General features: G+C 40.3%; 98 protein-coding genes and 3 tRNA genes (1 of these 101 running past the window's edge). 64 read left to right on the top strand and 37 right to left on the bottom strand.

The genetic code is table 11. From position 1 onward, the window contains the following. The 4 genes from purN to DWA30_RS09850 form a co-directional block, all read left to right on the top strand. A partial coding sequence (gene purN, locus DWA30_RS09865) for a phosphoribosylglycinamide formyltransferase (protein WP_136073185.1) occupies positions 1 to 590 on the top strand: 590 nt, incomplete at its 5' end. Continuing rightward, entirely contained in the window at positions 583 to 1,224 is a 642-nt protein-coding gene (locus DWA30_RS09860; protein WP_114492367.1) for a ribonuclease H1 domain-containing protein, read from the top strand. The genes purN and DWA30_RS09860, both read left to right, overlap by 8 nt. 167 nt (positions 1,225 to 1,391) lie before the next feature. Beyond that, on the top strand, positions 1,392 to 2,315 hold the full coding sequence (locus DWA30_RS09855; protein WP_114492366.1) for a PfkB family carbohydrate kinase: 924 nt from the start codon (positions 1,392 to 1,394) through the stop codon (positions 2,313 to 2,315). Between the two features lie 54 nt (positions 2,316 to 2,369). Continuing rightward, complete coding sequence (locus DWA30_RS09850) at positions 2,370 to 4,268, top strand: amidophosphoribosyltransferase (protein ID WP_114492365.1); 1,899 nt, start codon at positions 2,370 to 2,372, stop codon at positions 4,266 to 4,268. A 1,334-nt stretch (positions 4,269 to 5,602) separates the two neighbouring features. Here DWA30_RS09850 and DWA30_RS09845 read toward each other — a convergent pair. Beyond that, complete coding sequence (locus DWA30_RS09845; protein WP_114492364.1) at positions 5,603 to 6,211, bottom strand: superoxide dismutase; 609 nt, start codon at positions 6,209 to 6,211, stop codon at positions 5,603 to 5,605. A gap of 168 nt (positions 6,212 to 6,379) precedes the next feature. Between DWA30_RS09845 and DWA30_RS09840 the strand changes: the two genes are divergently transcribed. The 6 genes from DWA30_RS09840 (at position 6,380) to DWA30_RS09815 (ending at position 16,612) form a co-directional block, all read left to right on the top strand. Next, entirely contained in the window at positions 6,380 to 9,529 is a 3,150-nt protein-coding gene (locus DWA30_RS09840) for a UvrD-helicase domain-containing protein (protein WP_114492363.1), read from the top strand. 24 nt (positions 9,530 to 9,553) lie between these two features. Further along, on the top strand, positions 9,554 to 10,750 hold the full coding sequence (kbl, locus tag DWA30_RS09835) for a glycine C-acetyltransferase (RefSeq protein ID WP_114492362.1): 1,197 nt from the start codon (positions 9,554 to 9,556) through the stop codon (positions 10,748 to 10,750). A gap of 125 nt (positions 10,751 to 10,875) precedes the next feature. After that, entirely contained in the window at positions 10,876 to 12,297 is a 1,422-nt protein-coding gene (locus DWA30_RS09830; RefSeq protein ID WP_114492361.1) for an OmpA family protein, read from the top strand. Positions 12,298 to 12,364: 67 nt separating this feature from the next. Continuing rightward, positions 12,365 to 15,094 (top strand): PD-(D/E)XK nuclease family protein, encoded by a 2,730-nt coding sequence (locus tag DWA30_RS09825; protein ID WP_114492360.1) that lies wholly within the window; start codon positions 12,365 to 12,367, stop codon positions 15,092 to 15,094. Beyond that, positions 15,095 to 15,937: an alpha/beta hydrolase family protein gene (locus DWA30_RS09820; protein ID WP_114492359.1), complete on the top strand. Its 843-nt coding sequence runs from the start codon at positions 15,095 to 15,097 to the stop codon at positions 15,935 to 15,937. A 144-nt stretch (positions 15,938 to 16,081) separates the two neighbouring features. Beyond that, positions 16,082 to 16,612, top strand: coding sequence for a hypothetical protein (locus DWA30_RS09815; RefSeq protein WP_114492358.1), 531 nt, complete (start codon positions 16,082 to 16,084; stop codon positions 16,610 to 16,612). 404 nt (positions 16,613 to 17,016) lie between these two features. Here DWA30_RS09815 and DWA30_RS09810 read toward each other — a convergent pair. From DWA30_RS09810 to DWA30_RS13490, 3 genes are all read right to left on the bottom strand, one after another. Further along, positions 17,017 to 17,090: transfer RNA gene (locus DWA30_RS09810), tRNA-Ala, on the bottom strand. A 109-nt stretch (positions 17,091 to 17,199) separates the two neighbouring features. Further along, on the bottom strand, positions 17,200 to 17,544 hold the full coding sequence (locus DWA30_RS13495) for a hypothetical protein (RefSeq protein WP_245933897.1): 345 nt from the start codon (positions 17,542 to 17,544) through the stop codon (positions 17,200 to 17,202). A gap of 155 nt (positions 17,545 to 17,699) precedes the next feature. After that, the gene (locus DWA30_RS13490; protein WP_245933896.1) at positions 17,700 to 17,870 is read right to left on the bottom strand and encodes a hypothetical protein; all 171 of its coding nucleotides are present in this window, start codon (positions 17,868 to 17,870) and stop codon (positions 17,700 to 17,702) included. 87 nt (positions 17,871 to 17,957) lie between these two features. Here DWA30_RS13490 and DWA30_RS09800 point away from each other — a divergent pair, with 87 nt between their 5' ends. The 4 genes from DWA30_RS09800 to DWA30_RS09785 all read left to right on the top strand — a co-directional run bounded on the left by DWA30_RS09800 (position 17,958) and on the right by DWA30_RS09785 (position 21,185). After that, positions 17,958 to 18,464 carry a GNAT family N-acetyltransferase gene (locus DWA30_RS09800; protein WP_114492357.1) on the top strand — a complete coding sequence of 169 codons (507 nt, stop codon included), beginning with the start codon at positions 17,958 to 17,960 and terminating at the stop codon, positions 18,462 to 18,464. Between the two features lie 9 nt (positions 18,465 to 18,473). Next, complete coding sequence (locus DWA30_RS09795; protein WP_114492356.1) at positions 18,474 to 19,814, top strand: MATE family efflux transporter; 1,341 nt, start codon at positions 18,474 to 18,476, stop codon at positions 19,812 to 19,814. A gap of 121 nt (positions 19,815 to 19,935) precedes the next feature. Continuing rightward, positions 19,936 to 20,385: a 6-pyruvoyl trahydropterin synthase family protein gene (locus DWA30_RS09790; RefSeq protein ID WP_114492355.1), complete on the top strand. Its 450-nt coding sequence runs from the start codon at positions 19,936 to 19,938 to the stop codon at positions 20,383 to 20,385. 41 nt (positions 20,386 to 20,426) lie between these two features. Beyond that, entirely contained in the window at positions 20,427 to 21,185 is a 759-nt protein-coding gene (locus tag DWA30_RS09785) for a UDP-2,3-diacylglucosamine diphosphatase (protein ID WP_114492354.1), read from the top strand. On the opposite strand, the gene recJ is transcribed toward DWA30_RS09785, so the two are convergent. Then, a complete protein-coding gene (recJ, locus tag DWA30_RS09780; RefSeq protein ID WP_114492353.1) occupies positions 21,175 to 22,866 on the bottom strand; it encodes a single-stranded-DNA-specific exonuclease RecJ in 1,692 nt (563 codons plus the stop codon). The two genes, DWA30_RS09785 and recJ, sit on opposite strands and share 11 nt — an antisense overlap. A gap of 195 nt (positions 22,867 to 23,061) precedes the next feature. Between recJ and DWA30_RS09775 the strand changes: the two genes are divergently transcribed. Together DWA30_RS09775 and DWA30_RS09770 are read left to right on the top strand one after the other, a co-directional pair. After that, positions 23,062 to 23,652 (top strand): carboxymuconolactone decarboxylase family protein, encoded by a 591-nt coding sequence (locus DWA30_RS09775; protein ID WP_114492352.1) that lies wholly within the window; start codon positions 23,062 to 23,064, stop codon positions 23,650 to 23,652. Between the two features lie 6 nt (positions 23,653 to 23,658). After that, on the top strand, positions 23,659 to 24,375 hold the full coding sequence (locus tag DWA30_RS09770) for a toxin-antitoxin system YwqK family antitoxin (RefSeq protein ID WP_114492351.1): 717 nt from the start codon (positions 23,659 to 23,661) through the stop codon (positions 24,373 to 24,375). On the opposite strand, the gene DWA30_RS09765 is transcribed toward DWA30_RS09770, so the two are convergent. The 4 genes from DWA30_RS09765 to DWA30_RS09750 are packed head-to-tail and all read right to left on the bottom strand — an operon-like array spanning position 24,358 to position 26,828. Continuing rightward, entirely contained in the window at positions 24,358 to 24,936 is a 579-nt protein-coding gene (locus tag DWA30_RS09765) for a uracil-DNA glycosylase family protein (protein ID WP_114492350.1), read from the bottom strand. The genes DWA30_RS09770 and DWA30_RS09765 overlap by 18 nt on opposite strands. After that, complete coding sequence (gene rsmI, locus DWA30_RS09760; RefSeq protein ID WP_114492349.1) at positions 24,936 to 25,607, bottom strand: 16S rRNA (cytidine(1402)-2'-O)-methyltransferase; 672 nt, start codon at positions 25,605 to 25,607, stop codon at positions 24,936 to 24,938. Before rsmI ends, DWA30_RS09765 begins: the two co-directional genes overlap by 1 nt. A 3-nt stretch (positions 25,608 to 25,610) precedes the next feature. Beyond that, complete coding sequence (locus DWA30_RS09755) at positions 25,611 to 25,967, bottom strand: DoxX family protein (protein WP_114492348.1); 357 nt, start codon at positions 25,965 to 25,967, stop codon at positions 25,611 to 25,613. A gap of 45 nt (positions 25,968 to 26,012) precedes the next feature. Further along, the gene (locus tag DWA30_RS09750; protein WP_114492347.1) at positions 26,013 to 26,828 is read right to left on the bottom strand and encodes a DUF8457 domain-containing protein; all 816 of its coding nucleotides are present in this window, start codon (positions 26,826 to 26,828) and stop codon (positions 26,013 to 26,015) included. 100 nt (positions 26,829 to 26,928) lie between these two features. On the opposite strand from DWA30_RS09750, the gene DWA30_RS09745 reads away from it, so the two are divergent. The 10 genes from DWA30_RS09745 (at position 26,929) to DWA30_RS09700 (ending at position 37,574) form a co-directional block, all read left to right on the top strand. Continuing rightward, a complete protein-coding gene (locus DWA30_RS09745) occupies positions 26,929 to 27,567 on the top strand; it encodes a thymidine kinase (protein ID WP_114492346.1) in 639 nt (212 codons plus the stop codon). 3 nt (positions 27,568 to 27,570) lie between these two features. Then, positions 27,571 to 28,680 carry an alanine racemase gene (gene alr, locus DWA30_RS09740; protein ID WP_114492345.1) on the top strand — a complete coding sequence of 370 codons (1,110 nt, stop codon included), beginning with the start codon at positions 27,571 to 27,573 and terminating at the stop codon, positions 28,678 to 28,680. Between the two features lie 81 nt (positions 28,681 to 28,761). After that, positions 28,762 to 29,172: a large conductance mechanosensitive channel protein MscL gene (gene mscL / locus DWA30_RS09735; protein ID WP_114492344.1), complete on the top strand. Its 411-nt coding sequence runs from the start codon at positions 28,762 to 28,764 to the stop codon at positions 29,170 to 29,172. A gap of 136 nt (positions 29,173 to 29,308) precedes the next feature. Further along, entirely contained in the window at positions 29,309 to 30,298 is a 990-nt protein-coding gene (locus tag DWA30_RS09730) for an aspartate-semialdehyde dehydrogenase (protein ID WP_114492343.1), read from the top strand. 72 nt (positions 30,299 to 30,370) lie between these two features. After that, on the top strand, positions 30,371 to 30,769 hold the full coding sequence (locus DWA30_RS09725) for a DoxX family membrane protein (protein ID WP_114492342.1): 399 nt from the start codon (positions 30,371 to 30,373) through the stop codon (positions 30,767 to 30,769). An 86-nt stretch (positions 30,770 to 30,855) separates the two neighbouring features. Then, on the top strand, positions 30,856 to 32,223 hold the full coding sequence (locus DWA30_RS09720) for an Ig-like domain-containing protein (RefSeq protein ID WP_245933895.1): 1,368 nt from the start codon (positions 30,856 to 30,858) through the stop codon (positions 32,221 to 32,223). Between the two features lie 27 nt (positions 32,224 to 32,250). Continuing rightward, positions 32,251 to 33,864 (top strand): FG-GAP-like repeat-containing protein, encoded by a 1,614-nt coding sequence (locus tag DWA30_RS09715; protein WP_114492341.1) that lies wholly within the window; start codon positions 32,251 to 32,253, stop codon positions 33,862 to 33,864. A gap of 96 nt (positions 33,865 to 33,960) precedes the next feature. After that, on the top strand, positions 33,961 to 34,338 hold the full coding sequence (locus DWA30_RS09710; RefSeq protein ID WP_114492340.1) for a DoxX family membrane protein: 378 nt from the start codon (positions 33,961 to 33,963) through the stop codon (positions 34,336 to 34,338). An 86-nt stretch (positions 34,339 to 34,424) separates the two neighbouring features. Next, entirely contained in the window at positions 34,425 to 36,587 is a 2,163-nt protein-coding gene (locus DWA30_RS09705; protein ID WP_114492339.1) for a prolyl oligopeptidase family serine peptidase, read from the top strand. A gap of 45 nt (positions 36,588 to 36,632) precedes the next feature. Beyond that, positions 36,633 to 37,574, top strand: coding sequence for an ABC transporter ATP-binding protein (locus tag DWA30_RS09700; protein WP_114492338.1), 942 nt, complete (start codon positions 36,633 to 36,635; stop codon positions 37,572 to 37,574). Positions 37,575 to 37,749: 175 nt separating this feature from the next. Here DWA30_RS09700 and DWA30_RS09695 read toward each other — a convergent pair whose 3' ends face one another. Both DWA30_RS09695 and DWA30_RS09690 read right to left on the bottom strand, forming a co-directional pair. Beyond that, the gene (locus DWA30_RS09695; protein ID WP_114492337.1) at positions 37,750 to 38,388 is read right to left on the bottom strand and encodes an SDR family oxidoreductase; all 639 of its coding nucleotides are present in this window, start codon (positions 38,386 to 38,388) and stop codon (positions 37,750 to 37,752) included. A gap of 89 nt (positions 38,389 to 38,477) precedes the next feature. Then, the gene (locus DWA30_RS09690) at positions 38,478 to 39,476 is read right to left on the bottom strand and encodes an NADP-dependent oxidoreductase (protein WP_114492336.1); all 999 of its coding nucleotides are present in this window, start codon (positions 39,474 to 39,476) and stop codon (positions 38,478 to 38,480) included. A gap of 159 nt (positions 39,477 to 39,635) precedes the next feature. Between DWA30_RS09690 and DWA30_RS09685 the strand changes: the two genes are divergently transcribed. Both DWA30_RS09685 and DWA30_RS09680 read left to right on the top strand, forming a co-directional pair. Further along, positions 39,636 to 40,175, top strand: a complete 540-nt coding sequence (locus DWA30_RS09685; protein WP_114492335.1) for a DUF421 domain-containing protein — start codon at positions 39,636 to 39,638, stop codon at positions 40,173 to 40,175. Next, positions 40,172 to 40,645, top strand: a complete 474-nt coding sequence (locus DWA30_RS09680) for a hypothetical protein (protein ID WP_114492334.1) — start codon at positions 40,172 to 40,174, stop codon at positions 40,643 to 40,645. Before DWA30_RS09685 ends, DWA30_RS09680 begins: the two co-directional genes overlap by 4 nt. Here the strand turns inward: DWA30_RS09680 and DWA30_RS09675 are convergent, their stop codons facing one another. From DWA30_RS09675 to pdxA, 9 genes are all read right to left on the bottom strand, one after another. Further along, positions 40,646 to 41,074 carry a GreA/GreB family elongation factor gene (locus DWA30_RS09675; RefSeq protein ID WP_245933894.1) on the bottom strand — a complete coding sequence of 143 codons (429 nt, stop codon included), beginning with the start codon at positions 41,072 to 41,074 and terminating at the stop codon, positions 40,646 to 40,648. It abuts the gene before it with no gap. 26 nt (positions 41,075 to 41,100) lie between these two features. After that, entirely contained in the window at positions 41,101 to 41,787 is a 687-nt protein-coding gene (gene mtgA / locus DWA30_RS09670; protein ID WP_114492333.1) for a monofunctional biosynthetic peptidoglycan transglycosylase, read from the bottom strand. Between the two features lies 1 nt (position 41,788). After that, positions 41,789 to 42,949 (bottom strand): NAD(P)/FAD-dependent oxidoreductase, encoded by a 1,161-nt coding sequence (locus DWA30_RS09665; protein WP_114492332.1) that lies wholly within the window; start codon positions 42,947 to 42,949, stop codon positions 41,789 to 41,791. A 108-nt stretch (positions 42,950 to 43,057) separates the two neighbouring features. Further along, on the bottom strand, positions 43,058 to 44,410 hold the full coding sequence (accC, locus tag DWA30_RS09660; RefSeq protein WP_114492331.1) for an acetyl-CoA carboxylase biotin carboxylase subunit: 1,353 nt from the start codon (positions 44,408 to 44,410) through the stop codon (positions 43,058 to 43,060). 76 nt (positions 44,411 to 44,486) lie between these two features. Next, positions 44,487 to 44,978, bottom strand: a complete 492-nt coding sequence (gene accB / locus DWA30_RS09655) for an acetyl-CoA carboxylase biotin carboxyl carrier protein (RefSeq protein ID WP_114492330.1) — start codon at positions 44,976 to 44,978, stop codon at positions 44,487 to 44,489. Between the two features lie 31 nt (positions 44,979 to 45,009). Next, on the bottom strand, positions 45,010 to 46,008 hold the full coding sequence (locus DWA30_RS09650; RefSeq protein ID WP_114492329.1) for a beta-ketoacyl-ACP synthase III: 999 nt from the start codon (positions 46,006 to 46,008) through the stop codon (positions 45,010 to 45,012). 173 nt (positions 46,009 to 46,181) lie between these two features. After that, positions 46,182 to 46,379, bottom strand: a complete 198-nt coding sequence (rpmF, locus tag DWA30_RS09645; RefSeq protein ID WP_084677470.1) for a 50S ribosomal protein L32 — start codon at positions 46,377 to 46,379, stop codon at positions 46,182 to 46,184. Between the two features lie 8 nt (positions 46,380 to 46,387). Further along, a complete protein-coding gene (locus DWA30_RS09640; RefSeq protein WP_114492328.1) occupies positions 46,388 to 46,936 on the bottom strand; it encodes a YceD family protein in 549 nt (182 codons plus the stop codon). Positions 46,937 to 47,017: 81 nt separating this feature from the next. Then, positions 47,018 to 48,079 carry a 4-hydroxythreonine-4-phosphate dehydrogenase PdxA gene (gene pdxA, locus DWA30_RS09635; RefSeq protein WP_114492327.1) on the bottom strand — a complete coding sequence of 354 codons (1,062 nt, stop codon included), beginning with the start codon at positions 48,077 to 48,079 and terminating at the stop codon, positions 47,018 to 47,020. 60 nt (positions 48,080 to 48,139) lie between these two features. Between pdxA and DWA30_RS09630 the strand changes: the two genes are divergently transcribed. Then, on the top strand, positions 48,140 to 48,730 hold the full coding sequence (locus DWA30_RS09630; RefSeq protein ID WP_114492326.1) for a riboflavin synthase: 591 nt from the start codon (positions 48,140 to 48,142) through the stop codon (positions 48,728 to 48,730). Positions 48,731 to 49,176: 446 nt separating this feature from the next. Here DWA30_RS09630 and DWA30_RS09620 read toward each other — a convergent pair. Both DWA30_RS09620 and mce read right to left on the bottom strand, forming a co-directional pair. Then, a tRNA-Ile gene (locus DWA30_RS09620) sits at positions 49,177 to 49,250 on the bottom strand. 74 nt (positions 49,251 to 49,324) lie between these two features. Then, positions 49,325 to 49,726: a methylmalonyl-CoA epimerase gene (gene mce, locus DWA30_RS09615; RefSeq protein ID WP_114492324.1), complete on the bottom strand. Its 402-nt coding sequence runs from the start codon at positions 49,724 to 49,726 to the stop codon at positions 49,325 to 49,327. Between the two features lie 60 nt (positions 49,727 to 49,786). On the opposite strand from mce, the gene rbfA reads away from it, so the two are divergent. Together rbfA and DWA30_RS09605 are read left to right on the top strand one after the other, a co-directional pair. Next, the gene (gene rbfA, locus DWA30_RS09610; protein ID WP_114492323.1) at positions 49,787 to 50,182 is read left to right on the top strand and encodes a 30S ribosome-binding factor RbfA; all 396 of its coding nucleotides are present in this window, start codon (positions 49,787 to 49,789) and stop codon (positions 50,180 to 50,182) included. Position 50,183: 1 nt separating this feature from the next. Further along, on the top strand, positions 50,184 to 51,389 hold the full coding sequence (locus tag DWA30_RS09605; protein ID WP_114492322.1) for an ABC transporter permease: 1,206 nt from the start codon (positions 50,184 to 50,186) through the stop codon (positions 51,387 to 51,389). Here DWA30_RS09605 and dusB read toward each other — a convergent pair. Together dusB and DWA30_RS09595 are read right to left on the bottom strand one after the other, a co-directional pair. Beyond that, the gene (dusB, locus tag DWA30_RS09600) at positions 51,386 to 52,378 is read right to left on the bottom strand and encodes a tRNA dihydrouridine synthase DusB (RefSeq protein WP_114492321.1); all 993 of its coding nucleotides are present in this window, start codon (positions 52,376 to 52,378) and stop codon (positions 51,386 to 51,388) included. The genes DWA30_RS09605 and dusB overlap by 4 nt on opposite strands. A gap of 58 nt (positions 52,379 to 52,436) precedes the next feature. After that, a complete protein-coding gene (locus tag DWA30_RS09595) occupies positions 52,437 to 54,854 on the bottom strand; it encodes an outer membrane beta-barrel protein (RefSeq protein WP_114492320.1) in 2,418 nt (805 codons plus the stop codon). Positions 54,855 to 55,089: 235 nt separating this feature from the next. Between DWA30_RS09595 and lepA the strand changes: the two genes are divergently transcribed. Further along, complete coding sequence (lepA, locus tag DWA30_RS09590; RefSeq protein ID WP_114492319.1) at positions 55,090 to 56,886, top strand: translation elongation factor 4; 1,797 nt, start codon at positions 55,090 to 55,092, stop codon at positions 56,884 to 56,886. Positions 56,887 to 56,898: 12 nt separating this feature from the next. Here the strand turns inward: lepA and DWA30_RS09585 are convergent, their stop codons facing one another. Together DWA30_RS09585 and DWA30_RS09580 are read right to left on the bottom strand one after the other, a co-directional pair. Next, a complete protein-coding gene (locus DWA30_RS09585; protein ID WP_114492318.1) occupies positions 56,899 to 57,135 on the bottom strand; it encodes a hypothetical protein in 237 nt (78 codons plus the stop codon). Positions 57,136 to 57,167: 32 nt separating this feature from the next. Further along, positions 57,168 to 59,042, bottom strand: coding sequence for a cation:proton antiporter (locus DWA30_RS09580; protein ID WP_114492317.1), 1,875 nt, complete (start codon positions 59,040 to 59,042; stop codon positions 57,168 to 57,170). A 266-nt stretch (positions 59,043 to 59,308) separates the two neighbouring features. On the opposite strand from DWA30_RS09580, the gene DWA30_RS09575 reads away from it, so the two are divergent. From DWA30_RS09575 to DWA30_RS09540, 8 genes are all read left to right on the top strand, one after another. Then, positions 59,309 to 60,199, top strand: a complete 891-nt coding sequence (locus tag DWA30_RS09575) for an MBL fold metallo-hydrolase (protein WP_114492316.1) — start codon at positions 59,309 to 59,311, stop codon at positions 60,197 to 60,199. A gap of 10 nt (positions 60,200 to 60,209) precedes the next feature. Then, on the top strand, positions 60,210 to 61,883 hold the full coding sequence (locus DWA30_RS09570; protein ID WP_114492377.1) for a S8 family peptidase: 1,674 nt from the start codon (positions 60,210 to 60,212) through the stop codon (positions 61,881 to 61,883). Then, positions 61,883 to 63,718: a M1 family metallopeptidase gene (locus DWA30_RS09565; RefSeq protein WP_114492315.1), complete on the top strand. Its 1,836-nt coding sequence runs from the start codon at positions 61,883 to 61,885 to the stop codon at positions 63,716 to 63,718. The genes DWA30_RS09570 and DWA30_RS09565 overlap by 1 nt, the downstream gene beginning before the upstream one ends. A gap of 71 nt (positions 63,719 to 63,789) precedes the next feature. Then, positions 63,790 to 64,155, top strand: a complete 366-nt coding sequence (gene rnpA / locus DWA30_RS09560) for a ribonuclease P protein component (protein ID WP_114492314.1) — start codon at positions 63,790 to 63,792, stop codon at positions 64,153 to 64,155. After that, positions 64,142 to 64,999: a DUF4349 domain-containing protein gene (locus DWA30_RS09555; RefSeq protein WP_114492313.1), complete on the top strand. Its 858-nt coding sequence runs from the start codon at positions 64,142 to 64,144 to the stop codon at positions 64,997 to 64,999. The genes rnpA and DWA30_RS09555 overlap by 14 nt, the downstream gene beginning before the upstream one ends. Positions 65,000 to 65,004: 5 nt before the next feature. Beyond that, positions 65,005 to 66,627 carry a S41 family peptidase gene (locus DWA30_RS09550; RefSeq protein WP_114492312.1) on the top strand — a complete coding sequence of 541 codons (1,623 nt, stop codon included), beginning with the start codon at positions 65,005 to 65,007 and terminating at the stop codon, positions 66,625 to 66,627. A 1-nt stretch (position 66,628) separates the two neighbouring features. Continuing rightward, a complete protein-coding gene (locus DWA30_RS09545) occupies positions 66,629 to 67,450 on the top strand; it encodes a sterol desaturase family protein (protein ID WP_114492311.1) in 822 nt (273 codons plus the stop codon). A gap of 58 nt (positions 67,451 to 67,508) precedes the next feature. Further along, positions 67,509 to 67,880 (top strand): hypothetical protein, encoded by a 372-nt coding sequence (locus tag DWA30_RS09540; protein WP_114492376.1) that lies wholly within the window; start codon positions 67,509 to 67,511, stop codon positions 67,878 to 67,880. On the opposite strand, the gene DWA30_RS09535 is transcribed toward DWA30_RS09540, so the two are convergent. The 4 genes from DWA30_RS09535 to DWA30_RS09520 form a co-directional block, all read right to left on the bottom strand. Then, a complete protein-coding gene (locus DWA30_RS09535; RefSeq protein ID WP_114492310.1) occupies positions 67,870 to 68,316 on the bottom strand; it encodes a GNAT family N-acetyltransferase in 447 nt (148 codons plus the stop codon). The two genes, DWA30_RS09540 and DWA30_RS09535, sit on opposite strands and share 11 nt — an antisense overlap. A gap of 9 nt (positions 68,317 to 68,325) precedes the next feature. Continuing rightward, complete coding sequence (locus tag DWA30_RS09530) at positions 68,326 to 69,237, bottom strand: cation diffusion facilitator family transporter (protein ID WP_114492309.1); 912 nt, start codon at positions 69,235 to 69,237, stop codon at positions 68,326 to 68,328. A 10-nt stretch (positions 69,238 to 69,247) separates the two neighbouring features. Then, positions 69,248 to 69,679 carry a ribose 5-phosphate isomerase B gene (gene rpiB, locus DWA30_RS09525; RefSeq protein ID WP_114492308.1) on the bottom strand — a complete coding sequence of 144 codons (432 nt, stop codon included), beginning with the start codon at positions 69,677 to 69,679 and terminating at the stop codon, positions 69,248 to 69,250. Between the two features lie 530 nt (positions 69,680 to 70,209). After that, positions 70,210 to 70,449, bottom strand: a complete 240-nt coding sequence (locus DWA30_RS09520; protein ID WP_114492307.1) for a DUF2007 domain-containing protein — start codon at positions 70,447 to 70,449, stop codon at positions 70,210 to 70,212. A gap of 116 nt (positions 70,450 to 70,565) precedes the next feature. On the opposite strand from DWA30_RS09520, the gene rnr reads away from it, so the two are divergent. Beyond that, positions 70,566 to 72,785 (top strand): ribonuclease R, encoded by a 2,220-nt coding sequence (rnr, locus tag DWA30_RS09515; protein WP_114492306.1) that lies wholly within the window; start codon positions 70,566 to 70,568, stop codon positions 72,783 to 72,785. Positions 72,786 to 72,806: 21 nt separating this feature from the next. Further along, complete coding sequence (locus DWA30_RS09510) at positions 72,807 to 73,523, top strand: LysE family translocator (RefSeq protein WP_114492305.1); 717 nt, start codon at positions 72,807 to 72,809, stop codon at positions 73,521 to 73,523. A 57-nt stretch (positions 73,524 to 73,580) separates the two neighbouring features. Here the strand turns inward: DWA30_RS09510 and DWA30_RS09505 are convergent. Together DWA30_RS09505 and folB are read right to left on the bottom strand one after the other, a co-directional pair. Then, positions 73,581 to 73,651, bottom strand: a tRNA-Cys gene (locus tag DWA30_RS09505). Positions 73,652 to 73,744: 93 nt separating this feature from the next. Continuing rightward, entirely contained in the window at positions 73,745 to 74,101 is a 357-nt protein-coding gene (gene folB / locus DWA30_RS09500; protein WP_114492304.1) for a dihydroneopterin aldolase, read from the bottom strand. Between the two features lie 128 nt (positions 74,102 to 74,229). On the opposite strand from folB, the gene DWA30_RS09495 reads away from it, so the two are divergent. From DWA30_RS09495 to DWA30_RS09480, 4 genes are all read left to right on the top strand, one after another. Next, a complete protein-coding gene (locus tag DWA30_RS09495; protein WP_114492303.1) occupies positions 74,230 to 75,906 on the top strand; it encodes a glutamine--tRNA ligase/YqeY domain fusion protein in 1,677 nt (558 codons plus the stop codon). A gap of 218 nt (positions 75,907 to 76,124) precedes the next feature. Continuing rightward, positions 76,125 to 76,502 (top strand): YtxH domain-containing protein, encoded by a 378-nt coding sequence (locus tag DWA30_RS09490; protein WP_114492302.1) that lies wholly within the window; start codon positions 76,125 to 76,127, stop codon positions 76,500 to 76,502. Between the two features lies 1 nt (position 76,503). Further along, on the top strand, positions 76,504 to 76,929 hold the full coding sequence (locus tag DWA30_RS09485; protein ID WP_114492301.1) for a hypothetical protein: 426 nt from the start codon (positions 76,504 to 76,506) through the stop codon (positions 76,927 to 76,929). Continuing rightward, complete coding sequence (locus DWA30_RS09480) at positions 76,926 to 77,177, top strand: DUF6327 family protein (protein ID WP_114492300.1); 252 nt, start codon at positions 76,926 to 76,928, stop codon at positions 77,175 to 77,177. The genes DWA30_RS09485 and DWA30_RS09480 overlap by 4 nt, the downstream gene beginning before the upstream one ends. A 62-nt stretch (positions 77,178 to 77,239) precedes the next feature. On the opposite strand, the gene DWA30_RS09475 is transcribed toward DWA30_RS09480, so the two are convergent. Then, complete coding sequence (locus DWA30_RS09475; RefSeq protein ID WP_114492299.1) at positions 77,240 to 78,229, bottom strand: SPFH domain-containing protein; 990 nt, start codon at positions 78,227 to 78,229, stop codon at positions 77,240 to 77,242. A gap of 80 nt (positions 78,230 to 78,309) precedes the next feature. Here DWA30_RS09475 and DWA30_RS09470 point away from each other — a divergent pair, with 80 nt between their 5' ends. Further along, positions 78,310 to 78,981 (top strand): porin family protein, encoded by a 672-nt coding sequence (locus tag DWA30_RS09470; protein WP_114492298.1) that lies wholly within the window; start codon positions 78,310 to 78,312, stop codon positions 78,979 to 78,981. Here the strand turns inward: DWA30_RS09470 and gltX are convergent. Both gltX and DWA30_RS09460 read right to left on the bottom strand, forming a co-directional pair. Beyond that, entirely contained in the window at positions 78,978 to 80,489 is a 1,512-nt protein-coding gene (gltX, locus tag DWA30_RS09465) for a glutamate--tRNA ligase (protein WP_114492297.1), read from the bottom strand. The two genes, DWA30_RS09470 and gltX, sit on opposite strands and share 4 nt — an antisense overlap. A gap of 39 nt (positions 80,490 to 80,528) precedes the next feature. Beyond that, positions 80,529 to 81,569: an alkane 1-monooxygenase gene (locus tag DWA30_RS09460; RefSeq protein WP_114492296.1), complete on the bottom strand. Its 1,041-nt coding sequence runs from the start codon at positions 81,567 to 81,569 to the stop codon at positions 80,529 to 80,531. Between the two features lie 74 nt (positions 81,570 to 81,643). On the opposite strand from DWA30_RS09460, the gene DWA30_RS09455 reads away from it, so the two are divergent. The 4 genes from DWA30_RS09455 to DWA30_RS09440 all read left to right on the top strand — a co-directional run bounded on the left by DWA30_RS09455 (position 81,644) and on the right by DWA30_RS09440 (position 88,327). Beyond that, a complete protein-coding gene (locus tag DWA30_RS09455; protein ID WP_114492295.1) occupies positions 81,644 to 85,048 on the top strand; it encodes a coiled-coil domain-containing protein in 3,405 nt (1,134 codons plus the stop codon). Next, positions 85,041 to 85,457 carry an rRNA maturation RNase YbeY gene (gene ybeY, locus DWA30_RS09450; RefSeq protein WP_114492294.1) on the top strand — a complete coding sequence of 139 codons (417 nt, stop codon included), beginning with the start codon at positions 85,041 to 85,043 and terminating at the stop codon, positions 85,455 to 85,457. The genes DWA30_RS09455 and ybeY overlap by 8 nt, the downstream gene beginning before the upstream one ends. A gap of 112 nt (positions 85,458 to 85,569) precedes the next feature. Next, positions 85,570 to 87,441, top strand: a complete 1,872-nt coding sequence (gene mnmG, locus DWA30_RS09445; protein WP_114492293.1) for a tRNA uridine-5-carboxymethylaminomethyl(34) synthesis enzyme MnmG — start codon at positions 85,570 to 85,572, stop codon at positions 87,439 to 87,441. 37 nt (positions 87,442 to 87,478) lie between these two features. Then, the gene (locus tag DWA30_RS09440) at positions 87,479 to 88,327 is read left to right on the top strand and encodes a class I SAM-dependent methyltransferase (RefSeq protein ID WP_245933893.1); all 849 of its coding nucleotides are present in this window, start codon (positions 87,479 to 87,481) and stop codon (positions 88,325 to 88,327) included. A gap of 134 nt (positions 88,328 to 88,461) precedes the next feature. On the opposite strand, the gene DWA30_RS09435 is transcribed toward DWA30_RS09440, so the two are convergent. Further along, a complete protein-coding gene (locus DWA30_RS09435; RefSeq protein ID WP_114492292.1) occupies positions 88,462 to 89,616 on the bottom strand; it encodes a DNA polymerase III subunit in 1,155 nt (384 codons plus the stop codon). Between the two features lie 75 nt (positions 89,617 to 89,691). On the opposite strand from DWA30_RS09435, the gene DWA30_RS09430 reads away from it, so the two are divergent. The 3 genes from DWA30_RS09430 (at position 89,692) to DWA30_RS09420 (ending at position 93,539) form a co-directional block, all read left to right on the top strand. Next, the gene (locus tag DWA30_RS09430; RefSeq protein ID WP_114492291.1) at positions 89,692 to 90,879 is read left to right on the top strand and encodes a phosphoglycerate kinase; all 1,188 of its coding nucleotides are present in this window, start codon (positions 89,692 to 89,694) and stop codon (positions 90,877 to 90,879) included. Between the two features lie 110 nt (positions 90,880 to 90,989). Beyond that, positions 90,990 to 92,540, top strand: a complete 1,551-nt coding sequence (locus DWA30_RS09425; protein ID WP_114492290.1) for a lytic transglycosylase domain-containing protein — start codon at positions 90,990 to 90,992, stop codon at positions 92,538 to 92,540. Positions 92,541 to 92,564: 24 nt separating this feature from the next. Then, positions 92,565 to 93,539 (top strand): DUF4837 family protein, encoded by a 975-nt coding sequence (locus tag DWA30_RS09420; RefSeq protein ID WP_114492289.1) that lies wholly within the window; start codon positions 92,565 to 92,567, stop codon positions 93,537 to 93,539. A gap of 74 nt (positions 93,540 to 93,613) precedes the next feature. On the opposite strand, the gene tatA is transcribed toward DWA30_RS09420, so the two are convergent. Further along, a complete protein-coding gene (gene tatA / locus DWA30_RS09415) occupies positions 93,614 to 93,802 on the bottom strand; it encodes a twin-arginine translocase TatA/TatE family subunit (RefSeq protein WP_114492288.1) in 189 nt (62 codons plus the stop codon). 115 nt (positions 93,803 to 93,917) lie between these two features. On the opposite strand from tatA, the gene DWA30_RS09410 reads away from it, so the two are divergent. The 10 genes in view from DWA30_RS09410 to DWA30_RS09365 are tightly spaced (at most 36 nt apart) and all read left to right on the top strand, a layout consistent with a single transcriptional unit that may run on beyond the window. Beyond that, positions 93,918 to 94,784: a M23 family metallopeptidase gene (locus tag DWA30_RS09410; RefSeq protein ID WP_114492287.1), complete on the top strand. Its 867-nt coding sequence runs from the start codon at positions 93,918 to 93,920 to the stop codon at positions 94,782 to 94,784. A 6-nt stretch (positions 94,785 to 94,790) separates the two neighbouring features. Further along, a complete protein-coding gene (locus DWA30_RS09405; protein ID WP_114492286.1) occupies positions 94,791 to 96,287 on the top strand; it encodes a GH3 auxin-responsive promoter family protein in 1,497 nt (498 codons plus the stop codon). A 36-nt stretch (positions 96,288 to 96,323) separates the two neighbouring features. After that, entirely contained in the window at positions 96,324 to 98,012 is a 1,689-nt protein-coding gene (locus DWA30_RS09400) for a DUF6909 family protein (protein ID WP_114492285.1), read from the top strand. A 14-nt stretch (positions 98,013 to 98,026) separates the two neighbouring features. Beyond that, positions 98,027 to 99,043: a dTDP-glucose 4,6-dehydratase gene (gene rfbB, locus DWA30_RS09395; RefSeq protein ID WP_114492284.1), complete on the top strand. Its 1,017-nt coding sequence runs from the start codon at positions 98,027 to 98,029 to the stop codon at positions 99,041 to 99,043. Then, a complete protein-coding gene (gene rfbA / locus DWA30_RS09390; RefSeq protein ID WP_114492283.1) occupies positions 99,040 to 99,897 on the top strand; it encodes a glucose-1-phosphate thymidylyltransferase RfbA in 858 nt (285 codons plus the stop codon). The genes rfbB and rfbA overlap by 4 nt, the downstream gene beginning before the upstream one ends. Next, a complete protein-coding gene (gene rfbC / locus DWA30_RS09385) occupies positions 99,897 to 100,445 on the top strand; it encodes a dTDP-4-dehydrorhamnose 3,5-epimerase (protein ID WP_114492282.1) in 549 nt (182 codons plus the stop codon). Before rfbA ends, rfbC begins: the two co-directional genes overlap by 1 nt. After that, the gene (gene rfbD / locus DWA30_RS09380; protein ID WP_114492281.1) at positions 100,442 to 101,305 is read left to right on the top strand and encodes a dTDP-4-dehydrorhamnose reductase; all 864 of its coding nucleotides are present in this window, start codon (positions 100,442 to 100,444) and stop codon (positions 101,303 to 101,305) included. The genes rfbC and rfbD overlap by 4 nt, the downstream gene beginning before the upstream one ends. Positions 101,306 to 101,313: 8 nt before the next feature. Beyond that, positions 101,314 to 102,294, top strand: a complete 981-nt coding sequence (locus DWA30_RS09375; RefSeq protein ID WP_114492280.1) for a hypothetical protein — start codon at positions 101,314 to 101,316, stop codon at positions 102,292 to 102,294. A 20-nt stretch (positions 102,295 to 102,314) separates the two neighbouring features. Then, the gene (locus DWA30_RS09370; RefSeq protein WP_114492279.1) at positions 102,315 to 103,229 is read left to right on the top strand and encodes a sulfotransferase family protein; all 915 of its coding nucleotides are present in this window, start codon (positions 102,315 to 102,317) and stop codon (positions 103,227 to 103,229) included. Between the two features lie 15 nt (positions 103,230 to 103,244). Next, positions 103,245 to 103,398, top strand: the 5' portion of a protein-coding gene (locus tag DWA30_RS09365) for an O-antigen ligase family protein (RefSeq protein WP_114492278.1). The gene runs 1,280 nt beyond the window's last position; only the first 154 of its 1,434 coding nucleotides appear in the window; its start codon is at positions 103,245 to 103,247; the stop codon falls past the right edge of the window.

The raw sequence follows: 103,398 nt of genomic DNA, 5'->3' as shown, positions 1-103,398 counted from the left end.
TCGTAATTTTTGCTTCGGGCAGTGGCACTAATACTCAAAATGTGATCCAATACTTTCAGCAACAACCAATTGCCGAGGTGGTTCTCGTACTCACAAACAAGAAGGATGCCCAAGTAATAGCCCGAGCCGAAAGCCTTAACACTAAAGCAGTGTACTTTTCAAAACCCGAGCTGCTCGATCCAAATGGGGTGTTGCAAGTATTAAAAGATGCACAACCCGACCTAATCGTGCTCGCAGGTTTCTTACTAAAGTTCCCTGATCATATTTTAAAAGCTTTTCCTAATAAAGTGATCAACATTCATCCTGCCTTGCTACCAAAGTATGGTGGAAAGGGGATGTACGGTAAACATGTGCATAAGGCTGTTCGTGACAATAAGGAGTCTGAAACCGGTATTACCATTCATTATGTCAACGAAGAGTACGATGAGGGTGCTATTATTTTTCAGAAAGCAGTGCCCCTTTCAGAAGAGGAAACGGTAGAAAGCATTGCCCAAAAAGTTCATAAATTGGAATACGAATACCTTCCGAAGACCATAGAACAGTTATTAAATGACCAAACGAACGATAGTAAGCTTCCGAAGCATGACTAAGAAAAAGCAAAAATACTATGTGGTGTGGTTTGGAAATCCGACGGGGATCTTTCGAACTTGGGCCGAATGTAAAAAAGCCATAGCGGGTGTACCCGGAGCCCAGTACAAATCGTTCGAGACCTTGAAAGAAGCCAAGATTGCTTATAATAAAGAATATGCTGATTATAAAGGCAAAAGCACCAAAAAGAAACGACAACTTTCCGAAGCCGAACTTCAAAAAATTGGACAACCCAACCTCTATTCTATTGCTGTAGATGCTGCTTCCAGTGGCAATCCCGGGAAAATGGAATATCGGGGTGTCGACACTCAAACCCATAAACAACTGTTTCATCAAGGTCCGTTTCAACAAGGAACTAATAATGTAGGTGAGTTTTTAGCACTGGTTCACGGAATCGCATTTTTAAAGCAACAAAAAAGTGACCGCATCCTATATAGTGATTCTCGTATCGCAATGGGATGGGTAAAAAAGAAAAAATGCAATACGAAACTGAAACGAACACAAAAGAACAAAGCGCTGTTCGATCTTATAACACGAGCAGAACAGTGGCTTAAGACCAATTCGTACGCTACCAAGGTTGTGAAATGGGAAACCAAAGCATGGGGAGAAATTCCTGCCGATTTTGGAAGGAAGTAAAGTGCCGCCGCGCATTGTTTGTTAATACAATATTGTTCCTAACAGGGTTTGTAACACCAAAAATTATGATTGGCTCGTTAGGAGTTATAACGATTAATTGCGCTATAAAAACAGGTGATTAATCCCATAATTTTGACTAAATTTGCACCTTATTTCAATTTTATTGTATGTCCAAACTCGTAATTGTAGGAACTGTTGCTTTCGATGCCATTGAAACTCCATTTGGAAAAACCGATAAGATCCTTGGTGGCGCTGCTACCTATATAGGGCTTGCAGCTTCTCAATTCAATGTAGATGGAGCTATCGTGTCGGTTGTTGGCGGTGATTTTCCTGAAGACTATATCACTATGCTTGAACATAAAGGCATGGATGTTTCGGGTTTGCAGATTGTTTCTGAAGGCAAAACATTTTTTTGGAGTGGGAAATATCACAACGATATGAATACTCGCGATACCTTGGTAACCGAATTAAATGTGCTTGCAGACTTTAACCCCAATGTGCCGTCTGAATACAGAGATGCCGAAGTCGTGATGCTAGGCAACTTGCATCCTATGGTTCAACTAAGTGTGATCGAGCAAATGGACGATGCAAAAATGATCGTCTTGGACACGATGAATTTTTGGATGGACAATGCACTGGAGGACCTAATGAAGGTGATCAAAAAAATTGACGTGATCACTATTAACGATGAAGAAGCACGGCAATTATCCGGCGAGTACTCATTGGTGAACGCAGCGCGAAAGATCATGGAGATGGGACCCGATTATGTAGTAATTAAAAAGGGAGAACACGGCGCCTTGCTGTTCCATGAAGATGAGATGTTCTTCGCACCTGCTCTGCCTTTGGCCGAAGTATTTGATCCCACAGGAGCGGGAGATACATTTGCTGGCGGATTCTCCGGCTATCTGGCAAAGACCGAAGACTACAGTTTTAAGAACATGAAAAATGCGATAATTTTTGGTTCGGCCCTAGCGTCTTTCTGTGTAGAGAAGTTTGGAACAGAACGCATGCTAAGCCTTCAAAAAAAGGAAGTACACAAACGCTTGCAGCAATTTAAGAGTTTAACACAATTCGATATAGAACTAACATAATAACACGCCCTGAACTGTCGGGGCGTTTTTGATTGATTTAATTTTTTCTGAAAAATGAGTGATGCTTTAAAACACGAATGCGGAATTGCAATGGTACGATTGCTAAAACCACTCGAATATTATAAGGAGAAATACGGCACTGCTTTTTACGGGGTAAACAAAATGTACCTCATGATGGAAAAGCAACACAACCGTGGGCAGGATGGCGCCGGATTCGCAAGCATCAAGTTGGATGTGAATCCCGGGGAACGCTATATAAGTAGGGTACGCTCGAATGCGCAACAACCTATTCAAGATATCTTTGCGCAGATCAACGATCGAATCAATTTAGAATTTAAGACACATCCTGCATTAAAAGACGATGTTGCTGCTCAAAAAAAGTACATTCCCTATATTGGCGAGTTGTTCTTAGGTCATGTTCGTTATGGTACCTTCGGAATAAATAGTGTGGAGAACGTGCATCCCTTCTTGCGTCAAAACAACTGGATGCATCGAAATCTCATTATTGCAGGAAACTTTAATATGACGAACACTACAGAGCTGTTCGACAACCTTATTAAATTGGGAATGCATCCTAAAGAGAAGGCCGATACCATTACCGTGATGGAAAAGATTGGTCATTTTTTAGATGATGCCGTTCGTAAATTGTATAAAAAGGCCAAAGGGAAAGGCATGACCAAAATCGAGGCCTCTCCTTACATCGCCGAAAAATTAAACCTCGCTAAAATCTTACGCAAATCTGCCAAGGACTGGGATGGTGGGTACGCCATGGCAGGATTGTTAGGGCATGGTGATTCTTTTGTTTTACGTGATCCCGCCGGAATACGACCCGCCTATTATTATAAAGACGATGAGGTGATTGTAATTGCTTCGGAAAGGCCTGCCATACAAACGGTATTTAATGTAGATTTTGATGCGGTGAAAGAAGTGGAGCCCGGTCATGCGATCATTATTAAAAAAGATGGAACGATGACCTCTTCGCAAATCTTGGAGCCACTTGCTCGAAAATCCTGTTCGTTTGAACGCATTTATTTTTCACGTGGAAGCGACGCAGAGATCTATCAGGAGCGCAAAAAATTAGGTCGTTTGGTAATGCCAAAAGTATTGGAAGCGATTAATCACGATACTGAAAACACCGTTTTTTCATTTATCCCAAATACTGCTGAAACATCTTTCTATGGTATGTTGGATGCCGCACAGAACGAACTGAACAAACAAAAGAACGAAGCCATCTTAAAGGAAAAAGAGACCTTGACCGATGCGCGTCTTCAACAAATACAGTCACATAAAATCCGTACCGAGAAGATCGCCATAAAGGACGTAAAGCTTCGGACGTTCATTACCGAAGACAGTAGCCGTGACGATCTTGTAGCTCATGTGTATGATGTCACCTATGGTGTCGTTAAACCAAACGACAACCTCGTTATCATAGACGACAGTATAGTTCGTGGTACAACCTTAAAGAAGAGTATATTAAAGATGTTAGACCGACTGCATCCTAAACAGATCGTAGTGGTTTCATCTGCACCGCAAATTCGTTTTCCCGACTGTTATGGGATCGATATGGCTCGTTTAGAGGATTTAGTTGCTTTTCAAGCAGCCTTGGCCTTGCACGAAGAACGTGGTACGTCTGCTGTGGTAGAAGACATTTATCATCGCTGTAAAAAGCAAGTTGAGCTACACGACAGTGAAGTTGTTAATCATGTCAAGGACCTGTATGCCCCGTTTAGTGATCAAGAGATCTCAGACAAGATTGCGGATATCATAAGTGATGAATCGATCAATGCCGATGTCAAATTAATCTTTCAATCGGTGGCCGATCTCCATAAAGCCTGTCCCAAGAACTTAGGTGATTGGTATTTTACAGGGGATTATCCAACGGCCGGAGGGAATCGCGTTGTGAATCGAGCATACATTCATTTTTATGAAGGCAACCCTGAACGTGCCTATTAAAATCTACTAAAAATCATCGTGAAAATCGCCTATTTTGTGCGGTTCATCGAATTTACAATTCACTTCGTCCAAAAGTAGGAATAATCTTGCTCCACCAGTAAGAAATCTCCTATATTTGACCCATACCATAGCATAAGTAGGTTAAGTTAATGGTAAGATTTGGGGCAAAAAAGGTAAACTTCGGTTTACCTTTTTTATTGCGCCAAATTTGGGGTGGCGAGTATTATGATTACAGTCTTATACGGAGATTTTTAACGAGCCGTTCCTACTCCTAGTACTGAGCGTTTACCCTTAAATAATTACCCAAATTCAGCAAGGCGAGGATCAATATGAATGCAGAATCACATCGAACGCTAACGAGCCGTTCCTACTCCTAGAACTGAGCGCTTACCCTTAAATAATTAACCAAATTCAGCAAGGCGAGGATCAATATGAATGCAGAATCACATCGAACGCTAACGAGCCGTTCCTACTCCTAGTACTGAGCGCTTACCTTTAAATAATTAACCAAATTCAGCAAGGCGAGGATCAGTATGAATGTAGAATCACATACAGCACCAACATGTAGTTCCAACTCTTAGAATTAAATGTGCACCCTTGCTAGATTAGCACTATTTACTTGGCGGGAACTGGTATGTTACCGTTTGCCTCAAGTTCCGACAATTAAATCAATTCTTAATCCATAAGAAAACCCTAGTATGTGTAGTATCCTATTGAAGAATAATTCATAAAGTCTATTGGTTTAATAGACTTTAGTTGATAGAAATTACATTTTAACGAATAAAAAGGCTGTTTATCTAAAAACTTAGTTTGCAAAAAAAATTATAATATATATTTGAACCATACCATAGCATAAGTAGGTTAAGTTCATGGTAGATTTGGGGCAAAAAAAGGTAGACAACTTGTTTACCTTTTTTTATGCGCCAAATTCTGGGGTGGCGAGTTATACATGGATGGTCGTTTATCTTATATATCAACGAGCCGTTCCCGTTTCTATAACGACTTGTTTTTCTGCCAATTTCATAACGTAATATCGAGGAAGCGAGTAATAAGTTGTTGGTCGTTTAACCAGAATATCATCGAGCCGCGCCCGTTTCTTTAACGACTTGTTTTTCTACTAATTTCATAACGTGTCTTCGAGAAAGCGTGTAACAAATTGACGATCGTTTTCCTAGAACCTCATCGTACTTTTATCAAGGTCGAATTATTCTGGCGGTTGAATTAGTACGATACCTTTTCCGAAGAAAAAAAGAAAGAATCACTATACCTTGAAAAAAGCCTATAAAAAAACCCCACTCTCGCGAGCAGGGTTTACTATAGATCTTAAATAAATATTATTTATTCTCTGCGTATCGTTTACCTACAGCATCCCAATCGATCACTTCAAAAAATGCATTTACATAATCGGGTCTTCTGTTTTGATAATTTAAATAGTACGCGTGTTCCCATACATCCAATCCTAAGATAGGTGTACCGCCACAGCCAACTCCGGGCATTAACGGGTTGTCTTGATTTGGCGTTGAGCATACCTCAACTTTTCCGCCGTCATGAACACACAACCAGGCCCAACCCGATCCAAATTGTCCCTTAGCTGCTTCAGAGAATTTCTCTTTAAAATCTTCAAAACTTCCGAAGGCACTGTTAATGGCCGACTCGAGTTCTCCGCTAGGTTTCCCGCCTCCATTTGGAGACATCACATCCCAAAAAAGACTGTGATTGTAGAATCCGCCGCCATTGTTACGTACTGCCTTGTTGTTCATATCTAGATTGGAAAGAATATTCTCAATGGTCTTTCCTTCTTGATCGGTACCTTCGATGGCCGCATTCAATTTATCGGTATATCCTTGATGGTGTTTCCCATGATGAATTTTCATAGTTCGCTCATCGATATGAGGTGTTAACGCATCGTGATCGTATTTTAGTTTCGGTAGTTCAAAAGCCATAATATTTTGTTTTTTTGGTTACTAATCTTTTTGTCGTTCTTTTCAAAATTAGGCAATAGCCGGGTGAAATACTGTTATAGAATTTATAAGATTTTGATAGCGATATAGATTATTTCAATAATTGGCGGTCCTACCTTCCTATTTTGATTATTTTAGTAAAAAATCCTCTTGAAGACCAACGCAGCTTTTCATATTTACAATGCTTCCGCAGGAAGTGGAAAAACATTTACGCTTGTTAAAGAATATTGCAAGCGAGTACTTACTTCTAAGTATGAGGGCGATTACAGTAAATTGCTAGCAATTACCTTTACCAACAAGGCTGTCGCCGAAATGAAATCGCGTATTCTATCTACTCTAGTTTCGTTTAGTAAGCCCGAAATACTGCAACAGCCAACGCCTATGCTGCTTACGATTGCTTCGGAAACCGATCGTAAACCGGAGCAACTCCACTCTACAGCCAAATTGGTGGTAAAACATATACTGCATCACTATGCGAACTTTAGTGTAGAAACCATCGACCGCTTTAATCATCAATTATTACGAACCTTTGCCAGAGACCTTAAACTGTCTTCTACGTTTGAAGTAAGCCTGGACACGCCACTCCTTTTAGATGAAGCTGTCGACCGACTTATTAGCAATGCTGGTGAAGATGAGAAGATCACTAAAGTATTACTCGATTTCGTATTCGAAAAAACAGACGACGACCGGTCATGGGACATTTCGAAGGATATTTCGAAAACAGCTAAGATCCTTTTTAATGAGAACGACCAACCCCACGTTGCTTTGCTAAAAGATAAATCGTTGGATGATTTTATCGCTTTTGGTACTTCCCTTCGGAAAAAATTGGCGCATTTAGAAACCCAAATAAGTGCGATGGCAACGGGAGTGCTAAGTCGGATGAATGATGAGGACATCCCTTTCGATTCCTTTCCCAGGGAAACCTTTCCCAATCATTTTAAGAGGATCCTAGATGGTAATTACGATGTATATGGAAATAAGCTTCAAGAAAATCTAGACGCCGGTGGAACCAGTCTGTACAAAAAAACGATCGATACTTCCATTAGCAATGCCATAGATGCACTTACTCCATTCTTAAGGGAGCAGTACCATGCAATAAAGGCGAAGATCTTTCAGCATAAATTATACAAAACCGTGTTGCGAAACCTAGTACCGCTATCGGTTATAAATTTGGTACAGCAGGAAATAGAGCACATTAAAGAGGAAAAGAACATACTGCCTATTTCTGAATTCAACACCTTAATACACAATGAAATAAAAGATCAGCCGGCACCCTTTATTTATGAACGATTAGGGGAAAAATATCGCCACTTTTTTATTGACGAATTTCAGGATACCTCCTTATTACAATGGCAAAATTTAATTCCGTTAATCGACAACGCCTTATCGCAACATAATGAGGACAACGAATCGGGATCGCTCCTGCTCGTAGGGGATGCCAAACAGTCTATTTATCGATGGCGAGGCGGGTTGCCCGAGCAATTTATGCAACTGTACGCTAAAGAGAGTCCGTTCGCTATACAAGAAGTCGTTACCGAGAACCTTCCGAAGAACTATAGAAGTCATGCAACCATTGTAAATTTCAACAATGAATTTTTTACCTATGTCGCAAATTTCTTCGGAAACAGTCTTCACAAAGAGTTATACATTGAGGGCAGCCAACAAACCATTGAAAAACAACAAGATGGGTATATACAGATCGAATTCACCGAATCTTCAGACCGGGAGGAGAAAGACAAGTTACAACCTGAAAAGGTCTTAGAGGCCATTACTTCAGCGCGTACTAACGAATTCGAATACCGTGATATTTGTATCCTTACTCGAACCAAAAAAGACGGGATCCTACTAAACGAATATCTTTTATCACAAGACATTCCAGTGGTTTCACAAGAAACTCTGTTGTTGCGGTATTCAGAATTGGTCAATTGTTTGGTAGCTGTGTTAACGTTAAGTGTTACTCCCGAGAACGATCAAATGCGTATTGGTTTGCTCGACTTTTTACACAGTCATTTTCAAATTGAAGAGCCAAAGCACCAGTTCTTTAGTACTTTTCTAGACGCTGGAGCAGCCAATTTCAATGCAACCTTGGCTATTCACGGCATTAACTTCGAGCTAGAACACCTATCTCAAATTTCATTGTATGAAAGCTGCGAATACTGCATTCGACAATTCGATCTTGCCAAAAAAGCAGATGCTTACCTAATGGGATTTATGGACTTTGTCCATGAATTTGAACAGCAACCTCAAGCCGACAAGATCTCTTTTTTAGAAGAATGGGACCTAAAAAAAGACACAATGTCTATTGCTGCCAGTGAAAATATCGATGCTGTACAGCTCATGACCATTCACAAGGCGAAAGGACTTGAATTTCCTGTGGTCATTTTCCCGTTTGCCAATCTCAAATTGCACCACGAGATAGACGCTAAAGCTTGGTTCGAACTGAATGAAGAATCTTTTGACTTTACAGAAGGTTTGATAAATTTTAACAAAGATGTACAGGAATACGGCGATAAAGGTGCTGCGATTTACACCGAGCGACGCAACACCCTAGAGTTAGATACGCTAAACGTTTTATATGTAACCCTTACCCGCCCTGTGGAGCAGCTATACATAATAAGTGAAAAACCTTCGAGAATAACTGATTCACCAAATAATTTTAGTCAGTTACTCATGTCTTTTCTTCAATCGAAGAACAGCTGGAGCGATGAGCAAGCGGTGTATACCTTCGGAAACAAAGGAAACAAACAGCAACAAACGATTTCGACTTCTTCCGAAGCAAAGAGCCTTAGTTTTATCTCCTCAGCGCCACAAGCACATAATCTTGTTTGGGTAAGTAAAGATGCCTTGTTGTGGGATACCGACGCATCGGAAGCTATCGATCTGGGAAATGTTCTTCACGACAACATGGCACTGATCGAAACCACAGATGATCTAGATACCGTTTTGGAAAACCTGGCGGCGATCGAGGGACTTTCTTCGGAACGTATCTCGATATTAAAAAGTATGATAGAAAACCTTATTCACCACCAAGACTTACAACACTTGTTTACTAGTAATGCCAAAGTGATGAACGAACAGGGCATCATTACCATGAGCGGAAAGTTGTTGCGGCCCGACCGTTTGAATATGCACGATGATGAAACCATTACCGTTTTAGATTATAAGACCGGGACGCCTTCGAATGCACACAACGTACAAATAAATAGCTACGCTTCAGCACTCAATGAAATGGGCTATACGGTTCGTGAAAAAATCTTGGTATATGTTTCAGAAGGTGAAATTGTGATAAATAAAGTATAAATTTGAAGCTTTAAAAATCAACCTATGTACGGAAAAATAAAAGAACACCTGCAAGAAGAACTTCAGGATATAAAAGACAACGGACTCTACAAAAAAGAACGCATTATCACCTCTCCACAAGATGCGGTTATCAAGATCGCTACAGGAGAAGAAGTGATCAATTTTTGTGCGAACAACTATTTAGGGCTTTCGTCGCATAAAGACGTGATCCAGGCAGCGAAAGATGCTATGGATTCTCATGGCTTCGGAATGTCCTCGGTACGTTTTATATGTGGTACACAAGACATTCATAAAGAATTGGAAGCGAAGATCGCCGAATTCTATCAAACGGAAGACACCATATTATATGCTGCAGCCTTTGATGCCAATGGTGGTGTGTTTGAACCCCTTTTAGGTCCGGAGGATGCTATCATTTCCGATTCATTGAACCACGCATCGATTATAGATGGTGTTCGTTTGTGTAAAGCCGCACGATACCGCTACGAGAACAGCAACATGGAAGATCTCGAGAAACAGCTAAAAGCAGCGAACGAAAAGGGTGCGCGCTTTAAGATCATAGTTACAGATGGTGTATTTTCCATGGACGGGCTGGTAGCGCCATTAGATAAAATTTGTGATCTGGCAGAGCAATACGATGCCATGGTAATGATCGATGAATGTCATGCAACAGGGTTTATTGGAGAAACAGGACGCGGTACTTTAGAAGAAAAGAATGTAATGGGTCGAATAGATATCATTACAGGAACCTTAGGCAAGGCCATGGGTGGTGCGATGGGAGGTTATACAACCGGAAAAAAGGAAATTATTGAACTATTGCGACAGCGATCACGTCCTTATTTGTTCTCAAATTCGTTGGCCCCTGCTATTGTAGGCGGTGCAATAAAGGTTTTCGATATGTTGTCTACTAATACCGAATTACGTGACACCCTAGAAGAGAACACAGCATATTTTAAAAAAGGTATTAAAGAAGCCGGTTTCGACATTATTGATGGGGATTCGGCTATTGTGCCGGTGATGTTGTACGATGCGAAATTATCTCAAACCATGGCAGATATGCTATTGGAAGAGGGAATATACGTGATTGGATTCTTTTATCCGGTAGTGCCAAAAGGCAAAGCAAGAATACGAGTACAATTGTCGGCAGCACATACAAAAGAACATTTAGACAAAGCAATAAATGCCTTTATAAAAGTGGGTAAAAGATTGGAAATTATTGACTAACAACTAATCTTTTTTGCGCTCGAAACGCATGGTTTTTAGGAAAAATTTAATAGATTTGCTTTTGTTTATAAGTTTTAACAACTTACTTTTGCTCTAATTAACACTTAAAAATTAAACAATCGAATATGAAACATCTTAACAGTATTTTAGTTGCTGCACTACTACTTATTGGGGTAGGCGTAGCAAATGCGCAAGACGAAAATAATCCTTGGGCAATTGAAATTGGTGTAAACGCAGTTGATGTTTACCCTGTTGGAATTGACGACAAAGGAAGACTTCCCGCTTCAACCAAGGGAGAGCTTTTTGACGAATATTTCAACCTAAACGATCATTGGAACATTCTTCCTTCAGTTTCTAAATTATCTATTAGCCGTTATATCGGTAGTGGATTTGTTTTCTCTGCAGTTGGTACTATCAACCGTATCGAGAAATTAGGAGACGTTCGTACAGGAGGTCAAGTAGGGCCGTTCTCTGGTGGAGAGCTTAGCTACTACAGTGCCGATGGTGAAATTGAATATAGCTTTAGAGACCTTATCAATGGTCCTGGTGGATGGTTTGATCCTACCCTTGGAGTTGGTGGTGGTTATACTTGGGTTGACGACATCGGATTTGGTACCGCAAACGGTATTGCTGGTGTTCGTATCTGGTTAGCTGAAAATTTTGCAGTAAGCCTTCAGTCTACGTATAAGTACGCTTTCGAAGACTCTTATGGTATTCAGCATTTCCAACACTCTGCTGGTGTAACATTCCAGTTTGGTGGAAAAGATACTGATGGTGACGGTATCTACGATAACGAAGATGAATGTCCTGAGACTCCTGGTCTTCCAGAATTCAACGGATGTCCTGATACAGACGGTGACGGTATCGAAGACAGAAACGATGCTTGTCCAAATACTCCTGGTTTAGCAGAATTCAACGGATGTCCTGATACAGACGGTGATGGTATTCCAGATCCTCAAGATGCATGTCCTACAGTAGCTGGTCTTCCAGCATTGAACGGATGTCCAGATGCTGATGGTGATGGTATCACTGACGCTGAAGATGAGTGTCCTAACGAAGCTGGACCTGCAGCTAACAACGGTTGTCCTTGGCCAGATAGAGATGGTGACGGTGTACTAGATAAGGACGATCAGTGTCCTGACGTACCTGGAACTGTTGCTAACGATGGTTGTCCAGAGGTAACTGTAGAGATTATCGAACAATTGAATGAGTACTCTAAAACGATCTTATTCGACTACGATAAAGCTACTATCCGTCAAGAGTCTTACTCTGCACTTCAGAGTATCGCCGATATCATGAAAGAATACCCGAACTCTACCTTCCATATCGAAGGTCACACAGACAGTAGAGGTAGTGATGCATACAACATGGACCTTTCTAAGAGAAGAGCTTCATCTGTAATGACTTACTTAACTACTATCGGTATTCCTGCAAACAGATTGACTTCTGAAGGATACGGTGAAGAGCGACCAGTTGCTACGAATAACACAGCAGCCGGAAGACAGCAAAACAGACGTGTTGAGATTTCCTTAGATAAGGACAACTAATCAGCACATTCTAAATAAATAGTTAGAAACGCCTCCGAATTTCGGGGGCGTTTCTTATTTTTAAGGTATGCATACCTTTTTAGAAGAGATCCTGTTTACGCTTAAAGAAAAGCACCAAGATCTATCCAAGCTAACCATAATTCTTCCCAGCAAACGAGCCGGTGGATTTCTACAGTATTTTCTTCGGAAACATGCCGATAAAACGACCTTCGCTCCAGCCATTATTAGCATAGAGGAGTTCATCGAAACTTTGTCCGATCTTAAGATCGTTGACACCACTTCTCTAATCTTTAAAAGCTATGAAGCGTATCTCGCTACGGAAGCTTTTGTCGAAAAAGAAGCATTCGAAACCTATACCACATGGATCAATACCCTTCTCAACGATTTTAATGAAGTAGACCGCTACCTTGTTCCGCCTGAAGCATTTTTCAATTATCTAGGCAGTATTAAGACGCTCGAAAAATGGAATGTGCAAGACGAGCAAACCGAGCTCGTTCAAAATTATTTAGGCTTCTGGAATAGTTTGTTTGAGTTCTATACCAACTTAAAACAACAATTACTATCTGAAGCAATTGGATACCAAGGGCTCGTTTATAGACAAGCCGCTAAGAACATTCAGCATTATGTTGCATCGCATGGTGATAAACCACACGTTTTTATTGGTTTTAACGCCTTAAACACCGCAGAGCAACATATCATTCAGGAATTGTTAGAAACGGGTAATAGTGAAATTTACTGGGATGCAGATGCAACCTTATTGGATGACAGTAAACACAGTGCGAGCTTGTTCTTGAGAGACTATAAGAACAATTGGAAGTATTTTCAAGAACAGCCCTTTCAACACATTAGAAACCATTATAGTGGTGAAAAGAAATGCAAGTTGATCGAAGTTCAAAAACAAGTAGGGCAAGCGAAATATGTTGGTGAAATCCTTTCGCAATTGTCTGAAGAGCAACTGGAAAAGACGGCTGTGGTTTTAGCCGATGAGAATTTACTAAATCCATTGCTGCAGTCTCTCCCGGCAAACATTACGAATGTGAATATAACCATGGGAGTTGCGTTAGTATCTTTCCCCGCTACTACATTCTTCGACCTGTTATTGGCTTTCCATACTAGGCGAACCGATACGCTATATTACAAAGATGTGCTAGGGATCTTAAACCATCCCATGGGAAGCACCTTAGTATCCAATGCAACTGATTTGGTCAAGAAGATACACCTAGATAATGCCACACATTTTACCTTAGACTACTTGCTGCAAGCTTCCGAAGAAAAGAATAAAAACACCTTAGAATTAGTATTTGGAAACTGGGAAAACCAAAGTAATATCGCTATATCCAACTGTTTACAACTTGTAACGATTTTAAAAGGTTCGTTTCAAGAGCAGCTTATTTCCAGAATCGTATTATTCGAGCTACACAAGGTGTTTGAACAATTAAAAGTTCTCAATACTACTTATAAACATCTAGAAACGCTTAAAACCGTTCACGGACTCTTTTCTGAACTTATTGTGACGACCACATTAGATTTCCAAGGAGATGCCTATCAAGGGCTTCAAATTATGGGAATACTCGAAACTCGAGTGTTGGATTTTGAAACGGTTATCATGACTTCAGTAAACGAAGGTATTCTCCCTGCCGGAAAGTCGAATGCTTCTTTTATTACCTACGATCTAAAAAAGCAGTTCGATTTGCCACTGTTTACCGAAAAGGATGCCGTATATGCATATCATTTCTACCGATTGCTACATCGGTCCAACGAGCTTTATTTTCTATACAATACGCATTCCGAAGGAATAAATACAGGCGAAAAAAGTCGCTTCCTACTGCAATTGGAAATTGAAAAACAGCCAAATCATACTATTGAACAGTTGAGCGTAACACCCAAAATCCATTTAAAAAACAAGGGTGCAAAACAAATTGAAAAAACAGAACTTCTAATGGAGCGTTTACGAGAGATAGCGGCCAAAGGGTTTTCGCCCTCTGCCCTTACCTCGTACATACGCAACCCGATCGACTTCTACTTTCAGAAAATTTTACGACTCGATGAAGCCGACGAAGTTGAAGAAACAGTAGCTGCGAACACCTTGGGTACTATTGTCCACGACAGTCTCGAAGTTCTCTATTCACCCTTAAAAGGAACCTTACTCACAGAAGAAAACTTAGTTGCATTGAAGAAAGATATCAATGCGATTGTAACCCAAGAATTCACCAAGAGCTATAAAAGTGGAACCTTTACAAAAGGGAAGAATCTTCTTATCTTTGAAGTAGCCAAACGTTATATTTCGAATTTTATCGATTTTGAGCGTGCTGAACTAAGAGCAGGAAATACCATCAAGATACTTCGTATAGAAGATACACTAAAACTGGAAGTATCGATTCCTGAATTCGATTTTCCGGTTTATGTAGGCGGTAAGGTAGATCGTGTGGACCAATACAATGACACCCTGCGTATTATAGATTACAAATCGGGGTACGTAAAACAAGGAGATCTTGCTATTTCAGACTGGAACGTGCTAACACAAGAGTATGCGTATAGTAAGGCTTTTCAAGTCTTGGCATATGCGAGTATGATGCAACATGAATTGAATGCGAAGAAGGTCCAAGCAGGAATCATTTCGTTTAAAAACTTAGGAAGTGGCTTTTTACCTTTTGCAGTAAAAGAGCATTCCAAGTCTAGAACGAAAGACACCACGATTACGCCAGCCGAGATTGCGCTTTTTACAGAAGAACTAAAAAAATTGATCTTGGAAATTTGCGACCAAAACAAACCGTTTATCGAGAAAGAAATTGAATAAATGATCGTAAAAAAGAACCAGCTGTTAGAAAGTAAAGACAAAAAACCTATGGTATACGACATATACCATACCTCCACTGATACGCCTAAACCGGTGGTGCTTTTCTGTCATGGTTTTAAAGGGTTTAAAGACTGGGGTCCATGGGAGCTAGTGGCCAAACGATTTGCTGAAGCAGGATTCTTCTTTATCAAGTTCAACTTCTCTCATAATGGCGGCACGGTAGAGCAACCTATTGATTTTCCAGACCTCGAAGCGTTCTCAAACAATAATTACAGCATAGAACTCAACGATCTCGAACGGGTCATTGCGCATGTAAGTTCTTCGGAAAAATATAGTAATTCTGGTGATTTCTCGAACATTAATTTAATTGGGCACAGTCGTGGCGGTGGTATAGCACTCATTATTGCTTCTGAAAATGACTCGGTTAAAAAAGTAGCGACATGGGCAGGAGTAAGTGATTTCAAAACACGTTTTAAAGAAGGTTCGCGTGATTTTTCACACTGGAAAGATTCCGGTCTCATGTATGTGGACAACCTGCGCACCAATCAAAAAATGCCTTTAAAATGGCAGTTCTATGAGGATTTTATAGCTAATGAAGAGCGCCTTACCATAAAAAATGCAGTTTCAACATTAGAGATACCTCAACTTATTCTTCACGGCGATGCAGATACTACACTTTCGACCTACGAAGCCGAAGCACTGCACGATTGGAACGACAATAGCGTTCTCAAAATAATCTCCGGAGCAGATCACGTTTTTAATGCTAAGCATCCTTGGAATAAAGAGCAGATGCCTGAAGCATTGCTAGATGTAGTAGAAAGCACTATCAGCTTTTTTAAGTAGCCTTCAACTGAGTCTCCGGCCACATAAAAATAAATTAACACTTATTCTTTATTTATATCATTTTATCGATAAAATGCATTTTTATTCGTTAAAATGAAACTTATTTGTATATTTAGCGATCAATAACCTAAAAACTACCTACTTATGAAAACTAAATTTACGCTATTTGCGCTACTAATTGCGCTATGTATTGGCTGCTCACCAGAGCAAGAAACATTAGAAGCCACCGACGCTAATTTTATTATTGAGATCGGAGGTGATACGACCAGTGACCCAAACAGTACCATTTACCAAACAGATCTAATGGCCGGTCAACATACTTTGGCGGGCATCGTCAATATATCTGAAGACAATGGATCTACAACGGTTTCCTATATAACTGAAGGAGATTGGGAAATTGAAGAAATACATTTATTTGTGGGGCCATTAGAAGATTTACCAACCAACGGTGGTGGAAACCCTAAAATTGGTCGCTTTCCTTATAAAGCTACCTATCCTGCTGGAACTACCGATGCCCCAATTACTGTTCCGGGTATTGCACCTGGAGATTGTGTCTACGTAGCAGCACATGCTGTAGTTGTTAATACTGTAACCGGAGACGAAGAAACCGCGTGGGGTGCCGGGGAATCAATTGGAGGCAACAGCTGGGCTATGATGTTTGAGGTTTGTAATTAAAAACAGTTAGCCTATCGTTTAATCTATAGGTCCCTGGGTTGTTAATAACCCGGGGATTTACATTTAAGGGAAAATCCTATATCAAAAAGGACGGTTTCCCTCTTTACTTGCACTTGTTTGTTTGTGATATTTGTATCATAACAAATTGATATGCATAGTAAAACACATATTATAACTTTAAGGTGCCACTGGCGCAAAGTATTAAAAGGGAATCCGACGCAAGCTCAATTGGAAGCCTATTTACAAGACCTTAAAGCGTACGAACATTTGAAAAGAAAGTAACTCGAACTAAGGATTAGAATGCAAGCCTAATTGGGGCTTGCATTTTTTTACAAACAACTACCTCTCACTCCGATATTTTGTACAACAAAAAAAGCAACACGCTAGTGTTGCTTATTCTCCTGTGGAGCATATCGGAGTCGAACCGATGACCTCTACGCTGCCAGCGTAGCGCTCTAGCCAGCTGAGCTAATGCCCCAAAAATGGAATGGCGAATATAATAAAATTAATCTTGTACCTGCAAAACCAATAAGGGTTTACTTGTATGAAATTCTTTTTTTAACACAACATTCTTTTCCCAGAGTTTCTTAAAAGAATCTTCGTTTACGGCGTACTACACACAAAATATCTCGATTATTTCGCTGAAAATGTTCTAATACCGCTTGGAAAGTAGTTGCGTTTTCAGTTTTGGTATACGAATCATAGAGCTTTTCTAATTTACCGCTTACATGTCTCATTTCTTGGATACTTTCAGGGGTTTCCACGTGCAGCACTTTCACTTCGGCACCAAACTGTTTTACAAACTGTCGAACAGGTTCTAAGGTACGGTTCTTTTTAAACGTTCCGTTCTTAAAAGCCATTAATATGGCTGATGGCTGTTCAAATTTGGCTCCCTCCGGAACTACTAAAATTGGAATATTGGTCTGCTTCATGATCTTACCGGACGTATTGCCTCAATAAACCTCTTCGCAAATGCAGCTACTTCTAGGTGACAAGACCTAAAGATCTATGGAACATGCTTATTAAATCGGTCAATACTTTCTAACACTCCCCCTTTTATTGGATGTGCAATTACCGTCACTCCTTTTCAATCTACTTGAGAAAGCACTTCGTTCAAGCGATTCTCGGTATCCTCTTTAATAATGGTATTTACGTTGGAGAGCCCTCCTACTTTCGATACCTCCTGAAACACGGAGATAACATGAATATACGCTTCGGTCTCTTGTGCGAGATCGATTGCATATTGTAAGTTGCTCACTGAATTTTATGCAGACCCAACCGGTACCAATATATTTTTCATCCCAAAAGTGTATATTTATTCCAACTGCAAAATTAATCCAGCTATATGATTCGGAAAGCGAAACCTTCAGAAATTGAGAAAATTATATCAATTACTAAGGCCTGTGCCGCCAAAATGAATCACTTAGGTATCTATCAGTGGAATGAGCACTATCCCAGTTTAGAAGCCTTCAGAAAAGATCTAGATAGAGATGAACTCTATGTGTTGCTCAAAGAGAACGCATTAATTGGTAGCATAGTGATCTCTTCGGAAAAAGATAGGGAATACGAAAGCGTTACTTGGCTTACACCGGATGTAAATAATTACTACATTCATCGCCTAGCCGTTCATCCGGATCATCAAAACAATGGATACGCCAAAAAACTAATGGATTTTGCTGAAGCTAAAGCACAGGAAGATGAAGTCACTTCCATTCGCTTGGATACCTTTAGTCAAAATAAACGTAATCAACGCTTTTATGAAGCTCGAGGATATAAACGCTTGGGCAACATTTTTTTTCCGAAGCAAAGTGAACACCCTTTTTATTGCTACGAATTGATTCTAAAGAAGTAATTTTGCCACTTGAAATCAGGTAAAACCAATATCTCCTTTAAGCGTATTCAACAACTGGCGCTGCCGGCTATTGTGGCCGGAATCGCAGAGCCGGTGCTTTCCAGTACCGATGCAGCTGTTGTTGGAAACATAGCCGACTATGGCACGGAATCCTTGGCGGCTGTGGGAATAGTTGGAACGTTTCTTTCGGCCCTCATCTGGATCTTAGGACAAACTCGAAGTGCCATCTCGGCCATTGTCTCACAGAATCTGGGAGCCGGTAAATTAAAGGATCTGGATAGCTTCCCCGCACAAGCGATCTATTTCAATATTGGTTTAAGTATCATTGTATTGGTCTCTACGTATTTCTTTGTAGAGGAGATCTTTCAACTTTTTAATGCGGAAGGAATCATATTAGATTTTAGTATTCAGTACTACAATATTCGCGTTTGGGGATTTCCACTAACTTTATTCACTTTTGCGGTCTTCGGGCTTTTCCGCGGATTGCAGAATACATTCTGGCCTATGGTAATCGCCGGACTGGGCGCCGGTTTGAATATTGGGTTGGACTTCGCTTTAGTGTATGGAATCGACGGATTTATTCCTGCTATGGACCTAGAAGGTGCTGCTTGGGCCAGTTTAATCTCACAAAGCGTGATGGCCATCCTAGCCCTCATTTTTCTTCTGAAGAAAACCGAAGTCTCTTTACGGCTGCGATTTCCGTTGCATCCAGAGATCAACAGATTGGTCGCTATGAGCCTTAATTTGTTCCTGCGCTCTGTCGCCTTGAATACCGCCTTGTTCCTTGCTACACGTGAAGCAACCGGACTTGGCACTAACTACATTGCGGCCCATACCATCGCTTTTAATATTTGGATTTTCACGGCATTTTTTCTCGACGGATATGGTGCTGCAGGTAATATCTTAGGGGGTAAATTGCTAGGCGAACGAAACTTCCACGACTTGTGGCGTCTAACAAAGAAAGTAAATCTTTACAATATATGTATCGCCGGTATTTTAATGGGACTCGGATTTTTACTGTACAACCCATTAGGACTACTCTTTAACAAAGATCCTGAGGTGCTTACTATTTTCTACGGAATGTTCTTTATGGTCCTCATTTGCTTACCATTTAATGCTATGGCATTTACCTTAGATTCTATCTTTAAAGGTCTTGGTGAAATGGGCTATCTTCGGAATGTACTTTTAGGTGCGACACTATTTGGGTTCATACCGGTGCTATACGGTAGTTTGTATTTAGACTGGGGGCTCATTGGAATATGGTTGGCTTTGATCGTTTGGGTGGCGTATAGAGCCTTGGCGCTCGTAATTAAATTCAAGCGTAAATACATTCCTTTAGTTGAAAATTAAATACATTTACAAAAATTTGTACAATGGATATTCTACGATTTCTTAGTGGTAACGGGCTGTTTTTACTTTTAGGGCTGTTATTGATTATTGTGGTTTTGTACAACAAGTTTAAAAAACGAAGATGAGCAACATTCGTATCACAAAACAATTTTCTTTTGAAACCGGTCACGCACTATATGGCTACGACGGGAAATGTCGAAATGTACATGGGCACAGTTATAAGTTGTCGGTAACAGTAATCGGGCAGCCAATAAATGACACAGATCACGTAAAATTTGGGATGGTGATCGATTTTAGTGATTTAAAAAAGATCGTAAAAGAAGAGATCGTGGATGTCTTCGACCATGCTACAGTTTTTAATAAGAACACACCCCATGTAGATCTCGCACAAGAATTAAAGAATCGAGGACATAACGTGCTTTTAGTAAATTACCAACCTACAAGTGAAATGATGGTCATCGATTTTTCAGAAAAAATAAAAGCTAGACTCCCTCAAAATATTAGCTTACATTCATTAAAACTTCAGGAAACTGCCACCAGCTACGCCGAGTGGTTCGCTAGCGATAATTAAATCGTTACATACGTAAAACGGCATTTCCCTATATTTACAGCATGCAGATCCCGCAAGGAAAAAAAATATACTTCTCAAGTGATAATCATCTCGGCGCTCCTACTCGAGAAGAAAGCCTGCCACGTGAAATAAAATTCGTTAAATGGCTGGATACCATCAAAGATGATGCAGCAGCTATTTTCTTACTGGGTGATCTCTTCGACTTTTGGTTCGAATATAAAACAGTCGTGCCCAAAGGGTTTGTTCGTGTATTAGGAAAACTAGCTGAATTAAGTGATGCCGGGATCCCTATTCATTTTTTTGTGGGTAATCACGATCTCTGGATGCGGGATTATTTCGAAACTGAACTTAACATCCCTATTTACCGTGAACCCAAAGAATTTGTATTTAACAACAAGCACTTTCTAATTGGTCATGGCGATGGAAAAGGTCCGGGTGACAAGGGATACAAGCGGATGAAAAAAATATTCACAAATCCGGTATTCAACTGGATGTTTCGCTGGTTCCACCCCGAATTAGGCATGCGATTAGCGCAATATCTTTCTGTTAAGAACAAAATGATCTCAGGCGATGAGGATAAAAAATTCTTAGGTGAAGAAAACGAATGGTTGGCACAATATGCCAGAAGAAGATTGGAATCCCAACACTTCGATTATTTTGTTTTTGGCCACCGCCATCTCCCTATGGAAATTAAACTGAACGAGTCATCTACCTATTTTAATCTTGGTGATTGGATTAGTCATTATACCTATGGTGTATTCGATGGTACAAAATTCGAATTAAAAGAATTTAAGCCTTAACGTCCTTTAAACGCAATTGAAGGCTAACATTTCCTTGCCATTCGTTCTCGTCTAGCACATACGCTGCTTTAAACAATTTTCCCGTACACGCAATCTCGTGCTTATCACCCATTCCAAAACCTATACCCACAAATTGAGGTGAGTTACCTTGCCGCACTGTCAACCGCAGATGGCTTTTATCCTCGCCAACACATTTACCGTATCCGGTATCTCTCAAACTGCTTGACATAAACACAGGAGCCATATTTCCAGGCCCAAAAGGAGCAAATTGCTTCAATATACGATAGAACTTTGGTGTGATGTCTATGAGGTTCAGTTCGGCATCAATGCTTATTTCGGGAGTTCGCAAATTAGGATCCATGGTTTCGGCGACCACGCGTTCGAACTGTGCCTTGAACCCTTCATAATCCTTTTCAAGTAATGTAAGCCCGGCAGCATATTTATGGCCGCCAAATTGTTCTATATAATCGGAACATTGCTCCAGTGCATTGTAGACATCAAATCCTTTTACCGATCGCGCCGAAGCTGCAAGTTTTTCACCACTATTAGTAAACACTAAAGTAGGGCGATAGTACGTTTCTATAAGTCGAGACGCCACGATACCTATTACTCCTTTGTGCCAGTTTTCATCGTATACCACAGTGGTATGTCGCTTTTCTTCTTTATTTGCGGTGATCTGTTCTAGCGCTTCTTCCGTTATCGATTGGTCTGCTGCTCTTCGGTCGGTATTGTATTTTTCAATTTCCGTTGCCCAATCATTCGCATCTTTTAAATTGGTTACCGTGAGCAATTGAACTGCATGATTACCGTGTTTCATTCGACCGGCGGCATTTATGCGAGGCGCGATTATAAATACTACATCGGTTATGGTAAGCGATTCTTTTTTTAATTGTTGCAGGATCGCTTGAAGTCCGATACGCGGATTCGAATTGATCACTTTTAGTCCATAATACGCCAATATTCGATTTTCTCCTGTAATAGGAACGATATCCGCCCCAATGGCCGTTGCCACCAGGTCTAAGTATAGGAGAAGATCATGTATGGTTAATCCACGATTTTCTGAAAGTGCTTGAATTAGTTTGAACCCCACACCACAACCACAAAGTTCCTTGTACGGATATTCACAATCCTCACGCTTCGGATCTAGAACGGCAGTCGCCTTAGGCAACGCTGGTCCGGGGCGGTGATGGTCGCAAATTATGAAGTCTATTTCTTTTTCCGAAGCATAGGCTACCTTATCGATTGCTTTGATGCCACAGTCTAAGGCGATAATAAGTGAAAACCCATTGTCATGCGCAAAATCAATTCCTTGGTATGACACTCCGTACCCCTCGTCATACCTGTCGGGGATATAGGTCGCTACATTAGGATAGTAGGTTTTTAAGTACGATGAAACTAGGGCAACACTAGTTGTACCATCTACATCGTAGTCGCCATAGATCAAGATATTCTCTTCTGCTTTTATAGCTTGTTCAATGCGTTCAACTGCTACATCCATATCTTTCATTAAGAATGGATCGTGAAGATCATCAAGTGAAGGGCGGAAGAATTTTTTTGCAGCTTCAAAAGTTTCGATTCCTCGCTGTAGCAACAGTGAGGCAATGGTGGTATCTACTCCAAGTGCTTCGGAAAGAGTTGCAATTTTTTTAGGATCCGGTTTCGGTTTCAGGGTCCAACGCATAGTATCTATGTTATTTCTACTGTAGAAAATAGCTCGCAATATTTTCAGCAGCTATGGGAAGAAGAAGAATGTAAATTTACAAATTTGTTTCAGAAATAAACCCTTAAATGATAACCTATTTTTTCAGAAACAACTATTAAGAATTTATAATTCAATTGGAATTTGTACTTTCGGACTTCACCAATTTATAAGAACATGCCATTAGTAAAACCGTTGTCTCCAGATCATGATGCAGACACTCGAATGCTCGCTGAATTCTTTAACGAAACACTAGGATTTTGCCCAAATAGTGTACTCACCATGCAGCACCGCCCGGCTATTAGCAAAGCGTTTATTAACCTTAATAAAGCGGTTATGGACAATCAAGGAAACGTTACTTCCGCATTAAAAAGGATGATTGCTTGGGTTAGCAGCAATGCCACGGGATGTAGGTATTGTCAAGCACATGCCATTCGAGCCGCCGAACGATATGGGGCAGAACAAGAACAATTAGACAATATTTGGGAATATAGAACACACCCTTCTTTTTCGGAGGCGGAGCGTGCTGCCTTAGACTTTTCTTTAGCGGCCTCGCAAGTTCCAAATGCAGTAGATGACACCATTAAAGATCGACTTTACGAACATTGGACGGAAGGCGAGATCGTTGAAATGTTAGGCGTTATCTCCTTATTTGGATATCTTAATAGATGGAACGATTCTATGGGAACCAGCATTGAGGATGGAGCTGTAGAAAGTGGAGAACAGTATTTGGGGAAACACGGTTGGGAACCCGGAAAACATAAATAATACATTATGAAAAACATCCTTTACTCGCTGTGCATTTTGTGCCTATGCTCGTGTAATAATATTGTTGATGTAGTCGATGAAGTAAAAAGTTTGAGTAAACAGACCATCGATTATAATGATTACCGATACGTGATCGATAAGAAGGATCGAAGAGGATATGTTACTACCGATAATGAAATAATGAATGGGCATTATGTGGTCTTACGCGATGGCGAACTGTATGAAGAATTTCAGATCAAAAAAGGATTTTTACACGGAGTTCATATTGAATACGGTAAAAATGGAAGTATTGACACTCAAAAATCGTATAAGCACAGCTATTTGGACGGTCCTTATTTTTCGTACTATCCAAGTGGTGTCTTAAAATATGAAACCGCTTACAAGAATGGTAAGATCAATAGTGCCGAAATAGAATACGATGCGAACGGTAAAAAATCCCGTGTCATGGAAACGGTAGATGGGGTCGCCTATGATCATATGTATCGTAACGATCAACAGTTAATGAGCATCTACGAAAAGGAGATCGAGGACGAAACGTTCGAGATCATTATGAAATACGATAACTTTCAGAATATCGAACTTATCTTAGGTAAAAAAACAAAAGAAGAAACACCAGAGTTCTATGTGTTCGATACTAATTTTGAGATTGTCGAAATAGTGAACGCTCAAATAGACCCTCAAACCGCCGCTTACTATTTGGGCATGCTACGCATCACTCCTTAAGATCGATTGCACATATTCTTGGAGCATGGGAACAACCGAGGTTTCGAACCACGGATTCTTAGTACGCCAAAACCTGTTAACGGGCGAAGGGTGCGGTAATGGCCAATACTTCGGAAGATAATCTGAATACGACCTTACTTTCTCGGTTAGATTCTTAGGCTCTTTGGGCAGGTAATACTGTGTGGCATACGCACCTATTAGCAACATTAATTTGTGATCCTTTATTTCTGAAAGTACTTCCTCATGCCATAAAGGGGCACATTCTTTTCGAGGAGGGAGATCGCCGGTCTTGCCTTTTCCGGGATAACAGAAACCCATAGGAAGAATCGCAAAATTTGAAGGATCGTAAAATACGTTCTCATCAACTCCCAACCACGCTCTTAATTTTTTTCCGCTTTGGTCATTCCAAGCTATTCCGGTTTCATGGACAATTCTTCCCGGCGCTTGACTCACTAAAAGTATCTTGGATTGTGAATTAGCCGCGACAATAGGTCGTGGCCCTAAAGGAAGGTGTTCTTGACAAACGGTACATTGGCGTATCGTAGCGAGCAACTCTTTCATTATTTCTTTCCGGCTACAACGATTACTAGTTCCCCTTTTGGTGGTTTATTCTCATAATGCGCTAACACCTCAACTACGGTTCCACGTATGGTTTCCTCATGTAATTTGGTAAGTTCTCGTGACACAGAGATACTTCGATCACTGCCAAAATATTCGCTAAACTGCGTCAAGGTTTTAATTAATTTATGTGGAGATTCGTAAAGTATTACGGTTCGAGATTCTTCTGCTAGTACTTTTAGGCGGGTTTGTCTTCCTTTTTTTACAGGTAGAAACCCTTCAAACACAAATTTATCGTTTGGCAATCCGCTGTTCACCAAAGCAGGCACGAATGCGGTAGCTCCCGGCAAACAATCAACTTCTATTCCGGCATCTACGCAGGCACGTGTCAAAAGAAATCCGGGATCGCTAATTGCAGGAGTGCCGGCATCACTAATAAGTGCAATGGTGTCACCTGCCAAGATGCGTTGTACGATGCCTTGAGTCGTTTTATGCTCGTTATGCATATGATGCGACTGCATGGAAGTATTGATGTTAAAATGCTTAAGCAGCTTCCCGCTGTTTCTTGTATCTTCGGCCAAGATAAGATCCACTTGTTGCAGTACTTCAACCGCACGAAAGGTCATGTCTTTTAAATTCCCAATAGGTGTTGGTACAAGGTAGAGTTTTCCCATAATCTAATATCGAACTACTTTTCCGAAGAAATAAGAAATAAGTAACATAATAATCCCAATTAGAGATAAGGTCATACCGCCATCGTTGGCTTGATAATGTGCTAATGTGGCAAATACCATATCAAAAAACAAACCCGCATAGGCCCATTCGGTAAGCCATTTACTACTTCTCAATAGCACGATTACGATTGCAATTATCTTGGCTACGGCCAATGGTATCACCAAATAGCCGGGGTAATCAAGTTGTTGAAAATATCCTTGAACTTCTTCCGTATTCGTAATATACATTGTTGCCGAATAGAGCATAAGTGCCGACAGCAAGAGTGTGGCGATCCAGTACACGATTTTTTGAATTCTCAAATCAGTTGTTCTTTAGATCCAATTGTACACTTGAAACCACCCTTTTTAATTGAAGCTTTTCTCTACGATATTCATAAATCGGTCGGCATATTCCTCTTTTTGCAGCCAATAATTGTAGTCGGGTTTTACTTTCGCCTTAATAAATGATGCTGCCTCGTCGTAAGAGCGCATGGTGCTTATTTGCGATAGCACTCGTGTGTAATCTTCAGTATTGTTGTTGAACAAATGCTTAATAAAAGCAAGACGATCGTTCAAACCGATGGACAGCCCTGAATTAGCTATATCGTTTATCGATTTTGGACGGTTACTGCTGGTAATAGGTTCATCCACCAATTTTGCGTCTTTCTTCGGAATTTCTCCCCCTTTGGCAGGTTGTTTTTCTTCGAGCGTATTGGTTTGGGTGGTGGACGATTTACTGGTACTATCCTTTCGTTCAAACGTAGGGGTTTGTTGATACGTAGCTGCAAATTCTTCAAGATCGTTCTTCATGTATTTTTTCTTCGGAAGCACCTCCTCGAGCATATCATCGATTCGTTGAGATTCTTCGGGCATTTGTGCCACTATATCTTTGATCTTTTCCATTAATGGCTCGATAAGATCCTCTTTATGTTCCGGTTGGGGGACCGGCTCGGGTTCGGTAAACCAATTTACTTCGCGAAAACTTTTAGAATCTAAAGCTTCTGAAGGTACGACTTGCGGTGAAGTATCGTCTTCGAGTTGAGATTCGAGGTATTGAAGTACAGATAGTCGCTCGTATAATCTAGCTACAGTTTTCTTTACGGTAGTAGTTTGAAACGAGTCTTCCGAAGCCAATAGCTCCTTAGCCAAGTCTTTAATCTCTTCTTGAAGTTTCTTCTTCATAACTTTTATTATTAATCGCTTTTTCTCTATTTTGTTTTTATAAATTTACGCATCCTTAATGAGAACGTCAAGTAATTCCGTTTTAGTTTAACGCTATCCTATGTTTTTAGAAAATACCGTAAATCAGAAAGAGCAATTTGGCTGGATCGAGGTGATCTGCGGGTCTATGTTTTCTGGAAAAACAGAAGAATTGATCCGTCGATTAAAACGTGCAAAATTTGCTAGACAGCGGGTAGAGATCTTTAAGCCAAATGTAGACGTTCGCTACGACGAAGACAAAGTAGTGTCTCACGACAGTAATGAAATTAGGTCGACACCGGTTCCTGCAGCCGCCAACATCCCGATACTCGCAGACAATTGTGATGTAATTGGTATCGATGAAGCACAATTCTTCGATGATGAAATTGTAAAGGTGTGTAACGACCTGGCCAACCGTGGTGTGCGCGTCATCGTTGCAGGTTTGGATATGGACTTCAAAGGGAATCCATTTGGCCCTATGCCTGCCTTAATGGCCACGGCCGAATATGTAACAAAAGTTCATGCTGTATGTACACGTACAGGAAACCTGGCCAATTACAGCTATCGAAAATCTAAGAGTGATGATCTGGTGCTGTTAGGTGAAACCGAAGAGTATGAACCGCTAAGTCGCGCTGCTTACTTTAAAGCCATGTTGCGAGAAAAGGTAAATAAGATCGATGTTCAAGATCCCGAACAACTACCAACTAAAAAGCAAGCATAACATATGCCTAAAGTAACCGAAACGGTGTTAGAGATCGATCTTAATGCATTGGGTCATAATTATCGCTATCTCGCTTCCAAGGTCAAGAAAGACACTAAAATACTGGCGGTTGTTAAGGCCTTCGGATATGGTAGCGAATCGGTAGCAGTGGCTAAAGAACTTGTTGCGTTAGATGTCGATTATTTTGCAGTGGCCTATGCCGCGGAAGGGGAAACCTTACGAGACGCAGGGATCGAAACACCAATATTAGTGCTGCATCCGCTACCCGACAATTTCGATCTTATTGTAAATAGATGTTTGGAGCCCAGTATCTATTCTCAAAAAATGTTGGATGCATTTGTTTCGTATGCAGAGAAGCAACGACAACACGCATATCCTATTCATGTTAAATTTAATACAGGGCTAAACCGTTTAGGATTTTCCGAAGAAGACCTCAACACCATTACTAACAAGCTCGAAAAAACACAAGCCGTTACTGTAAAATCGGTATTCTCACATCTCGCTGCCAGTGAAGATGTTTCAGAACAATCGTTTACAAGAACGCAGCTGGAACGTTTCCGAAGTATTTCAGAAAAAATTACCGCACGTCTGCCGTACACTCCGTTACTTCATACCTTGAATACTTCCGGTATTATAAATTATCCTAACGCACAATACGACATGGTGCGAACCGGTATTGGCCTTTACGGATTTGGAAACCACCCTGAGGAAACTAGTAAGCTTAGACCCGTTGCTACGTTAAAAACAGTTATTTCGCAAATACATACCATTAACAAAGGTGATACCGTTGGTTATAATCGTGCTTTTACCGCACCAAAGACCATGCGAACGGCCACACTACCTATTGGCCACGCCGACGGAATTTCAAGGGCCTACGGAAATGGTAAAGGATGGATGAGCATTCACGGTAAGAAGGCGAAAATTATAGGCAATGTGTGTATGGATATGATCATGGTGGATGTAAGTGAGATCGAATGTGAAGAAGGCGACGAGGTGATCGTATTTGGGGAGCAGCCAACTGCAGGCGAATTGGCAGAAGCGGTTCAATCTATTCCTTATGAATTGCTAACAGCGATCTCTCAACGAGTAAAACGAGTTGTTTGTCGAAAATAAGAGCATTCTTACTCCTTAATTTTGTGATTCTGAAAACGATTTAACTATTTTAGAGCCTATTAACTTTAAAGCCATCAAAACATGTTAAAAGAATTCAAGAATTTTATAATGACTGGCAACGTCATCGATTTGGCCGTTGCAGTTATTCTAGCCGGTGCCGTAGGCATGGTAGTAACCGGATTTACCAATGATATCATGATGCCCATTGTGGGTCATTTTACCGGAGGTGTCGATTTTTCAGATTTGAAGATCGTACTTTCTGAAGCCATTGTTGCAGCCGACGGAACCGTAGAAAAACCCGAAAATGCGGTTATGTGGGGTAAATGGGTAAATGCCATTATCAACCTAATAATTGTTGGGTTTGTATTGTTCTTAATTGTCAAGGCATACAACAAGACTAAAAAACCAAAAGAAGAAAAACCCGCAGCTCCTAAAGGGCCAACGCAAGAAGAACTCTTGATCGAAATTCGCGATGAATTAAGAAAGAAATAATATAGCGTCACCGCTACACTTGAATTAAGTATAACCAAACCCTCTTAAACCTTTTGTTTGAGAGGGTATTTTTTTGCTTTTTATTCTGAAAAATTTGTTTTCGAAACTGTATTTTTGAGCCATTAAAATTAGACCTATGAAATTAGCCGTTGTAGGTGCTTCAGGAATGGTTGGCACCGTATTATTGCGAGTATTAGAAGAACGAAATTTTCCATTGACCGAGTTATTGGTCGTTGCTTCGGAACGATCGGTAGGACAAAAAGTAGTATACAAGAACAAACCGTATACATTAATTGGCATGGAAACTGCCCTTGCCGAAAAACCGGATATCGCAATATTTTCTGCAGGTGGCGCAACCTCACTAGAGTGGGCTCCCAAGTTTGCAGCAGCGGGCACTACTGTTATTGACAATTCTTCGGCTTGGCGAATGGACCCGGACAAAAGGTTGATCGTGCCGGAAATCAATGCAACTCAGTTGACTAAAGAAGATAAGATAATTGCTAATCCAAATTGCAGCACCATTCAATTGGTGATGGCATTAGCGCCTTTACATAAAAAATATACCATGAAACGCGTGTTGGTCTCTACATACCAATCGGTTTCAGGGACCGGTGTTAAGGCAGTTGAGCAATTGGAAAATGAAATTGTAGGAAAGTCGGGAGAGATGGCCTACCCTTACCCCATTCATAAGAACGCAATCCCACATTGCGATGTTTTTGAAGACAATGGGTACACAAAGGAAGAAATGAAATTAGCGCGCGAACCTCAAAAGATATTAGATGACCGTTCTTTTTCAGTTTCAGCAACTGCAGTGCGAATTCCTACGGCCGGCGGACATAGCGAATCGGTAAATGTAGAGTTTACAACAGATTTCGATCTTTCCGAAGTAAGACAACTACTGCATGAGACTCCGGGAATTACCGTACAAGATAACCCGGATACCAACACCTACCCCATGCCTGTGTATGCACACGATAAAGATGACGTTTTCGTAGGCAGAATTAGGCGTGACGAAAGCCAAGCCAATACGCTAAATATGTGGATCGTTAGTGATAATCTACGAAAGGGTGCGGCAACGAATGCAATTCAAATAGCCGAGTATTTGGTACACCATTCACTGGTGTAGGTCGACATTGCTTTCTTAAAGTGTAAGTCAAATTAGGTGTTTGCGTCCAATTGGACAACAAACACCCAAACTATGAAATTGGTTTTTCTCGTGCTTCGCATTGGATTAGGCCTTATGCTGTTAGCATTTGGTACAAATAAGTTCTTTTGGTTTATGCCCGATTTCGATTTTAGTGCGTATCCTCAAGCTGAGCATCTTTTTAAAGTATTGCGATTTTCATGGTATGAACCAGTTGGAAAAGGATATTTAATGGGGTTGGTAGGGCTTACCGAACTAATGGTTGGATTGTTGCTCGTATTAAAAAAATGGGTTCCTTTGGCGTTGATAGTGTTAGTTCCAATTTCTGTAAATATTGTCTTATTCCATGCCTTCGTGAACTTGCCCAATATTGGTCCGGCGCTACTGGTAGCAATTGTTAACGGTGTTTTAATTTATAGGCACAAAGAGAAATATAAGCCCTTGTTCAAGTAATATTCCATTATTTTTTAGAAGGATAAATTCCTAGTAATGAAGATACAAGGGAATTCTTTATATTTACCAAAAAATTGTACCCCATAGTGAAGAATATCTTAATTGTATTGGGATTTTTTACAATCGTGATCGCAACTGTTTCTTGTAAGAAAGATGATAGTTATACCCCTCTAGAAATTACTGCGGAAGCCGATTTTGTAGAAGTAATCCAAAATGGTTCTATTGAAGTCGATGTGCTTCAAAACGACACCAATATTCCTGCCTCAGGGATCTTGATTGCCAGCGCTTCGGAAAACGGGGTCGTAACCATTGTAGATGTCAATGATACACCTTCCGATCCAAGCGATGATCTTGTGCGTTACGAACCTTCAACCAACTTTAGTGGGAATGACACTTTCGAATATACCGTATGTGATAATGAAGGGATTGCCTGCGCTTCTGCCACAGTATCGGTGACGGTTGTGACAGCAACACCAGTGGTGTTAGACTTGAGTGCGGTTCCTTATGAAAAACTATCCGATTATAATTTCTTCGCAGGAACACTGGCAGACCAAGAACCAAATTATGGCGTCGTGCCGTACAAGCCTATTAGCACGCTCTTTACAGATTATGCCTTAAAAAAACGATTTATCTGGTTGCCCAATAATACTCAAGGCAGCTATAATGGCGATCATGATATATTAGATCTCCCGGTAGGTACTGTTTTAATCAAAGCTTTTTATTATAACAATGTCCTTCCGCAGAATAATCGACGAAATATTGAAACGCGATTAATGATCAAAAAAGAATCGGGCTGGATCTTTGCTAATTATATATGGAACGAAGCGCAAACCGAGGCCTATTTTGATCTAAGTGGAGATTTTACCGATGTAACCTGGATGCAGGATGGAGAGACGCGAACCGTAAATTATCGTATTCCTCCCGAAAGCCAATGCTTTACATGTCATAAATCGGAAGTAAATTCCATCCCAATTGGTGTAAAACCACAAAACCTGAATGCCGGCTATCCCTATATGGAAGGCACCAAAAATCAGTTGCAGAAGTTAGTCGAAATGGGATATCTTGAAGATAACATTCCTGCAGAGATTACGACGGTCGTCGACTGGCGAGATGAGTCTAAGCCGTTGAATATTAGAATGCGATCGTATGTGGATATTAACTGTGCGCATTGTCATTCAGACGATCGACATTGTGACTATAGACCCATGCGATTTCAGTTTAGCATGACCGATGACCCTGCGAATTTAGGGATCTGTGTAGAGCCCGATACATTCATTCCTCCGTATACTAAAATTGTAGATCCGGGGAATATTGAAAATTCTTTACTATATTTCAGGCTTAATACAACTGAAGAACAATACCGTATGCCGCTATTAGGCAGATCGTTAATTCATGAAGAGAACATAAGGCTTGTAGAAGATTGGATAAACTCATTAGATCCTACTTGCGACTAAAAACTAAATTATTTTAAAACACCTATTATGAAAAAACTAATACTCTCCGCAATTCTATGTTGTCTTTTTAGCTTCGGAAATGCCCAAAACGGAGTAAATGGAACCTTAAATTTTACGACTGAATCTATTGCAACCGTTGGTTCTGAAAGAGGGGTCGTAGATATGAATGGTGACTTCTTAGACGACATCGTTTGTATTCAATCTACCAATGTAAATATATTCTACCAACAAAGTGGTGGCGGATTTGTAGAAGCTAATATTACTACTACTGAAGCCGATTATAATCCTTCTTGGAGTATGGCTGCTGCCGATTTTGACGCCAACGGGTATACCGATCTTTTATACGGTGGTGGAAACGGAGTTACATTTATGAAAGCCAATGATACCGGAGATGGATTTACAGAGATCTCGGGTTCAGAATATGTATTCTCACAACGTTCTAACTTTATTGACATTAACAACGACGGTCATTTAGACGCCTTTGTTTGTCACGATGTGGAGCCAAACGTATACTACATCAATGATGGTTCGGGGAACCTTGAGTTTATCCAAGGAGGATTGGGTGACTATCCTTCAGGTGGGAACTACGGTTCTGTTTGGATCGATTATGACAATGACAGGGACATGGATATGTTCATCGCTAAGTGTGGTGGTGAAGTGCCACGACGTACCAATCAAATGCACCGCAACAACGGTGATGGCACCTATACAGAAGTAGGAGATGAAGTAGGATTGGCAGACCCAATGCAAACGTGGTCTTCGGCATGGGGAGATTTTGATAACGATGGCGACATGGATGTATTTATTGGTGCAAGCTCTGGAGAACACAAGTTAATGCGTAATAATGGAGACAGTACATTTACCGATGTAACTTCAGGATCAGGAATTGGTGTTGTGACAGCAACAGGAATTGAAAATGCACCTGCCGATTTCAATAACGATGGTTTCTTAGACATCGCATCGAACGGAAATATTTTGTTAGGAAATGGTGATCTTACCTTCGGAAATGTGCAGTTTGGTGTGATCTCTGGAGAAAATGGTCCTTTTGGTGATCTTAACAACGACGGATTTATAGATGCGTTCAACAATGAAACGATCTACTATAACACACCTAATGGAAACAATTGGCTAACGATCAATACTGTGGGAACCGAAAGCAATATTAATGGTATTGGAGCTCGTGTAGAACTTCTTACAGCTTCAGGCACTCAAATAAGAGACGTTCGAAGTGGAGAAGGATTCCGATTTATGAGTACGTTGAACACTCACTTTGGTCTAGGAGCCGACACCGAAATTATTAGCGTGACCGTGTATTGGCCATCTGGATTGATAGACCGCGTAGACAATCCAAATATTAATGAAACCCTTACAATTATTGAAGGGACCTTCTTAGGGCTGGAAGATTATTTAGTGAACGATCTTATTCTATATCCAAATCCTGCAGAAGATGTACTAAACTTGAATAGAAAAACCGGGTTGGAAGATGCGCTTATTACCGTATTCGATATCACAGGTAAAAGAGTCTTAAACGAAAGACTAAAAGGAACATCCATCGATGTTTCGGGACTTAATGCCGGGTCGTATATCCTACGTGTTGTGAACAACGGTGCTACTATTACACAGAAGTTCATCAAAAAATAATACATATTTGCAAATTGTTAAAAACCCGATTCATTAAATGAATCGGGTTTTTTATTTTTCTGTATCTTTAAATATCAAACACTTACAACCATCACTATGAATTCTACCTTTACTAAAATCCTCCGCTTTATACTAGCGTTAGCGTTACTCGTTTTTGGGTCTAACAAACTCTTTAGTTATATCCCTATTTTCGATATGCCTCCGGCAGCAGCCAACTTTATGGATTCTCTCGAGGCTACCGGTTATGTATTATACGTTGTTGCTGTGCTAGAAATCGTTATCGGACTATTACTATTGTTCAATAAATGGGTGCCGTTTGCGCTTTTATTGTTGGCGCCAATATCTTTTAATATTTTTCTGTTCCATGTCTTTTTGGATGTTTCAGATATATGGGTTGCAATTGTGGTTGTTGTCATCAACATCATCTTGATCTATAAGTATTGGAAGTCATACAGGCCGCTATTTCAGTACTAATTTACTTTCAACTTATTCTAACAAGACTATAACAAATCGACCCATTTGTTTTTAGTACATTTACTGCGTATAAAATTCTTCAGTATATGAAAAAATCAATCATTCCTATCTTGCTAATAGTGCTTATCACAGCTTGTAACGAAGATAAAAAACAACAATCTAGTACATTGAACTATCACAAAACGAAAAAAGTGGACACGGTAGACACCTATTTTGGTGTAGAAGTGGCAGATCCCTACCGCTGGTTGGAAGACGACAGAAGCGAAGAAACTGAAAAATGGGTTGAAGCACAAAACAAGGTAACCTATGGCTACCTCGATGATATTCCGTTTCGAGAAGAACTTAAAGAGCGATTATCTACCCTTTGGAATTATGAAAAAGTGGGAGCCCCTTATAAGGAAGGAGATTATACTTACTTTTATAAGAACGACGGATTGCAAAATCAATATGTGCTGTATAGGTATAAGACAGGTGATGACCCGGATACAGCCGAAATATTTTTAGACCCAAACACCTTTAGCGAAGATGGAACTATCTCTTTGGGTGGTGTAAGTTATTCTGAAGACGGTAAAACCGTTGCTTATAGTATTTCTGAAGGAGGAAGTGATTGGCGAAAAGTTTTAGTCATGAATGCCGAAACCAAAGAAATAATTGAAGATACCTTGGTCGATATCAAATTTAGCGGACTCGCATGGCGTGGCAATGAAGGATTCTATTACTCCAGCTACGATAAGCCGGAGGGGAGTGAGCTTTCTGCGAAAACCGATCAGCACAAATTGTACTTTCATACACTAGGCACTTCTCAAGAGGAAGACGAACTTATTTTTGGAGGAACCGAAGCCGAAAAGCATCGCTATGTCAATGGCGGTGTAACTGAAGACAACAAGTACCTTTTTGTAACAGCTAGCGTCTCTACCTCAGGAAACAAACTGTTTTTAAAGGATCTAACCAAACCGAATAGTAAATTCATTACCATTCTAGATCATACAGATAGTGATTCGTATATCATGGAAAATGAAGGAGCTAAACTCTACATCGTTACCAACTTAAATGCTCCAAACAAAAAGATAGTAACTGTCGATGCCTCAAATCCGACACCGGAAAATTGGAAAGACTTTATTCCTGAAACCGAAAATGTATTAAACCCATCTAAAGGTGGAGGCTCCTTTTTCGCAAATTATATGGTTGATGCCGTTTCAAAAGTGTTGCAATACGATTACGACGGAAACTTAATTCGTGAAGTGGATCTTCCCGGTGTAGGAAGTGCCGGCGGATTTGGGACTAAAAAGGAAGAAACACATTTGTATTATTCTTTTACCAACTACGTAACCCCCGGAAGCATCTATAAATATGATATTGCAGAAGGAACTTCCGAATTATATCGTAAACCGCAAATCGATTTCAATCCAGAGGACTACGAAAGCAAACAGGTATTTTATACCTCCAAGGATGGTACAAAAATACCGATGATCATTACTCACAAAAAAGGACTTGAACTGGATGGAAACAACCCAACCATTCTTTATGGTTATGGCGGTTTCAATATTAGTTTGACACCTAATTTTAGCATTACGAACGCAGTTTGGATGGAACAAGGGGGTGTATATGCGGTCCCTAATTTAAGAGGGGGTGGTGAATACGGAAAAGATTGGCACAATGCAGGGATAAAAATGAAGAAACAAAATGTCTTCGACGATTTTATTGCCGCAGCCGAATATTTGATCGAAAACAAATACACATCTAAAGATTATCTAGCCATTCGCGGGGGATCTAACGGTGGATTGCTTGTTGGTGCCACCATGACACAGCGCCCCGACCTTATGAAGGTTGCCTTACCGGCCGTTGGAGTTTTAGACATGTTACGCTATCACACCTTTACAGCAGGTGCCGGATGGGCTTACGATTATGGTACCGCAGAAGACAGTAAGGAAATGTTCGAATACTTAAAAGGATACTCTCCATTACACAACGTAGAAGAGGGGGTCGAATATCCGGCCACCTTGATCACCACTGCAGATCATGATGATCGTGTGGTGCCCGCCCATAGTTTTAAATTTGCTGCTGAACTTCAAGAAAAACAGTCGGGAAGTAATCCCGTCCTTATTCGTATAGAAACCGACGCAGGCCATGGTGCCGGAACTCCGGTAAGTAAGACCATTGAGCAGTATGCCGATATTTACGGATTCACACTGTATAATATGGGATACGAAGTATTGCCGGAAAAGGTCAATCAAGGCGTAAAAGAATAGGATTTATGGCGGGGCTTTTCAAGCCCCGCCACTATATGTATACCAATGCTTAGCGTCTCGATCAATTCCTTTTCTTATTCTAACACCACAGTGCTTAGCGATATTGATTTTACGCTCAAACAAGGCGTTCATATGGCGGTTCTAGGCGAAAGTGGTTGTGGAAAATCTACCTTATTACATCTTATTTACGGACTCTTGCATTTAGATAAAGGTGAGATATCTTATAACGGAAATCGATTATTAGGTCCTACCCACAATCTTATTCCGGGAGAGCCTTTTATAAAACTGGTCGCACAAGATCTTTCCTTGATGCCATTTAGTACTGTCACCGAAAATGTTTCGAGCTTTTTAAACCGTCAAGACCCAAAAAAGGAGACATCTCGTGTAAATACTCTACTGGATCTCGTAGCCTTAAGCGCATATAAAAACACCTTGATTAAGAATTTAAGTGGCGGCCAAAAGCAACGAGTCGCAATTGCCAAAGCATTGGCGAACAAACCGGAGCTTTTGTTGCTGGATGAACCATTTAGCGATATAGATACGTTTCGAAAGAATAAATTGCGTCGGTCGCTATTCCAGTATTTAAAGGCAAATAACATTAGCTGTATCATGGCTACTCATGATCCTGAGGAAGCTATGGCCTTCTCCGACACATTAATGATTCTTCACCAAGGTAAAATTGAAACCATAGACACTCCGCAAAATGTCTTTAACAACCCCAAAAGCATTCATCAAGCTAGTTTCTTCGGAGAGGTTACTACACTGCCTTCTGGAATGTTCACTTCGGAAAAGTTTTTGGACAAAACGATATTTTTACCTCACCAACTAGCACTTTCCGAAGAAAAAACCAACCTGCAAGTCACAATAGAAAAATGCTTCTATAAAGGCACCCATTATCTTATTCAAGCCGCTTATAATGACAAAGAGGTTTTTTTTAATCATCATGCACCTATAGCAGAAGAAACAGTAGCATTAAAGGCTATATGACAACTCTAACGTATCCAGAATTACCCGACCGAATTAAAACCGTAATCATCGACGGTAAAGTTCTCGTTCAAATGAAAATCCTGAGGAACACGCTGGTGGATCATTAATATATATTGGAGTCAAGAAACAGACTCCAATCCAATTCCCGCAACTTATTTGCCAAAGCAGTAACGCTTTATATCTCTTGCACCGCCTCTTCTATGGCGGTGTCGCCGGTTAATATTTCGAAAGTTTTGTTTTGCGCTGTGGTATCGTTCAATACAGCGACCAAGGTATTAGCAACATCTTCTCTGCTTATCTCGCCGCTCTTACCCAATTTTTTCGAAGCTTCGATCTCATCGGTACCTTTATCGTTTGTAAGGGCTCCGGGGCGTACAATAGTGTAGGGCATCCCACTTGCTTTTAAGTGTTCATCGGCATTGTGCTTCGCCTCAAGATAATGTTTGATATCTTGATTGCTTTCGGGCTCATCTGCACCCATAGCACTTAACATGACAAATTTTTTAATCCCCGCAACTTGCGCCATATCGATTAATTTTATGGCTCCTTCTTGATCCACGCTCAAGGTTTTTTCTTTTGAAGTATCTCCACCACTACCGGCTGCAAAAATTACTTTTTCGATGCCGGTAACCGTATGGCTCACATTTTTCTCCAAGTCGGCCAAAACCGTGTTGATATTTCTCTCTTCAAATTGTGTTGCTTGTTCTTTTCGACGAATCATTGCTACCGGAATATAGTTGCGATATTCATCTAAAATGTCCACGATTTTCTTTCCGGTGGTACCCGTGGCTCCTACTACTAATACTCTTTCCATAAAAGTAATATACTTATTTTTTCAAACGACCAAAAGTAGATTAACGGTCTTTAACGGTTCCGTTAATATGCTTTTAAGGAAGTTGTTTTTTAAGACACTTTTACGATCATTTTCCCTTTGTTCTCTCCGTCAAATAATGCGATAAATGCCTTCGGAATAGAATCGAATCCTTCAACGATCGTTTCTTCGTAGGTCAACTTATCCTCTTCCAACCATGTTGCCAATTGAGCTACGGCTGAAGGAAAATCAGCTTGATAATCTCGAACTGTAAACCCTTGCATTCGTACACTTTTCTTTATTAAGGTTGTTTCGTGACGCGGACCTTTTGGTGTTTCTGTTTCGTTGTACAATGAGATTGCGCCGCAGTTTACCACGCGCCCTTTAGAATTGATATTCGCCATGGCAGCATCAAGGATCTCGCCACCCACATTATCAAAATACACATCGACACCATTGGGACAGGATTCTTTAATGGCCTGTTTCATGTTTTCGGTGGTCTTATAGTTGATGCCTGCATCAAAGCCGAATTCTTTTTGAAGCATCTTGACCTTCTCGTCGCTGCCTGCTATACCAACAACCCGACACCCTTTTATTTTCCCTATCTGCCCCACTACAGAACCTACTGCACCGGCGGCTCCTGAAACTAACATAGTTTCTCCTTCCTTTGGGTTGCCAATTTTATCCAACCCTAAATACGCTGTGATACCTGTTAAGCCTAATACACCCAAGTAAGCACTTAAAGGCGCTTTATTTCCATCTACCTTGTTCAAGCCTTCACCTTTCGAAAGCTGAAATTTCTTCCATTTCAACATGCCATTCACATAATCGCCAACTTCAAAATCATCATGCTTAGATTCGATGACTTCCGCAATAATTCCAGACTCAATGGGTTCGTTAAGCTTAAAGGGTTCGATATACGATTTTTCGTCTCGCATTCTTCCGCGCAGATAAGGATCTACAGAGACATATTTGGTCTTAAGTAATAGTTCTCCATCTTTTGGAGATGGACGCTCCTCTTCCTTAAATTCAAAATCACTTTCTTTTGGACGCCCGGAGGGTCTGTTCTTTAGTACGATATAGTTGTTCATTACAGTTTTTTTTTAATTTATTTGTGTCTTCTAAAGTTAGTACTTGTTAGGCTTCAGAAATAATATAGCGCGTTCTAATTGGGTTTTTTCTGAAAAGATTAACGAAAATCAAATGGCTTTAAAGCTATCTTTAAGAATTCGCTTCTTAAACATCACATCATGAACTGGGAATATTTTTTTAAAGACTTAGACATGCCGACCTTGGCGTCGGTATTTATTGGTACACTAGTAATCTATCTTGCGCTTATTGTTTATACGCGCATCTTCGGTTTAAAAAGTTTTAGTAAAATGACAGGTTTCGATTTTATTAATACCATTGCCATAGGTAACTTATTTGCGATGAGTATTGGAACCGGAAACCCGAAATTAGCCATTGGAGCAATCACGATTGGATTATTGTATTTAATGAACTATTTAATTTCTTTAGCGCAATTTAAGAGTGATGCCGCACAGAACACGCTTGACAATTCACCTGTTTTGTTAATGCGAGATGGCAAATTCCTCGAAGAAAACATTGCGGCTTGTAAGGTCTCTAAAGATGAATTGCGAGGTAAATTGAGAGAGGCGAACGTACTTCGCTTGAGTGAAGTGAAAGCTGTGGTCCTGGAAACTACCGGAGATGTAAGTGTTTTGCATACTGAAGAAAACTTTCAAGTAGATTCATTTATTATGGAAGATGTGATTATACAAAGCAAATGACCTTACGACACTTACAACCTGTTCCTCAAATAAAGATCTTCTTTGCGATCGTACTCGCTTTTTTATCGGTCTACTTGTTTTTTGAGGGCAGTTATTACGGACTTATCCTTTTGGCAGCTGCATTAAAGCTGGGGTTGCGAGAAGGCATTGAAATGGAACTTGAAAGCAAACGTTATCGCAACGTATATTCTATTTTCGCAGTAAATTTTGGAACATGGAAGAAGCTGCCTCCTATAGAATATGTGTCGATTTTTAAAACCACAAGAAAAACTAGAGCTAGGGTGATCACCGCAGAAGCCCATTTAGGAACCACAGTATATCGTATCAATCTATTTTATGAACGGAACAAACATTTAGATGTGTATGAATCCGAAGAAAAAGAAAACACCCTAGAAATCGCAAGGCATATTGCTACAATCTTGGAAGTCCCTATTTGGAATGCGACAATAAAAGAGCCGAATTGGCTCTAATTACGCTATTTGTAAGATTGTAAACTGCTTTTCATTAAAGGTACAAACATCGCCCTTTTTCTTTCCCGATAACGCTAATCCAATAGGTGAATTGAGAGCCACACACAAGTAATGGGTGTTGTCTATCTCGACATCTCCAATCGAAATACCTATAAAATAAACGGCCTTATCTGTGTAAACAAGACTACCCAGTCGCACGTAATTTGATTCAGAGGAAATATCGATCTTTTTGAGCAACTGTTGTACTTTCTCGATCTCCTGCAATTGTTTTCCTGCATTTTCACGATCTATTTGAAGCATGGCTCTTGCCGTTTCATGCTTATCACCAGCACTGCTCTTAGATTCTTCGTGCAGCGAAGTCTCAATGTCGGCTATGGTCTGTTTTATTCTTCCGTATCGCTTTTGTACGACCTGAAAACACTGTTCCAATAAAACCGATTTAATTTTATGCCCTTTCACTCGCTTGGATCTATTTGAAGAACAAATGTACCGTAATTACGCATTTGTTGTACGATCCAATTTGTTCTTTTTTCGATGTAGGTTGACCACGGCTGTGCCCTATACGATCTTGGGTTGGGCAAGATGGCTGCTATGGCAGCTGCCTGTTTTCGGTTTAGCTGTTTGGCCGTGCTATTAAACCAATAAGTTGCCGCAGCTTCTGCCCCATATATCCCATTCCCCATCTCTATACTGTTGAGATACACTTCTAAAATCCGCTCTTTAGACCACATAGTTTCGATGAGGAATGTAAACCATGTTTCAAGGCCTTTACGTAACCAACTTCGCGCCGGCCATAAAAATACATTCTTAGCGGTTTGTTGTGAAATGGTGCTGCCTCCTCTTAATTTTTCCCCTTTTTTATTGCTTTTATATGCTTTTTCGATCGATTTTAGGTCAAAACCGTTGTGTTTTAAGAAATTTTGATCCTCAGCACAGATGACTGCCAATTGTAATTCCGGAGAAATATTGGCAATAGACTTCCACTCGTGATGTCTTTCTATGGCTCCCTCTGACTGTATCGACCGGATAGCCATTAATGGTGTATAAGGTACTTTCACAAAAGTATAGAGCAATACCCAAAGAATGCTAAAAAGCACAAAACCAAGTATAAATTTGAATAAAAAACGAAATAATCGCTTCATATTATGCTTTGTTTGCGAGTTCTTTACCGATCGTACTCCCGATTGCTATACCCATACCACCTAATCGCACGCCACAATGTACGTTAGGTGCTATGGTCTTTACGATTGCTTTTTTTTGAGAGCCTACACCCATGATACCACTCCAGCGCGTGTCTATTTCAAACGGTATTTCGGGTAGGATTGTTGTTTTTAAGATCGTTTCCAATTGGTCTTGAATCACTTTTGTAAGTCCGAAGTTCGAGGTATTCTCTGTTTCGAAGTCGAGATTTCTTCCTCCCCCAAACAAGATGCGATTATTGATGTTTCTAAAGTAATAGTAGCCTTTTTCTAAGTGGAAGGTTCCTTTAATCTTAAGATTAGGAATGGGCTTAGTGACAACAACTTGAGCACGCGCCGGCTGTATATCTTCCTCCAGAAATTGCTTTGCAAAACCATTTGTGGCAATAAATAGTTTTTTTACTGAAACTTCCTCGTTGGAATATGTGTTGTCAATTTCACTTGTAGCATTAGATTTATCAAAAAAAAGTGAAATTTTATCATTTTTTGCCAAAAAAGAGGCAATTTCTACTCCATTTAGTATAAAAATGCCCTTTTCTGAAGCTTTTTTAATAAGCCCTTGCATCATCTTTCCGGTATCGATCTGCCCTTCAAATTGGTTGAAAATTACTTGTTTTTGTATGTTTTTGAACGAAAATGAATCATTTTTGATAGAAAATGCATCATTTTTAGCAAAAAACGCTTCATTTACTAATTTATTGACATAAGGAACTTGAGAGGTGCACTTTTCATACAACCTAGCATCCTTCAGTGAAAATAGTTCATAGCCGCCAAATTGTTTGTAATCTATATTTGTATCACCTAACTGTTTCCGAAGCAGCTCTAAGCCTTTACGTCGTGATCTTATGAGCTGTATCACCTCTTCTTCGGAATGTGTATTAAGATCGTCAAGAATTTCAGAAACGCTTCCGAAGCAAGCAAAACCGGCATTCTTAGTGCTTGCACCGCTGGGTAATATGCCGCGTTCGAACACCATTATCTTAGCCTGAGGGAATCGTTCTCGTAACTGCAATGCACAGCTTAGGCCAACGATTCCGCTGCCAATGATCGCAAAGTCAATATCGTTACACCAAGTTTGCTGTTCCCAAAAAGACAGATTATGCATGTAATTTTTCAGTTTTTAGGTTAAAATGGGGTAAAAAGCATCAAAAAAGCACCAAAATCCTTACTATTCAAGGAAAATGGTGCTTGTAATTGTATGAATTAGAATATACTATTCTTCTTCCGGCTCTTCCATTTGCCAATCGTTCATAAAGGCCGTTGTATATTTACCTGCCACATAGTCCGGGTGATCCATCAATTGGCGATGGAATGGAATTGTGGTTTTTATTCCTTCTATAACAAACTCATCTAGAGCGCGCTTCATTTTACTAATAGCTTCCTCTCGTGTTTGAGCGGTAGTAATTAGCTTCGCGATCATCGAGTCGTAATTTGGCGGAATCGTATATCCCGCATACACATGCGTGTCTAATCGTACCCCATGACCTCCGGGCGCATGTAATGTTGTTATCTTTCCCGGCGAGGGTCTAAATCCGTTGTACGGATCCTCTGCATTGATTCTACATTCAATAGAGTGCAATTTAGGCAGATAGTTCTTACCGGAGATCGGTACACCTGCTGCGACCAATATCTGTTCACGAATAAGGTCAAAATCGATCACTTGTTCGGTGATTGGGTGCTCTACCTGTATCCGTGTGTTCATTTCCATAAAATAGAAATTACGGTGCTTATCTACCAAGAATTCAACGGTTCCTGCACCTTCATATTTTATGTATTCGGCAGCTTTAACTGCGGCTTTACCCATATCTTCACGAAGCTTTTTCGTCATAAACGGACTCGGAGTTTCCTCGGTCAGTTTTTGGTGTCTTCGTTGAATCGAGCAATCCCTTTCACTAAGATGACACGCTTTGCCTGTGCTGTCTCCTACTATTTGAATCTCGATATGCCTTGGTTCTTCGATTAGTTTTTCGAGGTACATTCCATCATTTCCAAAAGCCGATTTTGCTTCTTGACGAGCGCTATCCCAAGCTTTTTTAAGGTCTTCCTTTTTCCAAACTGCTCGCATTCCTTTTCCACCACCACCGGCGGTAGCTTTGAGCATCACCGGGTATCCGGCCTCTTTAGCCACCTTTTCACATTCTTCGAAATCTTCTAAGATTCCGTCACTTCCTGGAATACATGGAACACCAGCTGCTTTCATGGTCGCTTTGGCCGTAGCCTTATCTCCCATACGTTCGATCATATCGGGGGATGCTCCAATAAATTTTACATTGTGTTCGTCACAAATTTTTGAAAATCGGGCATTTTCGGATAGAAAACCGTATCCCGGGTGTATTGCATCGGCATTTGTAATTTCTGCGGCGGCAATAATATTCGAAATTTTCAAGTAGCTATCGCTACTTGGGGCCGGTCCAATACATACCGCTTCATCGGCGAAACGTACATGCAAGCTTTCTTCATCGGCTTTAGAGTACACCGCCACGGTTTTGATCCCCATTTCTTTACAGGTTCGAATGATGCGCAATGCGATCTCTCCCCTATTGGCTATTAGTATCTTTTTAAACATGCTTTCTGAAATTTCAAATCACAACGATCGAACTCCACAAAAAGGGAGTTGAACTTGGGATCTGGGATTTGACTTATTAAGATGGGTCTACCAGGAATAGAGGCTGGTCGAATTCTACCGGAGAAGAATCGTCAACCAATACTTTTACAATTTTTCCTGAGACTTCACTTTCGATCTCATTAAATAGTTTCATGGCCTCGATCACACAAAGTACATCGCCGGTGCCAACCGTTGCTCCCACTTCTACAAATGGTGGTTTGTCCGGTGATGGCTTACGATAAAAAGTACCAATGATTGGAGATTTAATCGTAATATATTTTGAATCTTCCTCGGCCGCTGCAGGTGCTTCGGTCGTGGTTGCAGGTGACTGTGCAGGAGCTGGTGGTGCAGCCTGTTGTTGCGGCTGTTGGGCCATGGCAGGGATCTGCTGAATATACGTTGTTTCTCCTTTACTATCATCACTACCCGTTCTAATGGTAATTTTGATATCGTCCATTTCTAATTTTACTTCACTTGCGCCGGACTTAGCCACAAATTTTATAAGATTTTGAATTTCCTTTAGTTCCATATTTTTTGGTTTAAATCGTCGATGTTAGATTTTATTTTGGATCGTATGCCCATGTAAGGTACACTGCCCCCCATGTAAATCCGCCACCAAAGGCAGCGAATACCAGTTTATCGCCTTTTTTTAATTGTGATTCGTAATCGTAAAGGCATAATGGTAAGGTAGCAGACGTTGTGTTTCCGTATTTGTGAATATTCATCATTACTTTTTCCTTCGGAAGGTTCATGCGTTTGGCTGCTGCGTCGATAATGCGTTTATTGGCTTGGTGTGGTACCAGCCATTGTACATCATCTCCCTTTATATCGTTTCGGTTAAGTACACGCTCACATACATCGGCCATATTAGAAACGGCAAATTTAAAAACCGTTTTACCATCCTGAAAGACATAGTGTTGTTTGTTAGCCACCGTTTCGGCTGAAGCCGGTAAAAGGGAGCCTCCGGCATCGATCTTAAGATGTGGTCTTCCTATACCGTCGGTACGAAGATATTCATCCTGAACCCCATAACCTTCGGTATTTGGTTCGAAAAGCACCGCACCACCACCATCTCCAAAGATGATACAAGTGGTACGATCTTCATAATCGATTATGGAAGACATTTTATCTGCTCCTAATAAAAGTACTTTTTTATATTTTCCGGATTCAATATACTTAGCAGCTGTAGACATTCCGAAGAGAAAACTAGAGCAGGCTGCGACTAGATCAAATGAAAAAGCGTTTACGGCTCCAATTTGGGTGGCTACGTAAACGCCTGTGGCTGCGACCGGCATATCGGGTGTGGCGGTTGCCATGATCACCATATCGATATCCTTAGGGTCGGTATTGCTTTTTTTAAGTAAATCTTCGGCAGCTTTAATCGCGAGGTAAGAGGTGCCTTTATCGGAATCTTTTAAGATTCGTCGCTCTTTGATACCGGTGCGTGTGGTAATCCATTCGTCACTGGTATCCATCATCGTTTCCAAGATCTCGTTTGTTAATACGTAGTCTGGAACATAGCCCCCTACAGCGGTAATAGCTGCTGTGATAGTACTCATAGATTGAATTTAAGAATTCTCCAGTAAGAGGAATAAAATCCTCTAAAAGGAACGAAAAATACTAAATTTTAATCAAAAATCGGCTAAAATTAACCTTTTTTGACGTTTGAAAGGTACAAACAAAAAAACTCTCACAGGAGTGTGAGAGTTCTATTCTATTGTTAGAAAACAACTTACGCTTCTACCTCTTCGGTAGCGTCGATCACTACTTGACCGCGGTAATACAATTTCCCTTCGTGCCAGTGTGCTCTGTGGTATAAATGCGCTTCACCGGTTGTTGGATCGGTAGCGATCTGTGGTGCAGTTGCTTTGTAATGTGTTCTTCTTTTATCTCTTCTTGTTTTCGAGATTTTTCTCTTTGGATGTGCCATTACTAATATTATTTATCCGTTAATAGTTTTTTTAATGTATCCCAACGTGGGTCGGTTTCGTCCATATCGCTAGATTCGCTAGCTTGGCCTCCCTCTCCCGGGCGTAATTCTTCAAGTTTATCGAGTATCTCACTTTGCAATGTTCCATCTTCCACTCCTGGGTGAATGTTGCGTGTGGGTCTAGCCAACACGATCGATTCGTAGATGTATTGTTGAATGTTAACTTCAAAACTCCCATGTGGTAAGATTAACAAGTCTTCATTCTCGTCATTAAATTCTTCTCCAAACTTCACTACGAAGTGATATTCTCCCGAAATTTCTTGATCAAAAGGTTCGTTCGTAATATCACAGGCTACATTTACAGTTCCCTCAAAGGATAGTGTAAATTCAAGCAGCGTCGTCTTTTTTTCTAACAACACATCGAGTTTAATGTTTACATCATTAAATTCGTCATACTCAAAATGCTCAAAGAACGGTTTCTCAATCGTAAAATCAAACCGGTGTTCCCCTAATTTTAACCCCACGAATGGAATCGTAAATTCTTTCAGTTCCTTCATTATCACACCTGTTTTATGCTTCCACCTTATAAATAAGGCGGGTGCAAAGATAAAAAATTATTTGAATTCAAAAGGGAATCGTTACTTCTTTTTCGAAAAGCTTTTTTTGCGTTGTGGTTGCAACGGATTTTTAGTGATTTTTTTGTATTCTTTTCGTTTTCTGAAAATTTGAATGGCGCTGTATACCGCTTCTCGAAACGATTCGTAGTTGGCCACATTCTTACCCGCTACGTCGTAAGCGGTCCCATGATCGGGAGAGGTTCGAATTCTATTTAATCCGGCCGTGAAATTTACACCGGTACCAAAGGCCAATGTTTTAAAAGGCGTTAATCCTTGATCGTGATAGGATGCAATTACCACATCAAAATTCTTGTAATTGGCCGAGCCAAAAAAACTGTCGGCCGCATAAGGTCCAAACACTAGTTTACCATTATTTCGCAGGTTATCTAGTGTTGGTTTTAAAATTGTGTCGTCTTCGGTACCAATCACCCCGTTATCTCCGTTATGCGGATTAATGCCCAACACCGCTATTTTGGGTTTGTCAATTCCAAAATCCTGGATCAAGGTGCGATTTATAATATTGATCTTCTTCTCAATTAATTCCCGTGTTATGGTTTTCGCCACATCCTTGACTGCAACATGATCTGTTAATAAGCCCACGCGTAATTGTTCGGACAACATAAGCATAAGACTATCACCTTCAAGCTCTTTGGCAAGGTAGTCTGTATGGCCGGGAAAATTGAATTTTTCAGATTGAATATTCGACTTATTAATGGGCGCAGTTACCAATACATCAATTTCCTCCTTTTTTAAAGCGGCTACAGCAGCTTCTAATGATTTTAAGGCATAGCTTCCGGCTATCTTTTCTTCTTTTCCGAAGTGAACATCAACATGTTCTTTCCAAACATTAATGACGTTTATTTTTTTTGGAATACTATTTTCTGCGGAATCAATGCCTTGCAGATTTATGTTCAGCTCGTAATCTTTCTTTAACTGTGACAACAATTTTACATTGGCAAATAGCACCGGAGTGCATAATTCTAGCATTCGAGTATCTTGAAATGTTTTTAAGACGATCTCACTTCCGATGCCATTGAGATCGCCAATAGAAATGCCCACTTTTATTTTATTCCGCTTGCTCATTGCCGTCTATATCCCTTATTTAATTAGTACTTTTGTATTGCAAATGTAACTAAATAAAGAATGTTTACGGGAATTATTGAGTCGGTTGGAAAAATTAAGACGCTTACGAAAGAGGGTGAAAATTTGCACATTGAAGTGCAAAGCGATCTTGCTTCAGAATTAAAAATTGACCAAAGCGTTGCACACAATGGCGTTTGTCTTACTGTAGTAGCATGTAGCGAAAATTTATATACGGTTACAGCCATTCAAGAAACATTGTTAAAAACTAATTTGGGCACCTTAAAAGAAGGTGATTTCGTAAATCTAGAACGCGCGATGAAATTAGGGGATCGATTGGATGGTCATTTGGTGCAAGGGCATGTGGACCAAACAGGTGTTTGTACGAGTATAAAAGAAGCTTCGGGAAGTTGGTATTTTAGTTTCGAATATGACGAAACCTTGGGAAATGTAACTATTGAAAAGGGATCTATAACCGTGAATGGTGTAAGTTTGACAGTCGTCGATTCGGTCGCGAACACATTTCGTGTTGCCATTATTCCTTACACCTATACCCATACTAATTTTAAAGAGCTTTCTGAAGGGAGTACGGTAAACTTAGAATTTGATGTGGTAGGAAAATATGTAAAGCGATTAACTACTAGTTACGAATAGCCTTCGATCTTCGAATCGCGACAAAACATCCATACGCTAATCCTAGAAAAAGTAAAAGAAGTAATCCATTATCTAAAGGTAATTCCGGCGGTGGTGGAGTTGGTGGTGGTGGATTCCCCCCATTCCCGACACCTCCTGATGTCTGAGCAGACATAGGAATATTACTAGCAAAAGCTAGTAAAAGGGCTAGTATAGTTACGATTTGGGGTCGCATATAGGGGTCTAAAGTAATAATTTTTTTTAAACAACAAAGAAAATCTTTAAATATCAAACACTTAATAACTCAAATTTAATCTAAAAATTGCTTTGTAATTAGCTTGATACAAAATTTTTGTCTAAAGCTGATTTTGATCTTCCCACAATTGATATACGAAATAAAAGAACAACGAGTTTTTTTATGAATGTGCTATTCAAACAAGTAACTCAAACTTCAAAGATTTACTTAGTGGTCCCACATGGGCTCGAACCATGGACCCCCTGATTATGAGTCAGGTGCTCTAACCAGCTGAGCTATGGGACCTAAAACAGTTTGCAAAGATAAGCACTTTATGAAAAATTCAAACTATTTCTCGATAATAATAGCCAAATCTGCCGCTATTCTATTTCTTGACATAACTCTACCAGTACTCCGCTTGTAGATTTCGGATGTAAAAAAACCACCCATTTATTGTCGGCCCCTTTTTTTGGGGTATCATTTAAAACGGTAAACCCTTCTGCTTGTAATCGTTTTATTTCTGCCTTTATATCACTCACCGCAAAAGCAACATGGTGGATGCCTTCCCCTCTTTTTTCTATGAATTTAGCAATTGGGCTGTCTTGATGCTGGGCTTCTAATAACTCTATTTTGCTTTCGCCGCAAGTGAAAAAGGAAGTAGTTACGCCCTCGCTCTCCACTGTTTCTGTTTTATAATGCTCATAACCTAACAACTTTTTGTACAATTGATTGGCGCTTTCTATATTTTTTACCGCGATGCCTATATGCTCTATTTTATTCATAAATTGGAGATAATTTCGATTAGAAAAAATAACAATGTTTAAATGTAGTATTTTTGCAGTATGACAGAAAGTAACAGACAGAAAAAAATTGCCGGTGTTCTACAGAGCGACTTGGCCAATGTATTGCAACAACTTCTTCGGGAATCGGGCCAACTGGGTATCATTATTTCAGTTTCTAAGGTTTCGGTCACGGTCGATTTATCGATTGCAAAAGTGTACGTAAGCGTGTTTCCTGCCGAGAAAGCGAAGGCTATGATCGCCGAGTTAAACACCTTAAAGCCTAAGATTAAACATCAAATCGCTCAGTTAACAAAGAATCAATTGCGAAAGATGCCCGATCTTATTTTTTACAACGACGATTCACTAGAGTATATAAATAATATAGAAAAAGCCGTTAAAGGAGATGAAAACCCGATTGAAAATCCGGAGTTGCTCCCTAAGCGCAAAAAAACCTAAATTGAATTTCCCTCTTTACATCGCGAAGCGGTACCTCTTCTCCAAAAGCAACAAGAACGCAGTAAACATTATTTCCAGAATTGCGGTGGTAGCGGTAGTGGTTGGAGCGATGGCACTCTTTATCGTTTTGTCTGGCTTTGCCGGATTGCGAGATTTTAGCCTTCAGTTTACCAATGTATTTGACAGCGATCTAAAAGTGCTACCTGCCACTGGAAAAACGTTGACTTTTTCTGAAAATGCTTCCGAATCAATAAACCAGATAGAGGGAATAGAAGCTTTTTCGACCATAATAGAAGAGCGTGTTTCTCTTCAATATAAAGGAAAGAACCATATCGCCTTTATTAAAGGAGTAGATAAAAATTTTGGATTGGTAAATCCGATAGACAGCATACTGTTTTTCCGAAATTGGTTTTCTTCAAATGCCGATGAAGCCGTTATAGGGTTGGGAACAGCTAATAAACTTTCTCTAAATGTTCAAGATTATAATGACCTGTTAGAGATCTATGTTCCCAAACCGGGAACCGGGCAAATAAACAGATTGGATCCTTCCGAAGCATTTAATAAGGAAAGTACTGTTGTTTCCGGAATATACTCGGTAAATGAAGAATTAGACAATAAATACGTCTTTACCGAAATCGATTTCGCCCGTAGATTGCTCAATTTGGACAGCACAACGATCTCATCTGTAGAATTTAAATTAGAACCTGGTGCCGAAGAAGCAGCGATACGTCGAAAGATTGCCGCAGTTTTTTCAGAAGAAACCATTATAAAGAATCGCATTCAACAAAACGATGCGCTCTATAAAATGTTGAATGCCGAAAATTTGTTCGTATACATATTTGTTAGCCTGATCGCGGCTATTGCGATCTTTAATATAGCAGGAACCATAATCATGATGATCTTGGAAAAAAAGAGCAATATCCGAACGTTGATCTCTTTAGGTCTCACCTTAAAGCAAGTTCGCGCTATTTTCTTTTACGAAGGGTTTTTAATGACGCTAATAGGAGCCATAATAGGTCTTTTATTAGGTGTTACGGCCGTACTCTTACAAAGGCAATTTGGGTTTATTCCTATTACACCATCGCTACCGTATCCGGTACGGTTTGAATGGATCAATTTGTTGATCGTGTTTACAACCATAGCGGCGCTCGGCGGAATAGCTTCTAAAATAGCAGCGCGAAGAATCTCTCCTACCTTATTGCGTTAAGCAAACTGATGGTCGCCAAAGTGCTCTAATGCTTCATCGAAAGCAGCAAACACATCGGAAGCATCATCGCTGGTAACCATCTTCATTCGATATTCTTTAAAGTTCGGGATGCCTTTAAAGTAATTGGTATAATGTCGTCGGGTTTCGAATACTCCTAATTTCTCCCCTTTCCAGTCGATCGCCATTTGTAGATGTCGTCTCGCAGCTTCTACCCGCTCCTCCATATTAGGGGGTGCACAATGGGTTCCGGTTTCAAAATAATGTTTTACCTCTTTAAAGAACCATGGATATCCTATACTCGCACGGCCAATCATAGCGCCATCCAATCCGTACTTATCACGCATTTCCATAGCTTTTTCGGGCGAGTCGACATCTCCATTTCCAAATACCGGAATATGCATACGCGGATTGTTCTTTACTTCGGCAATTGGTGCCCAATCGGCTTCTCCTTTATACATCTGAGCTCGGGTCCTACCGTGAATCGATATGGCTTTACAGCCCACGTCTTGGAGTCGTTCGGCTACTTCAACGATCTTTATCGAGTCGTGGTCCCAACCCAATCGTGTTTTTACAGTTACAGGTAACTTGGTGTGTTTTACCATAGCCTCTGTTAATGAGACCATGAGGTCTATGTCTTTTAAGATACCCGCTCCGGCACCTTTAGAAACTACTTTTTTTACAGGGCATCCAAAGTTAATATCAATAATGTCGGGCCCGCTGGCTTCTACGATCTCGACACTTTGAAGCATAGATTCGAGCACCGCGCCAAAGATTTGTATCCCTACTGGTCGCTCTTTTTCGTAGATGTCTAATTTCATCACACTTTTAGCAGCATCGCGAATTAATCCTTCCGAAGAAATAAACTCGGTGTACACCACATCGGCGCCTTGTTCTTTACAGAGCGCACGAAAAGGCGGATCACTTACATCCTCCATGGGCGCAAGCAATAACGGAAATTCTCCTACATCTAAATCACCAATTTTAGCCATGGTGCAAAAATATGCAAATTTCCTGTTACTTGATGGTTTCGGAATAAAGAAGCGCTGCTTAATTCTTTTGAAGGCGTTCTCCTTCGTCTGTAGATTCAGATCGATTGTTGTCGCGCAAGAGGGCGTTTCCGAAGTTATAGCGAAAACCAACACGGAACAATCGTGACTCGGCTTGTGCAAAATAGCGATTGTCTTGATTGTAGTATCGTGAAACGACCGGAATATTATTGGTGTCGAATATGTCATCTACACCCACGCTTATGCTTGCTCTATTGTTCCATAGCTCTTTTCGGAAAGAAACCGAAAGATTGAACTGGTTTTCCATATCGTAGGAACCTGTGATATAATCTGATAAATAAAACAGTGTGACATCACTCGTTATCCCTGCTTCGGAAGAAAGTGTAAGTCCGCTATACATTTGCGCAAAAAACCCAAGCGTATTGTTCGAGAAGGTCTCTTGGGCGCTTTCTACAGAAAAGAACTCATTCTCTAAATAAAAGGTGGAAGTCACCACACTCGCATACCACCAAGGGGTGAGCGATGCTGCATAAATAATATCCAGACTATATTGAAAATCTCGAATAAGGTTTACATCTATATTGCGAAGGGTACTATTCTCATTGTCTTGAAATGTCAATATGCTTAATGGTTTATCCGCTTCTTGATAATACCCTTCGATAAATAATTTGTTCTTATAACTATAGCTTAGTGTTATCTTGTTATCTATAGATGGCATTAGATTTGGATTTCCTCCGTTGAAGTTATTCTCGTTGATAAAATAGCGGAACGGATTTAAACTTTGGTAGCGAGGTCGGTCGATCTTTCTTGCATAACTAATTCCGAAAGCGTTGTTTTCTGAAACATTGTAGGCAATAGAGGCAGATGGAAATAATTCAAAATAGCTTTGTGTATTCACAATTCCCAACGACTGTGAGTCGCCATTAACATCGGTATATTCGCCTCGCAGACCGATTTCGAGATTCCACTGTTCCCAGTCTTTGGCTAGCGTGGCATACGCAGCAAAGATAGACTCTTCGTACAAAAAAAGATCGCTTAAAGCTGCATTGAATTGTATTGTGCCGCCATCGGTATCAAAAAAGTCGAGTCCGCTTTCGGTGTCAATATTCGAATATTTCAATCCCGATTGTAAATTCCAAGAACTCAAGGGTAATTCAAAATCGGCCATTCCTGTAAAAATATTCGTTCTTTGAATGGCTTGTGTAAAAAAGCTATTGGATCGCAAAAAGGAACCATTTGGTAAAAAATAATTGGTTGCCACGGCCTGCATTTGGTCTTCGTCGTACCGAATATAATTACCCGATAGGGTCATGGTAGCACCTTTTTCTCCCAACTGCTGTTGGTACTCTGTATTAAAAGACAAATTGGAGGTATCGTTCTCAAGGTCACTTAAGGTCGTAAAGGTAGAATCCAATTGTCGTTGCGCATTAAAGATAGTTGCATCAACTGTATTGTGATACGTCTTGTTAGGTGAAACCAACGCATTTACCGAAAAGCTTACACTGCTTTTTTCGCTTACTGTTATATCGGCAATAATATTTCCTTGATGCGCATAGGAGCGCGTTGTTCGTGTAAATCGAGATTCCCAAATTGATTTTGTGGAAACCTCATCCGGCTGGAAGAATCGAACAAAATTATCATCTTCTTTGAATTCTTTTCTTGGGCTAAAACTATAGCTTCCGTAGAAATTAAGCCAATCGTTCTTGTAAAAATGGGAAGTCGCTATGTTGTACTTCGGAAAAATTGCTTGTTCATAACGACCGCTCACAGATCCTTTGTAGCCCACCGAAATAGCTCGTGTGGTAATAATGTTTAAGACCGTGGCTGCTTCTGCATCGTACTGGGCCGAAGGGTTGGTAATTACCTCTACCGATCTAATAACACTTGCATCCACGTTTTGCAGCAACGAGATCACCTCTGTCATAGAAAGATATACACGCTTATTGTTAATATAGATCACCGGGGTGGTCGATTTAATACTAATTGATTCTCCCACGACTAAAACACCCGGCAATTTTTTAAGGAGATCGAACGTATTTCCGGTAGAGAGGGAGGTGTTCTCCAGCTCGAAAACCAATTTCCCTGCTTCCATTTTAATTAAAGGTTTTCTTGCGGTAACCAGGGTTTCGCTAAGATTTTCCGTTTGTTCCACAAGCAATATTTCGTCTAACCTTATATCGGAGTCGATCGCTAAGGTCATCGTTTTTGTTTCGAAGCCAATAAAGCTAAAGGTTAATTGGTGGGTCGTAGCACTTAAGCCGGATAGGGTAAAATCGCCTGCTTTATCGGTTGAAGTTCCTTTAACAGCTTCAGTTTGGTCGTTTTCGAAGGCCAGAACTGTTACAAAAGACAAGGGTTTGTTATTCGAATCTACCACGGTTCCCGTAATTGTATAGTCTTGGGCATACGCAATAGTCGCCGTTAGCAGTAGAAAGAATAGCAAACAACTTTTACTCATACTAGTAGCAGGATGCTAGTGTCTTGTTAATTTTAATTTGGTTGGAGAGTTAAAAATCATCTATATCCTGCATAACAAAGATGTCAATATTTTAGTGAAATTTAGTTAATCTTTAGATTTTTTCGATGAATAACTCGGAAAAGGCAAAATGCTATGTTTTTAAGCTATATTTGCACTCGCTCACCTACGCAAAAAATGATGTGGTGGGATCAAAAACCTTTAGCAGGTATTTGTTATGAAGAATATTAGAAATTTTTGCATTATTGCGCATATTGACCATGGTAAAAGTACCTTGGCAGACCGGTTATTAGACGCTACAGGTTCTGTAACCGCTCGCGAACAGCAGGCTCAGTTATTAGATAATATGGACTTGGAGCGTGAACGAGGGATTACCATAAAAAGTCATGCGATACAGATGGACTACACCTACGAAGGTGAAGTCTATACCCTCAACCTTATCGACACACCGGGTCACGTTGATTTCTCCTACGAAGTATCGCGCTCTATAGCGGCATGTGAAGGTGCTCTACTCATTGTTGATGCAGCACAAAGCATTCAGGCTCAGACCATATCTAACTTATATTTGGCACTTGAGAATGATCTCGAGATCATTCCCGTGCTCAACAAAGTTGACCTTCCATCGGCCAATCCCGAAGAGGTGACCGACGATATTGTAGATCTGTTGGGGTGTGACCCGGAAGAAGTGATACCGGCCAGCGCCAAAACCGGGCTTGGAATTGAAAACATTTTAAAAGCGATCATCGAGCGTGTTCCTGCGCCTAAAGGAAATGCAGATGAACCCCTACAAGCGCTAATTTTCGATTCGGTTTATAATCCGTTTCGTGGCGTTGAGACCTATTTTAGGGTACTAAATGGTGAAATAAGAAAAGGACAGCACATCAAATTCATGGCAACCGGGAAATCCTACTATGCCGATGAAGTTGGAACCTTGAAATTAAAACAACTTCCAAAACAAGTGATTAAGACTGGTGATGTAGGCTATCTTATCACCGGTATTAAAGAAGCCAAGGAAGTAAAAGTTGGTGACACGATCACCGATTCTAAGAACCCAACCACCAATATGATTGAAGGGTTCGAAGACGTAAAACCAATGGTGTTTGCAGGAATCTATCCTGTAGATACTGAAGATTACGAAGAGCTTCGAAATTCGATGGAAAAACTACAGCTAAACGATGCTTCTTTGGTGTTTCAACCGGAAAGCTCAGCTGCGCTTGGTTTCGGATTTCGATGTGGATTCTTGGGAATGTTGCACTTGGAGATCATCCAAGAACGATTAGAGCGAGAATTCGACATGACGGTGATCACCACGGTGCCCAATGTGTCCTATCATGCATATACCAACCGTGAACCGGACGAGGTGATCTTGGTGAACAACCCATCCGATCTTCCCGATCCTTCGAAACTTAATCGCGTTGAAGAACCCTATATTAAAGCCAGTATAATCACCAAATCAGATTATGTAGGTCCGGTAATGTCGTTATGTATCGAGAAACGAGGCGAGATCACCAATCAGACCTATTTAACGACCGAACGGGTTGAACTGAGTTTCGATATGCCGTTGGCAGAAATTGTATTCGATTTCTACGACCGATTAAAGACCGTATCTCGCGGCTATGCTTCTTTCGATTATTCCCCAATCGGAATGCGCGAATCACATCTTGTAAAAGTAGATGTGTTATTGAACGGTAATACTGTAGATGCACTATCGGCCCTTTTACACCGAGATAATGCGTACGATATTGGAAAGAAGATGTGTGAGAAGTTAAAAGAACTTATTCCACGACAACAGTTCGACATTCCTATTCAAGCAGCTATTGGTGCGAAGATCATTGCACGAGAAACAGTTAAAGCACTTCGGAAAGATGTTACCGCTAAATGTTATGGTGGTGATATATCTCGTAAACGAAAACTGCTAGAAAAACAGAAAAAAGGAAAGAAACGTATGCGACAAGTAGGTAACGTGGAAATTCCGCAGGAAGCGTTTATGGCTGTACTGAAGCTAAACGATTAATCAACAATTTTTTTATTGGCCACCACACATTACTCCATCTGCCTCTAGATCGGATAGGTATACGTCGTAATCGGTTCCGGTGTTTTCACCATTTACGGACGCGTTTCCATCACTTTCACGACATAATTCAAATTCGGGTGTTTGATCTGAACTACAAAAGGTGCAGCTCACACTATCGTCATCCTTACAGGAAGTGGTAAGAACCAACAACAGTAATACGGTGATCGAAATTTGCGTAATATGCTTCATAGTAATAGCGCTTCAGAAGAGAACGATGACTTTTACAAATTATTCTTAGCTTCTACATCGGCTTCATCTCGAGTGGCATCGACGATGTCTTCAAAATCGATTGGTTTTCCGAGGTAAACCACTTGATATCCATCACCAACCTCCATTTCGGTAGGATTTTGAATAAGCGAAACATGCCCCTCGTTGTCTTTTAAAAATAATGGAATTGCGTTGTATTCTTTCTGAATGTATCCAAGTACCTTGATAAATTTTGACTCGGAATCAACTTCTATTTCCTGAATCGACGGGAAGTCGCGCGCGACTTCAGTAAACTTTACATAATCGTGTGTTTTAGAGAATAAACGTTTCGATTGTAAGTTGTCCTTTACTTTTAGTTCTTCGGAATTCATTAATCGGAATGATCCGTTCTCACCCAATACCTCTGCGTAGCGATTTATCGCTTGTTTATTGATCTCGTCACTCCCTGTCATGGCAAGCAAGTAGCCTACATCGTTCAATTCTATATTGTCGGTGAGATCGTCTGAATAAATATTTGCATTGATCGCATCCAAGCCTAATTCCTTTGCTTTTTCAATATTCGTTCTATTGGTATCGACCAGCACCACGTGCCTGTCGTTCTTTGCAAGATAGGAAGCAATGAGTCGAGAAGCCTTAGAAGCGCCAACAATTACAACGCCTTCCGAAGACTTTAAGAAAACGCCAACCATAGAGGCCATCATTCGCGCCGTAGTTGCGTTTAGAAGTACTGTTATCAAAACCACTCCAAACACCAGCGGTGTAATATATTCGGCTCCCGGAACACCTTCATTTACTAATTTGGTTCCAAATAGTGAAGCAATACCCGCTGCAACAATACCACGAGGCCCCACCCAGCTAATAAATACTTTTTCATTGGTCTGTAAACTGGATCTAATTGTACTCAAGAATACGCCGAGAGGACGTAGGATAAAAATGATGATGGCAAACAGTATGGCTGTTTTCCAGTTGTATACCAGTAATAGATCGTCAAGACCAATATTGGCTGCCAAGAGAATAAATAGGATCGAGATTAACAGTACGCTCAATGACTCTTTGAAGTACAGCAGTTCTTTTAAACTCGGCAGGTCACTGTTTCCCATAAACATCCCCATTACTACCACCGATAAAAGACCCGACTCGTGCGCAAATTGATCACTCAATACGAATATGAGCAATACAACCGATAGTGAAACAACATTTAAAAGATAATGTGGTATCAATTTCTTTTTTATAGCAAAGTATAAGATGTATCCGGCTGAGATACCAAAAGAGAAACCAATTAGAATAATCTTCCCAAATTCTATAAGGGCTTGTTTGGTATACCCTGCATCACCTTCTACGCTAATGAACTCAAATACAAGAACAGCCACCAGTGCGCCTATAGGATCGATAAGGATCCCTTCCCATTTTAATACGGCCGACACATCTTTTTTCAATGGGATATTGCGAAGTATAGGTGTGATTACAGTTGGCCCGGTTACAATTATTAATGCTGAAAATAAGAATGAAATTCTCCAATCCAACCCGAACACATAATGTGCAGCTACACCACCACCAATAAAAGTAATCGCCGAACCTAAACTTATCAGCTTTCCAATTACGGGACCCACTTTTTTGATCTCTCCGCGACGAAGGGTTAAGCCCCCTTCAAATAGAATGATTCCAATAGCGAGTGAAACGAAGTAAAACAGATTTTCTCCCGGAAAAAGTCCTTTTTCACCATTGTAGATTGGTTGTATCCACTGACTTCCATCTTCGGAAATTAGGGTAGAAATTGGTCCGACAAATAATCCGATTAGAATTAAGGGAAGGATGGCAGGAATTTTAAACTTCCAGGCGACCCATTGTGCTAAAATTCCCAATACAATAATTCCTGCTAATTCTAACATAAGTGTTCTTGTTTCAATTAAAACTTAAGCCCTCAAAGTTGCTTAAAAGTTGTCAATATAATTAATAATTGACGAATTTTTAACGAAGGAGCTAAATTTTAAAAAATCCGTATCCCGACCTCTACATTCAAAATGGCGCTAGAGCTATTTTCGATTTTGACACATCACTAATTAGTGTGTTCTACGTATTATAAATTGTTAGCATTTCTTAATAAAATTGTAACACTCATACACATTAGCAACAGTTTTAGTATTTTGCGGCTCCTATGACCTTATATCCTATTGAAGCAGGTAATTTTAAGTTAGATGGTGGTGCTATGTTCGGCGTAGTTCCTAAAAGCCTGTGGACCCGTACAAATCCGGCAGACTCAAATAATATGATCGATATTGCAGCGCGATGCTTGCTTATTGAAGATGGAGACCGGCTTACTCTTATCGATACGGGCATGGGAAACAAACAAAGTGATAAGTTTTTCGGATATTACTATCGTTGGGGCGATCATGACCTTGACAGTTCTTTAAAAAAATACGGCTTTCACAGAGACGATATAACCGATGTGTTTATGACGCATTTGCATTTTGACCATTGCGGCGGAAGCATACAGTGGAATAAAGATCATACAGGGTATGAACCCGCATTTAAGAATGCAACGTTTTGGAGTAATGCAGACCATTGGAAATGGGCGACCAAACCTAATAGAAGAGAAAAAGCCTCTTTTCTGAAAGAAAATATTCTTCCGATGGAAGAAAGCGGCCAATTGAAATTTGTTGGTGGCCCAACATTATCGTTGGAAAATAGTATATCTGATACCAGAGACTTTTCCGAAGCAAAAGAAATGGATTTCGGCATCTTCTTTGCAGATGGGCATACCGATAAACAAATGATTCCGATGCTAGAATATCAAGGAAAGACCTTGTGCTTTATGGCAGATCTTCTGCCAACAGCCGGACATTTACCCATACCTTTTGTTATGGGATACGATACAAGACCGTTGCTTACCTTACCTGAAAAAGAAAAATTCTTGCAGGTGGCGGCGAACGAAAACTATTATTTATTTTTAGAGCATGATGCTCACAATCATATTATAACTGTAAAAAACACCGAGAAAGGTGTTCGACTCAACGAGGTTTTTACATTCAATGAACTTTTTAATTAATTTAGACTCTATGAACATTTTTAAATTCACATTGATAGCTGCAGGGGCAGTTGCAATGTTAGCAAGCTGTGGGAGTACTTCAGCTCCAATAGTTTCAACACCTATCGAAAATATCGATACGATTCCGGTTAAAGTAGCGCCGCTTACCGAGGCTCAGTATAAAAATTGGCCACATGCCGACTTGATCACCGACACCATTCCTGGTATGAGTGTGAACAAGGCGTACACCGAAATTATCAAGAATAGAAAAGGAGAAACAGTTATCGTAGGTGTTATCGATAGCGGGATCGACATAGAACATGAAGATCTTAAGAATGTACTTTGGACCAACGAAGATGAAATCCCGAACAATCGCAAAGATGACGACAATAATGGATATGTAGATGATATCCACGGATGGAACTTTCTAGGCGACGTTGTTGGAGAAAACATGGAATACGTTCGGTACATTAAAAAATTAGGACCAAAATTCGAAGGAAAGACCGAAGCCTCCATTAGTGCTGCAGACCGTGCCGACTTCGTATTATACAAAAAGGCAAAGGCTGAGTTTGAAACAGAATACCAACAAGCACTTTCAGGAAAAACACAATACGAGCAGATCTTAGCTCAAGTTAAACCTGCACATGCTGCTATCTCCGAAAAGTTAGGGAAGGAAGATTACTCAGCCGAAGAACTTGCTGCAATTTCTAACCCTACCCCAACAGAGGAACAACAAATAGGAATGCTTACGCAAATGTTGACCTTTGGAGACTCGGTACCCGAAGTTATTAAAGAACTAAAAGGAGGAATCGACTATTTTTCCGGAAGGCTGGAGACGCACTTTAATTTAGAGAAAGATTTTAGAGCGGTCTTAGGTGACGATCCTGATGACATTACCGATACCAACTACGGAAACAACGATGTTGACGGTCCTGACCCTAAGAAAGAAGATGCAAAACACGGTACACATGTAGCAGGGATTATTGCAGCGCAACGCAACAATGGAATTGGAATGAACGGTGTCGCGAATAATGTTGAGATCATGGTCGTACGTGCTGTGCCGGATGGTGATGAGTACGACAAGGATATTGCCTTGGCAATTCGCTATGCTGTAGACAATGGTGCTAAAGTGATCAATACCAGCTTCGGAAAATACTATTCTCCGCATCCGGAATGGGTGTGGGATGCGATCAAGTATGCTGCAGAAAATGATGTGTTGATCGTGAATGCCGCAGGAAATGAAGGGTTTAACCTTGATGGAATTCAGGTATACCCGAACGATCAAACAACCGATAATCCGACCGAAGTAGCCGATTCGTTTATTACCATCGGGGCGCTGAATTATTCCTACGGAAGTGATCTCGTTGCGAATTTTTCAAATTATGGAAATGCAAATGTAGATGCCTTTGGACCCGGGGTTAAGATCTGGTCTACTACTCCATTAAATTCGTACGAATATCTACAAGGAACGTCTATGGCTGCACCAGCTGTGTCTGGAGTAGCAACAATGATCCGATCGTACTATCCTTCGCTTTCGGCAAAACAAGTAAAAGAAATTCTTATGAACAGTGGATTAGCGTCTAAAACGCCGGTGGTGTTAGGGGGCGATCCTTCAACTACCGACAACTTCTCGAATATTTCAAAATCGGGAAAAATGGTCAATTTGTATAACGCCTTGATAATGGCAGATAAAATGTCTAGATAATGAAATATATTTTAAGTGGGTGCTTAACCCTATTTATGGTTGCATTCGCAACCGCACAACGAAGTTCCGGGTATTGGCAGCAACAAGTCGATTACAAGATGGAGATCGACATGGATGTGAACGACTATCAATACAAAGGAAAGCAAGTTTTAACGTATACAAACAACTCTCCCGATACGTTGAATAGAGTTTTTTATCATTTGTATTTTAACGCCTTCCAACCGGGAAGTGAAATGGATGTACGTTCGCGTACCATAGAAGATCCGGATGGACGTGTTGGTGATCGTATTTCGAAACTTGCACCGGATGAGATCGGCTATATTAAACCAACCCTACTTTCGCAAGACGGGGCGCCGGTCCAATACGAAGTAGCGGGAACGGTTCTTGAAGTTGTGCTGGACAAGCCGATATTACCGGGTACAAGCACAACATTTAACATGGAGTGGGATGCTCAGGTTCCGGTTCAAATTCGTAGAAGTGGCCGTAATAATGCCGAAGGTGTTGCCCTGTCTATGACACAATGGTATCCAAAATTAGCAGAATACGATTTTCAAGGTTGGCATGCCGACCCTTACATTGGACGAGAGTTTCATGGTGTGTGGGGTGATTATGATGTAAAGATCACCATCGATAAAGAGTATACCATTGGTGGTTCGGGTTATCTTCAAAATCCTGAAAAAATTGGACATGGATATGGCGGTGAAGGAATGGAGCCAAAGAAAGGGAAAAAAGGTAAACTTACTTGGCACTTTGTAGCGCCTAAAGTACATGACTTTACCTGGGCGGCAGACGATGAGTACATCCATGATGCCGTTGAAGGGCCAAATGGTGTAACGCTTCATTTCATATATAAGAACAACCCAGAGATCATCGAAAACTGGAAAAACCTTCAGCTAAAAACTGTAGAATTGTTGAAATTCTTCAACGAAAATATTGGACAATACCCGTATAAACAATACTCGGTAATTCAAGGTGGCGATGGTGGAATGGAGTACGCAATGTGTACTTTAATAACCGGGGAGCGTAAATTTGAAAGTTTAGTTGGTGTAACGTCGCACGAATTGGCTCACAGCTGGTTCCAGTTTCTTTTGGCAACCAACGAAGCAAAACACGAATGGATGGATGAAGGATTTACTTCGTATATCTCCAGCGAAGCCATGAACGTGGTAATGGAAGAGAACAATCCGAATCCACAAAGCGGTTCCTATCGCGGCTACGCGTTTTTAGCCTTAAGCGGCAAGGAACAACCGCAATCCACGCATGCCGATCGCTATGCCAGCAATCGTGCCTACGGAATAACAGCCTATAGTAAAGGAGCCGTGTTCTTGGCGCAATTAGGGTATATTATTGGCGAGGAAAATCTTCAAAAGACCCTAAAACGTTACTATGATGAGTGGGCCTTTAAACACCCTACTCCAAATGACTTTATTCGCATTGCAGAAAAAGTATCTGGAATGGAGCTAGACTGGTATCTTACCGATTGGACCCAAACCACGAATACGATCGACTATGGAATTAAGGACGTTTCCGAAGAAGGAGATAAGACAACCGTCACCTTAGAGCGTATAGGCCTTATGCCAATGCCTATTGATCTGTACGTGACCTATGAGGACGGGACCCAGGAATCGTTCTACATACCTTTACAAATGGCACGAGGTGAAAAACCAAATCCGTACCCAACGCTCAAGCGAACTGTTGCCGGCGACTGGGCATGGGCGTACCCCACCTATACCTTAGAGATAGAAAACGGGAAGACGATCAAGGCCATGATGATAGATGCAACACAACGTATGGCAGATATCAATCCTGAGAATAACGTGTACGGCGAGCAGTAAGCGCGTTCGTAACCATTTAATAAGACCCGCCGGTTCGCACGAGCTGTCGGGTCTTTTTATATCTTTACCTAATGAGTTTTGATTTTCCGAAGCGCGAAAAGCTAAAAAGCAAAAAATTGATCGAACAACTTTTTTCTGAAGGGAGCTCGATGAAGAAATATCCTATTAAAGTAATTTATCTTCCGAAGAAAACCTTACCAACAACTCAAGCTGCCTTTGCGGTCCCTAAACGAAATTTTAAGTCGGCCGTAGATCGCAACCGGATCAAACGGCAACTTCGCGAAGCGTACCGACTTCAAAAACAACCGCTCTTACACAATAACGGCTCGAATTTTGCGCTATTATTTTTATATCTTAGTAAAGAAAAACCTCAGTATGAGCGATTAGAGCGATCTATGCAACTACTGCTTACTCAATTGGCAGATGAAATTTCTTAGTATACTTTTTTCCTTTTTATTTATCATGGCCTGCTCGCAAAGCAGCGAAAATGACAATTTTGTTGCTGAAAGTAAATCAGCCGGCATCGAGTTAGAAGAATCTGTTGATATCGCCTATCAAGACGAATCGCAAAATAGTTCGATTACTTCGGAAAGTGTTCGTGAGCAAAAGATCATTAAGACGGCTCAGTTAAATTTTGAGACCCAAGAACCTTCAGAAACGCATAATCGTATCCTTCAGCTTACCGAGACCTATAATGGCTTCGTACAAACCGACAATTCGGGAAAAGGATATAATAGGATCTTCAGAAATCTAACCGTTCGCATTCCTTCGGAAAATTTTCAAGCCTTTATTGAAGGAGTTTCCGAAGGTGTCGCCTATTTCGATCAACGTTCTATTTCACGGCAAGATGTGACCGAAGAATTTGTTGATCTCGAAGCGCGATTAAAGGCAAAACGAGAATTAGAAAAGCGGTATTTGCAACTCTTACAACAAGCAAAAAATGTAAAGGAAATGCTCGAAATTGAAAGAGAACTTTCCAATATAAGAGAAGAGATCGAAGCGCGACAAGGCAGGTTAGAATACCTGCAAAATCAAGTATCGATGAGCACCGTTCATATTGAATTCTATAAATTAACCGCAGAAACAGGAATTACTCAATCCTATGGTCAAAAAATGAAGAATGCGCTACAAGGGGGTTGGAATGGCATCTCTGTGTTCTTCTTAGGGCTTTTGTACATTTGGCCGGTGTTTCTTATTGCTATTCTTATAGTAGTAATACTAAGGATCATTATAAAAAACCGAAAGAAGAAACGCCGGCAGGTTGTTTCTGATAAAAAATAATAGTCATGAAAAAGCGAATTATAGTTCCCATCTTAGCGGTTGGGATCTTCTTTACCACCGTAAGTTTTAAGAACGATTTCTTCGAGATCGCAAAACAAATTGAGATTTTCACAACCCTGTTCAAAGAACTGAACATGAACTATGTTGATGAAACTACCCCGGCTATCTTAATGGATAAGGCGATAACGGGAATGCTTCAAGACTTAGACCCTTATACGGTATACTGGAACGAACAAGAAGTGGAAGATGCGCGTATTAACAACTCTGGTGTATATACCGGTGTTGGTGCTTCCGTAAAAACAGAGAAGGATAAGATCATTATTCTTGAGCCTTTTGAAGGCTATCCTGCCGATAAGGCCGGATTAAAGGCCGGTGATGAGATTATAAAAATAGGCGATGTGACCCTAGCCGATTTTGAAGATGATACCGGCGAATTGCTTAAGGGAGCACCGGGCTCGTCGGTTGAGCTTACTTACACACGTCAAGGAAAAACGGCAACCACTAAAATCACTCGTGAGGCAGTTACAGTAAATGCGGTTCCTTTCTATAAGCTGGTAAACAACGATATAGGATATATCGTGCTTCGTGCCTTTAATCGAAAAACCACCGTTGAGACCAAAGCTGCACTTGAAGACCTTAAGGAGCAAGGTGCTAAGAAGATCATTTTGGACCTTCGTGGAAATCCCGGCGGACTGCTACATGAAGCAATTAACGTGGTAAACTTATTTGTACCAAGAGGCGAAGTGATTACCACCACAAAATCGGTGATCGAAAAATACAACAAAGTCTACAAGACCGAGAAGGACCCTATTGATACTGAAATTCCATTAGTGGTATTGGTAAATGGTCGAAGTGCTTCGGCCAGTGAAATTGTTTCGGGTGGCTTACAAGACCTCGACCGTGCTGTGATCGTTGGTGCACGAAGCTTTGGAAAAGGCTTGGTACAGCGTCCTAAAAAGCTTACGTATGGTACACAATTAAAAGTAACTATTTCGCGCTATTATACCCCAAGTGGGCGATGTATTCAGGCCTTGGATTATTGGAACAGGGATGAAAATGGTGATCCTATGCGCGTAGATGCCAAAGAATATAACGAATTCAAGACCAAAGGTGGACGGACCGTCTACGACGGGGGTGGTATATTGCCCGATATTGAAGTAGAGACGGCTGTCTTTAGTCCTATTACCACCGCACTTTTAAAAGACAATGCAATTTTTGATTATGCTACCGAATACTATTACAGCAATTCGCTTACCGATTGGAAAAACTTTGAATTTTCCGATTCCGATTTTCAAGATTTTCTTCGATTTCTGAAAAAGAACAATTTTAATTACGATACAGAAACAGAAAATGAGTTTGCCGAAGCCTTGCGCAGAGCAGAAGATGATGATCTTAAAGATGAGATCGAATCGAGCTATCAACAACTTATGAAAGCGATCGATACTGCTAAAAACAAAGCGCTGGTCGCTAAAAAGGCAGAGATCAAATCCTTACTTTCTGACGAGATCTTAAAGCGCTATTTCTATAGAGAGGGCTTGTACAACTACCAAGTGACACACAATCCCGAGATCTTAGAAGCTATCGCAGTCTTAGAGGATCTCAACAGATACGAGCGAATCTTACAATAAGATGCAACAGTTTTTAGACTTTTTTGAAACCATGCCTGTGTGGATGAAAGCGGGATGGGTCTTTATAGTCTTAGCCATTTTTTGGATCCTAGAAGGCTATTACAGTCTTGTGAAGTTCAATTACAAAAAATGGGGTCACGCAAAGACCAATCTTATTCTCTTAGCGTTTGTGATGATTATAAATTCCATTTTCGGTCTTGCCACGGTGGGCGTTTTTCTGTGGTTGGAGGAAAGTAATTTTGGTCTGCTTCACCTATTCGAAGCTGCGATATGGATAGAATTGCTAGCATCACTATTGGTATTGGACCTCATTGCGCAATACGGTGTTCATTACTTACTACACAAAGTGCCATGGATGTGGCGTTTGCATATTGTTCATCACAGCGACAAACACGTGGATGCAACAACCGGTACGCGACATCATCCTCTCGATTTTGTAATTAGAGAAAGTTTTGCATTAGTAGCAGTGATTATTATGGGAATGCCCATTGCCTTTTACTTTTTTTACCGAATTCTTAGTGTTGTTTTTACCTACTTCACCCATGCAAATATTTCGTTACCAGGATCGTTAGATAAATTATTAAGTTATGTGATCGTCACGCCCAATATGCATAAATTCCATCACCATAATACATTGCCATGGACCGATAGCAACTATGGAAATATGTTTTCTATTTGGGATCGTCTCTTCGGAACGTTTGTCTATGGAGATACCAAAAAAATTGTCTACGGTTTAGATATTTCAGACCATACCGATGATCAAAACATTGGGGTGCAACTGGGAATCCCATTCAATAAAAATGTGATTTCTAAACCGCGATAAATAGATATTAACAGCCTATTAACAGCCTTTTTGCTCGTTTTTTCTTATTATGAAGGTTATGGTACAAGTAGACAAGCAGGAAAGCACAGAGACAATTAAAGAATCGGTGGCTTATTTAGAAAGCCGAGGATTCGAGAACATTAAAGCCGATATTGAGGGCTATGACACACCAAAATCTTACAACAAAAAGGGAAGTGATGTTTCGATCACCCCAGACATTGTTGCCGAGAGAGCGGGCGTAAAACATTATTTTGAGATTAGTTTAAAATCTCAAAAACCACGATTACTAAAATCGAAATGGCGTTTTTTAGACGTTCTTACACGTATGCGTAACGAACGATTTAAGATCATTACACGTCGCGGGCATTATAAATTTACGAATGAGATGCTCGAAGATCTTAATCTACAAAAGAATTTGATCAAGCTGTAGTGACCATTGCAATGTGAGGAATTCCATCCTCCAGGTACCCTTCTCCGGTAGTATGAAATCCGTGCGATTGGTAAAATTTTATTAAATAGGTTTGGGCCGATAACTTTACACTATCGGTGTTAAACCTTTTTTTTATGGCTTCCATAGAAGCTTTCATTATATCGTGGCCGTATCCATATTTTCGTTGGTCTTCAACCACAACTACTCTCCCAATGGCCGCTTCTTCAAAATAGATTCCCGGCGGAAAGCAACGCGTGTACGCTACAACTTTTCCTGCCTTGGTTCCTATAATATGTAGTGCTTTTTGGTCCTTCCCGTCGATGTCTTGATAAACACAATCTTGTTCTACAACGAATACCTCACTACGCAACTGAAGAATATCGTATAATTCTTGGGTCGACAGCTCTTCAAAGGTTTTTATAACAATGGTATCCATAGGTTTTCTTTAATCTTGTACAACGATGTCTTTTGGGTCGTCCTTCTGAAACTCGGGTTGTATATTCACATGATTTATTCCAAACTCATGATACAATACGTCTTCAACTCGGTCTAGAATGGTGTCGAATTCTGAAAGTTTGATGTCTCTATTAAAATCAATATGTGCTTCTAAATGCGTTTCATTTTCATTGAGTTGCCAAATATGCATATGGTGGACATTCTCAATTTCAGGAATTTCTGATATCGCTTCACGTATCACCGAAAGGTCCATATCGTCTGGTGTAAACAACATTAGAACTTTAAACGATGACTTCAAAAGGTCATAACCCATAAATAGTAAATAAATAGCGATAAGTACGGTAAGTACACTGTCTACCCAAAACCATCCAAAGTATTGCATTAATAATCCGCCAATCAGCACCGCCACCGAAGCAGACATATCGGTAAGCAAATGTAGATAGGCTGACCGCATATTCATATTTGCCTTTGAATCTTTCCGAAGCAATAATACACTAAATCCATTTGCGACAATTCCTAATATAGCCAACCAAATTACAAGACCGCTTTCAATTTCTTGCGGATTAATAAATCGAATAACCGCTTCGTAGATTAAATAAAAAGCGACAACGATAAGGGTAGAAGCGTTTACAAATGCCGCGATGATCTCCGCTCGTTTATACCCAAATGTCTTGTCGAAAGAGGCTTCTTTTTTTGAAAATCTATCGGCTACATAACTAACGATAAGTGATAAGACGTCGCTAAAATTATGAAGCGCATCGGAGAGTAAAGATAAACTACCGGAAATAATTCCTCCTATCACTTGTGCTACGGTGATAAGTATGTTTAAGCAGATTGAAATAAGCAGATTTCTTCCCTTTAGGTCTTTATGATCGTGATGATGACCGTGAGAATGTGCCATGAGGTAGTAATTATGAACAAGCTATTTTCTCAACACGTCGTTGGTGGCGTCCACCTTCAAATTTTGTAGTAAGAAATGTTTTTACCATTTCCAATGCTTGAGGTTCGCTGGTAAATCGCGCAGGAATGCTCAATACATTGGCATCATTATGTTCTCGAGCCAAAGCGGTGATCTCTTTAGACCAACATAGGGCAGAACGCACTTTTTGATGTTTGTTGGCCGTCATATTAGCGCCATTACCACTACCGCAAATTATAATTCCATAATCTGCCTCGCCTTCGCCTACTGCTGCAGCAACAGGATGTACATAGTCTGGGTAATCTACACTGTCATTTGAATTAGTACCGTAGTTAGTTACCATATGTCCTTCTTTCTCGAGATGGTCTACAATAGTCTTTTTATATCCGGTACCTGCGTGATCGTTTCCTATAGCTATTTTCATCTTGTTTATTTTATTCAAAGATACGGCATTCCTAATTTATAGAAGATAGCATCTTATTTTTTAGTAGACGCGTATAAAAGTAACTTTTTCTTAAAGTTGTGTTGTCATTTTAGTTAACAACAATGTTCATATTTGTTGATAGTTTACCTAAAGAAAAATTTGGAAAGACCGTTTCAAAGTTTCATATGGAATTAAAAATAGGACTCGCAAATTTTTAAGCCTTCAATTATGGATCACTTTTCAGACTTAAATGAAGCGTTTCTAACAAAACAAAACAAAATACTTTTGAAAAAATAGATGTCAACTTAGGTTATTGACAGTTGTTAATAGTATACTGTAAACTGTTATTTTTCAGAAGTAAATCACACTTACAAGTTGTTCATAAGCTGAAAAGAACTAGCTATAACTTAAATTCAAAACAAAAGTCAAAAAAGTTATGCTAGCTATTAACATCCTATAATAACCATCATTTTTATTTTAAAATTTAGAAAAAAGAAAGATGTATATATATTAATTGTTGATAACAAGAATTACACAATTCGTAATTTTGAATTTTGATTGAGATTGGAAATGATCTCCTTCGCGGTCTCGATATCATCTTCGTGAACCTGTAAACGAATACCGCCAAAAGCATTGCTATGAAAGGGAAGTACACTTATCATGGTTTCGTTTTGAAACACATACCTTAGCTGCTTCTGATCAAATAATAATCGAAGTACAGCATACTCGCTAGGAAAAGTAAAAACAGCTATGGTCTGGTAATTTTTCATATTTTATCTTGTCTACCAAGATACGTTTTATTGCTATTCTAAGTTACTAAAACTTTGCTAATTAAAACAGCGAGTTGCTTTATAAAGTGTACTTTTACAGCAATTAATAACAAACTATGCCAAAAAGAAAAAAAAGAAAGAAAAACAATAAAATACAAGGTCTGTCTCAAAGCATTCTTGCTATTCTTCGGAAAGATCATTCTAAACCTCATAATTACAAACAGATTGCTGCAAAACTAGGAGTGGACGATGCCAGCAGTCGAAATCAGATCATCAAAAAATTGAAAGAACTTCAAGGTAAAGGTACCATACAAGAGGTGGACCGCGGTAAATACATTATTGCACCCTCTCAAAACTACTATACAGGGCGTGTAGATATTGCCGGTCGCGGACAAGGTTATATTATCGTCGACGAACTAGAGGAAGATATTCTAGTTACAAATAAGAACCTTAACAAAGCACTTAACGGTGATACTGTTGAGGTTTATGTATTTAAAAGAAAAAAAGGAGGTAAACGAGAAGGAGAAATTACCAAGATATTAGAACGGAAACGTACCGAGTTCGTCGGAACCATAGAAGTGATGGACAATTTTGCGTTTGTACATTGTACCGACTATAAAATGTATACCGATATTTTTGTTCCAAAAAGTAATATTGGTAAAGCAAAAAACGGTGAAAAAGTCTTGGTGGCCATGGAAGATTGGCCGGACAAGGCCGATTCTCCCTATGGTAAGGTCTTGAAGGTGTTAGGAATGCCGGGTGAACACAATACAGAGATCCATTCGATACTAGCACAGTATGGACTTCCCTACGAATTCCCGCCTGAGGTGGAAGCGTATGCAAACAAATTGGATACTAAAATACATTCCGAAGAAATAAGAAAACGCCGCGATATGCGGAAGGATCTCACCTTTACCATCGATCCAAAAGATGCGAAAGATTTCGATGATGCCTTGTCTTTTACAACACTTGAAAATGGTAATTATGAAATTGGTATTCACATTGCCGATGTCTCTCATTATCTTAAAAAAGGAACGGTATTAGACGATGAAGCTTACGAACGTGGTACATCGGTCTACCTTGTAGATAGAGTCGTACCCATGTTGCCCGAAATACTTTCTAATGGAGCATGTTCGCTACGTCCTAATGAAGAGAAATACACCTTTTCTGCAGTATTTGAAATAAACAATAAGGCAGAAGTAGTGAAAAAATGGTTTGGCAGGACTGTTACCTACAGTGATGCACGGTTTGCGTATGAGGAAGCACAGCATATCATTGAAAATCCTAACGACACTTCTTATACAATTCCTTCGGAAATCTCCATAACTGGAAAACAGTATTCGGTTCAAAAAGAGATAGGAGAAGCTATTTTAGAAATGGATCGCTTGGCAAAAATACTTCGTACCAAACGAATGCGTCAAGGAGCAATTTCGTTCGATAAGGTAGAAGTGAAATTTAAACTCGATGAAAATAACAACCCGGAAGGTGTTTACTTTAAAGAGAGTAAAGACGCTAACAAGCTCATTGAAGAGTTTATGTTATTAGCCAACCGAAGTGTAGCCGAATTCATAGGAAAACAGAATCCGAAGAAAACATTTGTATACAGAGTTCACGACGAACCGGACGATGAAAAGATAGCGGCGTTAGAGAACATTATAAAGCGATTTGGGTATAAGTTAAATACTCGCGATCGCAATAGTACAGCAGCTTCCTTAAACAAGTTATTGCATGATGTACAAGGAAAAAAGGAACAGAATCTTGTCGATACTTTAGCCATTCGTTCTATGAGCAAAGCGGTGTATACCACCAACAATATTGGTCATTACGGACTTGCTTTCGATTATTATACCCATTTTACATCACCAATTAGGCGATACCCCGATGTGATGGTACATCGTTTATTGCAGCGCTATTTAGATGGTAAGAATTCGGCCAAGGAAGAAAAATACGAGGACAAATGTAGTCATACCAGTGATATGGAAAACCTGGCCTCCAATGCCGAACGAGATAGTATCAAGTATATGCAGGTCAAGTACATGCAGGACCACCAAGATCAAGAATTCTTAGGTGTGATCTCCGGCGTGACCGAATGGGGTATTTATGTTGAGATCATTACCAATAAATGTGAAGGAATGGTACGTACTCAAGATATGCGAGACGACCATTATATTTTCGACAAGGATGAATTTGCAGTAATTGGGCAACGCACCAAAACCGTCTATCAACTTGGAGATGAGGTATATGTAAAAGTAAAGAATGCCGATCTTGTGAAAAAGCATTTGGATTTTATAATGCTTGGTCATAAAAACGAATACAGTCCGAAGCGTAAAAGTTAATTATTTGTATTTTTACCTTCTATGTTCGACGGTATAGGATACGCTGCTTTTTATGGATTTCTACTGGCTTTTGCGGTAGGTCCTGTGTTTTTTACCCTTATAGAAACAAGTATAACGAAAGGCTTTAAAGCCGGACTTTTTTTTGATCTGGGCGCCATTTTCGCCGACATTATTTTTATCCTAATTGCCTATTTTAGTACGAGCAAATTATTAGATAAGGTAAAGGATGATCCGGCGCTTCTCATATTTGGAGGTGCTGTGTTGATCGCCTATGGCATCATCTCATACATTCGTACCAATCGCTCATTTTTTAAGATCGTTCGTGAACACTATGCCGTTAAGGTGCGTAAAAAATTAGGAAGCTTATTTCTGAAAGGCTTTCTACTCAACTTTGTAAATTTTGGGGTCTTAGCGGGTTGGATAGGTACTATTATCATGGCGAATGCCCTAACCAATTCTGAAAATGGGGTCTTCTTATTTCTCAGCACGGTGCTGATCGCTTTTTTCTGTACCGATCTGATCAAAATTTCACTCGCCAAAAAGCTGAAGAGCAAAATGACGCCACGATTTATTATCAAGACCAAAAAATGGGTGAGTATCTTGATACTAGGCTTTGGGGTTATCCTGCTAGTACAAGGAGTTTTTCCGGATAATGTACGTGCGGGACTAGAGCGTATTCCCGGTCAAGATTCGCCTATCGAAAAGCCCATACCTCCCGTAGAAGAACCTATTCAGTAGCAAATAAATTTCAATAAAAAAACCCTAAACAGCGTACTGTAAAGGGTTTTGTTGTTGAGGCATCGAGCGGATTCGAACCGCTGTACAAGGTTTTGCAGACCTCTGCCTAGCCACTCGGCCACGATGCCTTGAATGCAGGGCAAATATAGAAAGATTAAGTGTATTTTGTAGAATTATAACCAGAGTTTTTATTTCTTCGGAAAACAGCTCGTTTTACCTTCCTATCTTTCCGAAGCCATAGTAACGCTTACTTCGGAAACATCACCACCTATAGGCGGATTTACTTTTGAAACCGTCACTTTTACACCGTTTACCAGCGGAAGTTGTTCAAAGATACGATCGATAATACGTTTACCAACATGCTCCAGCAGTTTAGAACGTATGCCCATTTCGTCTTTTACAATTTTTTGAAGCTGTACGTAGTCTACGGTATCGCTAAGTTCATCGGTGTGAGCAGCCCGCTTAAGATCTGCTTTAACCGCGAGGTTTACCAGATAATCGGAGCCAATTTTACCTTCCTCGACCAAACAACCGTGAAAGGCGTAAATCTTTATATTTTTTAACCGAATCGTACTCATATATAACGTTTTCACAAAGATACTTTTTTTACCTTTGTGCGCGTCTTGTTTACAAATAATAGAACACAAGCTTAGCGCAATAATTATAAAAGCCGATGCTGTTTAGGGTATTGGATATTTAAAAAGATATGGCAGAAGAAAAAGAATCACTCAATTTTATTGAGCACATCATAGAGGAAGACCTAGCAACCACACATTCAAAGGATTCGCTTCGATTTCGTTTTCCACCGGAACCAAACGGATACCTCCATATTGGACATGCTTCGGCCATCTGTTTAAATTTCGGGTTGGGCTTAAAATACAATGCCCCTGTAAATTTGCGATTCGATGACACGAATCCTACCAAAGAGGAACAAGAGTTCGTAGATGCAATTAAGCGTGATGTCGCTTGGTTAGGATTTGAATGGGAGAACGAATGCTATGCTTCCGATTATTTCCAGCAACTATACGATTGGGCCATACAACTTATTAAAGACAATAAGGCATATGTAGATTCACAATCCTCGGTACTAATTGCCGAGCAAAAAGGGACCCCTAATACACCCGGTATTAATAGTCCTTTCAGAAACAGATCGGTAGAAGAGAACCTGGAATTACTCGAGAAGATGAAGAACGGAGAAGCCGCCGAAGGTGAACACGTTTTACGTGCAAAGATAGACATGGCCTCACCAAATATGTTGATGCGTGACCCGGTAATGTACCGTACCCTGCATAAAAGCCATCACCGCACCGGAACCGAATGGAAGATATTTCCAATGTACGATTGGACACATGGCGAAAGTGATTACATAGAACAAGTGTCACACTCATTTTGTACACTTGAATTTTTACCGCATAGAGAGCTTTACAATTGGTTCTTGGACCAAGTATACGAAAAAGGAAAGATACGCCCTAAGCAGCGTGAATTTGCCCGTAGAAACTTAAGCCATACTGTGGTTAGTAAACGAAAACTAGCGAAACTGGTAGAAGAAGGAGTAGTTACCGGCTGGGATGATCCAAGAATGCCTACGATCTCAGGATTGAGAAGACGTGGGTATACACCCGATTCGATACGGAACTTTGCAGACGGGATCGGTGTGGGAAAACGAGAAAACCTTATCGATGTTTCGCATTTAGAATTTAATATTCGTGAGGACCTTAACAAGAAGGCCGATCGTGTACTTACCGTTTTAGACCCCGTTAAATTAGTGATCACCAATTATCCGGAAGATAAAACCGAATGGCTGGAAGCAGAGAACAACCCGGAAGATGAGTCGGCAGGAAGTAGAGAGGTCCCTTTTTCAAAAGTGTTGTATATCGAGAAAGACGATTTTAAAGAAGAGGCAAACCGTAAATATTTTAGACTTACTCTAGGTAAAGAAGTACGTCTTAAAAATGCGTATATCATTAAAGGAGAAAGTGTGGTTAAGGATGCCGATGGCAACATTACGGAGATCCATTGCACCTATGATCCCGACAGTAAAAGTGGGAGTGGTACCGAAGCTTCAAAGCGGAAGGTGAAAGGCACGTTACATTGGGTATCGGTCGAACATGCGCTACCGGTCGAAGTTCGATTGTACGATCGTTTGTTTACAGATCCGTCACCGGACACCCACAAGGATAAGGACTTTATGGAGTTTATTAATCCTGATTCGTTACAAGTTATTACGGGTTATGCTGAACCAAGTTTAAAATCATTAGAGGTGGAAGATACCGTGCAGTTTCAACGCTTGGGGTATTTTACAGTGGACCGCGATACCACTTCAGAAAAAATAGTATTTAATAGAACAGTGCCTTTACGGGATTCTTGGGCTAAATTAGCCTAACAAGCTTAGGTATAAAATGCTGCAAACGGAACCTTTCTTTAACGGTTCCGTTTTTTTATTAGGTGTTATTTAAGATTTTTTAGCTAAAAGAAATTCATTTTAAGAAGAATTTATGTGTTGTAAATCAACTATTAACCGGTTATTAACAGCGATTGGTCATGGTTCAAGCTATCTTTGAGAGATAAACGAATTACTAACAATAAATACACTTTACAATTATGGCATCAAATACAGGACAAACGTTACTGGCATTATTAACCGGAGCAGCTATTGGAGCTGGGATCGGAATCTTATACGCGCCAGACAAAGGGTCTAAAACAAGAAACAAGATTAGCAAAGAAACCAAGAAAGCCCAAAAGCGTCTTAACAAGCAAATCAAGGAAACATCGAACACCTTGAGCGAAAAAGCACAAGCTGCGCGCTTAAATTTTGAAGAAAAATTAGAAGACACTTTGTCTTCTGCGAGTTATAAAGCCGATGATATTTTATTAGCAATGGAAGATAAATTAGAAGCTTTACGCAAGCAAAATGCAAAACTTCAGAAAGACGTAACAGTAGAAAAAGCTAAAACGAAAGCCAAAAAAGCAACTGCATAATATGGCCTTCGAAAGTCTGTCAAACAACTTCCGCGAGACCAGCGAAAAGTTACAAGAATATGGTACAAGCACGGCGGAGTATTATAAACTTCGCCTGTTTAAATCCTCTATGAAAGGGGCCATTTCTCTTGTAAATCTATTGGTTTTTGGTAGTTTGTTTTTATTTGTACTCTTATTTCTTTCTGTGGGTATGGCATTTCTTATTGGAAACTCACTAGGTAAAGTATCTTATGGTTTCTTTATCATGGGTGGGTTCTACGGAATTATTACACTTTTGATGTATATCTTCGGAAGGAATACGATAGAGCGAAATATGCTTATCAAATTCTCACGATTGGTCTATGATGAAGATGACATCACACCTAAGCAGGCCGCAGAAGGAGAATTGGAAGAATATGCAGAAACATTAGAAAAGGAACACTTATGAAGCAATATTCTACTTTTAAAGAAATTGACCGAGACCTAAAATACCTTAAACTAAAATCACAAATCGATTTGGAGGAATTCAAACTTGGTGTGCACAACACCAAAGAATCATTTCGCGAATCGATGTCACCTTGGAACCTAATAGCGAATGCGGTAGGCGCCGTGGCAAAAAAAGCATTAGTACTAAAGGCGGTAGACATGCTCTTAGGTATTAAAAAGGTGAAAGAAGTAGATGAAAAAGAAGAATAGTAACTAGCTTACAAAGAAAAACCCATCTTTTTAGATGGGTTTTTTATTTTTAAAAGATGCAGTTAAAAGGTTACATCCGTATCATCAGATGGTGGGGGTGTTCGCTTTTTACGCGTCGTTTTACCAATTCCTTTTGCTTCATTCTCCTTTTTCATTTGTTCTCCAATTTGATTGCTGGCTACAAACGAAGCGATCATATCGTTTAACATATTACTACCGGCTTGTGGCGAATTAGGTAATAAGATTAAATTGGTATTGGTTTCTTCGCCAATAGACTGTAAGGTGTCGTAATGCTGGGTCACTACGATCAAGGCCGAGGCTTCTTGCGAATTAATACCAACATTGTTTAGTACATCTACACTTTCCTCTAGACCTCGAGCGATCTCACGGCGTTGGTCGGCGATTCCTTGTCCTTGCAAGCGCTTGCTCTCTGCTTCTGCGCGTGCCTTAGCAACGATCTTAATTCGATCTGCTTCAGCTTCATATTCGGCGGCTACTTTTTCACGCTCCGCAGCGTTTATACGATTCATAGCTGCTTTAACTTGCACATCAGGATCGATGTCGGTAACCAAGGTTTTAATGATGTCGTATCCATAATCGCTCATCGCGTCGTTGAGCTCCTGCTTAACAGCAATTGCAATATCATCTTTACGCTCAAAAACGTCGTCTAATTTCATTTTTGGTACCTCGGCACGAACCACGTCAAAAACATAAGAAGTGATTTGGTCATGCGGATTTTCCAACTTATAAAAGGCATCGTATACTTTTAATTTTAGCACTTGAAATTGTACCGAAATCTTTAAGCGCACAAATACATCGTCCTTTGTCTTGGTTTCCACGATCACATCCAACTGTTGTATTTTTAGATTGATGCGCCCCGCTATTCGGTCGAACACAGGGATTTTAAAATGTAATCCAGAGTTTCTAATACTTTGGAACTTTCCGAAGCGTTCTACAATAGCAGCGGTTTGTTGCTTAACGGTAAAGATCCCCGATAAAAGGATGACGAAACCAATGATAAACAACGGAATAAGAAGGACAAATCCTGACATAGTTTTATTTTTTAATTAGAAGTAGTTGAAGATACAAAAATAAGGCTACTTTTATCACCTTAATAACGATATCCAACCCTATGAGTCTTAAAAACCTACTGTTTGTTACGTTAGTAATTAGTGTATTCCAACAAACTACAGCACAACGAAATTATGAAGAATACAATCGACTGGGAATTAATCTAGGACTTACGTTATTTGACATAGAAACCGATGATTTTACAACCGAACAAGGAACCGGATATATGGGAGGATTTACAACCCGAGGCTCTTTTCGAAATAATTTTGACCTTATCTATGGACTCAATTTTTATCAATCTGAAGTTGGGATCTTAGGAAGGTTTATCGACCCGGTTGCGGCAACCATCGATGAGCAATATGTAGATTATACCATACAAGCAGCCCAATTGAATTTTCTGGCAAGCTACAACATCATTAAGCATCACCTAAGTATTGAACTTGGTCCGGTGCTTAACATTAACGGAAGGATGAAATTAAAACGCGATGGGTTCGAAAATTACATATTAGACGGGTATAACACCTTGCGAGCCGAAGAGATACAAGATATTTCTAGAGTGAATTTTCGCGTTGCAGGTGGTATTACTGCGGGCCTTGAGAAATTTAGGGTCACCGCACACTATCAGTATGGGGTAACCAACATGTTCAATAAATTAAACGACCAATCACTCGAAAAAGATAATTTCGAAGGCCACAGCGGGACGCTTACCTTGGCCGCCGTACTCTACTTTTAATTCATAGATGCGATAGCCCGTTCTATTCTGGCGATGGTCTCTTCTTTACCTAACAGAGCAGCGATCTCAAAGACGTCCGGACCTTTCATCTCACCGACCAAAGACAGTCGCAACGGCATCATTACCTTTCCAAAACCGATCTCCTCTTGGGTGATCCAACCTTTAATTTTTTCTGAAAGATTTGCTGCGGAAACGGTATCAACAGATTTAATTAGCGCGACTACCTTCTCAAGCAACTGAGGGGTTTCTTCTTTAAATGCTTTTTTTGAAGCTTTCTCCTCGTAGAATTCAGGCGCTGCAAAAAAGAAGTGACCTTGATCCCAAAGATCAGACACAAAGGTCGCTCGTTCTTTTAACATATGTACTAAGGTTTCAAGCGGCATAGTGTGAGAAATTCCTTTTTGTTCTAAAAGTGATTGGAATTGGGCTGCCAGCAATCCGTTGTCTCGGGTTTGCAAGTAGTGATGTTGAAACCATTTGGTCTTCTCAGGATCGAATTTCGCTCCTGCTTTGTTCACACGGTCAACTTCAAAAGCATCTACCAGCTCATTCAAGCTAAAGAGTTCCTGCTCGGTACCTGGATTCCAACCTAAGAACGCCAGCATATTGATCACAGCTTCGGGTAAATATCCATCTTCCCTATAGCCCGAGAATACGTCCCCATCTGCGGTCGTCCACTCAAGGGGGAACACAGGGAATCCCATTTTATCTCCATCTCGCTTACTTAATTTACCTTTTCCTACAGGCTTCATAATTAACGGTAAATGAGCAAACTCCGGAGCTTCCCAACCAAAGGCACGGTACAACATTATGTGCAATGCCAAGGAAGGCAACCATTCTTCGCCGCGAATTACATGTGTAATTTCCATTAAATGATCATCGACGATATTCGCCAAATGATAGGTAGGCATCCCGTCACTTTTAAATAAGACCTTGTCATCTAGAATATTGGTGTCTATCTCCATGTGTCCGCGAATGCGATCATTAAGGTGCAAGATTTCATCTTTAGGAGATCTAAAGCGTATCACATAGGATTCACCGGCATCAAGCTTTGCTTGGGTTTCTTCGGAAGAAAGGGCTAACGAATTATTTAACTTCTTACGGTTATGCCAATTGTAGATAAAGGTCTTTCCTACAGCTTCGTGTGCTTTTCTATGTTCGTCTAATTCGTCATTTGTATCGAACGCATAATAAGCGTTTCCATTAGCGATAAGTTGATCGGCGTATTGTTTGTATAGATCTTTGCGCTCACTTTGTCGGTACGGACCAAAACCTCCGTCCTTACCCGGTCCTTCGTCAAAAGGAATGTTAAGCCAATTCAATGCTTCTACTATATATTCTTCGGCTCCTTCTACGTAACGTGTTTGATCGGTATCTTCAATACGCAATACAAAATCACCGCCGTGCTTCTTAGCAAATAAATAGTTGAATAGTGCGGTTCTAACTCCGCCAATATGCAATGGTCCTGTTGGGCTGGGTGCAAATCGTACACGAACTTTTGTGCTCATAAAATGATCTCCTTTTTGTTGAAGCACAAAGATACAATGCTAAGAGCGCATTTCCATAGGAATCCGCTTATTCATAATAGAAAACCACAACGGCGGGAAAAGGGCCAAGACCATCGAAGTTGGATAGCCATAAGGCATTTGTGGGCTCGTTTCATGGCAATCTAATAATTGGTACTTTTTATGAGAGCGATAATGATGGTCGCTATGTCGGGTCAATTCGTATAACATCATTCTTCCAAGTATATGATTGGAATTCCATGAATGTATCTCCTTTACACGTTCGTATCTGCCACTGTTTGTTTTTTGTCGACTCAATCCGTAGTGCTCTATATAGTTTATACTTTCTAATAAGAGCGCGGCGATCACACCTATCGCTATTGCCACGAACAACGCTACCTTTCCGAAGTAAATAAAAATAACCACCAAATACCCCAACTGCAGCAAACTGTACCAAAACATATCGTTATAGATACTAAGAATTGATTTGTCTTTATTGCGAAGCAGTTGTTGTTGCAGTTTCCAGGCACTTTTATACTGCCTATAAATGGAGGTGAACCAAAAAGAATAAACGGTCTGGTTGTAGCGCGCACTTGCAGGATCTTCTTTGGTAGCGGCATTTTGATGATGACCAAAATTGTGCTCTACATAAAAATGCATATACAAGGCCGGCAATAACAAGGCTTTGCCTAGGGTTTTCTCCCATTGCGTTCTTCGATGCCCCAACTCGTGAGCGACATTAATTCCGTTTGAACCAACAACGATCCCCACCGAAAATGTGAGTCCGATGAGTGCTGAAGTATTGTAATTTGCCCAAGTGAGGCTCCATAAAAAATACCCCACGATGGTATAGACGATAGGTAGGTTTAGGTATAAAAGCAGATCGAAAAATGGATGCTTTGCTTTGGTTTTGATCTGTGCTTCGGAAAGGTTTTCGTTTTGTACAGGTAGCAGTACTTCTAATATAGGCACGAGTATAAAAGCGAATACAGGCGTTAAAAACACCCATATACCTTGAAAGCCGAGCCCTATAACGGCCGTAGCAGGAATTGAAAAGGAGGTGATATATTTTAAATCCTTCATATTAAGAGATTGGACCTATTTTTGATACAAAATAAAATTGTATTTTAGAAGTTCTGTTAATGTAAAACCGCATAATGAGTACATTTAGTGTTATCCAGCAAAAGCTGGAACAATTTATAAAAAAATACTACACCAATGAGTTGATCAAGGGGGCTATTCTCTTTTTTGCCATTGGCGTATTGTACTTTTTACTCACCTTACTGGTAGAGTATTTCTTGTGGTTAAGCCCGGCGGGTAGAACCGTTTTGTTTTGGAGTTTCGTAGCGGTGGAAGCATCGTTGTTTGTTCGGTTTATTGCATTTCCATTAGCCAAATTGTTCAAGCTTCAACAAGGAATAAGTCACGAACAGGCCTCAAAGATTATTGGAGGCCATTTCCCGGAGGTAAACGACAAGTTGCTTAATGTAATTCAGTTAAATAGAAATCAGCGAGAAAGCGAACTGTTGGCGGCGAGCATTGACCAAAAGGCTTCAGAAATGCAACCGGTGCCTTTTAAAAGTGCAGTTAATTTTAAGAAGAATACCAAGTATTTAAAATACGCTGCAATTCCCGTGGTCATCTTTTTACTGGCCAGCGTGTTGGGCGAAAAGGATCTTTTTTCCAGTAGTTACGAACGTGTGGTAAATTACGACACGGCCTATGAACCACCCGCGCCATTTTCTTTTTTTCTTCTGAATGACAACCTAAACGCTATTGAAAACAAAGCGTATATCCTACAAGTTCGAACCGAAGGATCGGTGATCCCGGAAAATGCAAGTATTGCATATAACGGCGAATCGTATTATTTACAACAAACAGCTCCCGGGATGTTCGAATATACCTTTTCACAGCCGGTGGAGCCAATTGATTTTAAACTTAAAGCAAATAAGGTTACCTCTAGATCGTACACATTAGACGTTGTTAAGACTCCTTCATTGTTAGGTTTCGAAATGGTATTAAATTATCCGGGGTACACAGGAAAGAAGGACGAAGTTCTTAAAAGTACCGGAAATGCAACAGTGCCAGAAGGCACACAGGTTACCTGGAATGTAGCTACAAAGAATACAGAGACGGTACAATTAAAGACGAGAGATACGTCCTATGTGTTTTCCGAAGCAGGCCAACAATTCAATTTCAAAAAAGGCGTATACGGAAAATTAGACTACGCCATTACAACCTCTAATAAGAAGCTAATCGATTACGAGAACCTTTCGTTTACCATTGGAGTGATCAAAGATGAATATCCCGAGATCGATGTGGAGTCGAAACAGGATTCTACCGACAGTGAACTGATCTATTTCTTGGGCCGTGTTAGTGATGACTACGGACTTACAAAACTGCGTTTGGTTTATTATCCGGAAGGGGAGAAAGAGCAACAACAAGTTGAGCCATTACCGTTGAATAAATCAAATTTCGACCAGTTTGTATATACATTTCCTGGCGATCTCGATCTTTCAGAAGGTGTAGCTTACGAATATTATTTTGAGGTGTTCGACAACGATGCAATTCACAATTTCAAATCTTCCAAATCGGGTGTATACGCTTTCAGAAAACTTACAAAAGATGAAAAAGAGAACGAACAACTTGAGAATCAAGACAATTCTATTCAGGGACTAGATAAGTCCTTGGAAGAAATGAAGGATCAAGAAAAGTTGTTGGAGGAGCTAAGTAAAACCCAAAAGGAAAAAGAAAAGCTTAATTACAACGACAAGAAAAAGCTGGAGAATTACATTAAGCGTCAAAAACAGCAAGAAGAGTTGATGAAGAATTTTTCTAAGGAATTAAAAGAAAATCTGGAACAATTCCAACCCGAAGAAGAGAACGATCCGTTTAAGGAACAACTAAAAGAACGATTGGAAGAGAATGAAGAACAACTTGAAGAAAACGAACGATTGCTGGAAGAATTAGAGAAGGTTCAGGATAAGATTCAGAAAGAAGAACTTACCGAGAAACTCGAAAATCTTGCGAAGCAGAATAAGAATCAAGAAAAGAATATAGAACAGTTATTAGAACTCACCAAGAGTTATTATGTAACCAAGAAAGCGGAAAAGTTAGCGGAAGAACTGTACAAACTGGGTGAAGAACAAGAGAAGTTGGCCGATGCTCCCGAAGATGAGAACACGAAGGAAAAGCAAGAAGAGCTGAACGAGCAATTTGAGGAGTATCAGAAGGAAATGGAAGAGCTTAAAAAGGATAACGAGGAGTTGAAAGATCCTATGGAGCTGCCCGAAGATGATGCCGGTGAACAAGAAATAGAGGAGGAACAACAAAAGGCTACCGATAAGTTGGGACAGGAGAACAAATCGGGTGCTTCAGAAAACCAAAAAAAGGCTGGAGAAAAAATGAAGAAAATGGGCAAGCAGATGCAAATGCAAATGCAAGCCGGCCAAATGGATAGCATAGAAGAAGACGTAGAAATGTTACGACAAATACTAGATAATCTAGTGATTTTCTCCTTCGAACAAGAAGCCTTGATGGAGGACTTTAAAGTGACAGATTACGGAAATCCTGTGTTCGGAAAGAGACTAAACGTACAAAACGACCTTAAACTGAATTTCCAGCACATCGACGACAGCTTGTTTGTGCTCTCACTGCGTCAGCCCATGATTAGCAACCAGATCAACAAATCATTAACCGAGGTACAATACAATTTAGATAAGTCCTTAGAGTGTCTTGCAGAGAACCAGATGCGCCAAGGAATTTCGAGTCAGCAGTATACCGTAACCGGTGCCAATGAATTAGCGATCTTTTTAAGTGATCTTCTAAACAACATGCAGAACCAAATGCAAATGATGGGTTCAGGGTCTGGACAAGGAGAAGGAGAGGGTAAAGGAATGGGAAAAGGACAGGGTCAGGGCGAAGGGTTTCAATTGCCGGATATCATTAAGAAACAAGAAAGCTTAAGTGAACAAATGAAGGAGGGTATGCAAAAAGGACAGGGCAAGGGCAAAGGTGAAGGCGAGGGAGAAGGTGAAGGCGAAGGCGAAGGTCAAGGAAATGGAGACGGTAACGGATCGAATGGTGAAAATGGTCGAAACGGAAAAGGTGATGGGAATGAAGGCCAGTCTGGCGATGGTGATAGTGAGGAAATGAATGGTGAGTTGTACGAGATCTTCAAACAACAACAACAGCTTCGGCAACAATTAGAAGACCGTCTAAGTAAAGAAGGGCTAAAGGGTAAAGGCGGTGAATTGCTTCGGAAGATGGAAGCCGTAGAACAACAATTACTGGACAAGGGTTTTAACGAACGTACGTTAGAACAAATGCTGAATTTAAAGTATGAATTGCTGAAGTTAGACAAAGCCGATTTCGAGCAAGGACAAGAGACCAAAAGAGAATCTCAAACCAACCGAAGACAATATCAAAATAAGTTGCGATTATCTCCGGAAGATGTTAAGAAGTACTTCAACACAACAGAGATCTTGAATAGAGAAGCACTACCTTTGCGGCAAGATTTTAAAGAAAAAGTGAAGACCTATTTTAAGAATAAGGATGATTGAATTTTTTTCTGAAACAGATTTTGAATTATCAAAAAAAGAAGAACTTTCCAATTGGATATCTAGTGTGATTACTTCGGAAGGTTTTTCGTTAGGGGACGTAACCTACGTTTTTTGCGATGACGCTTATCTACACCAACTTAATGTCGAATTTTTAGACCATGATACCTTAACCGATATTATTAGTTTCGATTATAGTATGGGCAAGGAAGTACATGGTGAAATTTATATTTCCATCGAACGTGTAAAGGAGAATGCGTTACAATTTAATACTACATTTGAAACAGAACTACACCGAGTAATAATACACGGCGTACTGCATTATTGTGGCTATAAGGATAAAACAACGCCACAAATCACACAAATGCGTGCGAAAGAAGATGCAGCCTTGGCAAGACGGGACTTTTTGTAGTTGTTTGATACTCAAAGGTTTAACAATTTAACTTGCTGATTTTAAGTTATTTACACTATATTTGCACGCCAAAAATTAATCCATATGTTCCACGTGGAACAATAGAAGAAGTATGTTTGAAAAGGAGTATGATGTTATAGTAGTTGGAGGTGGTCACGCCGGTTCAGAAGCTGCAGCTGCAGCCGCGAACATGGGCTCAAAAACCCTTCTAATTACGATGAACTTGCAGAATATCGCACAGATGTCGTGCAATCCTGCCATGGGCGGGATTGCAAAAGGTCAAATTGTGCGAGAAATCGATGCTATGGGAGGCTATAGCGGTATCGTGAGTGACAAAACTGCGATACAGTTTAAGATGCTCAATAAGTCGAAGGGCCCGGCCATGTGGAGTCCGAGGGTGCAAAGTGACCGTATGCGATTCGCAGAAGAGTGGCGTTTGCAACTCGAGAACACTTTTAATTTGGATTTCTACCAGGAAATGGTTTCAGGAATACTCGTAGAGGGTGATGCGATAGTAGGTGTTAAAACGTCGCTCGGATTAGAAGTTCGTGCGAAAAGTGTGGTGCTAACCAATGGTACTTTCTTAAACGGACTTATACATATAGGTGAAAAGCAATTTGGGGGAGGTCGTGCCGGAGAAAGAGCAGCTACAGGAATTACAAAAGATCTTGTTGATCTTGGCTTTGATTCAGGTAGAATGAAAACAGGAACGCCACCTCGAGTCGATGGACGATCCTTAGATTTTTCAAAAATGATACTGCAACCCGGAGATGAGGTGCCAGAAAAGTTTAGCTACTCTGATGTGACAAAACCATTAACCAAACAACGTGCCTGCCATATGTCCTACACAAGCTCAAGAGTTCATGAACTTTTGAAGGAAGGATTTGATCGATCTCCAATGTTTAATGGATCGATTCAAAGTATTGGTCCAAGATACTGCCCGTCTATAGAAGATAAGATAAATCGCTTTGCCGATAAAGATCGTCATCAATTGTTCGTAGAACCTGAAGGATGGAATACAGTAGAATATTATATTAACGGATTTTCAACTTCGCTACCGGAGGATGTTCAGTTTAAGGCGTTGCGTGAATGCGACGGATTTAAGAATGTAAAATTCTTCCGTCCTGGTTATGCGATCGAATATGATTACTTTCCACCAACTCAATTAAAACATACGTTAGAGACCAAATTAGTGTCAGGATTGTATTTCGCAGGACAAATTAATGGAACTACCGGTTATGAAGAAGCCGCCGCTCAAGGATTAATGGCCGGGATTAACGCGAGCCTTAAGATTCAAGCAAAAGAGCCCTTTATTCTAAAACGTAATGAGGCCTATATTGGGGTGTTAATAGATGATCTAATCACGAAAGGTACAGAAGAGCCCTACCGTATGTTTACCTCTCGGGCCGAATACAGAACCTTATTGCGACAAGATAATGCAGACTTTCGATTAACACCTAGGTCGTATGATATCGGTTTGGCAAGTGAAAAGCGACTACGTACCATGGAGAAAAAGAAGAGCGATGCAAATGCGTTTATTCAGTTCTTTAAAGATACGAGTGTAAACCCGGAGACGATGAATCCTATTTTAGAGGATAACAATTCATCAGTAATTAGTCAGAGCGATAAGATGTTCAAGTTGTTCTCCCGACCTAATATTACGATGGAGGATATGCGTAAGATCGATTCGGTAGAAACATATATTTCAGAAAACGAATTAGATCACGAGGTCTTAGAACAAACCGAAATTCAAGTAAAATATGCCGGTTATATTCAAAAGGAGAAGAACAATGCAGATAAACTAAACAGATTAGAAGGCATAAAGATCCCTGAGAACTTTGACTATTCCAAGTTAAAGTCCCTTTCCTATGAAGCCAGAGAAAAATTAACGAATATAAGACCCGCAACCGTGTCTCAAGCGTCGCGTATTAGTGGAGTATCTCCTAACGATATTTCGGTAATGCTTGTATATATGGGGCGTTAGTCACTATGTTTCACGTGGAACACCAGAAATCATAAAAGTGCAAAAAGCTCCCAAACATATTCCTGATTCGGTTAAAGACCACTTAGTTTCCGAAGAAATATTTCAACTGCAATACGACCACGAGCGAAGCATGCTTGTAACCACTCCGCAACCCAGTAAGGAGGAATTGCCTTCTTATTATGAAAGTGAAGCCTATATTTCGCATACCGACGGAAAGAAGGGATTGATGCCCTACTTGTATCAAACAGTTAAGAAGTATGCGCTGTCGAAGAAATTACGCCTAATTACTATTCTCAATAGAAAACCGGGAACCTTGTTGGATATTGGAGCCGGCACAGGAGAATTCTTGAAACTTGCAAAACAATACGGCTGGGAAATTTCTGGAGTAGAAGTAAGTGAAAAGGCCAGAGCATTTTCCAAACAGAAAGGGATCGATCTTCAAACGTCCATAGATCGTTATAAGGGGCAACAGTTTGATGTCATCACATTGTGGCATGTATTAGAGCATTTGCCCGATTTGGAGAATACGATAACGAAAATAGAAGCTTTATTAAGACCGGGTGGAAGTTTGGTAGTGGCTGTTCCCAATTTTAACGCGTACGATGCAAAATTCTATAAGCAGTTTTGGGCCGCTTACGATGTGCCTAGACATTTGTGGCATTTTTCGAAAGCAAGTATGAAGGTGTTGTTTTCCGAAGAAATGAAACTTGAAAAAACCAAACCAATGATCTTCGATTCTTTTTATGTAAGTCTTATTTCTGAAAAATACCGATCAGGAAAAACGTTTTCAATCTTGGCACTATTGATTGGATTGTGGTCAAATATAGCCGCACTTCGCTCCAAACAGTATTCATCGCATATTTACTGCTTCAGAAAAGCAAAATAAAGCTGCTAGACATCCTTTTAACAACATCCGACGTGGATGGCTGCGAATTACTCTAAATTGCCTTAGAAGTGCTTAAAATACCGCTATTATCAATAGAAAAACACTATTGAGAACAATTAATCGATAGGTAATTATTATACTAGCTCTTTTTTGTGAATAAGACGGGTAAGTTGGATTGATAGATCGGTGAAAATAATTTTTCCATTACCATTTCTTTCAATGTGGTAAGAAGCTTCCTCTAGCGCAGTATTAATTTCAAAAATATTGTTTTGATGCACAAATGGCGCAAATTTATCGATAGAGAATTTAGGGTCCTGTGTTTTAAAATATAAAAGAGAATCTGCCTTATAGTTCTTCAATAAAGCTTGGCGAAACACCTCGATACAATAGCTCAAGAATTTTTTTTGAGTTTCTCTTCCATGGCCGGCCATCGTATGGCTCCACTTTATTAATTCGGTGATCGCTTTTTTATTGCCTTTTGCAGCAAAAGCGACACGTACCCAAGAAATAAACCATTTTTCAAACTCGAGATCATCACTGTCGTGTGCTAATATATGCAGCGCTCTATTATAGTCTCCATTGGCTTGACGACTAATTTTGGTTGCCTTTTCTAGCGAGATATCTTGAGAATTGATGAGTGCATTGGCGATTGCTTCTTCAGAAAGTAGTGGAAAATGTAATTTTTGACAACGAGAGCGAATGGTACTTATTAGCTGTTCTTCCTGCTCGGTTAGAAACAACAAAACTGTCTTTTCTGGCGGTTCTTCTACCAGTTTTAAGATCTTGTTTGCGCAGCTGGTATTCATATGTTCTGCCATCCAAACGATCATCACTTTATAGCCGCCTTCGTATGCTTTTAGCGAAAGTTTCTTCATCATGTCTGAAGCCTCATCTACATTAATGTTACCTTGCTTTCGCTCAATACCAAGGGATTGAAGCCATTCAAAAACAGATCCATAAGGATGTTGTGTTACAAATTCACGCCATTCTGATAAAAAAAGCGAAGAAACAGGATGCTTTTTTACCGTGTCATTCGTATTGACGGGAAACACAAAATGCAAGTCGGGATGGGATAATTTTTTTACTTTGGAAGCACACGAAAAATAGGCCGGACTCCCTTCTTCATGCAAACTACATAGCAACGCTTGGGCATATGCGATCGCAGCAGGTAAAATACCACTTCCCGAAACACCAACAAATAATTGGGCATGCGGGATTCGACCATTTTCGATCGATTTCTGCAAATGTGATTTAATGTGTTCCTGACCTATGATTTCTGAAAAATCCATACGCAAAACTACACTTTTTTTACTTCTGAAAAGCAATCGTGAAAAACCCTATATTTGCAGCTGAAAACACCTGCTATGAAAACAATAAACGACTTTAACTTTCATCAAAAAAAAGCATTAATTCGTGTCGACTTCAACGTTCCATTAAACGACGATCATGAAGTGACCGACGCTACTCGAATTGAAGCTGCGAAGCCCACTATCATTAAGGTCTTAGAAGACGGCGGAAGTTGTGTACTTATGTCACATTTAGGGCGTCCAAAAAATAAAGAGAACGAGTTTTCTTTACAACATATCGTAGATACAGCCTCCGATGTGCTTGGGGTGCATGTGAAGTTCGTAGCAGATTGTGTAGGTGAGGAAGTTTCCGAAGCGGTACACAAATTACAGCCGGGAGAAATATTGTTGCTGGAAAATCTGCGATATTACGAAGCGGAAACTAAAGGTGACCGTGCCTTCGCAAAGCAATTATCAAAGTTTGGAGATATTTATATAAACGATGCCTTCGGAACTGCACATAGAGCCCATGCTTCTACTGCTGTTATCGCGCAATTCTTTCCTGAAAATAAATGCTTCGGAAAGCTTTTAGCTAGTGAGATTAAGCACGTTAATAAAGTATTGAATGAAAGTGAAAAGCCCGTGACCGCTATAATTGGAGGGGCTAAGGTGTCTTCCAAGATCACAATCATCGAAAACATCTTGAGTAAAATAGATCACCTCATTATTGGTGGTGGTATGGCATTTACATTTATTAAAGCACAAGGCGGCGATGTGGGAGCCTCGCTCGTTGAAGAAGATAAATTAGAATTGTCTTTGGATATCATTAAAAAGGCTAAGAAAAATAACGTAAACCTACACCTGCCTTTAGATGTGGTTGCGGCCGACAGCTTTACTGAATTCGCCAGCACTGAGATCGATCCCATAGATGCCATTCCGGACGGATGGATGGGCTTGGATGTTGGTCCAAAAACAAATGAGTTATTTGCCCGTGTGATTTCAGAGTCCAAGACTATTTTGTGGAACGGACCGGTAGGTGTTTTTGAAATGGAACCATTTGCAAAGGGCACAATTTCATTAGGCAATGCAATCGCACAAGCAACCAATGAAGGAGCATTTTCGCTAGTAGGTGGAGGAGACTCGGTCGCTGCCGTAAAGAAATTTTCTTTTACAAATAAGGTGAGCTATGTCTCAACCGGCGGTGGTGCCATGCTGGAAATGTTAGAGGGTAAAACCTTGCCAGGAATTCAAGCCATCGAGCAATAAACAACTGATATTCATTTTTTTACCATTCCATAGAATGTTAAAAATTTGCTTATTTCAGTCATTTCGTTACATTTAGCAAAATTTTTGCAACAGACCTACGTTAAAAAATTATGAGAAGCCCTATTTTCCTACTGTTGGCGCTGTGTTTTACAGTTTCCTTCGCACAACAAGATACCCCGACTGCCGATACCCTTCAGAAACAAAGGGTACGCGTTACCGACACCATTCTAGTTACGGAAGTTTCAGGAGATATTACAAAGACTATCATCGCAACCAAAGAAAGCGATACTATGGTTTTTGCCATGGAGGACATTATTCAGGCGCGTACTATCGATAGTATGTGGTTGGAAGAACTGTATCGATCAGATCGATTTGAAGAAATGTATGGTACGGTACTCAACCAAAATTATGAACCTGTTCCTTACGAAGAGCTCCCTACCGAGGTCTTAAAAGAACGGTTAAAAGAATTAAACGCACGTACGCCTTTCAATGTGGAATACAACCCTTCATTGGAAAGTGTTATCAAAAACTATCTAAAGAATAGGCGTAACACATTGGCTAAATTAATGGCCCTTAGCGATTACTACTTTCCAATGTTCGAAGAAGAACTGGACCGACAAGGCCTTCCATTAGAAATGAAATACTTGGCCATTGTCGAGTCTGCCTTAGATCCAACAGCCGTATCCAGAGTAGGAGCCACCGGGCTGTGGCAATTTATGTTCAGCACAGGGAAGATGTTTGGATTAGATGTAAATTCTTATGTTGATGAACGCTGTGATCCATTAATGGCTACGGAAGCCGCAGCAAAATATTTAAAGAGCTTATACAAAAGTTTAGGCGATTGGGACCTTGCCTTAGCGGCCTATAATTCGGGTCCGGGCAATGTGTCGAAGGCAATTCGCCGTTCTGGTGGACAAACAAATTATTGGAACATTCGAAAGAATTTACCGCGAGAAACCGCTGGCTACGTTCCCGCTTTCTTAGCGACCATGTATATTTTTGAATTTGCTGAAGAACATGGCTTTAAAAGCAATGGTCCACGAATTCCGTATATCGCCACCGATACGATTAAAGTAAAAAGGAAACTGTCGTTAGAACACGTAGCTAAAGTGGCCGACCTTGACATTGACGAATTAAAGTTTTTAAATCCGTCCTACAAGCTTGGGGTTATCCCGGTGATCAAGGATGAGAACTATGTGTTGCGACTTCCCGTAGATGTAATGGGTAAATTTGTAGCCAATGAAGAGGCTATTTATGCATTTGCCGAAAAAGAATTCAACGATCGGGAGAAGCCATTACCGGAACTTTTCGACCAACCGGATCGTATTCGATATCGTGTTCGAAGCGGTGATTATTTAGGAAAAATCGCAGCTAAGTACGGCGTTAGTGTGAGTCAGATCAAACGATGGAATGGATTGCGAAGCAATAATTTACGCGTGGGGCAGCGACTTACGATTCACCCTCGCAAGATGGTGACAACGACAGCGAGTAAGCAAGCTTCGGCCACAAACGAGAAGACCTATACCGTGCGAAATGGAGATTCACTTTGGAGTATCTCACAAAAATTTCCCGGTGTCACCGTTCAGAATCTCAAAAAATGGAACGATATTAGCGGTACTAAGTTAAAACCAGGGATGAAGCTAAAGATTCAACGAGGCTAATCTCCCGCTGAAAAACTTCTCGTAATGAAACATTTTTTAATGGCTGCATTCGCGGCAATAGTACTCATTTCATGTAATTCTGGAGGCAAAAAAGACGCCTCGCTTCTCTCAAAATCGGTTGGAAATATAAACACCTTACAAGTAGTCGTTTCAAATGATCTTTGGAACGGTGAAGTAGGTGAAGCCATACGAACCCATTTCGCAGCTCCTACCGACGGGCTGCCTCAAGAAGAACCCTTATTTTCTATGCGTCAAATGCCTCCAAATGCATTTAGTGGTTTTGCGCGCAAATCGAGATTGGTATTGTACGTAGCTTTGGGTGATGAAACTAAGGCAACCATCGCAAACGATCAATTTGCCAAGCCGCAAACCGTTGCATATGTGATTGCCAAGACCAAGCAAGAACTAGTAGAATTAATTAACTCAAAACAAGAACAGATCGTCGATAAATTTCATCAGTCTGAAATTGAAGAACGTCAGCGAAGAACACGAGTTTCACTTCTGAAACTGGACTCGTTAAAGACAGACCTTGGTGTTAGTTTACAAATCCCATCCGCCTACCGAATTGCCAAGAAAAGTGATGATTTCTATTGGATTAGAAAAGACCTAAAGTCGGGAAGTACCAACATCATCGTGTACGAAGTACCGCTTAACATGATAGGAAAAGACAGCACCGTTGTTGGTGACATTATCAAAGTGCGTGATTCAATTGGTGGAAGCCTGCTGCCTGTGGAAGAAGACGGGCGATTTAGAACGGAAGAGGCCTATGCGCCCTATCTTTTTACTTCGGAAATCGACGGTAAGTTTGCTTACGAGACCAAAGGAACCTGGGATGTAACAGATCAATACATGGCGGGCCCTTTCTTAAACTATGCGGTTCGGGATGAAGCAAACGACCGTTACCTAATCTTAGAAGGTTTTACGTATGCACCTTCGGTCGAGAAACGCGATCTTCAATTTGAACTGGAATCGATCTTGCGTTCGGCAAAGATTGAATAAAAAATAATCATCAATGAAAAAGCCCGAGAATCCTAAGATTATCGGGCTTTTTATTCAGAAAAAATACTGAACAATTATTTCTTTTCCTCTATTTTGGTATCATCATCCTCTTCTTTAGAGGCGTCCTTGAATTCTTTTATTCCGCTACCTAATCCACGCATTAATTCGGGGATCTTTCTTCCTCCAAACAATAACAATACAACCACAACGATTAGGGCAATTTGCCAGGGTCCGATAGCTAATGGTAAAAATAGTGCGCTCATTATATTCAAAATTTATTGGCAAAGGTAACAAGAATTACTTAGATAAAACGTTTTCCTTAGAAGTTTAGCACAAGGGGCTTAGTTATTTTATATTTGTAGTTGGCAATAGGTCGAAATGGCAGAAAAAGAAAAAAGAAGTAAAAAAATAAAGAAAAAGCTACTGCACAAGTATCGCTTGGTGGTTCTCAATGAAGATACGTTCGAAGAGCGTTTCTCTTTTAAATTAAACCGTCTAAACGTTTTTGTGTTTAGTACTGTATTTGCCGTACTTCTTATAGCAATGACGACCTTGCTTATCGCTTTCACCCCATTACGCGAATATATTCCAGGCTATTCTTCCACCGCTTTAAAGAAGCGAGCAACCGATCTGCGCTTTAAAACAGACTCACTGCAGCAAGTTCTCGCTGTAAACGAGCAATATATCAACTCGATACGCAAAGTGCTCACAGGGGACGTTAAAACGGTCGATTTCGATAAAGACTCCATTATTGAAGCAGCTCAGCGTGACGTATCAAATATCGATCTTTCTGCATCGAGACAAGATTCATTGTTACGGGAAGAAGTGGCTAGAGAAGATAAATACAACCCGTTAATAGGGGATTCTGAACTAAATTTTGTTCTCTTTGCACCTGTAAAAGGGTCTATTTCTGAACCGTATAATCCCAAAGCCAAGCACTATGCCGTAGATATTGTAACCACCAAAGATGCACCGGTGAAAGCTACCGCCGACGGAACGGTCGTTTTTGCAGAATGGACCGCGGCCACGGGCTATGTGACCATACTAAAACATCGCAACGAATTAATTTCAGTTTACAAGCACAATGCCTCCCTTACCAAAGAACAAGGCGAACTAGTTAAGGCCGGAGAAGTAATCGCAACGGTAGGCGATACCGGAGAACTTACCACCGGGCCGCATTTACACTTCGAACTTTGGCTGGATGGAAACCCCATCGACCCAACGAGTATAATTGATTTCGATTAACACGCTATGTCTCTTAAATCTTTCGCAGCCAAAATATTTGCTCGCATCGAGGTCACTCGCATGAAAAGCTGGATGAACCGCCCTGAAGCCACTCAGAAAAAAGTATTTGATAATTTGCTGAAACAAGCTGCGAATACTTCCTTCGGAAAGGATCACGATTTTAAGAATATCAAGGATTACAAAACATTTGCCGAACGAGTTCCTGTTCGTGATTACGAGGCGTTACGCAACTACGTAGATCGTGTAGTTGAAGGTGAACCCGATGTACTGTGGCCGGGAAAACCCTTATATTTTGCAAAAACTTCTGGGACCACATCCGGTGCCAAATTCATCCCGCTTACGAAAGACTCAATGCCGGGCCACATCAACGCCGCCCGCAACGCAATCTTATGCTATATATATGAAACCGGGAAAGCGAGCTTTGTAGATGGTAAAATGATCTTTTTACAAGGAAGTCCGGAGATGCATGAAAAAAATGGGATTCAGCTGGGGCGTCTATCGGGAATAGTTGCGCACTATGTTCCGGGGTACTTGCAAACCAATCGCTTACCTAGCTGGGAGACCAATTGTATTTCCGATTGGGAGACGAAAGTAGACGCCATAGTCGAAGAGACAAAAGATGAGAATATGACGGTAATTAGTGGTATTCCATCCTGGGTGCAAATGTATTTTGAACGACTGCAGCAGGCGACGGGGAAAAAGGTGGGTGACTTGTTCGAAAACTTCGAACTTTTTATTTACGGTGGTGTTAATTATGAACCGTATCGATCTAAATTTGAGGCGCTTATAGGCCGTAGTGTCCCTAGTATTGAGTTATATCCTGCTTCGGAAGGATTTTTCGCATTTCAAGACCTTCAGAATAAAAAAGGCATGTTATTACAACTAAACTCCGGTATTTTTTACGAGTTTATTGAAGCTTCCGAATTCTTTTCCGAAGCACCTAAACGCCTCACCATAAGCGAGGTAGAAGTGGGTGTGAACTACGTGATGCTTGTATCTACTAATGCCGGACTATGGGCGTATAATGTCGGGGATACGGTTCAATTTACAGAACTTCGGCCGTATCGACTTATCGTTTCTGGACGAATTAAACACTTTATTTCTGCTTTTGGTGAACACGTTATTGGCAAAGAAGTGGAACAAGCCATGAATGAAGCACAAGCAGCATTCAATTTTACGATAAGTGAGTTTACTGTAGCACCACAAACCGATCCACCTGAAGGAGAACTACCTTATCACGAGTGGTTCATAGAATTTGAGAATCCACCTAACGACCTTCGATTGGTGGCTAATGCATTGGATACTAGTCTTCAAGAGCAAAATAGTTACTATAAAGATTTAATTGAAGGAAAAGTGCTCCAGCATTTGAAAATCAGTGTGTTACAAAAAAACAGTTTTCGGGATTATATGAAATCTAAAGGAAAATTAGGGGGTCAAAATAAAATACCACGGCTTTCTAACGATCGAGAGATCGCAAACGCCCTTGAACAATTCCGCGTGTAAAATGCGGCCTTAAAATTAGTGTTATCTTTGCTGTCAATGACAAAATTAAAATCACATACAAGGACACGAGCCCAAGAAAGCACAGGTGCCATAGAGCGGCTATATATCACCATGCGACACTTATTTAATCGTGGGTTTTACAAGCCTATGGGGATATCGGGCGAAACCCTTCGTGAGTCCTTATTAATACTGCGTCCGGAAATTTATGGTTCTATTGCCGAAGACAAGATCGAGCTACAAGGGCTGTTGTATGTAATGGAGCGACTTCCCAACGGAATTGAAGAGTGCCGATTTATTAACCTCACCAGTGATGAAGGGTATAAGAACTCCCATTTTAAACCCATAATCCCCCTTAAACGTCGTAGAAATTGTTACCGCATCGATGAAGAACAGATGAACATTGAGGTTACACGAGGGCGTTCTGAGATCTATGATGTATTAACACACCTTACCTTCCTCTATCTGGAGTCGCATAAGATCATGAAACAAGTAATGATCAACGAGCAAGGAGATGTTATTCGTGATTGGACGAAGTTAGAAGCTGCCGTGACCAAAAAAGGCAAGCTAACTAAGGAGGAAAAAGAGATAGCGCTTACACATACCGCAAATTTCTTAGGCCGTACCTTCGAAGAAGTAAGTGAGATCTATCCACTGTTTGCAAGCGATAAAGAACCTAATAAGTTTTTAAATATTATTTATTATCTCGGAAAATTAGCGATCGATGAGGTGATCAACGATAATAAACGAATCATTACATTTAGCCCGGTATTACGAGAACGATTAGGACATCATATACACGGTGAACGCTGGGCTTTAAAGATAAAACAAGTGTTAGAGGAGCAACAATTGCTTCAACGACCATTGCACATTTTAAGTGCTAATATGCACAGTGTAATGAATACGTTATTTGCTCGAAAAGCGCTGGCAAAAGAATTTAAATCAGATGAGGCATTACCCATGTACACCGCGCTTAGCAGTCCGGCAAATACAAAATATCGTCAAAAGGTGAAGAAAACTGCCTTGGCGAATGGTATGACCTTTATTGAAGATAGCAGCGGAACGAATATCGACGTGCAAGTATTCGATACCGCAAAGATTAAGGAAAGTTCGTTTATTTCTTCGGAAAATGAAGTGGAGGAAAGTGATAAACCGGTAATAATCGTCATGGATTACGCCTTTGGAGAACAGGCCTACGAAACTATGGACGAGTTACTGAAGCCGTACGTTGACGGTGATCGCGCTACGCATTTTCTAAATGTGGTTTCAATATCGATCATGGGAAAAGCCGGTATTTTGGAAGGAGGAAAGGGAGATGTGATGATACCTTCAGCCCACGTATTTGAAGGGACAGCAGACAATTATCCTTTTAAGAACAAATTAAAGAAATCTTTGTTTGCCGACGACGATCTAAATGTTTGTACCGGGACTATGATCACAGTACTAGGTACCTCTTTACAAAACAGAGACCTCTTAAAGTTTTTCCACAATTCTACCTGGGATGTAATTGGATTAGAAATGGAGGGAGCACATTACCAAAAAGCGATCCAAGCTGCGGCAAAAATTAGAGGAAGTATTAGTTCAAAAGTAAAGGTGCGTTATGCCTATTACGCTTCAGATAACCCATTAGAAACGGGAAGCACTTTAGCTTCGGGAGGATTAGGTGCCAGTGGGGTAAAACCTACCTATGCGATCACCGAAAAAATGTTAAATCAGATTTTAGTTTAATCTAAAAAAATATTTTGAAACACAATAAAGTCTTAGTTACCGGGGGTGCCGGGTTTATCGGTTCAAATTATGTGGCCATGATAATGGAGTCGCAACAGCAAGAAGTTTTTGTGCTAGATAAGCTAACCTATGCCGGAAATTTGAAGAATTTGGAGCAATTTTCAGCAAAAAACAACTATCATTTTATACAAGGAGATATTTGCGACGCAACTTTTATTCAGAATCTTTTTGAAAAACATCAATTTGATCTGGTCGTTCATTTTGCAGCCGAATCGCATGTGGATAATTCCATAAGTGGTCCTTCAGAATTTATTCAAACAAATATCGTTGGTACTTTTAATCTACTTCAAGCGGCCTATAAAACATGGATGAACGGTCCCAACCAATTAAAAGCAACTTTTAAAGCAGCGCGCTTTTTACATGTCTCTACCGATGAGGTATACGGCACACTTGGCGAAACAGGCCTATTTACCGAAACCACTTCGTATGCGCCCAATAGTCCGTATAGTGCTTCCAAAGCTTCTTCCGATTTTTTGGTTCGTAGTTATTTTCACACCTACGGTTTACCGGTGGTCACTACGAATTGCTCCAATAATTACGGACCAAACCAGCATAAAGAAAAATTGATACCCACTATTATCCGTAAGGCTATCGCCGGAGAACCCATTCCTATCTATGGAGACGGGAAGAATGTAAGAGATTGGTTGTATGTGAAGGACCATTGTACGGGTATACAACTAGCTATAGAACAAGGAAGACTTGGCGAAACCTACAATATTGGTGGTCGCAATGAAAGGGAGAACCTGTACATTGCACATACCATTTGTGATCTTTTAGACGAGCTACAGCCAAAAGAGCAGCCCTATAAAGATCAAATTACTTTTGTTACCGATCGTCCCGGTCACGATTTTAGATATGCTATAGACGCCTCTAAGATCGAGAACGAATTAGGTTGGAAGGCGAAAGAAAATTTTGAAAGCGGGATTAATAAGACCATACAGTGGTACTTAGATAACACAGATCGATTATGAAGGGAATTATATTAGCCGGTGGTTCCGGAACACGCTTACACCCAATTACCCTAGCGGTTAGCAAACAATTGATGCCGGTATACGACAAACCGATGATCTATTATCCGTTGTCTACCCTTATGTATGCAGGCATTCGAGAGATCTTGATCATTTCTACCCCGCAAGACCTTCCGTTGTTTCAAAAGTTATTAGGTGACGGCAAACAATTGGGATGTACTTTTACCTATGCCGAGCAGCCAAACCCCAATGGCCTAGCCGAGGCGTTCATTATTGGAAAAGATTTTATTGGAGACGATAAAGTGGCTCTAATTTTGGGTGATAATATCTTTTATGGCTCCGGACTTAAAGAGTTACTACAATCCAATAACGATCCGGACGGGGGTGTGATCTACGCTTATCATGTACATGACCCAGAACGTTATGGTGTGGTCGATTTCGATAAGGATGGCAAAGCACTGTCCATCGAAGAAAAACCTGAGCACCCTAAGTCTAATTACGCAGTACCTGGTATTTATTTTTATGATAATAGTGTCGTCGATATCGCAGCGAACATTCAACCAAGCGCTCGAGGAGAGCTAGAGATCACCGATGTGAACAATGCCTATTTAAAACAAGGAAAGCTACGGGTAAGTATACTCGATAAGGGCACGGCTTGGCTAGATACCGGCACCTTTGCATCATTGATGCAAGCAGCACAGTTTGTAGAAGTAATAGAAGAACGACAAGGATTAAAGATTGGTGCTATTGAAGAAGCTGCCTATGAAATGGGCTTTATTTCGAAACAAGAATTGACCGAGCTCGCAAAACCCCTATTAAAAAGCGGGTATGGAACACATTTAACGCAACTAGATTAATGCTACACATAGAACAGAGTCCGTTACAAGATTGCTTTATCGTTAAACCTTCGGTTTTTAAGGACGAGCGCGGGAGCTTTTGCGAGACCTTCAATAAAAGAGCGTTTAAAGAAGCCACGGGTTGTTCGATAGATTTTGTACAAGACAATCAGTCTACCTCTAGTTATGGGGTGTTGCGCGGACTTCATTATCAAAAAGGGAAAATGGCCCAAGCGAAACTAGTTCGTGTGGTAGTAGGAAGAGTTCTCGATATTGTTGTAGATCTTCGGAAAGATTCTAATAGCTTCGGAAAGCATTTTTCATACATACTCGATGCGGAGAATCAACATCAGTTGTTCGTGCCAAGAGGCTTTGCACACGGCTTTGTGGTGCTTTCTGAAAAAGCCGTTTTTGCTTACAAGTGTGATAATTATTACGATAAGGCTTCCGAAGGGGGTATTATTTATAATGACGCAACCTTGTCGTTAGACTGGCATCTTCCGAAGGAGGATTTAATAATTTCAGAAAAAGACAGACAACTTCCTACGTTCAAGGAGGCAATTACATGAAAAAAGTACTGGTTACAGGAGCAAAAGGACAGTTGGGACGATGCATAGCAGATGCTACTTCAAGATTTCCAACCTTAACGTGTACTTTTATTGCCAAGGAAACCCTTGACATTAACAACACTACTGCCGTTCACGAGTTTTTTACCAACAATGAATTCGACTATTGCATTAATACGGCAGCCTACACCAATGTTGAACAAGCGGAAGAACAAACAGAACAGGCCATGGCGGTGAATGCCGAAGCGGTTAAAGTATTGGCCAATGCGTGTAAAAAACACCACATCACCTTACTGCATATTTCTACCGACTATGTGTTCGATGGGACGCAGGACCGACCGTATGTAGAAACCGATGCTACCAATCCCCTAAATGTCTATGGCGCCTCCAAATTAAAAGGAGAACAGTATTTACAGAAATATAGTGAGCGCTTTTTTATTTTCCGAACTTCTTGGTTGTATTCGCAATACGGGCATAACTTTTACAAAACCATTTTGCGACATGCGGATGCTGGAACTGACTTAACCATTACGACCGAACAAACCGGAACACCTACCAATGCTAATGATCTGGCCAAGGCGTTGCTTGCTGTTATAGCTTCGGAAAGTACCGCATATGGCTTGTATCATTACAGTAATTCCGGTGAAGCAACCTGGTATGATTTTGCAAAAGCTATTTTAGAATTTTCAGAACAAATAGCAAAAACAACTCTTGCACAAACCGCACATTACCGTACTTTTGCAGCGCGACCAGAATATAGTGTGCTGGATACCACAAAGTTTAAAAATACGTTTAACAACAACCCATTACCCTGGAAAGAAAGTTTAAGGGAATTAGTAGCAACGCATACCACTAACAATTAAAATGAATTATGGCACATCAAACTACAGATGAAATAGACTTAGGCCTTGTTTTTAAAAAAATAGGAGAGCAATACCGAAAATTTCTACTTTGGTTATTCCATTGGTTTCAATTTGTATTGAAACATTGGATCATCATCTTATTAATCATTATTCTTGGTGCTGTTGCCGGATATTATTGGCAAAAAGGATCTACGGGGAAGAATTTGGCCACGTTAATAGTTCAAAATAACTTCGATAGCACAAGTTATGTCTACGATGCACTCAAATTGCTAAAAACGAAAAGCAAACAAGGAGATGCGAAATTTTTAAAACGTTATGGTTTTAATACTGAAGAAGCAGAAATAGCCGACATAGAGATCGAGCCCATAGTAAACATTCTAGACCTTGCGCGAAACACTAAGGACGAGGACAGAACCTTGGAAGAATATATGGCTCAAACCGATTTTGAGGATGACATTCTCCTTTCCGAAGTGTTCTATACCGAATATAAGTTTCACAAAGTACTTGTTTATACTACCGCTAACGCCTCCAATGAGACGATAGAAAAGGTGATCGATTATTTAAATAGCAACGAACTATTGCAAGAAGTACGATTGGTATCTATAGAGGAAACCAAACAACAGATCAAGAATCACGAAAAGAGTATCAAGGACATCGATGGAGTGTTTGAAAGTTATGTCGATTCTAACAGTACGGTAAATCCCGCTGCGCAAGTATACTTCAAAAACAATGAGAACAACAACCTTCATATGTTGCTGGAAGAAAAGCGCAACATTATGAACGATATAGAGGAGTTAAAAGCAGAGCTTATAAAATACGACGGTATTGTTACTGTAATTAACAAGCCTGTTTTACACTATTCGGGAAGCTTCTTCGACAATAAGGTGGTGCTATTACCACTTTTCTTGGTCTTTTTATATTTCTTATTCTTTGCACTTAGAGGGTCTTACTTTAGAGTTAAGAAGATGGCAGAAGAAAATAAGCGATAGACGATTCTTAATTAACACATATGAAGTTACCCAATTTTCTTGTGGCTGGATTTCCCAAATGCGGATCAACATCCCTGTACTACTATTTGTATGAACACCCGGAGATCTATTTACCAAAACAGAAAGAGCTTCATTTTTTCACTTACGACATTATAAGCAAACAGGATAAGGGTAAAGCCGATAAAGAAATCAAAAAATTCCATATTGGTTCTTTACCCAAATACAAGTTGTTATTTGAAGATGTAGAGGACGAAAAGATCATAGGTGATGTTTCCCCTTCTTATGCGAATTATGCCGAGGCGATCCCTAAAATAAAGGAGGTGCTAGGTGCAGACACCAAGATCATTATCATTGTTCGTGACCCTATAAAACGGGCGTATTCCAATTATTTGCATTTGGTGCGCGAAGATCGAGAAACACTTCCGTTTTACGAAGCATTACAGGCCGAAGCAGAACGACGCGAGCAGCAATACTCCGATTTCTGGTATTATGCGTTCAACTCGATGTATTACGAAAAAATAAAACGAATGAAAGCGCATTTTAGCGATGTGCAAATTATTACGTTTGAAGAATTCATTAAGAATCCGCAACATGGTATGCAAGCGGTCTATTCCTTTTTAGGGGCCGATCCATCCTTTAAAACAGATACGGTCGACACTCAATTTAATCCGGGGGGCACCTATAAGAAGAATACCTTGACCAACTTTATTTTCAAACAAAGTAAAGCAAAGAATATTCTTAAAAAGACATTGCCCATCACGACTTCTTTGAAGAAACTAAAGATCAAATTGATCAACAAATACAAAGAGCAAACCCCACCAATTGATCCTAAGGCCGAAGCCTACTTGATAGCACTGTTTAAAGATGATGTTGCAAAATTAAAACGAGATTTTAACGTAAAGACCGAATATTGGAATGATGCATTCCAAGCCTAGCGAAGCACCACAAAATTGGACACGATAAAACAAATACAGCAAGCGAAAGAAACCATCACCTTAAAACAGGTGATCGCTGCTGTTGTGTTCGTAGGGATTTTTTTTATACCGTTTAGCTCGTTTTCAGGGATCTCATTTTTAGGGGAATTTTCGAAAGAGCCGGCAGCCA

This window comes from Candidatus Ulvibacter alkanivorans, from assembly GCF_003333325.1.
GTDB lineage: Bacteria > Bacteroidota > Bacteroidia > Flavobacteriales > Flavobacteriaceae > Ulvibacter_A > Ulvibacter_A alkanivorans.
Note: the sequence above shows the minus strand (reverse complement) of the source record. Positions and strands in the feature narration are given on the sequence as shown.

Coding starts and splice junctions, on each gene's coding strand:
- DWA30_RS09860 (WP_114492367.1), top strand. CDS start 583: ATGACTAAGAAAAAGCAAAAATACTATGTGGTGTGGTTTGGAAATCCG.
- DWA30_RS09855 (WP_114492366.1), top strand. CDS start 1,392: ATGTCCAAACTCGTAATTGTAGGAACTGTTGCTTTCGATGCCATTGAA.
- DWA30_RS09850 (WP_114492365.1), top strand. CDS start 2,370: ATGAGTGATGCTTTAAAACACGAATGCGGAATTGCAATGGTACGATTG.
- DWA30_RS09845 (WP_114492364.1), bottom strand. CDS start 6,211: ATGGCTTTTGAACTACCGAAACTAAAATACGATCACGATGCGTTAACA.
- kbl (WP_114492362.1), top strand. CDS start 9,554: ATGTACGGAAAAATAAAAGAACACCTGCAAGAAGAACTTCAGGATATA.
- DWA30_RS09830 (WP_114492361.1), top strand. CDS start 10,876: ATGAAACATCTTAACAGTATTTTAGTTGCTGCACTACTACTTATTGGG.
- DWA30_RS09825 (WP_114492360.1), top strand. CDS start 12,365: ATGCATACCTTTTTAGAAGAGATCCTGTTTACGCTTAAAGAAAAGCAC.
- DWA30_RS09820 (WP_114492359.1), top strand. CDS start 15,095: ATGATCGTAAAAAAGAACCAGCTGTTAGAAAGTAAAGACAAAAAACCT.
- DWA30_RS09815 (WP_114492358.1), top strand. CDS start 16,082: ATGAAAACTAAATTTACGCTATTTGCGCTACTAATTGCGCTATGTATT.
- DWA30_RS13495 (WP_245933897.1), bottom strand. CDS start 17,544: ATGAAGCAGACCAATATTCCAATTTTAGTAGTTCCGGAGGGAGCCAAA.
- DWA30_RS09800 (WP_114492357.1), top strand. CDS start 17,958: ATGATTCGGAAAGCGAAACCTTCAGAAATTGAGAAAATTATATCAATT.
- DWA30_RS09790 (WP_114492355.1), top strand. CDS start 19,936: ATGAGCAACATTCGTATCACAAAACAATTTTCTTTTGAAACCGGTCAC.
- DWA30_RS09785 (WP_114492354.1), top strand. CDS start 20,427: ATGCAGATCCCGCAAGGAAAAAAAATATACTTCTCAAGTGATAATCAT.
- recJ (WP_114492353.1), bottom strand. CDS start 22,866: ATGCGTTGGACCCTGAAACCGAAACCGGATCCTAAAAAAATTGCAACT.
- DWA30_RS09775 (WP_114492352.1), top strand. CDS start 23,062: ATGCCATTAGTAAAACCGTTGTCTCCAGATCATGATGCAGACACTCGA.
- DWA30_RS09770 (WP_114492351.1), top strand. CDS start 23,659: ATGAAAAACATCCTTTACTCGCTGTGCATTTTGTGCCTATGCTCGTGT.
- DWA30_RS09765 (WP_114492350.1), bottom strand. CDS start 24,936: ATGAAAGAGTTGCTCGCTACGATACGCCAATGTACCGTTTGTCAAGAA.
- rsmI (WP_114492349.1), bottom strand. CDS start 25,607: ATGGGAAAACTCTACCTTGTACCAACACCTATTGGGAATTTAAAAGAC.
- DWA30_RS09750 (WP_114492347.1), bottom strand. CDS start 26,828: ATGAAGAAGAAACTTCAAGAAGAGATTAAAGACTTGGCTAAGGAGCTA.
- DWA30_RS09745 (WP_114492346.1), top strand. CDS start 26,929: ATGTTTTTAGAAAATACCGTAAATCAGAAAGAGCAATTTGGCTGGATC.
- alr (WP_114492345.1), top strand. CDS start 27,571: ATGCCTAAAGTAACCGAAACGGTGTTAGAGATCGATCTTAATGCATTG.
- mscL (WP_114492344.1), top strand. CDS start 28,762: ATGTTAAAAGAATTCAAGAATTTTATAATGACTGGCAACGTCATCGAT.
- DWA30_RS09730 (WP_114492343.1), top strand. CDS start 29,309: ATGAAATTAGCCGTTGTAGGTGCTTCAGGAATGGTTGGCACCGTATTA.
- DWA30_RS09725 (WP_114492342.1), top strand. CDS start 30,371: ATGAAATTGGTTTTTCTCGTGCTTCGCATTGGATTAGGCCTTATGCTG.
- DWA30_RS09715 (WP_114492341.1), top strand. CDS start 32,251: ATGAAAAAACTAATACTCTCCGCAATTCTATGTTGTCTTTTTAGCTTC.
- DWA30_RS09710 (WP_114492340.1), top strand. CDS start 33,961: ATGAATTCTACCTTTACTAAAATCCTCCGCTTTATACTAGCGTTAGCG.
- DWA30_RS09705 (WP_114492339.1), top strand. CDS start 34,425: ATGAAAAAATCAATCATTCCTATCTTGCTAATAGTGCTTATCACAGCT.
- DWA30_RS09700 (WP_114492338.1), top strand. CDS start 36,633: ATGCTTAGCGTCTCGATCAATTCCTTTTCTTATTCTAACACCACAGTG.
- DWA30_RS09695 (WP_114492337.1), bottom strand. CDS start 38,388: ATGGAAAGAGTATTAGTAGTAGGAGCCACGGGTACCACCGGAAAGAAA.
- DWA30_RS09690 (WP_114492336.1), bottom strand. CDS start 39,476: ATGAACAACTATATCGTACTAAAGAACAGACCCTCCGGGCGTCCAAAA.
- DWA30_RS09685 (WP_114492335.1), top strand. CDS start 39,636: ATGAACTGGGAATATTTTTTTAAAGACTTAGACATGCCGACCTTGGCG.
- DWA30_RS09680 (WP_114492334.1), top strand. CDS start 40,172: ATGACCTTACGACACTTACAACCTGTTCCTCAAATAAAGATCTTCTTT.
- mtgA (WP_114492333.1), bottom strand. CDS start 41,787: ATGAAGCGATTATTTCGTTTTTTATTCAAATTTATACTTGGTTTTGTG.
- DWA30_RS09665 (WP_114492332.1), bottom strand. CDS start 42,949: ATGCATAATCTGTCTTTTTGGGAACAGCAAACTTGGTGTAACGATATT.
- accC (WP_114492331.1), bottom strand. CDS start 44,410: ATGTTTAAAAAGATACTAATAGCCAATAGGGGAGAGATCGCATTGCGC.
- accB (WP_114492330.1), bottom strand. CDS start 44,978: ATGGAACTAAAGGAAATTCAAAATCTTATAAAATTTGTGGCTAAGTCC.
- DWA30_RS09650 (WP_114492329.1), bottom strand. CDS start 46,008: ATGAGTACTATCACAGCAGCTATTACCGCTGTAGGGGGCTATGTTCCA.
- rpmF (WP_084677470.1), bottom strand. CDS start 46,379: ATGGCACATCCAAAGAGAAAAATCTCGAAAACAAGAAGAGATAAAAGA.
- DWA30_RS09640 (WP_114492328.1), bottom strand. CDS start 46,936: ATGAAGGAACTGAAAGAATTTACGATTCCATTCGTGGGGTTAAAATTA.
- pdxA (WP_114492327.1), bottom strand. CDS start 48,079: ATGAGCAAGCGGAATAAAATAAAAGTGGGCATTTCTATTGGCGATCTC.
- DWA30_RS09630 (WP_114492326.1), top strand. CDS start 48,140: ATGTTTACGGGAATTATTGAGTCGGTTGGAAAAATTAAGACGCTTACG.
- mce (WP_114492324.1), bottom strand. CDS start 49,726: ATGAATAAAATAGAGCATATAGGCATCGCGGTAAAAAATATAGAAAGC.
- rbfA (WP_114492323.1), top strand. CDS start 49,787: ATGACAGAAAGTAACAGACAGAAAAAAATTGCCGGTGTTCTACAGAGC.
- dusB (WP_114492321.1), bottom strand. CDS start 52,378: ATGGCTAAAATTGGTGATTTAGATGTAGGAGAATTTCCGTTATTGCTT.
- DWA30_RS09595 (WP_114492320.1), bottom strand. CDS start 54,854: ATGAGTAAAAGTTGTTTGCTATTCTTTCTACTGCTAACGGCGACTATT.
- lepA (WP_114492319.1), top strand. CDS start 55,090: ATGAAGAATATTAGAAATTTTTGCATTATTGCGCATATTGACCATGGT.
- DWA30_RS09585 (WP_114492318.1), bottom strand. CDS start 57,135: ATGAAGCATATTACGCAAATTTCGATCACCGTATTACTGTTGTTGGTT.
- DWA30_RS09580 (WP_114492317.1), bottom strand. CDS start 59,042: ATGTTAGAATTAGCAGGAATTATTGTATTGGGAATTTTAGCACAATGG.
- DWA30_RS09575 (WP_114492316.1), top strand. CDS start 59,309: ATGACCTTATATCCTATTGAAGCAGGTAATTTTAAGTTAGATGGTGGT.
- DWA30_RS09570 (WP_114492377.1), top strand. CDS start 60,210: ATGAACATTTTTAAATTCACATTGATAGCTGCAGGGGCAGTTGCAATG.
- DWA30_RS09565 (WP_114492315.1), top strand. CDS start 61,883: ATGAAATATATTTTAAGTGGGTGCTTAACCCTATTTATGGTTGCATTC.
- rnpA (WP_114492314.1), top strand. CDS start 63,790: ATGAGTTTTGATTTTCCGAAGCGCGAAAAGCTAAAAAGCAAAAAATTG.
- DWA30_RS09555 (WP_114492313.1), top strand. CDS start 64,142: ATGAAATTTCTTAGTATACTTTTTTCCTTTTTATTTATCATGGCCTGC.
- DWA30_RS09550 (WP_114492312.1), top strand. CDS start 65,005: ATGAAAAAGCGAATTATAGTTCCCATCTTAGCGGTTGGGATCTTCTTT.
- DWA30_RS09545 (WP_114492311.1), top strand. CDS start 66,629: ATGCAACAGTTTTTAGACTTTTTTGAAACCATGCCTGTGTGGATGAAA.
- DWA30_RS09540 (WP_114492376.1), top strand. CDS start 67,509: ATGGTACAAGTAGACAAGCAGGAAAGCACAGAGACAATTAAAGAATCG.
- DWA30_RS09535 (WP_114492310.1), bottom strand. CDS start 68,316: ATGGATACCATTGTTATAAAAACCTTTGAAGAGCTGTCGACCCAAGAA.
- DWA30_RS09530 (WP_114492309.1), bottom strand. CDS start 69,237: ATGGCACATTCTCACGGTCATCATCACGATCATAAAGACCTAAAGGGA.
- rpiB (WP_114492308.1), bottom strand. CDS start 69,679: ATGAAAATAGCTATAGGAAACGATCACGCAGGTACCGGATATAAAAAG.
- DWA30_RS09520 (WP_114492307.1), bottom strand. CDS start 70,449: ATGAAAAATTACCAGACCATAGCTGTTTTTACTTTTCCTAGCGAGTAT.
- rnr (WP_114492306.1), top strand. CDS start 70,566: ATGCCAAAAAGAAAAAAAAGAAAGAAAAACAATAAAATACAAGGTCTG.
- DWA30_RS09510 (WP_114492305.1), top strand. CDS start 72,807: ATGTTCGACGGTATAGGATACGCTGCTTTTTATGGATTTCTACTGGCT.
- folB (WP_114492304.1), bottom strand. CDS start 74,101: ATGAGTACGATTCGGTTAAAAAATATAAAGATTTACGCCTTTCACGGT.
- DWA30_RS09495 (WP_114492303.1), top strand. CDS start 74,230: ATGGCAGAAGAAAAAGAATCACTCAATTTTATTGAGCACATCATAGAG.
- DWA30_RS09490 (WP_114492302.1), top strand. CDS start 76,125: ATGGCATCAAATACAGGACAAACGTTACTGGCATTATTAACCGGAGCA.
- DWA30_RS09485 (WP_114492301.1), top strand. CDS start 76,504: ATGGCCTTCGAAAGTCTGTCAAACAACTTCCGCGAGACCAGCGAAAAG.
- DWA30_RS09480 (WP_114492300.1), top strand. CDS start 76,926: ATGAAGCAATATTCTACTTTTAAAGAAATTGACCGAGACCTAAAATAC.
- DWA30_RS09475 (WP_114492299.1), bottom strand. CDS start 78,229: ATGTCAGGATTTGTCCTTCTTATTCCGTTGTTTATCATTGGTTTCGTC.
- DWA30_RS09470 (WP_114492298.1), top strand. CDS start 78,310: ATGAGTCTTAAAAACCTACTGTTTGTTACGTTAGTAATTAGTGTATTC.
- gltX (WP_114492297.1), bottom strand. CDS start 80,489: ATGAGCACAAAAGTTCGTGTACGATTTGCACCCAGCCCAACAGGACCA.
- DWA30_RS09460 (WP_114492296.1), bottom strand. CDS start 81,569: ATGAAGGATTTAAAATATATCACCTCCTTTTCAATTCCTGCTACGGCC.
- DWA30_RS09455 (WP_114492295.1), top strand. CDS start 81,644: ATGAGTACATTTAGTGTTATCCAGCAAAAGCTGGAACAATTTATAAAA.
- ybeY (WP_114492294.1), top strand. CDS start 85,041: ATGATTGAATTTTTTTCTGAAACAGATTTTGAATTATCAAAAAAAGAA.
- mnmG (WP_114492293.1), top strand. CDS start 85,570: ATGTTTGAAAAGGAGTATGATGTTATAGTAGTTGGAGGTGGTCACGCC.
- DWA30_RS09435 (WP_114492292.1), bottom strand. CDS start 89,616: ATGGATTTTTCAGAAATCATAGGTCAGGAACACATTAAATCACATTTG.
- DWA30_RS09430 (WP_114492291.1), top strand. CDS start 89,692: ATGAAAACAATAAACGACTTTAACTTTCATCAAAAAAAAGCATTAATT.
- DWA30_RS09425 (WP_114492290.1), top strand. CDS start 90,990: ATGAGAAGCCCTATTTTCCTACTGTTGGCGCTGTGTTTTACAGTTTCC.
- DWA30_RS09420 (WP_114492289.1), top strand. CDS start 92,565: ATGAAACATTTTTTAATGGCTGCATTCGCGGCAATAGTACTCATTTCA.
- tatA (WP_114492288.1), bottom strand. CDS start 93,802: ATGAGCGCACTATTTTTACCATTAGCTATCGGACCCTGGCAAATTGCC.
- DWA30_RS09410 (WP_114492287.1), top strand. CDS start 93,918: ATGGCAGAAAAAGAAAAAAGAAGTAAAAAAATAAAGAAAAAGCTACTG.
- DWA30_RS09405 (WP_114492286.1), top strand. CDS start 94,791: ATGTCTCTTAAATCTTTCGCAGCCAAAATATTTGCTCGCATCGAGGTC.
- DWA30_RS09400 (WP_114492285.1), top strand. CDS start 96,324: ATGACAAAATTAAAATCACATACAAGGACACGAGCCCAAGAAAGCACA.
- rfbA (WP_114492283.1), top strand. CDS start 99,040: ATGAAGGGAATTATATTAGCCGGTGGTTCCGGAACACGCTTACACCCA.
- rfbC (WP_114492282.1), top strand. CDS start 99,897: ATGCTACACATAGAACAGAGTCCGTTACAAGATTGCTTTATCGTTAAA.
- rfbD (WP_114492281.1), top strand. CDS start 100,442: ATGAAAAAAGTACTGGTTACAGGAGCAAAAGGACAGTTGGGACGATGC.
- DWA30_RS09375 (WP_114492280.1), top strand. CDS start 101,314: ATGGCACATCAAACTACAGATGAAATAGACTTAGGCCTTGTTTTTAAA.
- DWA30_RS09370 (WP_114492279.1), top strand. CDS start 102,315: ATGAAGTTACCCAATTTTCTTGTGGCTGGATTTCCCAAATGCGGATCA.